The 113,272-nt window shown below is 71.9% G+C and carries 97 protein-coding genes and 4 pseudogenes (2 of these 101 only partly in view); 60 read left to right on the top strand and 41 right to left on the bottom strand.

Features of this window, described 5'->3' with window-relative positions; genetic code table 11:
* The 3 genes in view from HNR70_RS12965 to HNR70_RS12955 are tightly spaced (each overlapping or abutting the next) and all read left to right on the top strand, a layout consistent with a single transcriptional unit that may run on beyond the window.
* A protein-coding gene (locus HNR70_RS12965) for a glycosyltransferase family 2 protein (RefSeq protein ID WP_184326024.1) crosses the window boundary here: on the top strand, positions 1-414 show its 3' portion. It extends 543 nt beyond the left edge of the window; the window shows 414 of its 957 coding nt (coding positions 544-957); the start codon falls outside the window, past its left edge; the stop codon is at positions 412-414.
* Entirely contained in the window at positions 414-1,541 is a 1,128-nt protein-coding gene (locus tag HNR70_RS12960) for a glycosyltransferase (RefSeq protein ID WP_184326023.1), read from the top strand. Before HNR70_RS12965 ends, HNR70_RS12960 begins: the two co-directional genes overlap by 1 nt.
* The gene (locus HNR70_RS12955; RefSeq protein WP_184326022.1) at positions 1,538-2,383 is read left to right on the top strand and encodes a glycosyltransferase family 2 protein; all 846 of its coding nucleotides are present in this window, start codon (positions 1,538-1,540) and stop codon (positions 2,381-2,383) included. The genes HNR70_RS12960 and HNR70_RS12955 overlap by 4 nt, the downstream gene beginning before the upstream one ends.
* Positions 2,384-2,425: 42 nt before the next feature.
* On the opposite strand, the gene HNR70_RS12950 is transcribed toward HNR70_RS12955, so the two are convergent.
* Genes HNR70_RS12950 through HNR70_RS12940 form a run of 3 tightly spaced genes read right to left on the bottom strand, consistent with a single transcriptional unit; the run spans position 2,426 to position 5,801 of the window.
* Complete coding sequence (locus HNR70_RS12950) at positions 2,426-3,559, bottom strand: glycosyltransferase family 4 protein (protein ID WP_184326021.1); 1,134 nt, start codon at positions 3,557-3,559, stop codon at positions 2,426-2,428.
* On the bottom strand, positions 3,556-4,449 hold the full coding sequence (locus tag HNR70_RS12945; RefSeq protein WP_184326020.1) for a glycosyltransferase family A protein: 894 nt from the start codon (positions 4,447-4,449) through the stop codon (positions 3,556-3,558). The genes HNR70_RS12950 and HNR70_RS12945 overlap by 4 nt, the downstream gene beginning before the upstream one ends.
* Complete coding sequence (locus tag HNR70_RS12940; RefSeq protein WP_184326019.1) at positions 4,446-5,801, bottom strand: glycosyltransferase family 4 protein; 1,356 nt, start codon at positions 5,799-5,801, stop codon at positions 4,446-4,448. The genes HNR70_RS12945 and HNR70_RS12940 overlap by 4 nt, the downstream gene beginning before the upstream one ends.
* A 161-nt stretch (positions 5,802-5,962) precedes the next feature.
* Here HNR70_RS12940 and HNR70_RS12935 point away from each other — a divergent pair, with 161 nt between their 5' ends.
* A complete protein-coding gene (locus HNR70_RS12935) occupies positions 5,963-7,015 on the top strand; it encodes a glycosyltransferase family 4 protein (protein WP_184326018.1) in 1,053 nt (350 codons plus the stop codon).
* A gap of 33 nt (positions 7,016-7,048) precedes the next feature.
* Here the strand turns inward: HNR70_RS12935 and HNR70_RS12930 are convergent, their stop codons facing one another.
* Positions 7,049-7,951, bottom strand: a complete 903-nt coding sequence (locus tag HNR70_RS12930; RefSeq protein WP_184326017.1) for a glycosyltransferase family 32 protein — start codon at positions 7,949-7,951, stop codon at positions 7,049-7,051.
* 369 nt (positions 7,952-8,320) lie between these two features.
* On the opposite strand from HNR70_RS12930, the gene HNR70_RS12925 reads away from it, so the two are divergent.
* The gene (locus HNR70_RS12925; RefSeq protein ID WP_184326016.1) at positions 8,321-9,958 is read left to right on the top strand and encodes an ABC transporter ATP-binding protein; all 1,638 of its coding nucleotides are present in this window, start codon (positions 8,321-8,323) and stop codon (positions 9,956-9,958) included.
* A 5-nt stretch (positions 9,959-9,963) separates the two neighbouring features.
* Here HNR70_RS12925 and HNR70_RS12920 read toward each other — a convergent pair whose 3' ends face one another.
* The 3 genes from HNR70_RS12920 to HNR70_RS12910 form a co-directional block, all read right to left on the bottom strand.
* Entirely contained in the window at positions 9,964-10,434 is a 471-nt protein-coding gene (locus tag HNR70_RS12920; protein WP_184326015.1) for a hypothetical protein, read from the bottom strand.
* Between the two features lie 118 nt (positions 10,435-10,552).
* The gene (locus tag HNR70_RS12915; RefSeq protein ID WP_184324553.1) at positions 10,553-11,803 is read right to left on the bottom strand and encodes an IS256 family transposase; all 1,251 of its coding nucleotides are present in this window, start codon (positions 11,801-11,803) and stop codon (positions 10,553-10,555) included.
* Between the two features lie 94 nt (positions 11,804-11,897).
* A complete protein-coding gene (locus tag HNR70_RS12910; RefSeq protein ID WP_184326014.1) occupies positions 11,898-12,098 on the bottom strand; it encodes a glycosyltransferase family 2 protein in 201 nt (66 codons plus the stop codon).
* Between the two features lie 317 nt (positions 12,099-12,415).
* Between HNR70_RS12910 and HNR70_RS12905 the strand changes: the two genes are divergently transcribed.
* On the top strand, positions 12,416-13,912 hold the full coding sequence (locus HNR70_RS12905; protein WP_312857667.1) for a sugar transferase: 1,497 nt from the start codon (positions 12,416-12,418) through the stop codon (positions 13,910-13,912).
* A pseudogene (locus HNR70_RS16530) lies at positions 13,912-14,328 on the top strand (VanZ family protein); the annotation flags it as partial. The gene HNR70_RS12905 and the pseudogene HNR70_RS16530, both read left to right, overlap by 1 nt.
* A 43-nt stretch (positions 14,329-14,371) precedes the next feature.
* Here HNR70_RS16530 and HNR70_RS12900 read toward each other — a convergent pair.
* Positions 14,372-15,232, bottom strand: coding sequence for a nucleotidyltransferase family protein (locus tag HNR70_RS12900; protein ID WP_184326013.1), 861 nt, complete (start codon positions 15,230-15,232; stop codon positions 14,372-14,374).
* Positions 15,233-15,399: 167 nt separating this feature from the next.
* Here HNR70_RS12900 and manA point away from each other — a divergent pair, with 167 nt between their 5' ends.
* Genes manA through HNR70_RS12885 form a run of 3 tightly spaced genes read left to right on the top strand, consistent with a single transcriptional unit; the run spans position 15,400 to position 18,082 of the window.
* Positions 15,400-16,602: a mannose-6-phosphate isomerase, class I gene (manA, locus tag HNR70_RS12895; RefSeq protein WP_184326012.1), complete on the top strand. Its 1,203-nt coding sequence runs from the start codon at positions 15,400-15,402 to the stop codon at positions 16,600-16,602.
* Positions 16,590-16,967 carry a hypothetical protein gene (locus HNR70_RS12890; RefSeq protein ID WP_184326011.1) on the top strand — a complete coding sequence of 126 codons (378 nt, stop codon included), beginning with the start codon at positions 16,590-16,592 and terminating at the stop codon, positions 16,965-16,967. The genes manA and HNR70_RS12890 overlap by 13 nt, the downstream gene beginning before the upstream one ends.
* Positions 16,964-18,082 (top strand): P-loop NTPase family protein, encoded by a 1,119-nt coding sequence (locus tag HNR70_RS12885; RefSeq protein WP_184326010.1) that lies wholly within the window; start codon positions 16,964-16,966, stop codon positions 18,080-18,082. Before HNR70_RS12890 ends, HNR70_RS12885 begins: the two co-directional genes overlap by 4 nt.
* Here the strand turns inward: HNR70_RS12885 and HNR70_RS12880 are convergent.
* The gene (locus tag HNR70_RS12880; RefSeq protein ID WP_184326009.1) at positions 18,069-18,614 is read right to left on the bottom strand and encodes an arsenate reductase/protein-tyrosine-phosphatase family protein; all 546 of its coding nucleotides are present in this window, start codon (positions 18,612-18,614) and stop codon (positions 18,069-18,071) included. The two genes, HNR70_RS12885 and HNR70_RS12880, sit on opposite strands and share 14 nt — an antisense overlap.
* A gap of 148 nt (positions 18,615-18,762) precedes the next feature.
* Between HNR70_RS12880 and HNR70_RS12875 the strand changes: the two genes are divergently transcribed.
* Both HNR70_RS12875 and HNR70_RS12870 read left to right on the top strand, forming a co-directional pair.
* Complete coding sequence (locus tag HNR70_RS12875) at positions 18,763-20,508, top strand: pyruvate dehydrogenase (protein WP_184326008.1); 1,746 nt, start codon at positions 18,763-18,765, stop codon at positions 20,506-20,508.
* 240 nt (positions 20,509-20,748) lie between these two features.
* The gene (locus tag HNR70_RS12870; protein WP_184326007.1) at positions 20,749-21,450 is read left to right on the top strand and encodes a hypothetical protein; all 702 of its coding nucleotides are present in this window, start codon (positions 20,749-20,751) and stop codon (positions 21,448-21,450) included.
* 25 nt (positions 21,451-21,475) lie between these two features.
* Here the strand turns inward: HNR70_RS12870 and HNR70_RS12865 are convergent, their stop codons facing one another.
* Positions 21,476-22,582, bottom strand: coding sequence for a TlpA family protein disulfide reductase (locus HNR70_RS12865; RefSeq protein WP_184326006.1), 1,107 nt, complete (start codon positions 22,580-22,582; stop codon positions 21,476-21,478).
* A gap of 126 nt (positions 22,583-22,708) precedes the next feature.
* On the opposite strand from HNR70_RS12865, the gene HNR70_RS12860 reads away from it, so the two are divergent.
* The 6 genes from HNR70_RS12860 (at position 22,709) to HNR70_RS12835 (ending at position 31,822) form a co-directional block, all read left to right on the top strand.
* Positions 22,709-24,172: an aldehyde dehydrogenase family protein gene (locus tag HNR70_RS12860; RefSeq protein WP_184326005.1), complete on the top strand. Its 1,464-nt coding sequence runs from the start codon at positions 22,709-22,711 to the stop codon at positions 24,170-24,172.
* A 296-nt stretch (positions 24,173-24,468) separates the two neighbouring features.
* Positions 24,469-25,725, top strand: coding sequence for a M48 family metallopeptidase (locus tag HNR70_RS12855; RefSeq protein WP_184326004.1), 1,257 nt, complete (start codon positions 24,469-24,471; stop codon positions 25,723-25,725).
* A gap of 113 nt (positions 25,726-25,838) precedes the next feature.
* Positions 25,839-27,269: an MFS transporter gene (locus tag HNR70_RS12850; RefSeq protein ID WP_184326003.1), complete on the top strand. Its 1,431-nt coding sequence runs from the start codon at positions 25,839-25,841 to the stop codon at positions 27,267-27,269.
* Positions 27,270-27,895: 626 nt separating this feature from the next.
* Positions 27,896-28,660 carry a transglycosylase family protein gene (locus tag HNR70_RS16280; RefSeq protein ID WP_184326002.1) on the top strand — a complete coding sequence of 255 codons (765 nt, stop codon included), beginning with the start codon at positions 27,896-27,898 and terminating at the stop codon, positions 28,658-28,660.
* A 384-nt stretch (positions 28,661-29,044) separates the two neighbouring features.
* Positions 29,045-30,307: a lipid II:glycine glycyltransferase FemX gene (locus HNR70_RS12840; protein ID WP_184326001.1), complete on the top strand. Its 1,263-nt coding sequence runs from the start codon at positions 29,045-29,047 to the stop codon at positions 30,305-30,307.
* A 240-nt stretch (positions 30,308-30,547) separates the two neighbouring features.
* Positions 30,548-31,822 carry a type III PLP-dependent enzyme domain-containing protein gene (locus tag HNR70_RS12835; RefSeq protein ID WP_246375221.1) on the top strand — a complete coding sequence of 425 codons (1,275 nt, stop codon included), beginning with the start codon at positions 30,548-30,550 and terminating at the stop codon, positions 31,820-31,822.
* On the opposite strand, the gene HNR70_RS12830 is transcribed toward HNR70_RS12835, so the two are convergent.
* The gene (locus HNR70_RS12830) at positions 31,797-32,825 is read right to left on the bottom strand and encodes an ATP-grasp domain-containing protein (RefSeq protein ID WP_184326000.1); all 1,029 of its coding nucleotides are present in this window, start codon (positions 32,823-32,825) and stop codon (positions 31,797-31,799) included. The genes HNR70_RS12835 and HNR70_RS12830 overlap by 26 nt on opposite strands.
* A gap of 388 nt (positions 32,826-33,213) precedes the next feature.
* On the opposite strand from HNR70_RS12830, the gene HNR70_RS12825 reads away from it, so the two are divergent.
* The 4 genes from HNR70_RS12825 to HNR70_RS12810 all read left to right on the top strand — a co-directional run bounded on the left by HNR70_RS12825 (position 33,214) and on the right by HNR70_RS12810 (position 38,818).
* Positions 33,214-35,187, top strand: coding sequence for a nucleoside-diphosphate sugar epimerase/dehydratase (locus HNR70_RS12825; RefSeq protein WP_184325999.1), 1,974 nt, complete (start codon positions 33,214-33,216; stop codon positions 35,185-35,187).
* Positions 35,188-35,190: 3 nt separating this feature from the next.
* On the top strand, positions 35,191-36,351 hold the full coding sequence (locus tag HNR70_RS12820) for a DegT/DnrJ/EryC1/StrS family aminotransferase (protein WP_184325998.1): 1,161 nt from the start codon (positions 35,191-35,193) through the stop codon (positions 36,349-36,351).
* A 56-nt stretch (positions 36,352-36,407) separates the two neighbouring features.
* Positions 36,408-37,550, top strand: coding sequence for a sugar transferase (locus HNR70_RS15615; protein ID WP_312857666.1), 1,143 nt, complete (start codon positions 36,408-36,410; stop codon positions 37,548-37,550).
* 158 nt (positions 37,551-37,708) lie between these two features.
* Entirely contained in the window at positions 37,709-38,818 is a 1,110-nt protein-coding gene (locus tag HNR70_RS12810; RefSeq protein ID WP_184325997.1) for an ATP-grasp domain-containing protein, read from the top strand.
* Here the strand turns inward: HNR70_RS12810 and HNR70_RS12805 are convergent.
* From HNR70_RS12805 to HNR70_RS12785, 5 genes are read right to left on the bottom strand one after another with little or no spacing between them, the layout of a single operon-like run.
* Positions 38,760-40,115 carry a glycosyltransferase family 4 protein gene (locus HNR70_RS12805; protein WP_184325996.1) on the bottom strand — a complete coding sequence of 452 codons (1,356 nt, stop codon included), beginning with the start codon at positions 40,113-40,115 and terminating at the stop codon, positions 38,760-38,762. The two genes, HNR70_RS12810 and HNR70_RS12805, sit on opposite strands and share 59 nt — an antisense overlap.
* A 5-nt stretch (positions 40,116-40,120) precedes the next feature.
* Entirely contained in the window at positions 40,121-41,437 is a 1,317-nt protein-coding gene (locus HNR70_RS12800; protein WP_184325995.1) for a lipopolysaccharide biosynthesis protein, read from the bottom strand.
* Positions 41,438-41,440: 3 nt separating this feature from the next.
* Positions 41,441-42,922: a hypothetical protein gene (locus tag HNR70_RS12795; protein ID WP_184325994.1), complete on the bottom strand. Its 1,482-nt coding sequence runs from the start codon at positions 42,920-42,922 to the stop codon at positions 41,441-41,443.
* Complete coding sequence (locus HNR70_RS12790) at positions 42,919-43,527, bottom strand: arsenate reductase/protein-tyrosine-phosphatase family protein (protein ID WP_184325993.1); 609 nt, start codon at positions 43,525-43,527, stop codon at positions 42,919-42,921. The genes HNR70_RS12795 and HNR70_RS12790 overlap by 4 nt, the downstream gene beginning before the upstream one ends.
* Positions 43,524-45,173, bottom strand: a complete 1,650-nt coding sequence (locus tag HNR70_RS12785) for a tyrosine-protein kinase domain-containing protein (RefSeq protein WP_184325992.1) — start codon at positions 45,171-45,173, stop codon at positions 43,524-43,526. The genes HNR70_RS12790 and HNR70_RS12785 overlap by 4 nt, the downstream gene beginning before the upstream one ends.
* A 249-nt stretch (positions 45,174-45,422) precedes the next feature.
* Between HNR70_RS12785 and HNR70_RS12780 the strand changes: the two genes are divergently transcribed.
* From HNR70_RS12780 to HNR70_RS12770, 3 genes and pseudogenes are all read left to right on the top strand, one after another.
* On the top strand, positions 45,423-46,658 hold the full coding sequence (locus HNR70_RS12780) for an O-antigen ligase family protein (protein WP_246375741.1): 1,236 nt from the start codon (positions 45,423-45,425) through the stop codon (positions 46,656-46,658).
* Between the two features lie 469 nt (positions 46,659-47,127).
* Positions 47,128-48,195: pseudogene (gene tdh / locus HNR70_RS12775) on the top strand (L-threonine 3-dehydrogenase).
* A 41-nt stretch (positions 48,196-48,236) separates the two neighbouring features.
* Positions 48,237-49,454: a glycine C-acetyltransferase gene (locus tag HNR70_RS12770; protein ID WP_184325990.1), complete on the top strand. Its 1,218-nt coding sequence runs from the start codon at positions 48,237-48,239 to the stop codon at positions 49,452-49,454.
* A gap of 138 nt (positions 49,455-49,592) precedes the next feature.
* Here HNR70_RS12770 and HNR70_RS12765 read toward each other — a convergent pair whose 3' ends face one another.
* Positions 49,593-50,975 carry an MATE family efflux transporter gene (locus tag HNR70_RS12765; protein WP_184325989.1) on the bottom strand — a complete coding sequence of 461 codons (1,383 nt, stop codon included), beginning with the start codon at positions 50,973-50,975 and terminating at the stop codon, positions 49,593-49,595.
* Between the two features lie 137 nt (positions 50,976-51,112).
* On the opposite strand from HNR70_RS12765, the gene HNR70_RS12760 reads away from it, so the two are divergent.
* From HNR70_RS12760 to HNR70_RS12745, 4 genes are all read left to right on the top strand, one after another.
* Positions 51,113-54,565, top strand: coding sequence for an efflux RND transporter permease subunit (locus HNR70_RS12760; RefSeq protein WP_184325988.1), 3,453 nt, complete (start codon positions 51,113-51,115; stop codon positions 54,563-54,565).
* Positions 54,566-54,724: 159 nt separating this feature from the next.
* Positions 54,725-56,443, top strand: coding sequence for a sensor histidine kinase (locus tag HNR70_RS12755; RefSeq protein WP_184325987.1), 1,719 nt, complete (start codon positions 54,725-54,727; stop codon positions 56,441-56,443).
* On the top strand, positions 56,440-57,129 hold the full coding sequence (locus HNR70_RS12750; protein WP_184325986.1) for a response regulator transcription factor: 690 nt from the start codon (positions 56,440-56,442) through the stop codon (positions 57,127-57,129). The genes HNR70_RS12755 and HNR70_RS12750 overlap by 4 nt, the downstream gene beginning before the upstream one ends.
* Before the next feature lie 116 nt (positions 57,130-57,245).
* Complete coding sequence (locus HNR70_RS12745) at positions 57,246-58,037, top strand: hypothetical protein (protein WP_184325985.1); 792 nt, start codon at positions 57,246-57,248, stop codon at positions 58,035-58,037.
* Between the two features lie 68 nt (positions 58,038-58,105).
* Here HNR70_RS12745 and HNR70_RS12740 read toward each other — a convergent pair whose 3' ends face one another.
* Complete coding sequence (locus HNR70_RS12740) at positions 58,106-58,894, bottom strand: ferritin-like domain-containing protein (protein WP_184325984.1); 789 nt, start codon at positions 58,892-58,894, stop codon at positions 58,106-58,108.
* Between the two features lies 1 nt (position 58,895).
* On the bottom strand, positions 58,896-59,843 hold the full coding sequence (locus HNR70_RS12735) for a hypothetical protein (protein ID WP_312857665.1): 948 nt from the start codon (positions 59,841-59,843) through the stop codon (positions 58,896-58,898).
* A gap of 164 nt (positions 59,844-60,007) precedes the next feature.
* Here HNR70_RS12735 and HNR70_RS12730 point away from each other — a divergent pair, with 164 nt between their 5' ends.
* Positions 60,008-61,864 carry a hypothetical protein gene (locus HNR70_RS12730; protein ID WP_184325983.1) on the top strand — a complete coding sequence of 619 codons (1,857 nt, stop codon included), beginning with the start codon at positions 60,008-60,010 and terminating at the stop codon, positions 61,862-61,864.
* Positions 61,865-61,920: 56 nt separating this feature from the next.
* Here the strand turns inward: HNR70_RS12730 and HNR70_RS12725 are convergent, their stop codons facing one another.
* The gene (locus HNR70_RS12725; RefSeq protein ID WP_184325982.1) at positions 61,921-63,450 is read right to left on the bottom strand and encodes a pyridoxal phosphate-dependent decarboxylase family protein; all 1,530 of its coding nucleotides are present in this window, start codon (positions 63,448-63,450) and stop codon (positions 61,921-61,923) included.
* Between the two features lie 69 nt (positions 63,451-63,519).
* Here HNR70_RS12725 and HNR70_RS12720 point away from each other — a divergent pair, with 69 nt between their 5' ends.
* From HNR70_RS12720 to HNR70_RS12705, 4 genes are all read left to right on the top strand, one after another.
* Complete coding sequence (locus HNR70_RS12720) at positions 63,520-64,122, top strand: ribbon-helix-helix domain-containing protein (RefSeq protein WP_184325981.1); 603 nt, start codon at positions 63,520-63,522, stop codon at positions 64,120-64,122.
* Between the two features lie 33 nt (positions 64,123-64,155).
* Positions 64,156-65,076 (top strand): DUF4097 family beta strand repeat-containing protein, encoded by a 921-nt coding sequence (locus HNR70_RS12715; RefSeq protein WP_184325980.1) that lies wholly within the window; start codon positions 64,156-64,158, stop codon positions 65,074-65,076.
* A gap of 119 nt (positions 65,077-65,195) precedes the next feature.
* A complete protein-coding gene (locus HNR70_RS12710) occupies positions 65,196-65,552 on the top strand; it encodes a GNAT family N-acetyltransferase (RefSeq protein WP_184325979.1) in 357 nt (118 codons plus the stop codon).
* 96 nt (positions 65,553-65,648) lie between these two features.
* Positions 65,649-66,158 carry a mycothiol transferase gene (locus HNR70_RS12705; RefSeq protein WP_184325978.1) on the top strand — a complete coding sequence of 170 codons (510 nt, stop codon included), beginning with the start codon at positions 65,649-65,651 and terminating at the stop codon, positions 66,156-66,158.
* Positions 66,159-66,179: 21 nt separating this feature from the next.
* Here HNR70_RS12705 and HNR70_RS12700 read toward each other — a convergent pair whose 3' ends face one another.
* From HNR70_RS12700 to HNR70_RS12690, 3 genes are all read right to left on the bottom strand, one after another.
* A complete protein-coding gene (locus HNR70_RS12700; RefSeq protein ID WP_184325977.1) occupies positions 66,180-67,601 on the bottom strand; it encodes a carbohydrate-binding domain-containing protein in 1,422 nt (473 codons plus the stop codon).
* Between the two features lie 103 nt (positions 67,602-67,704).
* Positions 67,705-68,526, bottom strand: a complete 822-nt coding sequence (locus HNR70_RS12695; protein ID WP_184325976.1) for a polyphosphate polymerase domain-containing protein — start codon at positions 68,524-68,526, stop codon at positions 67,705-67,707.
* Positions 68,523-69,179, bottom strand: a complete 657-nt coding sequence (locus tag HNR70_RS12690; RefSeq protein WP_312857664.1) for a DUF4956 domain-containing protein — start codon at positions 69,177-69,179, stop codon at positions 68,523-68,525. The genes HNR70_RS12695 and HNR70_RS12690 overlap by 4 nt, the downstream gene beginning before the upstream one ends.
* Positions 69,180-69,358: 179 nt before the next feature.
* Between HNR70_RS12690 and HNR70_RS12685 the strand changes: the two genes are divergently transcribed.
* Together HNR70_RS12685 and HNR70_RS12680 are read left to right on the top strand one after the other, a co-directional pair.
* A complete protein-coding gene (locus tag HNR70_RS12685; protein WP_184325975.1) occupies positions 69,359-70,363 on the top strand; it encodes a phosphodiester glycosidase family protein in 1,005 nt (334 codons plus the stop codon).
* A 5-nt stretch (positions 70,364-70,368) separates the two neighbouring features.
* Complete coding sequence (locus tag HNR70_RS12680) at positions 70,369-71,538, top strand: bifunctional glycosyltransferase family 2/GtrA family protein (protein ID WP_184325974.1); 1,170 nt, start codon at positions 70,369-70,371, stop codon at positions 71,536-71,538.
* 12 nt (positions 71,539-71,550) lie between these two features.
* On the opposite strand, the gene HNR70_RS12675 is transcribed toward HNR70_RS12680, so the two are convergent.
* The 3 genes from HNR70_RS12675 to HNR70_RS12665 all read right to left on the bottom strand — a co-directional run bounded on the left by HNR70_RS12675 (position 71,551) and on the right by HNR70_RS12665 (position 73,133).
* Positions 71,551-71,907, bottom strand: coding sequence for a PadR family transcriptional regulator (locus HNR70_RS12675; RefSeq protein WP_184325973.1), 357 nt, complete (start codon positions 71,905-71,907; stop codon positions 71,551-71,553).
* Positions 71,904-72,398: a hypothetical protein gene (locus tag HNR70_RS12670; protein WP_184325972.1), complete on the bottom strand. Its 495-nt coding sequence runs from the start codon at positions 72,396-72,398 to the stop codon at positions 71,904-71,906. Before HNR70_RS12670 ends, HNR70_RS12675 begins: the two co-directional genes overlap by 4 nt.
* 234 nt (positions 72,399-72,632) lie before the next feature.
* Positions 72,633-73,133, bottom strand: coding sequence for a DoxX family protein (locus tag HNR70_RS12665; protein ID WP_184326686.1), 501 nt, complete (start codon positions 73,131-73,133; stop codon positions 72,633-72,635).
* 50 nt (positions 73,134-73,183) lie between these two features.
* On the opposite strand from HNR70_RS12665, the gene dnaB reads away from it, so the two are divergent.
* From dnaB to HNR70_RS12645, 4 genes are all read left to right on the top strand, one after another.
* Positions 73,184-74,566 (top strand): replicative DNA helicase, encoded by a 1,383-nt coding sequence (gene dnaB / locus HNR70_RS12660; RefSeq protein WP_184325971.1) that lies wholly within the window; start codon positions 73,184-73,186, stop codon positions 74,564-74,566.
* Positions 74,559-75,128: an arsenic metallochaperone ArsD family protein gene (locus HNR70_RS12655; RefSeq protein WP_184325970.1), complete on the top strand. Its 570-nt coding sequence runs from the start codon at positions 74,559-74,561 to the stop codon at positions 75,126-75,128. Before dnaB ends, HNR70_RS12655 begins: the two co-directional genes overlap by 8 nt.
* 293 nt (positions 75,129-75,421) lie before the next feature.
* Complete coding sequence (locus tag HNR70_RS12650; protein ID WP_312857663.1) at positions 75,422-75,709, top strand: DUF485 domain-containing protein; 288 nt, start codon at positions 75,422-75,424, stop codon at positions 75,707-75,709.
* On the top strand, positions 75,709-77,295 hold the full coding sequence (locus HNR70_RS12645; protein ID WP_184325968.1) for a monocarboxylic acid transporter: 1,587 nt from the start codon (positions 75,709-75,711) through the stop codon (positions 77,293-77,295). The genes HNR70_RS12650 and HNR70_RS12645 overlap by 1 nt, the downstream gene beginning before the upstream one ends.
* A gap of 282 nt (positions 77,296-77,577) precedes the next feature.
* Here HNR70_RS12645 and HNR70_RS12640 read toward each other — a convergent pair whose 3' ends face one another.
* The 3 genes from HNR70_RS12640 to HNR70_RS12630 form a co-directional block, all read right to left on the bottom strand.
* Positions 77,578-78,495 carry a hypothetical protein gene (locus tag HNR70_RS12640; protein WP_184325967.1) on the bottom strand — a complete coding sequence of 306 codons (918 nt, stop codon included), beginning with the start codon at positions 78,493-78,495 and terminating at the stop codon, positions 77,578-77,580.
* A gap of 173 nt (positions 78,496-78,668) precedes the next feature.
* The gene (locus HNR70_RS12635) at positions 78,669-79,106 is read right to left on the bottom strand and encodes an OsmC family peroxiredoxin (protein ID WP_184325966.1); all 438 of its coding nucleotides are present in this window, start codon (positions 79,104-79,106) and stop codon (positions 78,669-78,671) included.
* A gap of 255 nt (positions 79,107-79,361) precedes the next feature.
* Complete coding sequence (locus HNR70_RS12630; protein WP_184325965.1) at positions 79,362-81,308, bottom strand: solute carrier family 23 protein; 1,947 nt, start codon at positions 81,306-81,308, stop codon at positions 79,362-79,364.
* 258 nt (positions 81,309-81,566) lie between these two features.
* Between HNR70_RS12630 and HNR70_RS12625 the strand changes: the two genes are divergently transcribed.
* From HNR70_RS12625 to HNR70_RS12615, 3 genes are all read left to right on the top strand, one after another.
* Positions 81,567-82,835 carry an MFS transporter gene (locus HNR70_RS12625; RefSeq protein WP_312857662.1) on the top strand — a complete coding sequence of 423 codons (1,269 nt, stop codon included), beginning with the start codon at positions 81,567-81,569 and terminating at the stop codon, positions 82,833-82,835.
* A 103-nt stretch (positions 82,836-82,938) separates the two neighbouring features.
* Positions 82,939-83,778 carry an alpha/beta hydrolase gene (locus HNR70_RS12620; RefSeq protein WP_184325964.1) on the top strand — a complete coding sequence of 280 codons (840 nt, stop codon included), beginning with the start codon at positions 82,939-82,941 and terminating at the stop codon, positions 83,776-83,778.
* Positions 83,779-83,829: 51 nt separating this feature from the next.
* Positions 83,830-84,399 (top strand): hypothetical protein, encoded by a 570-nt coding sequence (locus tag HNR70_RS12615; protein WP_184325963.1) that lies wholly within the window; start codon positions 83,830-83,832, stop codon positions 84,397-84,399.
* Positions 84,400-84,429: 30 nt separating this feature from the next.
* On the opposite strand, the gene HNR70_RS12610 is transcribed toward HNR70_RS12615, so the two are convergent.
* Together HNR70_RS12610 and HNR70_RS12605 are read right to left on the bottom strand one after the other, a co-directional pair.
* Positions 84,430-85,704 carry an alkaline phosphatase family protein gene (locus HNR70_RS12610; RefSeq protein WP_184325962.1) on the bottom strand — a complete coding sequence of 425 codons (1,275 nt, stop codon included), beginning with the start codon at positions 85,702-85,704 and terminating at the stop codon, positions 84,430-84,432.
* 144 nt (positions 85,705-85,848) lie between these two features.
* Entirely contained in the window at positions 85,849-86,193 is a 345-nt protein-coding gene (locus tag HNR70_RS12605) for a hypothetical protein (protein ID WP_246375219.1), read from the bottom strand.
* Between the two features lie 171 nt (positions 86,194-86,364).
* On the opposite strand from HNR70_RS12605, the gene HNR70_RS12600 reads away from it, so the two are divergent.
* Complete coding sequence (locus HNR70_RS12600; protein ID WP_184325961.1) at positions 86,365-87,717, top strand: serine/threonine-protein kinase; 1,353 nt, start codon at positions 86,365-86,367, stop codon at positions 87,715-87,717.
* Between the two features lie 45 nt (positions 87,718-87,762).
* Here the strand turns inward: HNR70_RS12600 and HNR70_RS12595 are convergent, their stop codons facing one another.
* A complete protein-coding gene (locus tag HNR70_RS12595; protein WP_184325960.1) occupies positions 87,763-89,334 on the bottom strand; it encodes a serine hydrolase domain-containing protein in 1,572 nt (523 codons plus the stop codon).
* A 114-nt stretch (positions 89,335-89,448) separates the two neighbouring features.
* Entirely contained in the window at positions 89,449-89,919 is a 471-nt protein-coding gene (locus HNR70_RS12590) for a MarR family winged helix-turn-helix transcriptional regulator (protein ID WP_184325959.1), read from the bottom strand.
* 201 nt (positions 89,920-90,120) lie between these two features.
* On the opposite strand from HNR70_RS12590, the gene HNR70_RS16015 reads away from it, so the two are divergent.
* Positions 90,121-90,756: an ATP-dependent metallopeptidase FtsH/Yme1/Tma family protein gene (locus HNR70_RS16015; RefSeq protein ID WP_312857661.1), complete on the top strand. Its 636-nt coding sequence runs from the start codon at positions 90,121-90,123 to the stop codon at positions 90,754-90,756.
* A 3-nt stretch (positions 90,757-90,759) separates the two neighbouring features.
* Positions 90,760-90,969: a hypothetical protein gene (locus HNR70_RS16010; protein WP_246375218.1), complete on the top strand. Its 210-nt coding sequence runs from the start codon at positions 90,760-90,762 to the stop codon at positions 90,967-90,969.
* 3 nt (positions 90,970-90,972) lie between these two features.
* On the opposite strand, the gene HNR70_RS12580 is transcribed toward HNR70_RS16010, so the two are convergent.
* From HNR70_RS12580 to HNR70_RS12570, 3 genes are all read right to left on the bottom strand, one after another.
* Entirely contained in the window at positions 90,973-91,785 is an 813-nt protein-coding gene (locus HNR70_RS12580) for an SWIM zinc finger family protein (protein ID WP_184325958.1), read from the bottom strand.
* A gap of 28 nt (positions 91,786-91,813) precedes the next feature.
* Positions 91,814-94,999, bottom strand: a complete 3,186-nt coding sequence (locus HNR70_RS12575; protein ID WP_184325957.1) for a DEAD/DEAH box helicase — start codon at positions 94,997-94,999, stop codon at positions 91,814-91,816.
* An 83-nt stretch (positions 95,000-95,082) separates the two neighbouring features.
* Positions 95,083-96,615 (bottom strand): MinD/ParA family ATP-binding protein, encoded by a 1,533-nt coding sequence (locus tag HNR70_RS12570; RefSeq protein ID WP_184325956.1) that lies wholly within the window; start codon positions 96,613-96,615, stop codon positions 95,083-95,085.
* A gap of 117 nt (positions 96,616-96,732) precedes the next feature.
* Between HNR70_RS12570 and HNR70_RS12565 the strand changes: the two genes are divergently transcribed.
* On the top strand, positions 96,733-97,479 hold the full coding sequence (locus HNR70_RS12565; RefSeq protein ID WP_184325955.1) for a protein phosphatase 2C domain-containing protein: 747 nt from the start codon (positions 96,733-96,735) through the stop codon (positions 97,477-97,479).
* 693 nt (positions 97,480-98,172) lie between these two features.
* Here HNR70_RS12565 and HNR70_RS12560 read toward each other — a convergent pair.
* Both HNR70_RS12560 and upp read right to left on the bottom strand, forming a co-directional pair.
* Positions 98,173-98,937: a winged helix-turn-helix domain-containing protein gene (locus tag HNR70_RS12560; RefSeq protein WP_184325954.1), complete on the bottom strand. Its 765-nt coding sequence runs from the start codon at positions 98,935-98,937 to the stop codon at positions 98,173-98,175.
* Between the two features lie 455 nt (positions 98,938-99,392).
* Entirely contained in the window at positions 99,393-100,031 is a 639-nt protein-coding gene (gene upp, locus HNR70_RS12555; RefSeq protein WP_184325953.1) for a uracil phosphoribosyltransferase, read from the bottom strand.
* Between upp and HNR70_RS16525 the strand changes: the two genes are divergently transcribed.
* The 4 genes and pseudogenes from HNR70_RS16525 to tadA all read left to right on the top strand — a co-directional run.
* Entirely contained in the window at positions 100,030-100,629 is a 600-nt protein-coding gene (locus tag HNR70_RS16525) for a helix-turn-helix domain-containing protein (protein ID WP_376768824.1), read from the top strand. The two genes, upp and HNR70_RS16525, sit on opposite strands and share 2 nt — an antisense overlap.
* A complete protein-coding gene (locus tag HNR70_RS15605; protein ID WP_221421132.1) occupies positions 100,629-101,162 on the top strand; it encodes a DinB family protein in 534 nt (177 codons plus the stop codon). Before HNR70_RS16525 ends, HNR70_RS15605 begins: the two co-directional genes overlap by 1 nt.
* A complete protein-coding gene (locus HNR70_RS12545) occupies positions 101,159-101,701 on the top strand; it encodes a dihydrofolate reductase family protein (RefSeq protein ID WP_184325952.1) in 543 nt (180 codons plus the stop codon). The genes HNR70_RS15605 and HNR70_RS12545 overlap by 4 nt, the downstream gene beginning before the upstream one ends.
* A gap of 23 nt (positions 101,702-101,724) precedes the next feature.
* Positions 101,725-102,213, top strand: a pseudogene (gene tadA, locus HNR70_RS12540) (tRNA adenosine(34) deaminase TadA); the annotation flags it as partial.
* 153 nt (positions 102,214-102,366) lie between these two features.
* Here the strand turns inward: tadA and HNR70_RS12535 are convergent.
* Positions 102,367-102,864, bottom strand: coding sequence for an SRPBCC family protein (locus HNR70_RS12535; protein WP_184325950.1), 498 nt, complete (start codon positions 102,862-102,864; stop codon positions 102,367-102,369).
* Entirely contained in the window at positions 102,861-103,211 is a 351-nt protein-coding gene (locus HNR70_RS12530; protein WP_184325949.1) for an ArsR/SmtB family transcription factor, read from the bottom strand. The genes HNR70_RS12535 and HNR70_RS12530 overlap by 4 nt, the downstream gene beginning before the upstream one ends.
* A 241-nt stretch (positions 103,212-103,452) precedes the next feature.
* Here HNR70_RS12530 and HNR70_RS12525 point away from each other — a divergent pair, with 241 nt between their 5' ends.
* The 7 genes from HNR70_RS12525 to HNR70_RS12495 all read left to right on the top strand — a co-directional run bounded on the left by HNR70_RS12525 (position 103,453) and on the right by HNR70_RS12495 (position 110,016).
* Complete coding sequence (locus HNR70_RS12525) at positions 103,453-104,259, top strand: ABC transporter ATP-binding protein (protein WP_184325948.1); 807 nt, start codon at positions 103,453-103,455, stop codon at positions 104,257-104,259.
* Positions 104,256-105,107, top strand: a complete 852-nt coding sequence (locus tag HNR70_RS12520; RefSeq protein ID WP_184325947.1) for an ABC transporter permease — start codon at positions 104,256-104,258, stop codon at positions 105,105-105,107. Before HNR70_RS12525 ends, HNR70_RS12520 begins: the two co-directional genes overlap by 4 nt.
* Before the next feature lie 94 nt (positions 105,108-105,201).
* Positions 105,202-106,251, top strand: a complete 1,050-nt coding sequence (locus tag HNR70_RS12515; RefSeq protein WP_184325946.1) for an ABC transporter substrate-binding protein — start codon at positions 105,202-105,204, stop codon at positions 106,249-106,251.
* Between the two features lie 330 nt (positions 106,252-106,581).
* Positions 106,582-107,277, top strand: a complete 696-nt coding sequence (locus tag HNR70_RS12510) for a glycosyltransferase (protein WP_184325945.1) — start codon at positions 106,582-106,584, stop codon at positions 107,275-107,277.
* A 140-nt stretch (positions 107,278-107,417) separates the two neighbouring features.
* Positions 107,418-108,434, top strand: coding sequence for a methionine ABC transporter ATP-binding protein (locus HNR70_RS12505; protein WP_184325944.1), 1,017 nt, complete (start codon positions 107,418-107,420; stop codon positions 108,432-108,434).
* Complete coding sequence (locus HNR70_RS12500) at positions 108,431-109,132, top strand: methionine ABC transporter permease (protein ID WP_184325943.1); 702 nt, start codon at positions 108,431-108,433, stop codon at positions 109,130-109,132. Before HNR70_RS12505 ends, HNR70_RS12500 begins: the two co-directional genes overlap by 4 nt.
* A gap of 35 nt (positions 109,133-109,167) precedes the next feature.
* Positions 109,168-110,016, top strand: coding sequence for a MetQ/NlpA family ABC transporter substrate-binding protein (locus tag HNR70_RS12495; protein WP_184325942.1), 849 nt, complete (start codon positions 109,168-109,170; stop codon positions 110,014-110,016).
* A 106-nt stretch (positions 110,017-110,122) separates the two neighbouring features.
* On the opposite strand, the gene HNR70_RS12490 is transcribed toward HNR70_RS12495, so the two are convergent.
* Positions 110,123-112,282, bottom strand: coding sequence for a S9 family peptidase (locus HNR70_RS12490; protein WP_184325941.1), 2,160 nt, complete (start codon positions 112,280-112,282; stop codon positions 110,123-110,125).
* Between the two features lie 125 nt (positions 112,283-112,407).
* Between HNR70_RS12490 and HNR70_RS12485 the strand changes: the two are divergent.
* Together HNR70_RS12485 and HNR70_RS12480 are read left to right on the top strand one after the other, a co-directional pair.
* A pseudogene (locus HNR70_RS12485) lies at positions 112,408-113,142 on the top strand (helix-turn-helix domain-containing protein); the annotation flags it as partial.
* A 125-nt stretch (positions 113,143-113,267) separates the two neighbouring features.
* On the top strand, positions 113,268-113,272 hold the 5' end (the start) of the coding sequence (locus HNR70_RS12480) for an XRE family transcriptional regulator (protein ID WP_184325940.1). It continues 742 nt past the right edge of the window; 5 of the gene's 747 nt are visible here — the first part of the coding sequence; the start codon lies at positions 113,268-113,270; its stop codon lies beyond the right edge, outside the window.

The following is a 113,272-nucleotide window of genomic DNA, read 5'->3' as shown; positions in this document are numbered from 1 at the left end:
GACCCCGAGTACCGACTCTACGGCTGGGAGGACGTCGACTACGGATACCGGCTGCACGAGGCAGGCGTGCCCGTGCAACTCGCCCCGGAACTCGAGACACCGCACCGCGTCGCAGCCGTCACGACCGAGATCCGCGCACGGAGGGCGAGCCACTCCGGTGCCGCACGGCGGATCTTCGAGCGGAAGCATCCGGAGGCGGGACTTCCCGGAGCGGTGCCTCCGTGGAGCTTGTGGAATGGGATGGTGCGGGCGCTCTCGAGAGTGCCGATCCCGTCGGACCGGCGCGGAGCTGCGGTCGACCGAGTGCTCCCGCATCTTCCGGCAGCTGTGGGCCGCAAGCTGGTCGCGCTCTCGGTAGAGTCCGCTGCTCTCGCCGGATACCGTCGTCCGCGGAAGGCGGAGGAGGTGTTCTGATGAGCCCGAGGATCGCGATCGCCCACGACTACCTCACCCAGCGCGGCGGCGCCGAGCGAGTGGTGCTCTCGCTCGCCCGGGCGTTCCCCGAGGCCGAGATCCACACGCTCTTCTACGCGCCGGACCAGACGTACCCCGAGTTCCGAGAGCGCACCATCCGGGTGAGTCCGCTGAACCGGATCGCGGCCTTCCGGCGCGACCCCCGGCTGGCGCTCCCGCTGCTCGCCGGGGCGGCCTCCGCGATGCGCATCGACGCCGACATCGTGATCGCCTCGTCCTCCGGATGGGCCCACGCCTTCCCGACGGACGGCCGACGGATCGTCTACTGCCATTCCCCCGCGCGGTGGCTCTACCTCCCGGACGACTACCTCGGTGACGCAGGCAGGCTGTCGCCCAAGCGCCTCGCCGTCGGCGCGCTCGGTCCGGGGCTGCGCCGCTGGGACCGGCGTGCGGCGCTCCGGGCCGACGCGTACCTGTCCAACTCCACGGTCGTCCGGGAGCGGATCCGCCGTGTCTACGGGATCGATGCCCCCACCCTGTTCCCCCCGTTCAGCCCCGCGGTCGCCGAGGGCGACCAGGAGCGGATCCCCGAGCTCGTCGGATGGGCGGGACCGGACGGCGCCGAAGGCGGCCACCATCTCGTGGTCTCCCGGCTCCAGCCCTACAAGCACGTGGACCGAGTCGTCGAGGCCTTCCGATCGATGCCCGACCGGCGCCTCCTTGTCATCGGCACGGGCCCTGAGAAGGCGAGGCTGCAGTCGCTGGCACCCTCGAATGTCCGACTGGTCGAGGGCCTCTCCGACGCACAGATGAGGCGGGCATATGGTCACGCCCGCACCCTGATCGCCGCGAGCCATGAGGACTTCGGACTGACCCCGTTGGAGGCCGGTGCGCACGGAGTGCCCACTCTGGCGCTCCGGGCCGGCGGCTATCTCGACACCGTCGCGGAAGGGGTGAACGGCATGTTCTTCGGGACCGCCACTCCCGAGGCGATCGGTGAGGGCGTCCGGGCGATCTCGGAGCAGGCGTGGGAAACGCAGCGGATCCGCGAGCACGTCGCCCGCTTCTCGGAGGAGATCTTCATCCGTCGGATCAGGGACATCGCGGCAGAGCAGGGACCGGCATGAGCGGGCCCGAGCTCAGCATCGTGATCCCGGCCTACGACGCGGCCCCGACGATCGGGCGACAGCTCCGCTCGATCGCCGCACAGGTCGACCCACCCCGCTTCGAGGTGATCGTGGCGGACAACCGCTCCACGGACGGCACCGCTCAGGCGGCGCTCGCCGACGCCGCCGGCCTCGAGGTGACCGTCGTGCCGGCGCTGAGGGCGCAGGGCGCGAACTGCGCACGGAACGAGGGCATCAACCGAGCCGGGGCACCGCTGGTCCTCTTCCTCGATGCCGACGACGAGATTGATCCCGGCGCGCTGAGAGCGGTCGTCGACGCCTTCGCGGCCGATCCCGCCCTCGATCTCGCCACCGGGGTCCCGCTGGGAGAGGATCCTGCGACGTTCGAGCTGCCCGTGTCCCAGAAGTTCCTGCCGTACGGGATCTCGGCGTTCCTCGCCATGCGCCGTGAGGTGTTCGATGCCGTGGGCGGCTTCGACGAGCGGTTCGTCGGAGGCCAGGAGGAGGTCGACTTCTGCTGGCGGGCCCAGCTCGCCGGATTCACCCTGGGCGTGATCCGGGATGCCCGGTTCTCCTACGTGCCCCGGTCGGAGGCGCGCTCGGCATTCCGTCAGTTCCGTCGGTACGGTGCGACGTACATCCAGCTCTACGTCAAGCACCGTCACCTCGGGATCGAGGGATCGTCGCCGGGCGCGGAGCGCCACGACATCCGGCGGATCGTGCGCACCTCGGCCCGGTTCGTGCTCGGCCGCGGGAACCGGGTGGACAGTGCCCGGGCTCTCGGCTGGATCATCGGGCGGTGGCAGGGCAATCTCCGGCACCGGGTGTGGGGCCCCCGCTGAGAGGAACCGTGCGCCGACGTCGGAGAGGAGGGCGCCTTTCCCTCAGCCACCGTGAGGTCGGTGCGGCCCTCGCTCGAGCGCGTCGCGCACCGCCCGTGCCCACATGGGCCACGAGGCCTCGCGCATCGCCCAGTCCGCTGCCTGCCGTGACATCGCAGGCAGGTCCGAGGTGACGACCCTCGTCTCCATCGCGCTGACGAACGGCGATGCGGTGCCGTCGAACGGGACGAGCCAGCCCGTCACCCCGTCGACGACGAGATCGGTGAGACCGCCGAGGGCGGAGGCGATCACCGGGAGGCCGTGGTGCAGTGCGTCGGTGACGACGACCCCGCCGGCCGAGGCGCGACTCGGTTCGAGCAGCGCGTCGTGCGTGGCGTAGACGCCGCTGAGCTCCTGCGGCTCGAGGCGCTCGAGGTGGGTCACCTCCGCGGGAAGCGGCCGGCCTCGAGCTCCCACCACGGTGAGCGTCGTCCGCAGTCCTCGTGTCCGCAGCTCGTGCACGATCTCGAGCGCGAGATCCCCTCCCTTGCGCTCCCAGTCGCTCGCCACGAGCAGGAGACGCAGCGGCCGCCCGTCGTGCGGCGGCTTCCCGCCGACCGGGCGCACGGGGGCGATCGCGGGACCGAATCGTGCCACCGTGACGGTGTCCTCGGGGACCCGGACGTCGACGACGAGGCGATCGGCGCTCCAGGCCGTGGCGACCAGGAAGTGCTCGGTGCGCCCTGCGATCCTGCGCTCGAGGTCCTCGGCGACGCGGCGACCCCTGTCCGTGAGGCGGGCGTACGCGGGGTAGGAGCGGGTCAGCGCCGCGAACGATGAGTCGGTGACCTGCACGATCCTCCGTCCCCGAGGGACCGCGAGCAGTTCCGGGGTCGCCGCGAGCGCCACGACGGGCACCGAGGAGGGAAGCTCCTCGAGACGCTGTGCGACGGCCCGGCTGCGCCGCCGTGCCGTGGGCGGGGACCACGACGACAGGTGCAGAGCCCCGCGCATCCCCAGAGCACGCGCACGCACACGATCGGCGATCGCGACGTCCGACGGGACGTCGATCACCTCCACCTCGCCCATCTCGTCCCGGAGCGCGGTGAGCATGGGCACGATCACCCCCGACCAGGACCGCGGCGAGGAGACGTCCCACGGTGTGACCACCGCGATCCGTCCGGATCGCGGGCTCATCGCGGTCGCCTCCGCCCGGGTCGGGCGTCCGCCACGCCGCGGGCGAGGCCGAGCAGACGCTTCGCGGCACCGACGAGCCGGGGGTGTCCGGTGCGGAGCCTCTCGAGCGGTGCGTACCGATGGCGGAGGTCCGTCGCCTCGTCGATCAGGCCGAAGATCTCCCTCCAGAACTCCTCGGCATGGTCCTGGTAGAGGTCGATGTTGTTGCGGAAGATCCGGGCATGGTTCGCGACGAGCGTCTCGCGAGTGCGGGCGGCGCTCGCGTTGAGGGAGTTCCGCTCGTGCTGCCGATAGTGGAAGTACGTGCCCTCGAGCCTCACGGGGCGCCGGCCGATGCCGAGCAACTTCAGGACGAAGTCATGGTCCTCCCGTCCGGTGACCATCGACAGGTCGTATCCGCCGGTGGTGCGCCAGTCCTCGCGACGGAAGAGATGGGTCGTGAAGATCTGGTTGTTCAGGAGGATCCCGCCGATGTCGAAGTCGGGGAGGCCCCAGGGGCCGTTCACGGAGCCGAAGAGGGTCGCGCGGCAGTAGACGAACCCCGCCTGCGGGTTGGACTCCATGACATCGACCGCTTCTGTGATGTACGGAGGATCGATGAGATCGTCGTCGCCGAGGATCATGGCGTAGACACCCCGCGCCGCTGCCATCCCGTGGTGGACGGAGGACGGCATCCCCCCGTGCGGATTCCGCAGGACGAGCAGACCCCGCTCCTCGAGGCGGTCGAGCAGCTGCACCATCGTGGGATCGGTGGACCCGTCGTCGGAGACGATGATCTCGATCTCCGGGTACGTCTGCGCGACGACCGACTCGAGGGCCTCCTCGACGAAATCCGCGCGGTCGTAGGTCAGCAGGATCAGCGAGACCAGCGGCTTCCTCACGTCGTTCATCGCAGTCGCTCTCCCTCGGTCGGGTGGGGTCCGTCGACCCGCGGCATCCGACCTGCGCGGAGTCGTCCTGTCCGGAGTCGAGCTCCGCGGGTCCTCCGTCGGTGCTCGATCGCCTCCGTGATCGCGCGCTGGTGCGCCGCATCGAAGCGACCGATGCCGTACAGACCGCGCGCACGGTCAGCGGCATCGCGGGCACTCCGCGCGACCCGGTCGTCGCGGAGCGCCCGGATCGCCGCGTCGGCGAGCGCGTCGTCGTCGTCGGAGACGGCGGTGAGCAGACCGGGGTCGATCCCCTCCGCCCCGACCGAGGTCGTGATCGTCGGAATGCCCCGGATGATCGACTCGACGACCTTGAACTTGACGCCCGCCCCCCGGTCGATGGCGGACACGGTGACCCGGAGCTGTGAATAGGCATCCTCGAGATCCTCGACGAACCCCGTCAGCTCGACCCCCGGCACCGCCGTGAGCCGACGGGCGGGCTCCTCCTCGACGCCCCCGCCGACGATGAGGAGCCGTGCCCCGGGAACCGCACCGCGCACGCGCGGCCAGATCCGCTCCGCGAGCCGCAGGGCGGCGTCCCGGTTCTCGTGGCGGCGCAGATAGGACACGAAGCCGACGACCGGAGGACGCTCGGACGCGTCGAGCACCGGGGTCCCCTCGTCCACGAGCGGAGGATCGATGACCCGGATCCGGGCATCGGGGGAGGCGGCGCGGAGCAGCTTCTCGTCCTTCCCCGACAGGACGAAGCTCTGGTCGAGGATCGAGCCGAGGCGCCGCTCGGTGCGTCGGGACCGGGCTGCGGCCCGTCGGACGCTCCGTGCCGCGCGGCCGCCGTCGGCGCGGAGCGCCTCCCGCTCCAGCCGCTGGCTGCTGACGTCATGGAAGGTGCAGACCAGGGCTGCCCGGGGCGCGAGGAGCCGCAGGAGAGGAGCCAGCCGGCCGTACTCCTCCCACTGGAGGTCGATGACATCGGCTCGTTGGAGCAGTGCTCTCGTGGCCCGATCAGTCAGGAGGTCCACGACGAGCGGGGGCCAGGGAAGGAGGTCGTCGACCCGCAGCAGGACGGGGACCGCACGGTGGACGGCGGTGAGCAGCAGACGACGAGCGCCGCGCCGGTCCCGTGGACGTCCCAGGAACCGGGTGGGCACCAGGACCGAGGTGCGCTCGAGCTCCGCGAGCGCCGCGCGCAGGGAAGGGGTCAGGACGACCACCTGGGATCCCGCCGCTCGATGCGACTGGACGATGCGTGCCAGCAGCACGCCTCCTGCGGTCGCGGGAGCCTCGACGGCCGCCATCGGCGAGAGCACGACGATGGGACGCGGTGGGTTCGTCTTCGTCGAGGGTGCGGCCACCGGGTGGTCTCCTTCGTTCACGCTGGTAGTCTCACCGCAGTCTACGAGCTGGTCTCCCGAACGGCGGCGCAGGATCCGATCGGGGGCGACGATCGGATGCCCACGGTGAGCACGGAGCGGAGGCGAACGTCATGGGGGAGCGGGGGACCGGCCGTCCGACGGTGCTCGGACTGTTCGACTGGAAGCCTCAGACCGGGTCCGGAGCCGGGCTCCTCAACCCCGAGCAGCCCCTTCCCTACCGTGCGGATCTCCTGCCGAGCTCGGGCCGGCTCGACCTCCGAGTCGTGCTACCGGCGTCGACGCGAGTGCATCGTAAGGTGCGGGACGTCGTCGAGCATCGCTCCGGCGTCACGATGGACCTCCTCCTCCGAGCGGTTCCTCGAGCAGCGTCCTCGCAGGCGGTCCTGGCCTTCCTCGAGCATCAGCTCACCGCGCTGTCCTGGGCACGCAGGCATCGACTCCGGCCGTACTCCGCGATCCCAGCGATGGGGATCGCCTGCTGGTGGGCGGAGGAGCTCGCCTCCGGGCAGCGCGATCCACGCCAGGTCGCAGAGATCGTCGCAGGGATCGACCGCCTCTTCGTGTTCAGCAGGAACCAGCGGGAGATCTTCGAGCGAGCCGGGGTTCCCAGGGAGAAGGTGCGGCCGGTCCTCTTCGGGGCTGACCACCGGTTCTTCACACCGGTCGAGGCCGAGCCTCGCTTCGACGCGGTGGCGGTCGGGGTTGACCGTGGTCGAGACTGGCACACTCTCGTCGAAGCCGCGCGCCGGCTGCCGTCCCGACGCTTCTATGTCTTCACCGGACCGGGCCGGATCGTCGGTCCGGATCTCCCCTCCAACCTCACCGTCCACGAACCCGTCGGGTTCAGTGAGTATCGCGAGGTGCTTCGAACCGCTCGGGTTGTCGTCGTCCCCACGTTCGACCTCGCGTACCCGGTCGGGCAGAGCGTGCTGCTCGAGGCGATGGCCAGCGGCCGCTGCACCGTTGTCACAGGTACCTCTGCGATGGCGGACTACATCGAGGACGGACGAACATCACTCGCCGTAACGCCCGGGGACCCGCAGGCTCTGGCCCGAGCTGTGGACGATGCGCTCGGCGATGATTCGGGCCGCGAGATGATGGGCAGGGCCGCGCGCCTTGCCGTCGAAGAGAGGTTCACGTTCGATCATCTCTGGCGGACCATCGGCGAGGAGATCCTTGAGGAGATCGCGTAGGTCCGACGCCGACCTGTTCCGGCAGCTGGTGTGTCAACGGTGTCCCGTCCACCTCGGACGCAGAGAATCGTCGTACCTGACATGGTCGAGATGCTTCAACTCGAGGGGATACATGATGTCCATCCCGATCTCGATCCAATGGATCGGGTAGCCGGGGTTGGTTCCGAAGGCATCACCGGGGTGCAGAGCGAGGTCCTCTTCGTAATACGAGAGCCTGCGCTCGATCTCTCGCAACCATTCGCCAGTGAAGGGCGTGCCGGGGCGGCAGGCGAAGGCACTTGCGCCGACCAGCGACCGGTATCGACGTCGCAGCTCGGGTCCGAGTCGGGCGTCGCGTCCGCCGACGCGGGATGACGAGATCTCGCGGTAGCCGATGATCCATGCGTCCGGGTCCGAGTTGAGACGACGTATCGCGTTCTCGAAATGGAGATCGACGGGCTTTATGTCGGCATAGGCCCCGCCATGATGATGCATGAGATATGCACGCAGATAGTCCGAGCGGTGCACGAACGAGAGGTGGTCATAGGCGGGATGCAAAGGGTGCCCGTGGACTACCAGTCCGGGCAAGGCGTCGGGCGTGACGAGTGCGACGTCGAGGCCCGGATTCGCAGCTCGGAGGGACTCGATGCCCGAGAGGCGATTCGCCGGGACGTCGTTGTCCCCGGTCCACAGGAGAAACAGAGTATGGGGTGCCTCGGAAGGTTCCGCGCCCGTCGCAGAGGAAGCAGGTGGGTCCCGGTGCAGGAAGTACATGCGGGGCAGTTCGCCGATCCGAGATCGATGCCGGTCGACGTCGAAGTGATACGGGGTGAGCGTGTCGTACCTCGAGTACACGGCGTCGCGGATCGCGATGCCTGTTCGCGACGCGCGACGCCGGCCGAGGAGCAGCGCGTGCTTGGCCTTCTTCAGCGGGAGCAGGGGATCCAGACTCGACATGACAGAGAGTCTGGCACTTCCGTCCGCCGGAGGAGCGAGCCGCAGGGTTCAGCGTGCCGGTAGCCTGGTCGGCATTGAGACTGCTGTTGCCCCGCGAAGGGCCGGAGGGACATCGTCATGTCCGGGCGCGACAGGAGCGGAAAGGGGATCGCTGACGTGGCATCGTCTTCAGGCCCACTCGCACTGGGAGGGGTGGGGCACGACATCGCCGGCCTTCGCCGAGTCTTCGCCCTGGTGCCATGGCGGATGCGCTGGCGGGCTCTTGGGCTGCTCATCGCAGCGGGAGCCTCTGCCGTGCTCGACCTGGTCGCCGTCGCGTCGATGCTGCCCCTGACACAGCTTCTTGCGTCTCCCGATTCCCTTCCGGGGATGGTCACCGACGTCCTGGTGCCGCTCCTCGGCACGGACGACCGCAGCACGGTGATCCTCGTCCTCGCCTTCCTGGTGGCGGCGGCCTTCATCATCAAGAACCTGTCCATCATCGCGATCCGGTGGTGGAGCCTGGGGATCACCAACAAGGCCTCCTCGGCCGCACAGGCAGAGCTTCTGCGTCGCTACATGTCTGCCCCCTACGTGGCCCATCGGCGACGCTCGCGCGGCCGGATCATGCAGGTGCTCTCCGGAGCCGCCCCGGCGACGTTCAACGGGATCCTCCTCGGGTACATCACCGTCGTGGTCTACGGGCTGACCGTCCTGATGCTCGCCCTGGCACTGCTCGTCATGGCGCCCTTGGCGTCGCTTGCCGCGATCGTCGTCTTCGGCGGCGCCGCGGCGCTGATCTCCGGGGTCCTCCGCCCCCGAGCCCACCGCAACGGCGAGGAGATGCTCGGACTCGAGACCGACTCCTGGAGGATCCTGGGCCCGGCGATCGATGGCTTTCGGGACGCACGGCTGTTCCGCCGTGAGCAGTACTTCACCGACCGCTATGCGAGGAACCGGGATGACGTGGCGCGCGTGGGTCGCTCCCGCGGCCTCCTGTCCGAGCTGCCCAAGTACGTCCTCGAGATCGTCATGGTCGTCGGCATCCTCGTGGTCGCGATGATCCTGTTCGCGACGAACGACGACTCGACGGGACTGGGGCTGCTGGCAATGTTCGCAGCCGCAAGCTTGAGGATCGTGCCAGCGCTGAACATTGTCGTCGCGACTTACAACGGGATCGTCCTGAGCCGCCCATCGCTTGCGATGGTCGTGGAGGAGCTCCGCGAGCTGGAGCAGGACGAGGAGTTCCCGGTGGGAGAGGTGCGCGGCGAGGCGCAGGTCGTCTTCCCTGTCGCGGATATCCAGGTGCGGGGATTGGGGTTCAGGTACCCGGATGGCACCAGGAACGTGCTGAGCGATGTGACGGTCACGATCCCCGTGGGCCGGAGCGTCGCTCTCGTGGGAGGCTCCGGGGCCGGGAAGACCACCTTCGCCGACATCGTCGCAGGTCTTCTCGTGGCCACCGAGGGAGCAGTGGAGGTGGGCGGGATCGACATCGCCGAGCACCCCCGCGAGTGGCTTTCGCAGGTCGCGATGGTGTCCCAGAAGGTGTATCTGTGGGATGACTCCCTGCGGAGCCTGATCACCTTCGGCCAGAGCCCCGAGGAGATCGACGAGGATCTTCTGCAGGAGGTCGTGCGGCAGGCGCGGCTCACGGAGTTCGTCGACGAGCTGCCCGAGGGGCTCGAGACCCGCATCGGCGAGAACGGTTCACGGCTGTCCGGGGGGCAGGCCCAGCGTGTGGGCATCGCCCGCGCGCTCTACGCCCGGCCGCGCATCCTGATCCTCGACGAGGCGACTAGTGCACTGGACAACGAGACGGAGCACAGGATCACGGAGACCATCGAGACGCTCCACGGCGAGATCACGGTGATCGTGATCGCGCATCGTCTCTCGACGGTGAAGAACGCCGACGAGATCCTCTACTTCTCCGAGGGACGGCTGCGCTCACGAGGGACGATGGCAACGCTCCGGGAGCAGGATCCGGAGTTCGCACGGCTCGTCGCACTCGGATCACTCACCACCTGAGCGAGTCAGCGGCCGGTGAGGACGTGGATCCGGTTCCGCACCCTTTCGTGCAGGTGCTGAACGCGTTGCCACCAGTGGCGCCTCCGCAGCGGTGCCATGAGGCGGTCCAGCTCTTCCTGCTCGGAGTCGAACATCCGCTGGAACTCCTCGGCCCGTGTCGTCGTGCTCATGTCGGTGCGGAACGGGGTGCGGATCAGCGCGGCAGGCGGCTTGCGCTGATTCGCGATGAGCCAGTCGTCGCCGCCCCAGATCCTCAGGGTGTCGGGAATCGCGACGTAGTCCGAGCGTCGCAGGCACATGAACGTTCCGAAGAACCGGGTGGGAGCGTCATGTCTTGCGAGCCGGTGGCTGATCCTGCGTGAACCGTCGTCATGGAAGGTCGACAGGTCGGGACCGACGATGCTGAACAGCCCGTGCCGCAGGATCTTTCCTGCATGAGAGAGCGCTTCGTCCTCGAAGGTGAGGTCGTCGTTCACGATGGCCAGGTACTCCGCGCGGGCCTCCTCCGCCGCAAGGTTCCACGCAGGATTCACGTAGATGTTCGAGTCCTGGGTCAAGTCCCTGGAAGTGGTGTAGCGATCCTTCGCTGAGAGGTCAGGCGGTCAGGGCGGGCAGGGCGTCGGTGGCGACCTCCTCGGGGCTGGTGTCGGGGACGAGGTTGAGGCGGCAGCGGGCGAGGACGTCGAGGCCGAGGTAGCGGCGCCCTTCGGCCCACTCGTCGGTCTGTTCGGCCAGGACCGCGCCGACGAGGCGGACGATCGCCTCGCGGGTCGGGAAGATCCCCACGGAGTCCGTGCGGCGGCGGATCTCCTTGTTCAAACGCTCGGTGGGGTTGTTCGACCAGATCTGCACCCACACGTCCTTGGGAAACCCCGTGAACGCGAGCAGATCGGCGCGGGCCGCGTCGAGGTGCTCGGCCACGGCCGGGAGCTTCTCACCGACGTAGTCCAGCAACCGCTCGAACTGAGCGTTCACGGCTGCCGCGTCGGGCTGGTCATAGACGCTGTGCAGCATCGCTTTCACCGCCGGCCACATGCTCTTCGGCGTCACGGCCATGAGGTTCGCGGCGTAGTGGGTGCGGCACCGTTGCCAGGCTGCCCCGGGCAGGTGCGCAGCGATCGCCTCCACCAAGCCGGCGTGCGCATCGCTGGTAACCAGGCGGACCCCGGCGAGGCCGCGAGCGACGAGGTCAGCGAAGAAGCCGTTCCACGCCGCTCCGGTCTCGGAGGTGGCCACACGCATGCCGAGCACTTCGCGGTGCCCGTCGCCGTTCACGCCGGTCGCGAGCAGGACGACGGCGTTGATCACGCGCCCGCCCTCGCGGACTTTCATCGTCAGCGCGTCAGCGGAGACGAATGTGAATGGCCCGGCCTCGTCCAGGGGGCGGTGGCGGAACTGCTCGACGTGCTCGTCCAACGATGCGGCCATCCGGCTGACTTGCGACTTCGAGAGGCTGTTGATGCCGAGAGTCTTCACGAGCTTGTCCATGCGGCGGGTGGAGACACCGGCGAGATAGCAGTCCGCGACGACCGTGATCAGGGCGGATTCGGCGCGCTTGCGCCGCTCGAGCAGCCACTCGGGGAAGTAGGTGCCGGTGCGGAGCTTGGGGACCGCGACGTCGATCGTGCCGACGCGGGTGTCGAGGTCGCGATGGCGGTAGCCGTTGCGCTGCGCGACCCGGCCGCTGCTGGGGCGGCCGTACTCCGCGCCGGCGACAGCGTCTGCGTCCGCGGAGAGCAGGGAGTTGATCACGTCCTGGAGCAGGCTGCGCATCAGATCCGGGGACGCTTCAGCCAGGGCTTCACCGAGCAGGCCGGAAGGGTCGACAATATGGGGAGCGGTCATCGTGATGACTCCGTTCGAGAGTGCTGTGAGAGGTTCACTCGAAAGATCACACGGTGGCCGCGCCCACGTCCGGGACGATCACGGGGCCACCGCGCTACACCACTATGCGGGACTCAACTGAGTCCTGCTGGAGGACGCGGATCCTCGGATGCGAGAAGTCGAGCGGCTCCGGTGAGTTGTTGACGATCAGCACCTCGGCGACGAAAGGGTGCTGGGCGCACTGCAGCGCCGTGGCACGGAGTTCGGAGGCGCGCTGGAGGGTCGGGATGACCACCGAGAACGTCCGGTCCGACATGAACTCTCCTCGAGACGGGTGGGCGGGCTGAACCGGCGCCGTCCTGGTGATGGAGGACGAGGGGCGACCCCCTCATCCATCGTTCGCCGGATATCCCGAGGGTAGTCCGTCACAAGTTGGTCAAAAGTCCTGTGGCATCGGACAGGTGTTGGATAAAGTCCGAGTTCTGTGACGCTTTGTCCGGTTTTGACCCCATGGACAAGAAGTGGTCGAGTGCCGGATCCGCCGGCACGTCGGACGCCGAGGCGCGCCGCAAGGGCGCTGAGTAGTCGGGAGGAGCTGTGAGTACAGCGCGTGAGAAGGTTGGCGTCGGGCGAGTGTCCGATGCCGCTTCCCGCCGTGGTCGGCAGCTGAGCGCGAACCCGACTGCCGATTCCCCTCGCCGGGCTTCAGCACGAAGTGAGTGGCTCGCTGTGCCGCTGATGGTGACGGTGGATCTCCTGGCGCTCGTGATCGCGGGTGCCATCGCGTTCGTCGTTCGGCAGGAAGTGCTGGGGCCGGCAGGGGATCTCAGCGAGAACGTGGCCGATGCTTCCTCTGCCATGACCGCGGGATGGTTGCTCGCCATCGCGTTCCTCAACGGCTATGACCGTCGCCTGCTTCCTTCAGGACCCGAACTCTTCCGCAACGTCTTGCATGCCTCCGTGGCGGCCTTCGGGATCGTGGGTGCCGTCGTCTATCTGCTCGATCTGGAGCTCTCGAGGGCCTACTTCCTTGCGTTCTTCGCGCTCGGCCCGCCGCTCCTCGTGATCGATCGCCTCGTGCTCCGGCGTGCCCTCAATGCGCTCAGGGTGCGGGGTCATCTGCGCAGTTCGGTGATCGCTGTGGGACCCGTCGAGCATGTCGACGACCTTGCCCGCACGATCCATCGCGAACGCTGGCTCGGGATGGACATCGTCGGTGCTGTGATTCCGGCGTCGTCCCGGGCGGTTGTCGGGGAGCAGTCGACGCGGGGGATCCCGGTGCTCGGCACGGAAGCGGACCTGTTGGCGATCGCTGCGGAACGGAGCCCGGAGGTGCTTCTCTTCACCGCCGGGTCCACCGCGAACGCCGAGGAGTTCCGCAGAACCGCGTGGGCGTTGGAAGACCGCGACATCCGAGTCATCGTGGTGCCCGCGCTCACCGAGATCTCCGCCGAACGCGTGTCGATGCGACCGGTGGCCGGCCTTCCCCTCGTGCACATGGACCTTCCTCGCGCTCGCCGCGCGGTCACCTGGGCGAAGCGTGCCTTCGACGTGGTCGGTTCCGCATTGGCACTCGTGCTCCTGTCTCCGGTGCTCGGTCTGATCGCGCTGTCGGTGAAGCTGAACGATGGCGGGCCGGTGATCTTCCGCCAGGAGCGCGTGGGCCACGACGGCAAGCTCTTCGAATTCCTGAAGTTCCGCACCATGGTCACCGACGCCGAAGCGATCCAGGTCGAGATGACCGAGCGCTGGGCCCAGGACAAGGGCAACGACGTCATGTTCAAGATGCGCAACGACCCCCGCATCACGAAGCCCGGTCGCTTCCTGCGCCGCTACTCCCTGGACGAGCTGCCGCAGCTGTGGAACGTGGTGCGCGGCGAGATGAGCCTCGTCGGGCCTCGCCCTGCCCTGCCTCGAGAGGTCGCGGTCTACACCGAGGATGCGCACCGCCGGCACAACGTCCGCCCAGGCATCACCGGGCTGTGGCAGGTTTCCGGCCGCAGCGACCTCAGCTGGGAGGACACGATGAGGCTCGACCTGTACTACGTGGACAACTGGTCGTTCACCCAGGACCTGCTCATCCTCATCCGCACGGTCCGAGCGGTCATCAGCTCCGCCGGAGCGTATTGATGATGAGGGCTGATCCGTCGGCGAACCGTCCGCCACGGAACCGCCCACTCCCGGCGCGCGCACGACTCATCGCGCTCGCCGTGCTCATGGCGTGCCTCATCGGCGTGTTCGGTCTGCTGCTCAACAAGGACGGCTGGGCGGTCAACCGCGCGAACGTGTGGGTCTGGGCTAACCTCACCGGCCCGCTCGGGCTTCAGGGCGTCATCACCCCTGAGCAGTTCTCGGTCGTCGCGAACGTTGCGCTGTTCGTCCCGATCATCGCGGCTCTGACGCTGCTCCTGCCGTCGTGGTGGTGGGTCGTCGCGGCCGGTGCGGGGTCGTTCCTCGTCGAGTGGTATCAGCATTCCCTCGGCACTCGCCAGGCTGAGGTCTCGGACGTCATCACCAATACAGCAGGCGCCCTTCTCGGGGCTGTTGCGGGGAGGGTTCTGAGGCGTCGACTCACCCGTCTGGACGCCGTCACCGGTGGTGGCGCCGAGAGTTCCTGGGCAGGATCCAGCGCGGAAAGCGCGCCCACCACTCCCGGCGCAGCTCCTCGCGGGTCGGGGGGCGGCCCAGACGGAGCGCCAGATGATCGGGATTGACCTGGCTGACTGCTCGCGCGAGGGCCCACGCCTCGCGAGGGCTGGAGACGTCCCGCAGCATCGCCAGCCGGATCCTGCGTGCATCGCGCCGGTCGTGCAGGGCAGTCCAGAGGTGCACCTGCCGGCCGCCCCGCGCCCGCTCGGGGCGGGCTGTCACAAGGGCGAGGGGAACAGTGGCGCCGAGCTCCTGTGCGAGAGCGTCGAGGTGATCTCGCTCCGACGGGTTCAACCGAGTCCACGAGACGTCGACATCGTGCGTCGGACGGACGAAGGCGTCACGAGCGGCATGCACGAGCAGCAGCAGGCGCTGGTGCTGGAGAGTCGGTACCGGACAGTCGATCCCGCCCAGCTCTGTCGTGGTCCGGTCGGTCCAGAAGCGCTGGAAGGTCGCTTCCGGATCGAGATCGAGCCCGGGGAACGATCGATGCACGTCCACCGTTCCCCACACCGCGTGATGGAAGGTCGCTGCGTGTGCGAAGACGCTGCCATGCGAGAAATGTGTGAGCTGGTGCCAGTTGGCAGATTCAAGTGCCTCGCACAGGGCATCGACCCGATCGGGCCGCACGAGCACATCGCAGTCGCTCGAGGGCATCCGACCGGCAGCGAGATCCTCGTGCAGCGCCACCCCCTTGACGTGCAGGATGGAAGCCTCGGCTCGTCGTGCGATGAGTTCGAGCACACCGTGCGCGAGCCGCAGCCGGGTCGGCACGGGCACGGGGGCGGCGAGCTGGTCCATGACGACACTCTAGGCGTCCAGGTGAACACCGTGAGCGCAGGTTTCCGCTCGATCCGGAGACCGAACGCCTTCGATCACCGATGATGGACCTCGGAGAGGCGACGGCACACGATGGACGTGCCTCGCGGCGCGCTGATCAAGGAGAACACAGAACGGAGGCCGGACGGATGCAGGAGCTGGAGGGGCGCATACAGCGCTATGCCTGGGGCTCCGCGACCGCGATCCCGGAGTTCCTCGGGAAGGAGCCCGACGGAGGGCCTTGGGCCGAGGCCTGGTACGGCGCGCATCCGGTGGCGCCCTCCCGTCTCGACGACGGACAGGGCCTGGACGAGCTGATCCGGCAGGATGCCCGGCGGGCCCTCGGAGACGATGTCCACCGCGCATTCGACGGCAGGCTCCCGTACCTCCTGAAGATCATCGCTCCGGACAAGCCGCTGTCCCTCCAGGTGCACCCGGGCAGGGAGCACGCCGCCGAGTCCTTCGCCGCGGAGAATGCCGCAGGACTGGCGCTCGACGACCCTGAGCGCAACTATCGGGACGACAACCACAAGCCCGAGATGCTGGTCGCGCTCACCCGCTTCAACGCCCTCTGCGGTTTCCGCACACCCCGACGGGCGGCGACGATCCTCGAAGGGCTCGACACCCGACTCACCTCACGTCTGCATGCCCTGCTCCTTGCCAACCCCACCGCGCACGGAATGCGGGCCGCGTTCCGCACCCTCGTGTCCCGATCCATGCGCCCCTCACAACCCCTCGTGGACGAGGTGGTCGCCGCATGCCGGCAGAGGTTCGAGAACGGCCGCTCGCCATCTCCGCGCATCGACCGTTCGGTGATGAGCCTCGCCGAGCACCATCCGGGTGATCCCGGGATCGTCGCCGCACTGCTGCTGAACCCGGTCACGCTCGACCCGGGGGAAGCGCTCTTCGTCCCCGCGGGTACGCTGCACTCCTATCTGAGCGGCACCGGCGTGGAGATCATGGCTGCAAGCGACAACGTGCTGCGCGCGGGCCTGACCCCGAAACGGGTCGATGCCGAGGAGATGCTGCAATGCGTGAGCGTCCAGGCTGCACCGCCCCTTCGCGTCGCCCCGGAGCGGCAGACCCGACGCACCGTCGCGTACTACGCACCGGTGGACGACTTCGAACTCACTCTGACGACCCTGGAGGACCCGAACGGTATGTTCCGTCCGGTCCACGTCGTCCCCGGTGCCGGGCCGCGAATTCTCCTCGGACTCGCGGGTGACGTGCTCCTGGAGTCGGGCGGAGGCCGACGCCGGTTGCGCGCGGGAGAGGCCGTGTTCGTCCCGGCCTCGGACGGCCCGGTCCGCGCCGGTGGGCGTGGACGCTTCGTACAGGCGTGCGTTCCGTGACCCGGACGTGGCAGCCCAAGCCGATGGTCCGGGAGCATGACGGGGACGCACTCTGGGCCGGCCCCCTTCCGGACGGCCCCATCGTGCGGCTCGACGACATGGCCGCTCTTCTCCTCGAGACGCTCGTGGAGGAGAGTCGAGTCGGGAGCGACGGAGCGTCGCCCCTTAGTGCGGAGCACGTCCTCGAACGCCTGGAGAGCGTTCTCGTGGACCGCCCCGTCGACGCGGAGGAGACCGTGGAGCAGTTCTTCGCAGACCTCGAGCGCGTTGGGCTCGTCGAGGGGGTCGAGGACGGCAGGGACCCCGGAACCGCTCGGCGCGCCCCTACGGACTCTGCCATTGGCAGTTCGGAGGCCACAGGATGAGAACGGCGAGATCGGTGCATGTGCTGGTTGCCGGGACGTCCGTGCAGATGGACTTTGCACCTGGACACGAGGACCTCGCCGACGAGGTGGAGGCACTTTGGGCGCATGTCGTCGACCGCGACCGGACGGTTGCAGCGTCACCGGCCATCAGACGCTTCTACACGCCATCGGGCGTGTCGCGGGGCGGTGGTCCGGAGATCCAGTCGGTGGTTCCCGGGGCGGGTGCCGCGTACGCTGTCTCGGGCGATGTCACCGTGGCACTGATCGAGCATCTCGTAGGCTCCCGGATCCTCCTCCACGCGGGAGTGGTGGACCATGACTCTCTGGGCGTGGTCATGGTCGTGGGCGAGTCAGGCGCGGGGAAGTCGACCGCCACGCTCGCACTCGGCCGTGAAGGGCGTTATCTCACCGACGAGCTGACCATCCTCGACCCGATCGACCTGCACGTCACCGCCTACCCGAAACCGATCTCCCGGCGGGTGGGCACGGCGGTGAAGCGTGATCACTCACTGGCAGAGCTGGGCCTTGTCCATAACGACACAGCATCGCGACCGGATCTGGTCGTGTTCCTGCACCGGGGGGCGGACATCGAGCCGCATCTGGAGCGGGTGCCGCATGCGGAGGCACTCCTGACGCTGGTCGGGCAGTCCTCCTCGACCTGGACCGTCCCCGGCGCCCTGACGCGACTCTTGGAGCTCCTGGAGCATGGCGGCGGAGCAGTGAGGGCCCACTACACGGAAGCTGCCGACCTGCCAGGCATGCTCGAGTCATTGCCCCCCGTTCTGCCCGGCGGCCGCTGGGAGGCGCTGAATGGTCTGCATGCATCCCTGCCGCCCGAGAGTCGGATCGGACTCTTCCCCGTGCGGGAAGCCGTAGCCGTCGACGGAGGGATCGTCGTCCTCGACCCCGGGCGCGCACTGCACCTGACGGGCGTCGTGGCGGTCGTCTGGCACGTGCTCGCGGAGAACGGACCTCTCACGGAGGACGAGGTGATCGCACGCGTCGTCGATGTTCTCGGCCCCCACCCGCAGGCGGCAGAGTTGGTCGACGATGCGCTGACGTGGCTCCGCCGCGAGGTGCTCGTCCCTGAGCTCCGGCCCCTCACGTCCGGCTGAGCAGCGTCGCCAACTGTCCCACCAGATCATCCAGCAGGTCAGCACACGCCGCAGCCTCCGCCGCCGGGCGTCGGTAGGGGTCTGGGACGTTTCGTCCGCGGGGAAGGGCCAGTCGGGACCAGGCCGCTATCGACTCGCGGGTCAGCGGTCCACTGCCGGCCTGTTCGGCGAGCTCGGGCACATGGCCGACCAGCCCCGCACGTCGTGCCGTTCCGGGGTACTCCTCCACGACGAACCCCAGCTGACGGTCGGACATCGTCAGCACCAGATCCGCGTCGAGGACCCGGGAGTCCAGCGCGGAGGCGCGGAACGCCGACGGATCCGGTCCTCGGCGGCGCAGCTCCGCGGCCATCTGCGCCTCCATGCCCTCACCCACCAGAGCGAACGTCCCCGCGCTGGACACCTCGATGTCCGGGACCAGATGACGCAGCAGATGCTCGGCATACGCGGAACGGCAGACGTTCCCGGTGCACACGAACATCACCGAGCGCACGGGCTCGCCGGCGGGGGAGGGCGTGGTCGTCGCAGGCATGGACTCAGGGTAGCGGCGTCGATCCCGACCGGACGGCTGGTCTGCCTGCTCACAGCACTGCCCTCCTGACCGGGCCCGGTCGTAGGGTGAACGTCTACGGGCGCCGCGCTCGCGCCGTGCCCATGAACCCGCTCCCAGGAGGCACCAGATGGCCCGCACCAGCTTCGCCCAGCTCCTCGTCACCCAGCTCCGCGACCTCGGCGTCCAGCGGATCTACGGCGTGGTGGGGGACTCCCTGAACCCCGTCGTCGACGCCGTGCGCACCACCGATGGCATCGAGTGGGTCCACGTGCGCAACGAGGAGGCCGGCGCCTTCGCCGCCGGCGCCGAAGCACGGCTGACCGGCAGGCTCGCGGTGTGTGCGGGTTCTTGCGGGCCGGGCAACACCCACCTCGTCCAGGGCCTGTACGACGCCCACCGCGACGGCGCCCCCGTGCTCGCCATCGCCTCCCACATCCCCTCCGGCAAGATCGGCACCGGCTTCTTCCAGGAGACCCACCCCGAGGCCCTGTTCCAGGAGTGCTCCCACTTCTGCGAGATGGTCAACTCCGGCACCCACGGCGCCCGGATGCTGCACATCGCCATCCAGACCGCCATCGCCGAGCGCGGCGTCTCCGTGCTGGTCCTGCCCGGCGACGTCGCCGACGACGAGGTCGACGGGCCGCTGACCCGCGACCTCGCCACCGAGCTCGGCGCAATCCAGCCCGCCCCCGGGCCCGTGGGCCGCCTGGCCGAGATGATCGACGAGGCCCGCACCGTCATGCTGTTCGCCGGCGCCGGCGTGCGCGGTGCCCGCGAGGAGGTACTCGCCCTGGCCGACCGGGTGAAGGCCCCCGTCGGCCACGCCTTCGGCGGCAAGGAATGGATCCAGTACGACAACCCCTTCGACGTCGGCATGAGCGGCCTGCTCGGCTACGGCGCGTGCTACGACGCGATGCACGAGGCCGACCTCGTGCTCCTGCTGGGCACCGACTTCCCCTACAGCGAGTTCCTGCCCGATGGCGATGGCACCCCGAGGATCGTTCAGATCGACGCGAACGCCTCCCGCCTGGGTCGCCGCGTCCCGCTGGACCTCGCGGTCCACGGCGACATCGCCCTCACCCTCCAGGCCGTGATGCCGCTGCTGACCGGCACGAAGGACGCGAAGTTCCTCCAGCGCATGCTCAAGCAGCACCACAAGGCGCTCAAGGGCGTCGTCTCGGCGTACACGAAGAACGTCGAGCGGATGACCCCGATCCATCCCGAGTTCGTCGCCGCCACCCTCGACGACCTCGCCGACGACGACGCCGTGTTCACCGTGGACACCGGCATGTGCAACGTGTGGGGCGCCCGCTACATCACCCCCAACGGGAAGCGGCGCGTGTTCGGGTCCTGGCACCACGGCACGATGGCCAATGCGCTCCCACAGGCCATCGGCGCCTCCAAGGCCTACCCGGGTCGCCAGGTGATCTCGATGAGCGGCGACGGCGGTCTCGGCATGCTGATGGGCGAGCTGCTCACCGTGAAGCTGCACCGACTGGACACCAAGATCGTGGTGTTCAACAACTCGAGCCTCGGCATGGTCAAGCTCGAGATGCTCGTCGAGGGACTGCCCGACCACGAGACCGACCACGAGGACGTCGACTACGCCGCGATCGCCAACGCCGTCGGGATCCACGCCGTGCGCATCACCGACCCGAAGAAGCTGAAGAGGCAGCTCGCCGACGCGCTCGCGACCCCTGGCCCCGTCCTTATCGACGTGGTCACTGACCCCGACGCCCTGTCGATGCCTCCGAAGATCACCGCCCAGCAGATCCGCGGCTTCGCCTCCGCCTCGACCAAGGTCGTGCTCGGCGGCGGCGTGGGCAAGATGCTCGACATGGCCGCTGCGAACCTTCGCAACATGCCGCGCTGACCCGCCTCGGCGGTGCGGCCGATCAGTCGCAGGCGATCCGTCGAGTCGGCGGTTCCGCGGCCCTGTGCTGCGGGAGGCTTATGAACCGACCCCCACGACGGCCTGCCCGCGGTGCTCGCGTACCTCCAGGGAAAGGTGGTCGTGGTGGCCCCCGCCGGGGTCGTGCCCGAAGTGCGGAGGGGTCCTGAGTGTAACCGGCGCCGTGTCGACCCGCTGCCGCCCACCATCGACGATCTCGGCGTGACCGCAGTGCTCACCCTCGGTCGGCACCAGGCCGTCGGCGACGCTCTCCACGCCTGGGACCACGCCCGGGGCATCCCCTCGATGGTGCTCCAGGACGACGTGCTCACCCCGCTGTCCGCATCCCCGCCCCCGGACACCACGGTCCTGGCCTGGACCGCGGAGGACGGCGAGGAGCTCCGGAGAGGTCGGGACGACCTCTCCGTGCGAGTGGTCGGCTCGCAGCGGCTGTGGCAGGCGGCGCATGGCACCCCGTCGGTCGTGACCTCACTGGAGGAGACGCCGGTGGTGCTCGGCCAGCTCGCCGTGCCCGAGCTGCCCCGACGGGTGACCCTCGCCGCGGCCCGCGCCGCCGCGACCGGGTCGGGGGCGCTGTACCGGCCCGGCCTCGGGGAGACCGACCGAGTGTCCGTCGCCGTCCATGCACGGCTCTCGAAGCGCGGAGTCGAACTTCAGGACGCGGCCACGTCGATCGAGGAGCAGCGCCGCGGGATCGTCACCGTGCTCTCGGCCGACGTGTTCGAGGCCGCGGTGCGCGGCCTGCCCGCCTGGGTGCACGCCCCGCACGGCCCGTCCTGGATCCTCGCGCAGTGGGAGCGCTACGGGATGCGGCCGCTCGGAGGCGACCCGACCCCGGCGCCTGTGGTCGCGCCCGACGAGCCGGCCCGGCTCATCGCCCAGCTGCTCGAGGGCCGCTCCTGACCCGGCAGGTGTCCTCGTCCGGAGATCAGCCGACGGGCAGGTCGCCGGTCTCCTGCGCCTCCGCGAGCTGCTCCCGGATCTCCTCGACGAACTCGATCACCGCGTCACCGCCGGAGACCGGACCGCCGGCGAGCATCCCGTCGGCGCCAAGGAGGACCGCGGACGGTGAGGCATTCGCGCCGAGTGCGGCGCGGGCCGTGAAGTACGGGTCGTAGAGCGCGCGTCCGGCGGAGAGGTCCGTGGAGCGGGGGGACAGCTCCTCGATCGCGCGGGAGAAGACGTAGTGGATCTCGAGCACCCCGCCGAGATCCCGGAGCCACTCCTCCGAATGGCCGAGCACCCGGACGCACGGACCGCATCCCTCCGTGACGAACAGGAGGAGCACCGCACGGCTGCGGGCGAGCTGGTGGAGGGTGACGAGCGAGCGGTCGGGCTTCTGCAGGACAGCCCCGGGGATCACGACCCGCTCGTAGTCCAGCATCCCGTCCTCGCCGACGTCCTCGCCGTCGAGCGGGTCCGCGTCTCCGGTGCTCGACACACCCGTCGGCGCCGCATCCGTCGCCGCCCCGCCCGCAACGGCAGCCCGCCCGGTGCCACCGGCATCGGCCGGCACCGCCGGCATCGCCCCACCCAGCGTGCACACCGTCAGCGCGATCGCCGCGAGGAGTGCGATCCCGAGCCCCACGAGCGCGAGCGGGGTCTGCACGAGCGCGGTGGTCATGAGCCCCGTCGCCGCAGAGGCGATGGTGAGCACGCCGAGGATGGTGAGGATGATGTTCCGCCCGAGCGTCGCCTTGGAGACGGTGGGGGAGGCGAGGGTGCCGAAGCAGGAGCACTCCACCTCCTCCTCGAAGGTGAGCGCCCGGCCGATGATCACCAGGTACGCGAGCATCAGCGCGGCGACCAGCACGGAGACCATCACCTGCAGCGGCACGGCCGGGAACCACAGCGCCAGGGCGAGGACGATCTCGGCGACCGGCAGCACGGAGGCGATCGAGCGGTGCAGCGGCTCGAAGGGCAGGCGCAGGGAGATCATCGCGTCCTGCGTCGCCTGCCGGGAGCCGAGCTTCGCGAGCCCGGAGACGAGCAGCGTGATCGACAGCAGGATCGGTGCGGCGAGCAGCACGGCCATGCGGGAAACCCCTCCTCGCGTCGGCCCGGACCTCGGGGCGACGTCACCGTCCATTGTCCGCCATCGAGGCACCCTCCGGACCGACCGTCCGGACAGTCCGCAGGCCCGGGACCTACCCTTGCCCGCATGGCCACCGACGCCCCCGCCACCGCACAGTCCGACGCCACCCAGCCCGCCGCCGCCCACCCCGACGTCGACCCCACGACCCGCGAGCGGATCCTCGCCGACGTCGCCGCGCTGCGCGCCTCCTTCGACGCCGGCACCACCCGTCCGCTCCAGGCGCGCCTCGACCAGCTGGACGCCCTTGCCCGCGGTGTGCGCGCCGAGCGCAGCCGGCTCGTCGCCGCACTCGCCGAGGACCTCGGCAAGTCCCGCACCGAGTCCGCGATCACCGAGCTCGGCGTGGTCACCGCGGAGATCGCGCACATGCGCCGGAACCTCCGCGGGTGGCTGCGCCCGCAGAGCTTCGATCCCGGTGCCCTGCTCGCCCCGGCGCGCGGGCAGATCCGCCGCGAACCGCTCGGGACCACGCTGATCATCGCGCCGTGGAACTACCCCGTGAACCTCGCGCTCGCCCCGCTGATCGGCGTGATCGCGGGCGGGAACACCGCGCTGCTGAAGCCCAGCGAGGTCGCCCCGGCCACCTCCGCCGCGCTCGCGCACCTCGTGCGCACCCACCTCGACCCCGCCTGGGTGCGGGTGGTGGAGGGCGGGGTCCCCGAGACCACGCTGCTGCTCGAGCAGCGCTTCGACCTGATCCTCTACACCGGCAACGGGACCGTGGGCCGGATCGTGTCCCGCGCCGCCGCCGAGCATCTCACCCCGGTCGTCCTCGAGCTCGGCGGGAAGTCGCCCGTGTTCGTGGACGAGGGCACGGACCTCGCCGCCGCCGCGCGCCGCATCGTGTGGGGCAAGTTCACCAACACCGGCCAGACCTGCATCGCGCCCGACCACCTCATGGCCACCCCGCGCACCCTCACCGCGCTCGTCCCGCACCTGCGCCGCGAGACCCTCGCCCTGTACGGCCGGGACCCCAGGCGCTCCGCCGACTACGGCCGGATGGTCAGCGAGAAACAGTTCGACCGGGTGCTCGGCCTCATCGACGACGACAAGGCCGTCCTCGGCGGCACCGCCACGGCCGACCGCTCAGCCCGCTACCTCCCGCCCACGATCCTCGACCGCGTTGACTGGGACGACCCGGTGATGGGGGAGGAGATCTTCGGCCCCGTCCTGCCGCTGCTGGCCGTGGACGGCCCGGACGAGGCGATCGCCCGCATCCGCGCCGGGGAGAAGCCGCTGACCGCCTACGTGTTCACCCCCCGCCGCGAGATCGAGGAGCGCTTCGCCGAGGAGACCTCGTCCGGCTCCCTCGCGCTCGGGCTCACCCTCGCGCACGTCGGCACCCCGGCCATGCCCTTCGGCGGGGTGGGGGAGTCCGGCACCGGCGCGTACCACGGCCGGGCGAGCCTGGAGACGTTCACCCATGCCAAGCCCGTGGTCCGCAAGCCCCTCCACCCGGACACGCTGCGGCTGGTGATGCCGCCCTACCGGCCGTGGAAGAAGGCGCTGCTGGGCCGGCTGTTCCGCTAGCCCCGTCGGCCGCCCGGGGCCGCGCCCCGGCGCTCGGGCGCGCGCTCGGAGCCAGCCCCCGTCGGCCGACGGGCTCCCGACGCCCGCCCCCGTCGGCCGCCCGGCCGACCCGCGCCCTGCCCGCCTGGCGACGAAGGTCCCACCCGTCCCCTCCGGAGGTCCACGACCCTCCCGTCGGAGGTCGAGTCCCCTCTCCTCGCAGGCTCCGCGCAGGAGCAGCGGGTCTACCGTCGTGCCATGGCCCGCAAGGGCCGACGGACCCGGCCCCGCACGGCCGCCGGACACGAGGAGCAGTCATGACCCAGTCACCGCCCACCGCACCGCCGCCGCCCGGCCCGTACCCTGGCCCGGTCCCCTCCGGCCCCACCCCGCCCGCGCAGGGCCGGCCCGCGGGCCCGAACTTGATCAACGGCGCGACCGTCCACGGGATCATGGGTCGGCGCCGCATCCGCCACCCGTGGGAGCTGCCGCTGCTCACCGTGGCCGTCGTGATCTCGATCTTCCTGTACCTCGCCTGGATCGGCTCGCTGGTGGGCCTCGCCTACCTGTACACCGACCAGGGCGAGGAGGCGGTGACGAAGGTGTGGGAGTACATCGGCTGGGCGCCGATCGTCGGCCAGCTCGCGCTGATCATCCCGCTGCTGCCGCTGATCATCTGGTGGGTCCGCGCGATCATGTACGCCCAGCTGCGCGCCACCAGCGTGCGCATGAGCCCCACCCAGTTCCCCGAGGGCTACCGCATGGTGGTCGAGGCGGCCGAGCAGTTCGGGCTGCGCAAGGTCCCCGACGCCTACGTCACCATGGGCAACGGCGTGATCAACGCCTTCGCCTCCGGCCACGGGTTCCGCCGCTTCGTGGTCGTGAACTCGGACCTGTTCGAGATCGGCGGCGCGAGCCGCGACCGGGAGGCGCTGCGCTTCGTGATCGCCCACGAAGTGGGCCACCTCGCCGCCGGCCACGTCTCCTACTTCCGCCTCGTCTTCGCGAACCTCATCAGCCTCTTCCCGATCCTGGGCCCGGCCTACTCCCGCGCCCAGGAGTACACCGCGGACAACTACGGCTACGCCGCCGCCCCCGCCGGCGCGCCCGGCACCATGGCGCTGCTCTCCGGCGGCAAGTACCTGAACGCCGAGGTCAACGTCCACGAGCTCGCCGACCGCGCCGCCACCGACCCCAGCTTCTTCATCCACTGGGTGAACTGGGGCTCCTCCCACCCGGTGACCACCTGGCGCGCCCACGCCCTGCGCGACCGCTCCAAGCCCGGCGCGCTGTGGATCCGCCCCAGGGGTCATCTGTTCGCCTCGCCCCTGCCGCCCGGGCACGTGTGGTCCTCGAAGTTCCCCACCCCCGCCGAGGCGCGGGCCATGCTCGATGCGGCCGACGGGATCCGCCCGCCCGGGTACGCGGAGCAGTTCGGCCGCTTCACCGGCATGGCCTACCCTGGCCGTCCCTCGCTGCGGGAGGTCCAGACCGCCGCGCCGCTGCTCAGCGACCGCACCGGCTACGTCATCCCGCCCGGCCCCTACGCCGACGACGCCCGCGGGGCGAAGTGAGGCGCCGACGCTGACTGAGCCGTGCTGACCGGGAGGGCGCGGGGGAGGGGCGGTGGTGCGCCCCACGCCCCCGCGCCCTCCCGAAACCTGCACTGAGTGCATAAGGTGGCGGGGTGATCCCCGACCCCAGCGCGCCGACCCCGCCGGTGCGGCGCAAGCTCCTGCTCGCCGTCCTCCTCGCCCCCCTTTTCATGGCGCTCATCGCCGTGAGCGTCATCAACGTCGCCCTCACGGCGATCGGCGAGGGACTGCACGCGGACACCGGGTCGCTGCAGTGGGTCATCTCCGGCTACGCCCTGTCCTTCGCGATCCTGCTCGTCCCCGCCGGGCGCGCGGGCGATGCGACCGGGCGTCGGCGCATGTTCGTCTCCGGCGTCGCGGTGTTCACCCTCGGCTCGCTGCTCTCGGGCTTCGCCCCGAACGTGGAGCTGCTGAACCTCTCCCGCATCCTCCAGGGCATCGGCTCGGGCCTGCTGAACCCGCAGACGGTCGCGCTGATCCAGCAGCACTTCCGCGGCCAGGACCGCGCCCGCGCCTTCGCGCTGCTCGCCACTACGGTCGCGGTCGCCACCGCCATCGGCCCCGTCGTCGGCGGCCTGCTCATCCAGCTGCTCGGCCCGAACTGGGGCTGGCGCTGGATGTTCCTCATGAACGTCCCGATCGGCCTCGCCGCTATCGCCGGCACCTTCAAGTTCATCCCCGACGACCGCATCCGCGGCCGGGAGCGACCCGACCTCGACCCCGTCGGCACCCTCCTGCTGTGCCTGGCGATCCTCGGGATCATGCTGCCCTTCCTCGAGCGGGGCGTGAGCACGCTGGTGTGGCTGTCCTTCCCCATGGGCCTCGTGATCCTGGGCCTGTGGTGGCGGTGGGAGCAGCGCTACAAGTTCCGCGCCCGCACCCCCATGGTCGACACCGCGATCTTCGCCAACAAGGCCTTCCGCAACGGCATCCTCATCGTCTCGGTGTACTTCCTCGGCGCCACCAGCGTGTGGATCATCGTGCCGCTGTTCCTGCAGATGCACCTCGGCCACACCGCCTTCGAGGCCTCGCTGCTGGGCCTGCCCTCCTCGATCGCCGCCGCGATCAGCTCCCAGATCGCCGGCCGCTACGTCCTCACCCTCGGGCGGCGCATGGTCATCGCCGGCTTCGGCATCGCGTTCCTGGGCCTGCTCGGCACGACGGTGCTGGCCGGGTTCGTGGAGAGCGGCGCCGTCGCCTTCTGGTGGCTCGCCGCACCGCTGATGCTCATGGGCCTCAGCCAGGGCATGACCATCTCCCCGAACCAGACCCTCACCCTGAACTCCGTGGACCCGCGCTTCGGCGGCGTCGCCGGCGGCATCCTCCAGCTCGGCCAGCGCCTCGGCGCCGCTATCGGCACCGCGATGATCCCCGGCATCATCTTCGCGCTGACCGACGGCGGCACCGCCTGGCTCGAGGCGTTCACCATCGCGCTGGTGATCATCATGGCCCTCACCCTCGCCGCCATGGGCGTCTCCTTCGCCGACCGGGCGCGGGAGAAGGAGGCGCCCGGGGCGCTGTGAGGGGATGCCCTCCGGTCAGGTCCCGGCACTGCGGGGCCGACGGGGCCGGGGGCCGACGGGGCCGGGGGGCCGACGGGGCCGGGGGGCCGACGGGGCCGGGGGGCCGACGGGGCCGGGGGGCCGACGGGGCCGGGGGGCCGACGGGGCCGGGTGGGGACGCGCCGGGCAGACGCAGCGCGTGCAGATCGAGTTCGGTGCCCGGATCGTCCAGGGTCCCCAGGGCCCCGAGTTCGCGGGCTGGACCTTCTCGCGGGTGCTGCCGCCGCGCTGAGCCCCGTGGCGCTGAGCCCGTCGGCCGCCTGTCGCCGGCGCCGGGCGCGCCGCGCCCCGCGCGGAGAGCCCCGTCGGCCGATTTGTACTGAGTAGATCCATCGCTGTCATTCCGAGGTGCGTCATGAGATGACGTTCCTCGGCAAAAAATTCGCCAAAGGGCGGGAATGACTCCGGAGGGGCGCTTTCCGACACCCCTCCGGCGGGGCACCGTTGTTCCGTGCCTCGCGCGGGTGCACGGCCCGGCCCCTCCGGACCGTCCCGAGACCCCGGGATCATCGCGCAGCGGCCGCTTGTTTTCCCCGTCCCGTCGGCCGCCCGTCTCCCCGGGCCAGTCTCTTCCTCAGGAGTTCCCCATGACCGCACCCCGTCGCACCCCCAGCCACCGCGCCGAGGGCTCCGCCCAGTACTTCCGCGGCGTCAAGGTCGCCCCGAAGATCGCGGCCGCCACCGGCGGTGCCGTGATGGTCGCGGGCCTCGGCCTCGCCGGCACCACCACCGCCTCCGCGAACGACTCCGTGTGGGACAAGGTCGCCAAGTGCGAGTCCGGCGGCAACTGGTCCATCAACACCGGCAACGGCTACTACGGCGGCCTCCAGTTCTCGAAGTCGACCTGGAAGGCCTTCGGCGGCACCGCCTACGCCGCGACCGCGAACAAGGCCACCAAGGCCCAGCAGATCGCCGTCGCCAAGCGCACCCTGTACACCCAGGGCCCCGGCGCCTGGCCCACCTGCGGCAAGAAGGCCGGCCTGACCAAGGCCAACGGCGGCGCCGCCAAGAACGCCCAGCCGTCCGGCAGCTCCACCGCCGCGTCCCGCAGCACCACCACCGCGCGCACCTCCCCGGCCACCTCCTCCAAGCTGGTCGTCGACGGCAAGTTCGGCCCCGCCACCACTCGCGCGCTGCAGAAGTGGGTCGGCGTGAAGCAGGACGGCTCGCTCTCCACCTCCGACATCAAGGCGCTCCAGAAGAAGGTCGGCGCCAAGCAGGACGGCAAGATCGGCGCCGAGACCACCCGCAAGCTCCGCGCCCAGATGGGCCTCGGCAACAACGGTGTGTGGAACTTCCGCACCAACTACGCCACCGTCAAGGCGCTGCAGACCTACCTCAACGGCCGCTGAGCCGCCCGGCGCGCTGAGCGCGCGCCCGAGCAGTCCACGAAACGCCGCCCCCTCGTGATCGAGGGGGCGGCGTCGGTCGTCGGTGCCCGACTCGCAGCCGCCCTCCGAGGTCGGCAGGATGTCCCGCTTCCCAAGCCCGCCGACAAGGCGTAGAGTCCCGCATCGCGAACCGGACGAATCCGATATATCGTCCGACGGTTGGGATGTGCTGCGGGGGCGGAGAGCTGCTCTCCCTCTCGCCGTGAAGGTGCCCTGACCGCCCCGAGGCTGTTCGGCTCGTGCACCAGGCCGCCCGGCCGGCGTGAGCGCTTCGAGGCTGGTTCTCGAGGCAGTGGTTCCCTCGCGAGGTGCGAGTCGGCCGCCATTCCAGGAGGGATTTGCACGATGAACGATGGGACGTGCTCCGGCGACGGCGCAGTGCTCACCGAGCCACCCGACGGCGACGACCCACCTGTCGGCACCGGTGCGGGATCGCTGGAGGTGCGGTCGATCTCGGAGGACGAGTTCGCCGAGCACGTCCGCGCCGCCGAGGAGGTCAGTTACCAGCAGACCGCCGAGTGGGCAGAGGCCCGGGGCGGCGCCTGGGAGCATGAGCTGGTGGGATGGTTCGATGCTGTGGGCCGACGCGTCGGGGCCTCCGTCATCCGGTACCAGGCGCTGCCCGTCATCAGGTACCGGATCGCTTACATCCCGTTCGGGCCGGTGATGGACTGGGGGCAGGTCCCGATCGGCGGGGTCCTCGGCAGTCTCCGTCGATACCTCGAGGGGAGGCGGGTGTTCGCCATCCGCATGTACCCGCCGCTCCATCACCGCACCTGGAGGAGCTCCACGGTGCACCGCGCACTCGCCGACAGCTCGCTCCAGCACCTCGCCCATGTGAGGCCTGATGCCATCGATCCCGTCGCGGTGCGCGTGGTCTCCGTGCTGCGCGAGCAGGGCTGGCGCCCGCTCGATGATGACGAGGCGCTCGAGAGCACCCAGCCTCGCTTCACCTTCCGGATCCCCCTCGCAGGGCGCACGGAGGAGGACGTCTTCGCCGGACTCACCAAGGCGTGGCGCAAGAACATCCGCAGTGCGGCGAGGCAGGGGCTGGAGGTCGAGCCGGCATCCCGTGACGAGCTGCGGGAGGTGCATCGCCTGCACGTCGAGACTGCGGAGCGGAGCGGATTCGCGGCACACCCGCTGTCCATCATGGAGTTCCTGTGGGACCGGTCGAACAGCGCCGGTCCGTTCGCCCTCGACGTCGACCTCGGGCGTCACGAGGGGGAGGTGCTGTCCGGGATCATCACCGCGAGCGTCGGACGGGTGGCGTACGCGCTCATCGCCGGCAACAGCGCCCACCGCCGAGAGCTCCGAGCCTCCAACGCCGTCTACTGGGCCCAGATCCGGCGCTCGATCGGCCGGGGTGCGACTGCCTACGACCTCGGCGGCGTGAGGCCCTCGCTCGACGCCGATGACCCTCGGGTGGGGCTGCTGCAGTTCAAGATCGGTCTGGGCGGTGAGGTCAACGAGGGAATCGGCGGCTGGGACCTCCCGCTTCGCCCGGCCCTCTACTCGGCCTTCATGAGGCTGTACCCGCTGCACAGCAGCGCCATCACCGCGTTGGGGAATCGCGTGCGGAGGAGCCGGGCAGGCGGCAGTGCCTGATCCTCGAAGTGGAGGTCCGAAGTGCCGTCCCGCCAGGACTCGTGCGTTGGGAGTGCATGTGCACCGTCGGATGGCCGCCGGAAGTTGCGAAATCTGTCCGTTTTGTCCATTATGAAAGCGGGGCTCCTCTCCCGGAGCAGTGCCGCGAGGCGCCATTGCACTTCCCCTCCCGCGCAGTGACCTCAGTTCTCCTGGTTCCTGACCTGCGGGGCCGCCCGACCCCTGTGTGTGGAGCTCTCCATGATGCACTCTGCCGATGGTGACGAGTCAGCGCCGTCGACCCCCGCTTTCGTCATCGACCGGCACCTTCTGGACGTGCTCGTCTCCAGATTTCGGGAGGCGCTCGATGCCCACTGGCCCGGCGCGATCCTTTCCTACTCCTTCAAGACGAACTCGCTGCCGTGGCTGATCGGCCACATGCGCCGCCAGGGCGTCTGGGCGGAAGTGGTCTCCGACGCCGAGTACGAGCTAGCACTCGCCCTCGGCTACGCCCCGGAGCGCATCGTCTTCAACGGTCCGATCAAGTCCCAGGAGCGGCTCCGGTCCGCCCTCCGGGAGGGGTCCCTCGTGAACCTCGACTCCCGCCGCGAGGTCACCTGGGCTGCGGAGCTCGCCCGGGAGGAGCCCACCCTGTCGCTCGCTGTCGGGGTGCGGGTCAACTGGGACCTGGAAGCGCACTGCCCCGGGGAGAGCACCACGGGGGACGAGGGAAGTCGCTTCGGCTTCAGCGTGGACACCGGCGCCCTCGACCGGGTGATCGAGGAGCTCACCGACTCGGGGGTCCGCCTCGCCGGGCTCCACATGCACCGAAACTCCCTCACGCAGAGCCTGGGCGTGTATCGAGCGGCGGCCACCGTCGCCGCGGATCTCATCGCCACTCGCAGTCTCGATCTCGATTGGGTGGACATCGGCGGAGGATTCTTCGGAAACCTGGAGGGGAGTCCAAGTTTCGATGACTACGTGCGCGTGATCCGCGAGGTTCTCGACCCCGTGGTCGATCCGACGCGCACCCGCCTCGTGGTCGAACCGGGCGGCTCCGTGATCGCCGTGCCCGTCGAGCTCCACGCGGCCGTGCTCGACGTCAAGGATGTCGGCGAGCGGCGACATGTCGTGACGAACGCGAGCCGCACGGACATCGATCCGCTGTTCCGCCGCCGCCGACCTTTCGCCGTGACCACGGACTCGACCTCCGAGCAGCGCCTCCCCGAACAGATCATCGGCGGCTTCACCTGCATGGAGGACGACCGTCTCACCCGCTTGCAGGACGCTCCTGAGCTGGCCGTCGGCGATCGCCTCCGGTTCGAGGCAGTCGGTGCGTACACGATGAGCTACCAGTCCTCGTTCATCGAGTTCCTCCCCGCCGTGTACGTGCGAGATGGGGAGAGGTACACCCTGGTGCGCCGCGCGTGGGGAGTCGAGGACTACCTGCAGGGCAACCGGTGGGACGACGTGGACGATCCGAGCGGGGCGGGCGCCCCGGGTGCAGATCTCACCGGGGCGCAGCGACGACCGTGAACTCCTCCCGCCGCGCCGAGGTGACTCCGACCCGGTAGCGCAGCAGCTCCGGATCGGGCTCGAGCCCCACAGCGGAGCGGATCAGCGCCGCGGGAAGGTCCGCGCCGGCGCGGTGGCAGAACGGGTATCCGCCGCCTAGGCGCGGATTGATATCGATGACCTGCGGCTCCCCGTCGGCGTTGTCCCGCAGATCCACATCGATCGCGGCCGACGGTCGCAGCATCGCGCCGATTTCCCGGATTGCAGCATGGAACGGCTCGGGTGCCACCGTGGTGGCGACGTCCGTGTCACCTCCGCGCATCAGGTCCTTGCGGCGCGCGAGCACACCGAGAAGCTCGCCTCGCCCGTCGACGTCGAACACGCCGTCGACGCCGTACTCGGGGCCCGGGAGAGCCTCCTGCACCACGGTGGCCGCGGGGCCGTCCGCTGCAGGCAGGCCGTCGGCTCCGAGTGCCGTCTGCGCCGATTGCTCGACCGCGTCGGGGAGCGCCTCGGCCTCGACGATCCGCAGCCCTGTCGACCCGCTGCCGAAACGGTGCTTCACGACGAAGCGGTCGCCAGAGCGCGCCGAGGAGCGGATGCGGTCGACCTCGCTTCCCAGCACGGTGCGAGGTGTCGGGATGCCGCGCTCAGCCAGGGCGGTCGCCATCCGGTGCTTGTCCAGCACGATGGGCTGGAGCTCGGCACCCAGGACGGCGACGCGGCAACCCATCGACCGCATCTCCTCAGCGAGGCCGCCCGAGAGGATCTGCAGCTCGTAGTCGTTCAGGGACAGGAAAAGGTCGGGACGCTCGGCTCGGCACCACTCCCGCAGCGCCTCCGGGTACTCGGGGCTGTTGTAGGCCGGGGACGGCACGGCGCGATCGGCGAGTCCGGTGCTCGGGCTGTGCAAGCGGTACTCCATGGCGATGACCTCGCCGCTCAGTGCGGTCCGGCCGAGCGCCTCACGGAACCACTCGACGTAGTGGGCGCGACGCCCGGCCGAGGAGATGACGATCTTCATCAATCCACCCTTGTGCTCGTAGTGGGGGTGCGTTGGCGAGGCGCGACGGTGCCCCTTCGAGGGCGGCCGGTGTCTGGAGAGTGCAGAGAGGGGTGGTGGTGCAATGACACCGAAATGCGATGAAATGTCCGACTTTCCGAGTTTACAGGGCTCGAGGGTCGTCCGGCCGCCCAGGCGGCCTCTTCGGTACCGCCGCATGTCACGAACCTCAGGGTGACCTCATGTTGTGCAGGGAGGCGTCCATGCCCAACCCCCATCAGTCTCCGTCGTCGACTTCACATCTCGGCGGACCCCGCGTAAGGTACAAAACGGCCAACACGGGCAAAATGGACATCTGCGGCGGAGCTGCCGGTCCTGACGACCCGCATCACCTCACAAGGGGGGAGCCGTGTCCATCGACTCACTGCGCACAGTTCTACGTCCCGTCGGCCTGCCCTCGGCGATGCGCGCTCTCGCCGAGGGCGCCACGAGGGGACTGGACCGAGCAGCGCTGCGCGTCCGGGACCTGCACCCGTCGGCCGTCGCGCTCGTCCTCGTCGACGCGATGCTGTGGATCGTCGGGCTCTGGGCCGCCAGCGGGCTCCGGCTCGAGACCCCGGCGCTGTCCCGCGGCCTGACGCTGGGGGAGGGGGCCACGCCCGTGCTGGGCCTGCTCATCTGTGCCGGGATCGGGGTGCTCGCCTACACCGTGCTCGCCCGGTTCCTGCGCCTGCACCAGGGCCGCCACCTCGTGGGCAGCTTCGACGAGATTCGGCCCCTGGCCTCGGTGATCGCGTTCGTCTCCGTGCTCATCGCGGTCGTGAACATCGCCGGTCCCGAGCGCATGCTTCCGGCCACCACGCCCCTGATCGCTGCACCGCTGATCCTGGTCATGGCGCTCGCCGTCCGCTACGGCATGCGCGCCCTCGCCCTGCGCGACCTGCGCACGTCCGGCGGGGGCACAGCCCCCGAGCGGAACCGTCGGGTCCTGATCGTGGGCGCCGGGCGGGTGGGGCGCGACCTCGCCGACTCCATGCGCCGCGACCCCTCTTCGATCTGGGAGCCCGTCGCCTTCCTCGATGACGACTCGCGCAAGCGGTTCCTGCGCCACTCCGGGCTGTCGGTGGTCGGCAGGACCGCCCAGTTCGCCCACGCCGCCGAGAAGCTCCGTGCGGATGTGCTGGTCATCGCGACCACCGTGATCGGTGCCGAGACCATGTCCAGCCTCACCGCCGAGGCGAAGCGGCTCGGAATCGCCGTGAAGATCGTGCCCCCGCTGCGCGAGATGATCGACGGGATCCGGCACACGGATCTGCGCGACGTCCAGACCGAGGACCTCCTGGGCCGCAATCCCATCACCACCGACCTCGGCACCATCGCCACCCTCATCGAGGGCAGGACCGTGCTGGTCACCGGTGCCGGCGGCTCCATCGGCTCGGAGCTGTGCCGACAGATCGCCGAGTTCTCTCCCGCGGAGCTGGTGATGCTGGACCGCGACGAGTCCGCGCTGCACGCCCTGATGCTCACCATGGGCGGGACCGCCGACCTCGGCGACGACAACATGGAGCTCGCCGACATCCGCGACGCGGAGCGGCTGGACGCGGTCTTCGCCCGCCACCGCCCGCACGTGGTCTTCCACGCCGCCGCGCTCAAGCACGTGAACATGCTCGAGAAGTCCCCGGACGAGGCGTTCAAGACCAACGTTCTCGGCACCCACAACGTGCTCGAGGCCGCCGATCACCACGGGGCCGAGCACGTCGTGAACATCTCCACCGACAAGGCCGCCGACCCCCACAACGTCCTCGGCTACAGCAAGCGCATCGCCGAGGGACTCACCGCGCACAAGGGCCTCACCGCCGGCCACGGCACCTGGCTCAGCGTCCGCTTCGGCAACGTGCTGGCCACCCGCGGCTCCGTGATCCACACGTTCATCGCACAGATCAAGAAGGGCGGACCGGTCACCGTCACCGACCCCGAGGTCACCCGCTACTTCATGACCGTCTCCGAGGCGGTGCAGCTGGTGCTCCAGGCCGCCGTGCTGGGCGAGAGCGGCAAGGCGCTCGTGCTGGACATGGGCGAGCCGGTCCCGATCGTGAAGCTCGCACAGCAGCTCATCGAGGCATCCGGCAAGGACATCGCGATCGAGTACTCGGGCCTGCGTCCCGGCGAGAAGCTCCACGAGGACCTGTTCGCCCCTGGCGAGGACTCCGCGGTGACCTCCCACCCCCTCATCCGCGGCGTTCCGGTCGTGCCGGTCTCCCGTGTGGAGCTCCCGGCCCCGGCCGACCTCCACGGCGATGCGGAGTACCGCGGCGCCATGACGGCGGTCTGCGGGTCCATGTCCTCCTCCATCCCCTCGCTCCCTACCGCATCGGGGTTCTGAATAATGACCGGCATCCTCCTCTCCGGCCCGGACGTCACCATCGCCGAGCGCGCCGCCGTCGCCGAGGCCTTCGACTCCGGATGGATCGCACCGCTGGGCCCGGCGGTGGACGCCTTCGAGACCGCCATGGCGGCGCGGGTGGGCAGGCGCAGCGCCGTCGCCCTCGCCTCCGGCACCTCGGCCCTCCACCTTGGGCTGCTCGCCTGGGGAGTCGGCCCCGGGGACGTGGTCCCCACTTCCACGATGACCTTCGCCGCCACCGCCAACGCGATCGTCTACACCGGCGCGACCCCGTACTTCATCGACTCCGACCCCGAGACCGGGCAGATGGATCCGGGCCTGCTCGAGCAGGCCCTGTGCACGCTCGAGGCCGAGGGCCGCTCCGTGCCCGCGGTGGTGCCGGTGGACCTGCTGGGCCGCTGCGTGGACTACACCCGCATCATGCAGATCGCCCACGCGCACGGCGCCCGGGTGCTCGCCGACGCCGCCGAGTCCCTCGGTGCGAGCCATGCGGGGATCCCCGCCGGCAAGCACGGCGACGCCGCGATCTTCTCCTTCAACGGCAACAAGGTCATGACCACCTCCGGCGGCGGCATGTACCTCACCGATGACGAGAGCGCCGCCGCCCGGGTGCGCCACCTCGCCACCCAGGCCCGCGAGCCCGTCGCCCACTACGAGCACCGCGACATCGGCTTCAACTACCGCCTGTCGAACCTGCTGGCCGCGATGGGCCTCGCCCAGCTCGCCCGGCTCGACGGGATGCTCGAGCGGCGCCGTGCCCGCCGCGAGGCCTATGCGGCACTCGTCGAGGACGTGCCGGGCGTGGAGGTCTTCCAGCGCGGCGGGGACGAGGAGGACAACTGCTGGCTGACCGCGCTGATCGTCGACCCCTCCGTGGCCGGTCTCGACGCAGGAAGTCTCAGCGCCGTCCTCGCCGGCGCCGGAGTCGAGAGCCGGCCGCTGTGGAAGCCCATGCACCTCCAGCCCGTGTTCGCTGCGATGCCCCACCTCACCAACGGCACCTCGGAGCGGATGTTCCGCATCGGCCTCACCCTGCCCAGCGGTTCCGCGCTCACCGCGGAGGAATGCGGGCGGGTCGACGATGTGCTGCGCCGCGCCCTCGCCATCCGGCACGCCGTCGCGCCGGTGGTCGGGGCCGTCTGATGGTCGGCTCGGCGGCCGAGTCGGCACAGAGCATGCCGCGGGGTCGTGGCCGGCGCGTGTCCGCCGCGATAGGGCCGGTTCAGCACCGGTACCCGCTGCGCCTGACCACGCAGCAGCGGCGATACCTCGCGCGCAGACGACGCGTCGAAGCCGTGCTGGCGGGGCTCGGACTGGTGGTCATGGCGTTGCCGATGCTGATCATCTCCGGGGGAGTGGCCATGACGATCGGCCGCCCGGTGCTCTTCACCCAGGAGCGCATCACCCAGGACGGGCGCGTGTTCCGGTTGCGCAAGTTCCGCTCGATGCGACTGCCCGTCCCCGGCGCCGAGGAGGACTGGGACCGCCTGGTGCCCTTCGGGCGCCTGCTGCGTGAGACGAGCCTGGACGAGCTCCCGAGCTTGTGGAACATCCTCGTCGGCGACATGAGCTTCGTCGGCCCGCGTCCGCTTCCTACCTTCTACCTGGGACGGTACAGCGCCGACCAGTTCACACGCCACGCCGTCCCCGCCGGTCTCACCGGCTACGCGCAGGCCAACGGCAGGAACGGCATCAGCTGGGAAGAGCGCCTGGCGATGGACCAGGAGTACGTGCGCCGGGTGGGCCTCGCCATGGACCTGCGCATCCTGCGGGACACGGTCTGGACCGTGCTGCGCCGGCACGGGGTGACCGACGAGGGAGGCGTGTCCATGGCGTTGTTCCCGGGGCCGCAGTCCACGGTCGACCTGGACATGAACGGCCCGGACGGGCAGGGGCGATGGCACTGTGCGGACCGCAGAGGGTGCACCGTCCTCGAGGGAGAGCTCCAGGTGGAGGGCGACGTCGCCTGGGTACGTCTCGAGGGCCCGTCGGCCGACGCACACGCGGCTGATGGATCTCCTGCCGATGGACTCACGGCCGACGCCCCCGTGACCGACGAGGGCCCCGCACTCGCGACGCACCCGTCAGAGCCCACACCTCTCGACGAGGCACTCCTCGTCCTCGCGAGCCGCCTGCGCCGCGAGCACGAGGTGGAATGGCTGTTCCTCGATCTGTCCGAGGAGCCGGCGGACGCGCTCGGCGCGGCTCTGGAGCGCGCCGGGTTCGCGGCCCCGGGCACGGGCCCACGTTTTGCCTCGCGCCGACCCCCGCCGCTCGACCTGCGGGAGCCCGTCCCGCGGCTCGTCGCCTTCGCCGGCCCGCCTGAAGGGCAGCAATGCTGATCCCCAGGTCTCCCCTCCCTCGTGCGGGATCAGATCGAGCGCGGACCGAGGGATGCGCTGTGGCGCGTGGTGCGCAGACCCGAATGCGACCGCGGGGACACGCGCGGCGGACCCGCGGATGATGGGCACGTCAGGCCGACACCGACGATGGAGGACACATGACCGACGGGACCGCAGCGGGGAGCGACATCCCCACCGTCGTGATCGGCTCCGCCGGTCGGCGGCTCTACCTCGTGGACTGGTTCCGTGATGCCTTCGCCTCCCTCGGCATGCAGGGCAGGGTGGTGGTGACCGAGAACGACCCCTCCAGCGCCGCCGCCGGGTACGGGGACCTGGGCCGGCTCATGCCCCGCTACACCGACCCCGACTACGGCCCCGCCCTGCTCGACCTCGTCGACGAGCTGCGCCCGGCCCTGTTCCTCTCCGTGAACGACTACGAGCTCATGCACCTCCACGTCGACACCGACCTCGGCACGCAGATGCGCTCCCGCGGCGTCCTCGTGCCCGGGGTGTCCAGGGCCTGGCAGAGCGCGAGCGCGGACAAGCTCATGATGGCCACCGCGCTCGAGCGCATCGGGGTGGGCACCCCCGAGACCGTCACCGGTGACGACGCCGGGGGGATCGCACGGCTGGCCGCACGCTCCGAGCAGCTGGTGGTCAAGCACCGGCTGGGCAGCGGCTCCTCCGGGCTCGCCCTCGTCCCCGCCGCCCGGGTCGACGAGGCGCTCGCCGCTGCCGTCGCCGGTGCGCCGCGCCGTGAGGACCGGCCGCCCAGCGGACAGGACGTGGTGGTCCAGCCGCGCCTGCGCGGGATCGAGCATGGCGTCGACATCGTCGGCGACCTGCATGCGCCGGGCGACCTGCGCGCCGTCCTCGCCCGCCGCAAGGAGCGCATGCGCGCCGGCGAGACCGACAAGGCGATGACCGTGCCGCCCGAGCCGTTCGTCGGGGCGGCCACCGCGATCGCTCGCGCCGCCGAGCTCTCCGGCCTCATCGACGTGGACATGTTCCTCGACGAGGCGGCCGACGGGGGGCGGGTGTGCGTCATCGACATCAACCCGCGCTTCGGCGGCGGCTACCCGTTCGTGCACCTCGCCGGTGCGGACGTGCCCCGATACTGCGTCGCCGCAGCCTTCGCCCGGCCGCTGGACGGGGGGTGGCGGGACTACGAGATCGGAGCCGTGAGCGCCAAGTACGAGAGCGTTCGCCTCACTGCTCGGGAAGGGTCTGCAGCGCCGGCGTGTTCCGGCGGCCGCGCGGTGCGGTGAGCCGGGACGTGCTGCCGCGCGGGACCCGGCTGCGGGCGAGCGCGCTCAGCTCGTCCACCATTCGCTCGTAGGTCACCGAGCGGTCGAACAGCTCCTCCGCCATGCGTCGGCTGCCCAGCCCCTTGCGTCGGCGCAGGGACGGGTCGTCGATCAGGGTGCGGAACGCCGCGGCCATGTCCTGCGCATCGCCCGTCGCGCAGGAGATCCCGGCACCGTAGCGCTCGAGCAGCTCGCGGTACTCGGCGGACTCCTGCGAGTTCACGACCGGAAGTCCGGCCGCCGCATAGTCGCCGGCCTTGTTCAGCACACTGCCTGCCGAGTCCGCGACGATCGGGTTCACCGCGATCCGGCACTTCGCGAGGGTGCGCACCATGTCCGGGTAGGGGAGGTTCCCGGTGAAGGTGACGTCCAGGCCCTTGCCCTGTGCGTAGGCCTCGAACTCGGCGCGCAGGGCGCCGTCGCCCATCACCACCAGCGAGGGCGTCGGGCCCGTCGGTCGCTCGCGCGCGAGCAGCGCGAGGGCGTCGATGACGAGCCGTAAGTCGTAGCTCGCGCTCAGGCCGCCCGCGTAGCCGACGGTGGGGAAGGCGCTGCGCTCGTCGGCCGCCGCGACGGCCTGCGCCGCCAGCGGATCCGACCCGGCCGCGCAGCGGTCGAAGTTCCCCAGGTCCGTGCCGAGGTACACCACCGAGGTGCGCGCGGGATCGGCGCCGTGGGCCACCGCCGCCTCGATGAAGGTGTGCGAGACGCCGACGACCCGGTCCGCGCGGCGGTACCCGTCGGCGCTGTGGCGGTTCATCGACGAGAACAGCAGGTCGATCACGGGCGCGGGCAGTACGGAGACCATGGAGAACGCCTCGGGCCAGATGTCCTGCACGTCGACCACGAAGGCGGCCCCGATCCGCTTCGCATAGGCGCCGGCGACGTCCGCCACCGCAGGCGGCGGCGTGGCCGCCAGGACCAGGTCCGGCACCGGATCGATCGTGACCAGGTGCTTGCCCACGGCGTCGGCGAAGGCGGCCTGGCTGCGCAGGCGGGCGAAGGAGACGTTCTTCGCGTACCCGGGCTCGCGCACGTGAGTGATCGTGTACCCGGTCCCGCCGGGCACCGCCCGGCGCATCGTCTTGGTGCTGTGGGAGAACTGCGAGGTCACGAGCTCCACGTCCGCGCCTCGCTCGGCGAACCGGCAGGCCAGGTCGTTGAACCGGTCGTTGCGCTCGGCAGTGTCGGAGGTGAAGTTGGCGATGATGACGACCCGCAGCGGTGCGTCGACGGGGAGGGGCTGGCGATCGGTCATGCGGCTCACGCTCTCTTGCTGGACGGGTCGGGATCGGGGACGGGCGCAGCCTCAGGGGTGGGTTCCCCTGCGGGGCTGCGTCCGTGCTGGGACGAGAGGCGGATCTGGACGACGTACATTCCGAACAGGACGCCGTTGGCCAGGGCGCTGGCCCAGGCGAAGCCGGTCAGCCCCCACAGGGTGCTGAACAGGGTGATCGCCGCGAGGTAGACCAGGGTGTAGGGCAGGTAGAACCACAGCAGGCGCCGCACGCGCAGGAACCGCTGCAGCAGCGGGGAGAGCAGGGCGACGGCGTTGGAGAACGCGGCCGCGAGCGAGACCGGGGCCAGCAGCGGCACGGCCGCCTCGAAGTGCGTGGGGTACAGCACGAGCAGACCGCCGAGGGCGATCACGAAGCTCCCCGCCCAGCACACCAGCACCAGCGGGGCGGCCAGCAGCAGACCCTGCGCGAACATCTGCCCCTGCCGGGCGGTGTCCATCCGGCCCAGCCGCGCGAGCATCGCATTGCCCATCGGGTTGGTGATCAGGGACAGGCTGCTCGAGAGCGCCGAGGCGCTGTAGTAGATCGCCAGGGCCGTCGCCCCGATCAGCGGCGTGATCGTCAGCCGGTCCAGGTAGGTGACGGCATTGACGAGCAGTGCGATCGTGGCCAGGCCGATGAAGGACCGCGAGGTCGCGGTGAACTCCTCGGTGCGCCGCAGCGTCTCCGCCACCACCCGGTGGCGGGCCCGCACCACGAGCACGGCGATCACGGACAGCGCCTCGGCCAGCAGGAACGGGGTGAAGGCGGTGCCGGTCCACGGGATCAGCAGCAGCCCCACCACGGCGCCCGCGGCGTAGATCGAGTGGACGCGCACCACCCGGCCGAACTTCCCGTCGTACTTGTCCGGCGTGGTCGCGTAGCTGCGCACGATGCCGAGCACCGTGATCGCGGCGTACTGCACTATGAGGTGCCAGGGCACCTGCATGACCACCGCGACGAGGGCCAGCAGCGCGCCGACCACGAGCGTGCTCAGCAGCACCAGGCGCGGGGCGTCCCAGGGCAGGCCCTTGGAGCGGTAGGCCTCGCTCCGGATCAGCGCGACCTTCGACGCCTCGGTGCCGATCACGTTCACCACGATCGTGGACAGGGTGATCAGCAGGATGACCTGCGAGAACCCTGCCGCGTCCGTCATCCGCGAGATCCCCGGGAAGACCAGCAGCTGCTGGATCGCGATGATGATCCCGAAGGCGATCGTGTTCAGGCCGATCTCCTGCAGCGGGGCGCGCAGCCGGGCGAGCGCGGGCCGCGGGGCGTGGGGAGCGGTGCGCGTGGGCGACACGGCTCAGCCCTCCCCGGGGCGGGCGCCGGAGGGGCCGCGCGCGGGCCCCGCGAAGGACACGAAGCGGGGACGGACCAGGCGCGAAGGGAGGTAGAGCGTGAGGAACGCGAGGATCAGCAGCGCGGCGATCCGTCCGTACATGCGCACCACCCAGGTGTGGAAGCCCGACCAGACAAGGTCGCCGACCGCGCCCACGAACGAGGCGACCAGCAGGAACAGCAGCAGCGAGCGGGGCCCGTCGGCCGCCCGCGAGTAGGTGGCCACCGCCCAGTCGTCGAGCTTCGTCAGCAGCAGCGCGAGCAGCGGCACCGCGAGCAGCAGCCCGAGCGGGCCTGCAATCCACCACGCCTCGCCGTAGATGGTGACCACGGTTGAGAACCCGCTGCCGTACAGCTCGGGATCGGTGTACTTCGCGAGCGCATAGCCGTTGGCCTCGGGGATCCAGTCCGGGACGATCCACGCCGGCAGCGCCGCGCGCAGGGGCGAGAGCAGGGACAGGCCGAGGGTGGGATCCACCCCCTCCTCCATCACGTGGATGACTGTGCCGAAGTTCCCGATACCCACGAACATCGAGGACAGTCCCGTGTCGTTGCCGTGCTGCCCGGTCAGGGATACCTCGTAGGCCTTCCGCCACACCCCGAGCGCCAGGAACATCACCGGGGACATCAGCACGCCCAGCGTCTTCAGCCAGCGCCGCCCGTATCGCAGGAAGAACACGTATCCCACCGCCAGCACCAGGGCGATCGCGCGCAGCCGTCCGGTGCCGGAGGTGACCAGGGTGGGGAAGGAGACGAGCGCGGCGAGCACCAGCACCACGTTCAGCGGGCTGCGCAGCCCGCGCGGGCTCATCAGCGAGGCCGTGCACACCAGCAGGATCGCGGCGAACGCGAAGCCGTCCAGGAACTCACCGAGGCGGTCGCCGAGGGAGGTCGTCAGGACCAGGGCGACGACGCCGGCGATCTGGGTGACCCGCGCCGTGCGCCCGTCCAGGAGCACGACGGGGACGGGGGCGGTCCGGTCGGCGCGTAGGCAGAGGGCACCGATGGCGATCTGGGCGAGGGCACTGCCCGTGAGCGCGGTGTTGAGGTAGTCGGAGGGCCGGGGGACGTCGAGGAAGTACGGGTCGGGGATGACCAGCAGTCCGCTGAGGCCCACGATCGCGGCACTCGCCGCCATGAAGAAGCCCGCCATCGTGCTGCGCTGACCGCCGAGGAGGATGAACAGCACCAGGCCGTGGACCAGGGACGTCGTCGCGATGAGCGTGCTGGAGCCGTCCACCGCGCGCACGTCCGTCTGGAACCACAGCCGGGCCGTCAGCACCACCAGGATCGGGAGCCCCGTCAGCAGGATCGGCAGCAGCGTCGCACCCGGGGCGGGCGGAGGGGCGTCCTGGGATGCGGCCTCGGGGCGAGTCGATGCAGGGTGTGTCGACTGGGGGCGTGTCGATCCGGCGCCGGCTGGCCGGGCGAGCTCGGCGGCGCTCACGGCTCGCCCTCGGGACCCGCCTCGGCGACGGTCCCGGCAGCTGGCCTCCGCGCGGCCTCGACGGTGCGGATGATCGCCTGGGCCACGACACCCGCCGCGGCGTGGACCTGCGTGAACGCGCGGGTGTACCCCTCGGCGGGGCCGCCGTAGGGATCGGCGATGTCGAGGTCGCCGGGCCCGCCGAGCACCCGTGTGCGCAGCCTGGCGCAGCGGTGCGCGAACTGGCGCATATCGGCGAAGGTCTCCGCCGGCGACAGCTCGGGCACGATCCGTGCCAGCTCCAGCAGCGTGAAGGTGCGACGCAGCGAGCGGGGCTCCTCACGAGCGGCCCAGCCGCGCATGTCCACGGTCATCGTGAGTACCAGATCGGAGCCCAGGAGCATGGCGGAGTCCAGCCGGCGCGAGACGTGCTCGAGCTCGGTCCCCAGCGCGCTGCGGGTGTACGAGATCGCCTCGGGCGTGGCGGAGGCGCCGGTCGCGGCGTGGGTGCCGGCGCTGGTGACGGTGATCCCGGTCTCGGCCAGCGCGGTGCCGAGGACCGCCTGCGCCACCGGGGAGCGGCAGATGTTGGCGGTGCACAGCGTGAGGATCGAGGGCGGGGTCATGGCCCGTGGTGGCCGGCGCCGGAGGAATGTCGCGGGCCACCGACCTGCAGCTCCTCGGTGTCGCTGAAGTCGTCGGCCCGGCGGCCGGCCGACCCCTCGACCGGGCCCATGGTCGAGGCGTCGGCAGGCCCGCCCGTCGACGTGCCGGGACGTTCGGCCGACGAGGCGTCGGACCCGCGGGGGAACGCGCGGCGACTCCGCCGGCCCCTGGGCGCCGCCACCGCCGCGGCGGCCGCGGCCGGGGGGACCGCGTCCGCCTGGGCGGCGGCGCGGTGCGCAGAGGGCTGCGGGGCGGCGGCGTGCTGGGCGGGGGCGCCGTAGACCTGCGAGTACGTGGAGTGGTCGCTGCGCGGTACGCCGTTCAGCACGATGCCGAGCAGCCGCACCTCGACCATCCGCAGCCTGGCCAGCGCCGCGCTGACCTGGGCACGGCGGGCCACACCGCTGCCCACCACGAAGAGGGTCGCCGGGACGTGCCGCGCGAGCGCGGCTGCATCGGGTGCGGCGGTCAGCGGCGCGGTGTCCAGCAGCACCACGTCGTAGCGGGAGGTGGCCTCGGCGAGCAGAGCCGCCATGGGCTCGCTGTCCAGGAGCTCCCCGGGGTTCGGCGGCATCGGACCGCTCGCGAGGACCGTCAGGCCGTCGAGGTCGAGGGGCTGGACCACGTCCTCGAGCGTCGCGTCGCCGATCAGCACCGTCGTCAGCCCCGCCCCGCCCTCGATGCCGAGGTACTTGTGCACGGAGGGATCGCGCAGGTCCGCATCGATGAGCAGCACCTGCTGCCCGGTCCGGGCGAGCGCCGCGGCCAGGTTGATCGAGGTCATCGACTTCCCCTCGCCCTTCACGGAGGAGGTCACCATCAGCGCGTGGTTGCTGCTCTGCAGCTCGAGGAAGCGCAGGTTGGTGCGCAGCTCTCGATAGGCCTCGCCCTGCAGACCCATCACGTCCAGGTCGGACAGCGAGGACAGCGGCTTGGACGATCGCACCATCGGGACGCTCGCCAACACCGACGCGTCGGTGAGGAGGTGGATGTCGTCGGTCTTGCGCACCTTGTTGTCCAGCAGGTCCCGCAGCAGGGCGACGAGGACCCCGGCCGCCAGCGCGGCCATCAGCCCGAGCGCCGCGTTCTGCAAGGGATCGGGGGAGGCGGGTCGGTTCGCGGGGACGGCGGGGGAGACGATCGTGAGGCTCACGGCCGACGGCGCGTTGGTGCTCTCGAGCTCCTGGACCCGCGCCTGCAGGCTCTCCGCGACCGCGTTTGCGATCCGCGCGGCCTCCGCGGCCGACCCCGCCCGAGCGGTGAGGGTGATCAGAAGCGTCTCCTCGGGCACGTCGGCGGCGAGGTCCTCCGCGAGCTGCTGGGGGGTGACCGTCAGCCCCAGTTCGTCGACCACAGGGCCGAGGACCAGCGGGGTGGCGACGAGGTCCGCGTAGGTACTGATCTGCTGGCGTGCGTAGTCCGCGGCGGTGGAGCGGTCAGCCACCGACGTGCCCGCATCGGTAAGCACGAAGATGCTGGTGGAGGACTCGTAGACGGGCTTCTGGAGCGCGGTGACCCCGGCGGCCGCTCCGAGCACGAGCAGGATGGTGAACAGCATCGAGACCCATCGCTCGCGCAGGATGGTGAGATAACGCTGTGCGGCCATGTGCGTCCGTTCCTTGCGAAGTCTCCGGAAGGCATCGGGCCCTGGGCAGCCCGGCGTGCTCTGCCGGCACCGCTGCGCACCCCTCACGTCCGGGTCGAGGCCCAATCTAGACCAGAATGGGGTGGTTCGGGAGGGTTTGTCCGTTTTAGCATGATTCCTCGCGCGGGATCGAGCGCTGCACTCCCGCTCCCTGCGTACTGCTTCTCCCACTCGATCGTCAAACGTCAGGGCGAGGACCGGAGGTCCGTGATGGGGACCCGTGCCGCAGCTGCTCGCGGAGCGCACAGCGCGCGCGTTCTCGGCATCGTCGTCGGGTTCGGCGTGCTGGCCGGAGCCTGGTGGGTCCTGGTCCTCGTCGGGGCGTCGGCCCGTGGCGCGGAGCTCGGCGCCTCCGCCCGGTACCTCGCCTTCCCACTCGCCCTGCTGCTGGGTCTCGGGATCGGTCGACTCGGCGCACGCCGGGCGGGGGGAGGTGCCGGCGTGCTGATCCCGGCCGCCGCGGCCTCGGCGGCGCTCGTGCTGCTGCTGGTCCCGCTGTACGCCAACGCGCAGGCCGCGGCCGGGGTGCAGCTCGTGGCGCTCAGCGGCCTCATGCTCCGCGGCGTGCGGGCGCGATCGCGTCCTCCTTCATCGGCCGACGGGGGCGCGGTGCCCCGGCCGGAGCGCGTCGCGCTGCTCACCCTGGCGCTCTGCGCCGTGACCGTCGTGCTCGGGGTGCTGCTCGCCGTGCGGTCCCAGGCCGCGGCGATCCTCCTGCTCCCGGTCGCCGCGGCCGCGGTGCTCCCCGCGGTCGGCGCAGGCAGGAGGACTGGGAGCGTGCGTGCGGTCGCCGTCGCGGGACTCGGGGCGATCGCGGCGGCGATCGCGGCGGTCCTGCTCCTCGCCCGGGCGGAGACCTGGCCGCGCGAGCTACGCGAAACGGAGAGCCTGAGCTATGCCCGCCATTCCCTGTGGAGCGATGCCCTGCTGCTCTGGTCCGCGCACCCGCTGACCGGTGCCGGTCCGGGGGCGTTCTACGACTACTCGGCGACCGCCCGCTCCGAGGAGCACCTGCGGGCCGTGCACTCCTCGATCCTCCAGGTCGGCTCGGAGTTCGGCCTTCTCGGGGCGCTGCTGCTGCTCGTCGTGCTCGCTGCCGGCGTTCTCCTTGCCGCCCGCGGTGACCCTGGTCCTGCCCTCCTCGGCATCGCCGCCTGGTCCGCCCTCGCCGTCCACTCGATGATCGACCACCTCTACGAGTTCCCGGTCGTGGTGATCCTCGCCGGCCTCGTGGTCGGCTGGGCCGGAGCGCGCCCGCCGCGCCCCACCGGCCCGCCCATCCCTACCGCCTTGCCACAAGCGCCCTCGCCTGCGAAGAGTCCGTCTGATGCCTGCTCGGGTCAGCAGTCGCATCGGGGCAGTCGCGGTGGAGGACAGCCGCTTCGTGGCGAGTTCTCCGAGCGTTCCCGGCCACGTCTATCGCGCGAAGTACCTCCTCGAAGCTAACCTGCCGTCCGCCAACTTTTCCCGCGCGTCGAACCCGGTGCTTCGTTCCCTGCGTGAGCACGGCCGAGCGCGCGCGTACGTCGCGCGCAACGGGAGTGATCACTCCGGTGTGGTCACGGGCGCTATGGAAGTCGGCCCCCCTCCCTATCGTGTGGTGAGTCGGGACGGAGTGGAGCAGGCCGGACTGTACGCCGTGGGTGTTCCTCTCGAAGGCATCCATTGGGGAACACAGCTCCAGCCTCTGGCGAAGACCAATTCGCGATTCCTGAGAGAGATCGATGCCGCGGCGCGCGATGCACTGTGCCCCGGCATCGATGGAGGTGCCCCCGGGGAGCCCGAAGCTGACGAGACCCCGCATGGAGAAGAGAGCGCGTGATCGCTCGACACGCAGAGATGTGTTCGGCGCTGGATGTCCGTGTACAGAAGTGGTGTTCCCGATCGCGGGGTGCCCTGAGAGCAAGGAGAAGTCATGCGCGCTCTGCGCAAGGTCGCACCCGGTGAGGGTCTGGAGCTGACCGAGGTCGAGGAGCCCGGATGCGGGCCCTGGGACGTGAAGGTGAAGGTGCTGCGCACCGGCATCTGCGGGACCGATCTGCACATCCTGGCCTGGGACTCCTCGGCCCAGTCGATGTGCGACACCGTCCCCTTCACCCCCGGGCACGAGTTCTACGGCGAGGTCGTGGAGGTGGGCGGCGAGGTCTCCGACGTCCGCGTCGGCGACCGGATCTCCGGCGAAGGCCACGTGGTGTGCGGGACGTGCCGCAACTGCCGCGCCGGCTGACGCCAGATGTGCAACCGCGTCCGCTCCGTCGGCGTGCAGCGCGATGGCGCCTTCGCCGAGTACGTCACCGTCCCCCACGAGAACGTGTGGGTCCACGAGCACGGCGGCCGCACCGACCTCATCAGCCCCGAGCTCGGCGCGGCCTTCGACCCGCTGGGCAACGCGGTCCACACGGCGCTGAAGTTCCCGCTGGTCGGCGAGGACGTGCTGATCACCGGCGCCGGCCCGATCGGGCAGATGGCCGCGGCGGTCGCCCGCCACGCCGGGGCCCGCTACATCACCATCACCGACATCTCCCCGCACCGCCTCGAGATGGCGAAGGACTGCGGCGCGGACGTCGTCCTGGACGTCTCCTCCACCCGGGTCGCGGATGCGCAGCGACAGCTCGGCATGCGCGAGGGCTTCGACGTGGGACTGGAGATCACCGGCCAGGCCCGGGCGCTGCAGGAGATGATCGAGAACATGAACCACGGCGGGAAGATCGCCCTGCTGGGCCTGCCCTTCCGCCAGTTCGAGATCGACTGGACCGCGGTCGTCACCCGCATGCTCACCCTGCAGGGCATCTACGGCCGCGAGATGTTCGAGACCTGGAACGCCATGTCCGCGATGCTGTCGACCTCCCAGACCCTGCGCAGCGCCATCGAGCGCACCATCACCGACGTGCTGCCCGCCACCGAGTGGGAGCAGGGCTTCGCCCTCGCCAGGGCCGGCACCGCCGGGAAGGTCCTGCTGGACTGGACCGCCCTCGACGCCTGACCCTCGGCCCCACCCCACTGACCCCGCCAGAACGGAACCGGATGTACACGGACCTCAAGGACCAGCTGACCGCCGAGCTCGACGAGATCGAGCAGGCCGGCACCTTCAAGCACGCGCGCGTCATCACCACCGCGCAGAGCAACCGGATCACCGCCGGTCCCGTCGGCCGGGACGGCGCCGAGGTGCTGAACTTCTGCGCCAACAACTACCTCGGCCTCGCCGACGACGCCCGCCTCGTCAACGCCGCGAAGACCGCCCTGGACGAGCGCGGCTTCGGCATGGCCTCGGTCCGCTTCATCTGCGGCACCCAGGACCTCCACCTCGACCTGGAGAAGAAGCTCTCCGCCTTCCTCGGCACCGAGGACACGATCCTGTTCTCCTCCTGCTTCGACGCCAACGGCGCAGTGTTCGAGCCGCTGTTCGGCAAGGAGGACGCGATCATCTCCGACGAGCTGAACCACGCCTCCCTCATCGACGGGATCCGCCTGTCCAAGGCCGCCCGCTACCGCTACCGCAACGCCGACCTCGACGACCTTCGCACCCAGCTCGAGGTCGCCGCCCAGCAGAACGACGGTCAGGGTGCACGCCGCACGATCATCGTCACCGACGGCGTGTTCTCCATGGACGGCTTCCTCGCACCGCTGCCCGGCATCTGCGACCTCGCCGACGAGTTCGGGGCGCTCGTGATGGTGGACGACTCCCACGCGGTCGGGTTCATGGGCGAGACCGGCGCGGGCACCCCCGAGCACTTCGGCGTCTCGGAACGGGTGGACATCTACACCGGCACCTTCGGCAAGGCCCTCGGCGGGGCCAGCGGCGGCTACGTCTCCGGTCGTCGCGAGATCGTCGCGATGCTGCGCCAGAAGGGCCGCCCCTACCTTTTCTCCAACTCGCTGGCCCCTTCGATCACCGCCGCGACCGTGCAGGCGCTCGAGCTGGTCGAGGGCAGCGCCGAGCTGCGCGCCACGCTGTTCCGCAACGCCGAGCTGTTCCGCTCCCGCATGAGCGAGGAGGGCTTCGAGCTGCTCCCCGGCGAGCACGCGATCGTGCCGGTGATGCTCGGCGACGCCGCGCTCGCCGGCCGCATGGCCGATGCGATGCTCGACCACGGCGTCTACGTCACCGCGTTCTCCTACCCGGTGGTGCCGAAGGGGAAGGCGCGCATCCGCGTGCAGCTCTCCGCCGCCCACACCGAGGAGGACGTCGAGGCTGCGGTGCAGGCCTTCGTCGCCGCCCGGGCCGAGGTGCAGGCGGGCTGACTGCCGGGGAGCGCCCCCCTGAAGAAGTGTCGTGAGCGTCGGAGCTCCGCCGTGTACGCGGAGCTCCGACGCTCACGACATGTTTCCAGGGGCTAGGTTCCACCCCAGCGTCCAGCCCCACCCCAGCGCCCAGCCCCCTCACCCCCCGAGCCGCATCCAGTCGTCGGTCCGCACCCGCAGGCCCAGGCTGATCGCCCGCAGCACCATGAACAGGAAGTTGCAGGCCAGCCACAGCATCGCCAGGCCCAGCGGACCCTCTGGCGACCACAGCCACACCGCTACCGCGCCCGGCAGGATGGCGATCGCGATGAGCGTGCCCGCCTTGGCGAGGTAGGGGGCGTCCCCCGCGCCCATCAGCACCCCGTCCAGCACGAACACGTACCCGGCGACGGGCTGGGTGATCACCAGGATCCACAGCGCGGCGCGCAGGCTCTCCTGCACGGCGACGTCCGGGGTGAACACCTCCGGGACCGTGTAGCTCGCCCCGAGCAGCAGCACCGAGATCACCGCGCCGCCGCCCACGCCCCACACCATCAGCCGCCTGGTCACCGCGCGGACGGTGTCCGGATCGGAGGCGCCGAGGAACCGGCCGGTCAGGGCCTGCCCCGCGATCGCCAGGGAGTCCAGCGCGAGCGCCAGCACGTTGAAGACGGTGTTGGTGAGCTGGTGGGCGGCCAGCTGCACGTCGCCGAGGCGGGTCGCGACCACGGTCGCGGAGATCAGCACGACGCGCAGGCTGAGGGTGCGCACGAACATCGGCACCGCGTCCCGCCCCACCGCCACGAGGTTGCCCAGCTGTGGGCGCAGGGCGATCCGCTCGCGGCGGGCGCGACGCACGATCACGGCCAGCAGCACCAGCGCCATACCCCACTGGGCGATGATCGTGCCGATCGCGGAGCCCGCGATCCCGAGCTCCAGGCCGAAGATCAGCATCCAGTTCAGGGGGATGTTCAGCAGCGCCCCGCCCACGGCGACCGCGAGCGGCAATGTCGCGTTCTGCATCCCGCGCACCAGCCCCGTCGCCGCCTGCACGGCGAGCATGGCGGGCAGGCCGAGGGCGCTCAGGCGCAGGTAGACCGTCGCCTCGGCGAGCACCTCGGGGGAGGGGCCGAACAGGGCCAGCAGCGGCTGGCCGGCGACGACCAGGGCGAGCGCGGCGGCGGCACCGACCAGCAGGGCGAGCGAGCACGCGTCGATGCCGCGGGAGATCGCCTCACGGGTGCGACCCGCGCCGAAGGAGCGCGCCACCGCGGCGGTCGTCGAGTAGGCGAGGAACACCGCGAGGCCCACCACGGTGGTGAGCACGGTGGAGGCGAGGCCGAGCCCCGCGAGCGAGGTGGTGGAGACCCGGGCGATGAACGCGGAGTCGACGAGCACGAACATCGGCTCGGCGACCAGTGCGCCGAGACTCGGGATCGCGAGGCGCAGGATGTCCCGGTCGACGGTGCGCCTGGCCCGCTCGTCGTCGGGGGAGGGGGCTGCGTCCTGCACCCCACCATTGTGGCCCGCGAACGCGACCATCGTCGGGTCCGTCCTTTCAGGCGCCCGTGAGACAGTTCCCGGGGAGCATTCGGCGTCCGGGACGGGGCCGCGCCCCACCCTCCGATCCACCCCGCCCGGCCGGCACCACCCCCGTCGGCCGCACCCCGAGGAGCACGATGAACCGTCTGGCCACTCTGAGCCTGAACAACAGGTCCTTCATCGCCCTGGTCTGCATCGCCGTGTCGATCATCGGCGTGTTCGTGATGACCACGATGCGCCAGGAGCTGATCCCGTCGGTGTCCCTGCCGCAGATCCAGGTGATGACCACCGCGCCCGGCTCCTCCTCGGAGCAGGTGCGCGACCGCATCACGGCCCCGATCGAGCAGTCGCTCTCGGGGCTGGAGAACGTGGAGGGCACCTCCTCCACCTCGCAGGCCGGCCTGTCGATCGTCACCGTCGAGCTCACCTACGGCACCGACACCGCCCGCTCCTCCAACCAGGTCGACGCCGCGCTCAGCCGCATCGAGGACCAGCTGCCGTCGGACGCGGACCCGCAGGTCATCGCCGGCGGCACGAGCGACCTGCCCGCCGTGGTCCTCTCCGTCTCCTCCGACCTCTCGCCAGCCGATCTCGCCTCTCGCCTCGAGGCCTCCGTGACCCCGGAGCTCGAGCGCGTGGACGGCGTGTCCTCCGTCGCCGTGATCGGCGCCCCGGAGGAGATCGTCCGCATCACCCCGGACGAGGCCGCGATGGCCGAGCACGGCCTGACCGACAACGACATCACCACGGCGCTGGACGCCTCCGGCCTGTCCCTGCCGGGCGGCTCGGTCACCGATGACGGCCGCACCCTGGACGTGGTGCTCGGGCAGAGCGTGGACAGCGTCGAGAGCCTCGAGGCGATCATGCTGATCCCCGAGACCGACACCGGCACCGACGCACAGCCTCAGGCGCCGCCTCAGCCCGTCGCGCTCTCCGAGGTCGCGACCGTCGAGCGCACCGAGCAGGACGCCACCTCCATCTCCCGCACCAACGGGCGCGAGTCGCTCGTGCTCATGGTGACTGCGACCGTGGACGGCAACGTCGTGGACATCTCCGACGGCGTCGAGTCCGTCCTCGACGACACCCTCCCGGGCGTCGGCGGCTCCGCCGAGGCGGACGTCGTCTTCGACCAGGCCCCCTTCATCGAGGAGTCGATCCTGGCGCTCGCCGAGGAGGGTCTGCTGGGCCTGCTCTTCGCGATCGGCGTGATCCTGCTGTTCCTGCGCCGCGTGCGCCCCACTGTGGTCACCGCGATCTCGATCCCGACCTCGCTGCTCATCGCATTCATCGGCATGTACGTCACCGGGTACACGCTGAACATGCTGACCCTGGCGGCGCTGACGATCTCCATCGGCCGCGTGGTCGACGACTCGATCGTGGTCATCGAGAACATCACCCGCCACCTCGCCTACGGCAAGACCAAGCGCCGGGCGATCCTCGACGGCGTCGGCGAGGTCGCCGGCGCCATCACCGCCTCCACCCTCGCCACCGTCGTGGTGTTCCTGCCGATCGCCGTGGTCGCGGGCATGGCCGGGGAGCTGTTCCGGCCCTTCGCCCTCACCGTCGGCATCGCGATGCTGTCCTCCCTGCTGGTGGCGCTGACGATCGTGCCGGTGCTCGCGTACTGGTTCCTCAGGCCGCCGAAGGGGCACGAGGACGTCGACCCCGAGGACGCCGCGCAGGTCGCGAAGGTCCGCGAGGAGGCCGAGGCGAAGGAGGAGCGCACCTGGCTCCATCGGATCTACGCCCCGCTGCTGCACCTGGTGCTCGACACCCTGCCGCGCCGCCTCATCACCCTCGTGGCCGCCGTCGCGATCCTGGTCGGCACCGTGTTCCTGCTGCCGCTGGTGAACATCTCCTTCCTCGGCGACAGCGGGCAGAACATCGCCTCGATCACCCAGACCCTGGCGCCCGGCACGAGCCTTCAGCAGTCCTCCGAGAAGGCCACCGAGTCCGAGGACGCGCTGCTGGAGATCGACGGCGTCCAGACCGTGCAGACCACCATCGGCGGCGGCGGGTTCGGCTTCGGTGGCGGCGAGAACGAGGTCAGCTTCTCGATCACCACCGATCCCGACGCCGACCAGGAGGTGCTGCTGGACGAGATGGTCGCCGCGCTCGAGGCCCTGCCCGAGCCCGGTGACGTCGAGGCCGCGGACATCGCCTCCCCGACCGGCTCCAACTCGGTGGACATCCTCATCACCGGCCCCACCGCGGAGGACCGCCAGGCCGCGAACGACGCGATCCTCGCCGAGCTCGACCCGGTCCCGAACGGCGTCTCCGAGGTCACCAGCGACCTGCAGGCCGACCAGCCGACGGCCGTGGTGACCGTGGACCGCGAGGCCGCCGCGCAGCGCGGCCTCACGGAGGAGGCCGTGATCGGCATGGTCGCCCAGCAGATGTACCCCGGCGCGATCGGGACCATCACCCTGGACGACAAGGAGCTGGACATCTACGTCGAGGGCGGCGAGTCCATCGACACCTTCAACCAGCTGCAGGACATCACCCTCATGAGCACGATCCCGTTGCAGGACGTCGCCACCGTCGAGGAGTCCCTCTCCCGCCCGGAGATCGCCACCCAGGACGGTCTGGAGACGGTGACCGTGTCCGTCGTCCCGTCCGGGGAGGACGTGTCGGTCGCGACCGAGGCCGCGAACGACGCGATCGACGCCGCGGACCTGCCCGAGGGCGTCGAGGCGACGATCGGCGGCACCGCCGCGGACATCGACGAGACCTTCGGCCAGCTCGGCATCGCCATGCTCGCCGCGATCCTGCTGGTGTACGTGCTGCTGGTGTGGATCTTCAAGTCCCTGATCCAGCCGCTGATCCTGCTGGTCTCGATCCCCTTCGCGGCGATCGGCTCCCTCGGCCTGCTGATCATCACCGGTGTGCCGCTGGGCCTGCCCTCGATGATCGGCCTGCTGATGCTGGTCGGCATCGTGGTCACCAACGCGATCGTGCTCATCGACCTGGTGAACCAGTACCGCCGCGCGGGCATGGGCCTGGAGGCGGCGCTGCACCTCGGCGCCGCCAAGCGTCTGCGCCCGATCCTCATGACCGCCGCCGCGACGATCTTCGCGCTGATCCCGATGGCGCTCGGCATCACCGGCAACGGCGGCTTCATCGCCCAGCCGCTCGCGGTCGTGGTGATCGGCGGCCTGATCTCCTCGACCCTGCTCACCCTGGTCATCGTCCCGGTGCTGTACCGGATGACCGAGGGCCCGGGGGAGCGCAGGCGCCTGCGCGAGGAGGAGCGCATGGCCGGGCTGCGCGACCGCCGCGCGGGCGGCGGGTCGGCAGGCGGCGGGTCGGCGCGCGCCGGTTCGGCGGGTGTGTCGTCGGCCGACGGGCATGCGGCCGACGCGGCTGCGGCCGACGAGCCCTCCGCCTCCGCGCCGCGTCCCGCGGCGACCGCGACCGCGCAGCAGCGCGACCTCGCCCAGCGTCGCCCCGACCTGCGCAGCGGCGCCGCGTCGGCCGGAACGGCTGGCACGGCCGGGGCGGCAGGCACTGCCGGATCTTCGCCCCGTCGCTCCCTCAAGGAGCGCGGCGGCATCGTCGGCCTCGTGAAGAAGCGCCTCGGGCGCGACTGACGGGCGCGGCTGCTCCGCTCCCACTGCGGGCCCGGTCCTCGTGACCGGGCCCGCAGTGCAACCCGCATCGGTCCCGAACTGTCCGATCCCCTACGATTCCGGCAGGGCCCGCCGCGCGCAGGGGCCCACGAGCACAGCACGGCGAGCGAAGGGACCGCGATGGCACGGGCGAGCTCCCGCGACCGCACCCGCGGCACCGTCGCGCCACGGAGCATTGCCGCGTCCCGCACCACCGAGACCCCCGCCCCCGGCGCGGCACCCGCCGCCGCCGCGCCCCGGGGCCTCGGCCGCCTCACCCGTAACTGGACCGTCCGCACCCGCGTGCTGACCACCCTGCTCGCCCTGATCGCGATCGGCCTCGCGATCACCGGCGCACTCACCTTCGCCGCACAGTTCCGGGCCCTGGACCAGCGGGTCGATGCGGAGCTCTGGCAGGAGTACAGCGAGCTGGAGCTGATCGCGCAGTCCACGGGCGACGACGGCAACCCCACCCACACCACCGTGGACAGCGTGCTGCTGCGCGCCACCGACTCCGCCGCCCCGTCGGACCACGAGTCCGTGATCGCGATGATCGACGAGGAGCCCCGCTACCAGCCGCGCCAGCAGGACTTCGCCCTCCTGCCGCAGGCCACCGAGGACATGACCGTCTCCGAGGCGGCGACCGTCCGCGAGGAGTCCGAACGGGTCCGGCAGCAGCTCCTGGCGGCGCACGCCCCGAACTCCACCGTGATCGTGCCGATGGAGGTGCACGGCCGCGATCTGCGCGTCCTCATCGCGTCCGTGACCGTCGCGGGTGACCCCGCGCAGGGGCTCTTCGTGGTCGCCAACGACATCGGCGCCCAGCGCACCGAACTGTGGCGCTCCGTCGCCGTGTTCACCATGCTCGCGGTCCTCGCCCTGCTGCTCGCCGGGGGCGTCGGCTACATCGTCACCGGGCGCCTGCTGCGACCGCTCGAGGACCTGCGCGCCGCGACCGAGCAGATCACCGTCGCGGACCTCGAGTACCGGGTGCCCGTGCCCGCCGGCGGCGACGAGATCTCGGCGCTGGCCACGAACTTCAACCGCATGCTGGGCCGCATCCAGGAGGGCTTCGCCGAGCAGCGCCGCTTCATGAGCGATGTCGGCCACGAGCTGCGCACCCCGCTGACCATCGTGCGCGGCACCCTGGAGACCACCGACGTGGACGACCCCGCTGACGTCGCCGAGTCCCATGGCATCGCGATGGATGAGCTGGATCGGATGGGCCGCGTCGTCGGGGACCTCTCCGAGCTCGCCGCCTCCAGCCGCCCCGACTACGTCAAGCCCCGCCCCATCGACCTGGACGCCTTCACCCGCTCCGCCTTCGCCCGCATCGAGCACATCGCCGAGCGCACCTGGATCCTCGAGCACAGCGTCGACGTCGTCGCCGACGCCGACGAGCAGCGCCTCACCCAGGCCGTGGTGCAGCTGGCCGCCAACGCCGCCCGCTACAGCGACGAGGGTACCCGGGTCTGGTTCGCCGTGGACCGGGTGCTGGGCCCGGACGGCCCCGAGATCCACGTCAGCGTGCGCGACGAGGGCATCGGCATCGCCCTGGAGGACCAGCGCCGCATCTTCGAGCGCTTCGCCCGCATCGACGCCTCCCGCGGCTCCGGCTCGGGCCTCGGCCTGCCGATCGTGCGCGCGATCGCCGAGGGGCACGGCGGCGTGGTGCGCCTCTTCTCCGAGCCCGGCCACGGCTCGACCTTCACGGTCGTGTTCCCGCAGCACCGCCCGCATGCGCCCGCCGTAGGTGAGAGCGCCGCCCCCCATACTGGAGGGCGGGAGGCGCCCCTCACCGACGACGAGACCGACCGACCGACCCGGACCGACCGACCAGCCCGGAAGGAGCAGGGATGAGGATCCTCATCGCCGAGGACGAGGCGCGCATCGCGCGGTTCATGGAGCGCGGCCTGAAGGCCAACGGCTACGCCACCACCGTCGTCGCCGACGGGATCTCCGCCCTGGACCTCGGCTCCAGCGGCGACTTCGACCTGCTGATCCTGGACGTGGGCCTGCCCCGCATGGACGGCTTCCAGGTCCTCAAGGCCCTGCGCGACATGGACGTGCAGATCCCGATCCTCATGGTCACAGCCCGCACCGGCGTCGAGGACACCGTCCAGGGCCTGGAGAGCGGCGCGAACGACTACATCGCCAAGCCCTTCCGCTTCGAGGAGCTGCTGGCCCGGGTGAAGCTGCGCGCCCGCGAGGCGACCGCGGGGGCGGGCTCGGCCGGGGCCGACGTGCTCACCCTCGGCGACCTGTCCGTGGACCTGCGCACCCGCATCGCCAGCTGCACCGTCGACGGGGAGCCGCGCGAGGTCGAGCTGTCCTCGCGCGAGTTCACGATGGCGCGGGTGTTCCTGGAGAACCCCGGCCAGGTCCTCACCCGGGACCTGCTGCTGTCCAAGGTGTGGGGCTACGACTATGACGGCGCCTCGAACGTGGTGGACGTGTACGTCGGCTACCTGCGCGGGAAGATCGGCGCGCCGCGCCTGGTCACCGTGCGCGGCGCCGGGTACAAGATGGTCGACCCGGCCGCCTGACCGGGGCGGGCCCCGCGCCCGCACCACCCCCGTCGGCGCGCCGCGCGGGTGCTTCATGAGAGGCCTCTCATGTCGCGTTCACGCAGGTCTCATCGCCCCTGGACAGCATGTCCGGCATGAAGACCCTGCGGACCACCGGGATCATCGTGGCCGTCGCGATCGCGGCGGTCGCGCTCGCGCTGCTGCCCATCCTCCAGGGCCAGGACCAGCCCGAGGCGCGGCCCGGCATCACCGTCGGCGACCCCGTCCCGTCCGACGGCGCCGGTGCGGGCGGCGCGGAATCCCTCGGGAGCTCCGGTCCCGGTGGCTCGCGAGCGTCCGACGGGGGCGGGGCCGACGGTGCGGCCACCGCCGGAGGCTCGGCCACCGCGGGTGCCTCGCCGGGTGCGGACGGCTCGGCGGGCGCGGACGACACGGCGGGTGCCGGGGGAGCGGCCGACGGGAGCGCTGCGGCGACCGGGTCCGGCGAGGCCGTCGCCCTCCCGCGGCCCGACGCGACCGAGCAGCCCATCCGCGGCATCCACTCCGACACCGGCGTCGGTGCGATGGAGGCCCGGCCCTCGCCCACGCCGCCGCCCGCCCCGGCCCCCGCCCCGCCGCCCGCCCCGGCCCCCGCCCCGGCGCAGCAGCCGCGCTCGAGCGCGTCCGGCAGCAGCGGGGCCGGCTCCTCGTCCGGCTCCGGCTCGTCCGGCTCCAGCTCCTCATCGGGCTCCGGCTCGTCCGGCACGCGCTCCTCGAGCTCCGGCTCCTCCTCCGGCGGCGCGAAGAGCACCCCTGCGCGGCCGTCCGGCGTGTGCGAGTGGGACGACGGCGAGCTCGAGTGCGACGACGACGATGACGATGACGACGACGATGACGATGACGACGACGACGATGATGATGACGACGATGATGATGACGACGACTGAGCCGGCGTCATGACCGCCCGGCGGCCGGCAGGCCCCGTCGGCCGCGAGCGGTGAGGATCAGGCGCTGATCAGGCGGGGACGCCGAGGCGCGCGAAGGCGTTCTTGAAGATCGTCAGACGGTCCAGGCCCGGCATCTTCTGCACCCGCTTGTCGAGCTTGTCCAGCTCGCCGCCCTTGTAGGCGAAGAGGTGGTTCATGACGTGCTTGACCTCGGACTCGTCCATCATCCCGCTGCCCACGGGCTTCCACACCTTGGACATGATCAGCCGGGTCAGCTTCTGGGCCGCCTCGGAGTTCTCCAGGTGCGTGCGGGCGTTGGTGGTGTAGAACGCGACGTGGCGGGTCTCCTGCTGCGCGATGCGCTTGAGGAGCGGGGACAGCGCCGGATGATCGGTCATCGCCGAGAGGCGGCGGTACGCCGCGACGGCCGAGAGCTCGTTGGCCGCACCCCAGGTCATGTGCACGGCGACGAAGTCGGTGCCGGCGAGGTTGGACAGGGCCGACTGCTTCATCGGGCCGAGCGCCGCCTTCCAGCCCAGCTTCACGCGCTTGGCCTTGATCTCGTCGTAGTCCACGACGATCCCGTGCTTGGCCAGCACCATCGCCAGCGCCTCGCCGTGCCAGAACTCCTCGCGGTTCCACATGGTCATGAAGCCGCCGGTCTCCTCCTCGCGGTGCGAGGGGGTCACCAGCAGATCGCGCAGGAAGCAGGAGGTGTGGTACTCGACATCGCACATGTAGCGCAGCGAGCGCAGGGTCTGGTCGTCCAGCGGCTGGGAGTCGAAGGTGTCGAAGTCCAGGTCCTCGTACTTGACGGGGACGGACGTCTCGGCGAACTGGTCGATGTCGAAGGCCATGTCACTCTCCGGTGCGAGGAAGCGAGCTGAGGTAGGGGTCCGGGAGGTCGGGCGCCGGCAGCAGCCGGGTGATCTCGTAGCGGGCGCGGCGCAGGGCCGCCCGGTCGCGCGACTCGGCCCCGATGACCTGCAGCGCGGGCTTCAGGTCCGGGTCGATGATGCCGCCGCCGTCCAGCGGCGAGTCCAGCGAGAGCACCAGGCGCGCCACGGCGGCCTCGCGGGGGGAGCGGATGATGCGGCCGCTGGCCTCAGCGGTGAAGAATTCCACCGCCGCGTCGTGCCGCTCGATGACGGTCTCGACCACGCGCAGCGCCTCACCGCTCAGACGGCGGGCCACGGCGTGGAGCGCGGCCTGCAGGGATGCCTCCTGGATCGCCATGCGGGCCATGTGCCCGGCGGCCAAGGCCTCGCCCGCGAACTCGTTCCACAGCGGGCTGATCAGCGGCTGGATCCGGTCCACGTGGATGCGGCGAAGGGCGTGCAGGGGATGGGGACGGTGGCGCAGCGTGGGCCGCTCCACCGGGTGGTCGCCGGTGAGCAGGTCGCGCAGCGCGCGGGCCTGCCAGTACCGGTCCACGAGCCAGGTCGCCAGGAACGCGGTGATGCGGGCCTCGTTGGCGGTGACGGTGGCGAGCATGGCCCGCGACTCGGCCAGCGCCGAGGACTCCAGGCGCTGCAGCGCGCCGAGCGCGAGGCGCACCGGCTCCTCGAGCCCGCCCTCGGCCTCGACCTTCGCGGTGTCCACGTCGAGGCGACCGGTGCCGCGGCGCACGTACTCGGCGACGTCGAAGTCGGTCAGCAGCACCCGGGTGATCGACCCGTCCAGATGGAGGTGCCCGGCGAACGGCCCCTCCCGCGGCATCGACGTGTGCGGGTCTGGAGTCGGTGCCGGACCGTCCTGAGCGTCGTGAGCGGGGGTCGACGAGCCCACGGTCAGGTCGACGGTCACCTTCCACCTCTTTCGCGGTTCGCGGCCTGGTGCCCGCAGGGCTCGTGGTACGAGCCCGCACGGCCCCGGATGGACCGAGTCCAGTGTAGGGAAGGGAGCCTGTCCGCGGGCTGGTCGACAGCCCCTGGGGGCGCCCGGCGAGACTTGGTAGGTTTCGCCCTGTGATGACCTCCGGCGCCGCCTCGCTCCCGGTCGCGGGAGACGACCGCGCTCGGGCCGACCTGCCGGATCTCGATGCCCTGAGGGTCGCGCTGGGCCCGGCGGAGCTTCCCCTGCGCCACCCGCGCTCGGTCCGCGAGGCCGCGCTGAGGGTGAGTGATCTCATACACTCCGGCCGCCTGCGCGAGGCGCGCCGCCTCGCCGAGGAGTTCCGTGACGTCCCCGCGCCGACGGAGGACCGCTACGCCCTGACCCGCGCCGCCCTGCGCGGGGCGCTCCACACCGGGCGGGCCGACGGGATCCAGGAGATCGCCGCGGACCTGGTCTCCCTGCTGCACCGCGCCGGGTATTCCGAGCAGGCCGCAGCCGTCGTGCAGGTGCTGCTCGAGCGCGGCCCGCTGTCCTCTGGGCCGACGGGCCGCACCCGCGCCGCGCTCGCCACCGGCGGCGGGGCGGGGGTTGGTGCTCCCGGCTCCGCCCTGGTCGACGCCTCCGCCGCTGCCTCCCGCGCTGCCTCCGCCGATGGCGTCGGCGCCAGCGCGGGCTCCCGGCGCGGCCGCCGGCGGGGCGAGGCGATCACACCCTCCGCCGAGATGCTCTCCGTGGTCCGCTCGCTCGAGCGCACCGCCCTGCCCGGCGACGCGGGCGAGGGCGCCGGGATCGACCCCCGCCGCGCCGCCGCCCGCCTCCGCGCCGCGCTCGCCGCCCTCCCCGCGGTGCGCGACCGCCTGCTCGTGGACCCCGAGCCGGAGCTGCTGCTGCGTCTGGCCCAGTCCCTCGAGGCGATCGGCGACCGCGCCGGCGCCACCACCGCCGTCCTGGACGTGCTGGACCTCCACGAGGACGCCGCGGCCGACGCGGGCGAGCAGCCCCGGGACCCCTCGCGCCTGGTCATCGCCGCGCACGCCGTCCTCGCCCGCACCCTCGGCATCGAGCACCCCGTCACCGCCGTGCACCACGCCGTCGAGGCGCTGGACTCCCTGCACGAGATCGAGGACCCGCCGCTGCGGACCGGGCTGATCACCTCCCTGCTGCAGGCGCTCATGGCCGCCGGGGACACCGGCCGCGCGAGCTTCACCGCCGGGCGCCTGCTCTCCCTGCAGCGCACCCTTGACAGTGATGAGCAGCGGATCGCGCCGCTGCTGGCCGTGGCCGCCCAGCGCGTCCAGGCCGAGCGCTACGACGCCGCCTGGGTGCCGCTCGAGCAGGCCCGCGCCCTCGCCCACGAGCACCGCGACCACCGGGCGTTGCTCGAGGCGGCACGGCTCTCCGCCAGCATCCACGAGCGCCGCGGCGACCTTTCAGGCTCCCTCGGTGAGCTGCAGCGCCTGGCCTTCCAGGCCCGCTGGCTCGTCGACGACCTCGACACCCCGCGCCCCGAGCAGGCGCTGATGCTGCGCACCGAGCTCGAGGCCAATGCGCTCGCGCTGCGCCGCGCCCTGGACCTCGGCCGCAGCGGCGCCGTCCACGTCGCCGCCCGCGAGATCGAGCGTCGCACCCGCCCGGACGCGACCGCACTGCTCCCGGCGGAGTTCCTGTGGGACCACCTCGTCGACGCCCGCGTCGGCGTGTTCATCGCCGCCGGGGAGGCCCTCGCCCAGGACACGGACGGGGCCGACGAGGAGCTGTACGAGCGGCGCCGCCGCGAGGTGCTCGAGGCGATCGGGCAGATGCCGCCCGGGCACGATGTGCGCGCCCGCTACTGGGCCGCCTACCTCGACGACCGCCACGCCCATCTCCTCGCCGCCCGCGACGAGTCCGAGGCCGCGCGCAGGGCCGCCCGCCGTGCCCGCGACGCCTATGCGGACCTCGGCCTGGACGGGGACGCCGCCCGCGTCGCGGACCTGCTCGCCGGCGCCTGAGCCCGATCCGCGGGACCGCGCTCAGCCCGCAGGGTCCTGAGCCTGGACGCCGCCGCTCAGCTGCCGTCGGCCGCGTGCATCGTCCGCTCGAGCACGTCGATCACGGCCGCGGGATCTGTCTGCGGGTTCACGAAGGCGAGGCGCAACGCGATCTCCCCGGCGAAGGCCGTGGGCAGGCACAGCAGCGTCCCCTCCTTCGCCAGGCGCTGCGACCAGCGGCGATAGGCGACCGGTGTCCAGCCCGGGCGGCGGAACACGACCACGGACAGCTCCGGCTCCAGCAGCAGCTCCAGGTGCTCGGACGCCTCGATCGCGGTGGCGACCGTGCGGGCGGAGGCGAGGCACCGCTCCACCGCTGCGGAGTACGCGGCGGTGCCGTGCGTGGCCAGCGAGTACCACAGCGGCAGACCCCGGGTGCGGCGCGAGAGGTGCGCGGCGAGGTCCGAGGGGTTGGACTCCCCGCGGTCGATCGAGTCCAGATACGCGGCGTGCTGGGAATGGGCGGCCGCGGCCGGGCGCGGGTCCCGGTAGAGCAGCGCGCAGCAGTCGTACGGCGCGAACAGCCACTTGTGCGGGTCGACGATGAACGAGTCCGCCTCCTGGATGCCCGCGAAGCGCCCCTTCGCGCTCGGGGCCGCGAGCGCCGCCCCGCCGTAGGCGCCGTCCACGTGCACCCAGGCGCCGTGGCGGTGCGCCACCGGGATCACCGAGGCGAGGTCGTCGACGATGCCCGCGTTCGTGGTCCCGCCCGAGGCGACCACCGCGCAGATCCGCGGATCCGCGGCGAGCACGCCCTCGAGCGCCTCGCCGGTGAGGTGGCCGCGGTCGTCGATCGGCACGGTCACCACGTCCATGTCCAGCAGCCGCGCGGCCGAGGCGACCGAGGAGTGCGCGGTCGAGGCGCAGGCCAGCGCCCACCCGCCCTCGGGACGCCGTCCCCGCGCGCGGAGGGCGTGGTCGCGGGCGGTGGCCAGTGCCGAGAGGTTGCCCATGGTGCCGCCGGAGACGAACACCCCGGCCGACTCCGCCGGCCACTCCAGCAGATCCGCGATCCAGCGCAGCACCTGGTTCTCGGCGAAGATCGCCCCGGCCCCGTTCTCCCACACCCCGCCGAACACGTTCGCGGCCGAGACCACGGTGTCGAAGGCGACCGCGGCCCGGGTGGGGGCGGCGGGGATGTAGGCGAGGTTCATCGGGTCCTCCGCCGCGCGGGTCGCGGGCAGCAGCACGCTGTCGAACAGCTCCATCGCGCGTGCCGCGCCGATGCCGTCCTCGGTGATGGTCTCGCCCACCGCCGCCTGCAGCTCGGCGGCGCTGCGGGCGGTGGTCTTGGGGTCGGTGGCGACCGTCGTGTGCTCGGCCGCCCAGCGCAGCGCCAGGCTCACCGCCTCCCGCTCGTCGCCCCAGACCTCCGAGGGCGCGCGGTGGCGCTGCAGCGCGTCGGAGGCGCGGGAGAAGGCGGAGCGCTCGGACGACTCGGGGGTCGTGGGGGGGGTCGCAGGAGCAGCGGCGCCGTCGGGAGCGGGAGCGCTGTCAGGAGCGGGGGAGGGGAACGGGTGCGTGGAGTCCTCGGTCACGCCCAGCATGGTCGCATGCCGCGAAGCAACTCCGTCCCACCCCTTGACGTGACGTCATAGTGACGTCACCCTGGCGTCATGGATCTGAGAGCACTCACCCGTCCCGTGCAGGAGCAGCTCGTCGCCTCCGCCGCGATCGGCGACGAGACCACCCGCCGCACCGCCGAGCTGCTGTCCGTGGGCCTCGAGCCCGCCCTGCGCCTCGCCATCCAGGAGGCCGTGGGCCAGGTCGCCGCCGAGGTCTCGGCCGAGCTCGCCCCCGGCCGGGTCGACCTCGCCCTGCGCGGCACGGACCTCTCGGTGCACGTCATCGCCCCCGAGGCGTCGGCCGACGGGGGCGCCGCGGCGCCTTCCGCGCCCGCCACGCCCTTCGTGCCCGGCGCCCCGGTGACGCCCGTGGTGCCGGTCGCGGCCGAGGTGCCCACCCCGCCGCGGCCGCCCGAAGCACCAGAGGACGCGGAGGACACAGGAAGCGGCGCCGCCCGCGTCACCTTCCGTCCGCCCCAGGCACTGAAGTCCCGCCTCGAGCAGGCCGCCGAGCGCGAGCAGCTGAGCCTGAACACGTACCTCGTCCGGGCGCTGACCACGCACCTCGATGCCCAGGAGCAGCAGGCGCAGCCCGTCCCTCCCGCCTCCACCGCCCCGCGCAGCACCGGCCGCACCAGCGGCTGGTTCGTCTGAGCCGCCGCCCGCACCCGCTTCCAGGAGACCGCGATGACCTCGCCGCACACCCCGCCCACCGGCTCGCCCGACCCCGAGCCCACCCCCGATCCCATCCGCCACGAGTTCATCGCCGCCGGCTCCATCGACGCGAACATCCAGAACCTCCGCGGCACGATCACCGTGCGCGCCGAGCACGGCACCCGCGTGGGCGTCGAGCTGATCCCGCGCGGCGAGGCCGGTGCCCAGCTCGCCACCCGCATGCGGGTCCGCTTCGACGCCGAACGCCTCACCGTCGACGCCCCGGCCGACGAGGCCCACCGCGTCGGCGTGGGTCTCGGGGACCTGTTCAGCGTCCGCGGTCGCGGCGGGAGCCTGCCCTTCACCGACCGGCTCGCCGAGTCCTTCCGCTCCGCCGTGCGCGGCGTCGAGGGGCTCCTCGGCGGGCTCGAGATCCGCGTGGTGCTGCCCGCCGGATCGCGCGTGGTCGTCTCCGACGGCGTCGGCGACCTCGAGATCACGGGGTCCCTCGCCCGGCTCGAGGCCCGCACCGGCACCGGCGACCTGCACGTCCGCAACGCGGCGGAGGAGTCCACCCGCCTGACCACTGGCACCGGCGATGTCACCCTCGGCGAGGCGACCGGACAGGTCCATGCCACCACGGGCACCGGTGACCTGCGACTGGACCGCCTCGAGGGCACCGCGACCCTGTCGGCCGGCGTGGGCGGCGTGACCGTGCGCGAGGCCCGCAGCGGCAGCCTCACCGCCCGCAGCGGCCTCGGCGACGTGGAGCTTCGCGTCGCCGCCGGCACCGCGGTCCACCTCGATCTCGCGACCGGCCTCGGCGAGCAGGACGTGCGCCTCACCCCGGCCGACGGGGCCGGCGCCGCGGAGCGGACCCTCGAGGTCCACGCCCGCTCGGGCAAGGGCGACCTGCGCGTGCTGCGCGCCGGGGCGGCGGCCGCCGCGTCCTGACCTGTGCGGCGCGCGCGGGCGGGGCGGCCCCGTCGGCCCGCCCCGCCGGCCGCGCCCTCCTGACATGGCCCCGCGCCCTGCCGTACCGTGGGAGACCCCGGCCGGAAGGAGGCGCGACCATGACCTCAGGAATCGATGACGGCGTCGGCATCGAGGATGGCGTCGGGGAGCACGTCCACGGCCCCGACGAGACGATCTCCGTGCGCGACAACAAGGTCGCCGGCCGGTACGAGGCGCTGCGCGACGGTCAGACGGTCGGCATCATGATCTACGAGCGCACCCGTCGGCGCATCGAGCTGATCCATACGGTCACCGACCCCGAGCACCGCGGCGAGGGCGTCGCCTCCGTGCTCCTGCGCACCGTGCTCGCCGAAGCGCGGGCCGCCGACCTGCCGGTCCTCGTGATCTGTCCCTTCATCGAGAGCTGGCTCCAGCGCCATCCCGAGCAGGCCGACGGCGTCATCGCCGACGACTGACCGCCCCCGTCGCGGCGGCGAGTGGGCGCTGTCGTCAGGGTGGTGTCGAGCGAGCGGGACTCCCGAAGTCGGTGACGCGCGAGTACGGTCATGGCCATGGACGCTCTCGAACTGCTCCGCGACCTCGCCTCCCGACCTCGCCACACCCTCTCCGCCCTGCGCAGACGATTGGTCCCCGAGACCCTCAACGCCCACCCCGCCGGGCACGACAACTCCGTGGCCTGGCTGCTGTGGCACACCGGCCGGGAGATCGACGCCCAGCTCGCGCCGCTCACCGGCGGGGAGGAGGTGTGGCGCACCCGCGACGAGGCCGGCCGTCTCGGCCTCGGCGAGCCGGGCTCGGCCGTCGGCTACGGCCACTCCTCCGAGGAGGCCCGCGCCATCGTGGTGGAGGACGGCGACGCGCTGGCCGACTACGTCGACGCGACGCTCGACGCCTTCGATGCCTACCTCGACACCCTCGACGCCGCCGCGCTCGGCGACGTGGTCGACGACTCCTGGGACCCGCCCGTCACCCGCGGTGCCCGCCTGATCAGCATCCTCGACGACGCGATCCAGCATCTCGCCCAGGCCGCGTACGTCCTCGGCCTGCCCGAGCCCAGCTGATCCCGAGCCCGGCCGTCCCGGTCACCGTCCCGGGGCCTGGCCGCCGGGGCTGCCCTGGCCGGAGCCGCCCATGCCTCCGCCGAGCTCGTCCGCGGAGGAGATCTCGGTGCCGTTGGCCGTGAGCACGGTGCCGTCCAGGGTGATCTCGCCGTTGGCGTCCACCGGGGAGTCGCCGCCGTTCGCGGCGCTGGTGATCGTCACCTCCCCGCCGGTCAGGGAGACGGTGCCGTTGGAGTCCAGCCCGTCGACGTCGGCGACGACGGTGACGGTGCCGCCGCTGATCGAGAGCCACGAGCCGTCGTCGGTCTCGCCGCCACCGCCCATGCCGCCGTCCGCGGTGGCGGTGTCGGTCGCGCTCTCCTCCGCGGCCGCCTCCTCGGCGGTGGTGGCGGCGGTGGCGTTGATGCCGTCGTCGGAGGCGGTGATCGAGACGGTGCCGCCCTCGATCATGACGTCCTGCGCCTCGATGCCCTCGACGGACTCCTCGATGGTCACGGTGCCGCCGGTGATCTGGACGGCCTGCTCGGCGTCGATCCCGTCGTCCCCGGCATGGATCGTGAACTCCCCGCCGGTCACGAGCACCCAGCCGCGGTCCTCGTCCTCGTAGTTGTCGGACTTCAGGGCGTCTCCGCCGCTGGTCAGGTCGAAGGTGCCGTCGCTGATGGAGAGGTAGTCCTTCCCGCGCAGCGCGTCGTCCACGGCGGTGACGGTGATGTCCCCGCCGGTGATCGCGAGCCCGTCGCGGGTGGAGATGCCGTCATTCGTGCTGCCGGTGACCGTGAGGGCGCCGGTGCCGGCGATCGTGAGGTCGGACGCGGAGGCGATCGCCGCGACCGGTGTCGAGTCGTCGGCGACCTCGTAGTCGGTGCCATCGGCGACCGAGTTTGAGGTCCCGTCCTCGAGGACCAGGGTGACCTCGTCGGCGCTGGTCACGGCGATGCCGGGGCCGGTGGTGCTGGTGATCGAGGCGTCGTCGAGGATCACGGTGACGGTCTCGTCGTCGGGAGCGGAGATCACCAGCTGTCCGTCGGTGAGCTCGCCGGAGACCCGGTACACGCCGCCGGCGGTGATCGTGACGACGCCGTCCTCGACGGTGACCGCGGAAGAGGTGGAGCTCGATCCGGTGTCGTCCAGCGTGATGGTCTGCTCATCGGCGGCGTCCCAGCTCAGTTCGTCCTCGTCGAGATGGGTGTCGAGAGTGGTGAGGTCGAGGCTGGAGAGCAGGTCGTTGGTGACCGAGGCGGTCTCGGCGACCTGCGCCGAGGAGCCGGAGCTGGTCGAGGAGCCCGAGTCGGTGACACCGGTGACGGCGGTGGCGGCCCCGCATGCGGCCAGGGCCAGGGCGGCCGTGCCGGCGACGGCCGCGGCCGACCAGCGGCGCATGCGGGAGCGGGCGGACCGGCGGCCGCCGGTGGGGGAGTCGGGAGCGGTGGTGGGGGTCATGGCATGCCTTCCTCGAAGGGGTGATGTGGTGATGGGGTGACGGTTCCACCCTCCCGGGGACCGCTGTGCGCGGCCCATGTCCGGGGGAGGGCGGAGCTGTGGATCAGGCGACCGGGAGGTCGCGCAGGGTGCGGTGCCAGCGGTTCGCGGACAGGGAGTCGTCCAGGAGTGCGAGGCCGGTGGCGTACTTCGAGAGCCGCTGCGGGCGGTGGCCCGCCCGCCACAGCGCCCGGTCCACGCGGCCCGGGCGCGTGCCGGCCTTGGTCTCGACCACCACCTCGCCGTCCAGGTGCAGCATCTGTCCGTCGGCGGCGATCCAGGACAGCGAGTCGTCGAGGGTGAGGCGGGCGTCCTCGGCGGCGATCAGCACAGTGGTGCGCGCGTAGGTGGTGGCGAGCACCGGCACCAGCGGCTGCGCGGGGGCGGCGCATCCGGCGTCCAGCAGGGTGGTGCGCACGTGCTCGAGCCCCGCCCCGGACAGGGGGCGCCCGGCGGCCGGGCCCGCCCCGCTCCCGTCGGCCGGGAGCGGCAGCCGCAGCTTGGCGGATTCGCCGCGACCGGTGCGGGTCTTGACCTCGAGGAACGACGTGCCCGTGTCGAGGTAGTCCCGGCGGCGCACCTTCCAGCGCCGGCGGCGACCGGTCGCGGCGGCCCGGTAGGCGGTGAGGTCGGGCGTGTCGTAGTAGAGGGAGCGGTAGGAGAAGCGGCGTCGACCGTCGATCTCGAGCACCCGCAGGTCCCCGCCGGCTGCTGCGAGCAGGGTGCCGACCTCCTCGCGGGGGAGCACGTACTTGCGGTCCACGCGGGTCATCAGGCCTGCCCGCTCCGTGATCTCCTCCAGGCCGATCCCGGGGAGCGCTCCGAGCCCGCTGATCTCCTGGCCGCCCGCCCTGGGAAGGGCGGCGGACGCGCGGTGCGCGCTCATCGGACCGTCACCGGGACGGCGCCCGAGGCGGCACGCGGGACGACCGCCTCCTGCGGGACGGCGCCCGACGTGGCCGACCCCGCGGAGAGGGGGTCGTGCCGGCGCTCGCGCAGCCGGAAGCGCACGTCCACCACCGTGGTGTCGGAGACGGTGTCCAGGCGCTGGACGGAGAGGGCCGAGACGTCGGCTGCGAGCATCTCCTCGAGGTGCGCGCGCAGGGCGGTCTCGTCGGTCAGGGCCCGGTCGACCACCACCAGCTGGCGACGGTGGGCGCCGAGCAGCCGCGGATGATCCACGATCGCCATGGTCCCCACGATCAGCACGATGAAGCCGATCGAGAGCGGCGTCGCGCTCGTGGAGAGCCCGGAGACCAGTCCCAGCGCGAGCACCGCGAAGTAGTAGGCGATCTCGTGCTGAGCCAGCTCGTCCGAGCGCAGGCGGATGATGGACAGCACGCCGAACAGACCCAGCCCGAGGCCCGCGGTGACGGCGGAGCCGGCCAGCAGCGCCGCCACGGCCAGCACCCCCACGTGGATCCCGAGGAACGCGACCACCAGGTCGCGACGCCGATGGCGGGGCCAGTAGATGCCGAACACCAGGATCGCGGCGGCGACCAGGTCGAGGGCGTAGAGGGAGAGTGTGGACAAGGACATGCCGGGCTCCTCGGGATCGGGGGTGATGCTCGAAGCCTCCGGTCGGCCCCTAGGAATTCCCTATGTCCGCCCTGTCGCGGATCTATGTGAGGTGAACGGCAGGTGGACGGGAGCGAACACAGAGCCTGCACAGCTCGCCCCGCGTCCCTGGCACAGGGGCACCGCCGAGGCTTCCGGCCATGGACACGACCTCCGACACCCCGCCCCGCCCGACGACCGCCCCACCACACGGTCCCGCCCCGTCCCGCCATGGTCGGCGCCTCTCCCGGCGCGCCCTGCTCGGCGGCGGCGTCGCCGTCCTCGCCGGGACCGGAGGCTCCGCCGCCTGGGCCTACGACCGCTTCCTCAGGGAGAAGGTCCAGGTCTCCAGCATCTCCGCCGCGGAGCAGGCCGCCGGCACCTCCGAGTCGGTCGCCGCAGTCGCCACGGACGGCAGCGTCACCTCCACCGGGTACACCTCCTCGACCACCACCATCACGATGACGAGCACCTCCACCGGCACCGGCAGCGACACCATCACCTGGTACGCGGCGGAGGTCGAGGTCACCGACGCCACCGTGCTGCGCTCCGCCTTCGCCGACGACGAGTTCGGGCAGAACATCACCGAGGAGCCCAGCGCGATCGCCGCCGCCCACGATGCGGTGCTCGCGATCAACGGCGACTATTACGGCTTCCGCGACACCGGCATCGAGATCCGCAACGGCGTGATCTACCGCGACGAGCCCGCCCGCGACGGCCTCGCGTTCTACGACGACGGTCGGATCGAGGTGTACGACGAGACCGCCACCGGCGCCGAGCAGCTGCTCGCCGAGGGCGTGTGGCAGACACTCAGCTTCGGCCCGGCCGTGCTGCTCGACGGCGCGGTGCCGGACGGCATCGAGGACGTCGAGGTCGACACCAACATCGGCAACCATTCGATCCAGGGGAGCCAGCCCCGCACCGCCATCGGCGTGATCGGCGACAACCACCTCGTCCTCCTGGTGGTCGACGGCCGTGACGAGGGCTACTCACGCGGTGCGACCCTGCCCGAGCTCGGCGAGATCCTCTCGGGCCTCGGCTGCACCACGGGCTACAACCTCGACGGCGGCGGCTCCTCGGTGATGATCTTCGACGGGGAGGTCGTCACCCAGCCGTCCAACGGCGGCGAGCGCGCCACCAGCGACATCCTCTACGTGGCCGGGTGATCGCGATGAGCCTGCTGCCTGCCCGCCGCCCCGTCCAGTCCGCTGTCGCCGAGTCCGCTCCCGCCGCTCCCGCCGCCCCTGTCGTCCCTGGCGCCTCCGCCATCCCCGTGCCCGGGGGTGCGACCGCCTCCCGCGCCGGCGGCGCCGTGGTGCTGATACCCGCTCTGGACCCGGGCCCTGAGCTGGTGGACCTGGTCCGGGAGCTCCGCACGGCCGGCGTCGGGACCGTGATCGTCGACGACGGCTCGCCCGAGCGGTCCGCCGTCACCTTCGACCGCTGCGAGCTGCTCGGCGCCGTGGTGCTCCACCTCCCGGTGAACCAGGGCAAGGGGGCCGCGCTGCGCCGGGGATTCTCACTGGTCGCCTCCCGGTTCCCCGGGGCGGGCGTGGTCACGGCCGATGCCGACGGCCAGCACCGCCTCGCCGATGTGCTGCAGGTGCGCGAGGTCCTGGACGCCCGCACCGCCGCCGGAGCGGATCCGGCGATCGTGCTCGGCGTCCGCACCGCGGACCGTGGAGCGGTCCCGCTGCGCTCCCGGCTCGGCAACGCCGTGAGCGCCGCCGCCTTCCGGGCGGTGTCGGGGGTGCGCCTCGAGGACACCCAGACGGGGCTGCGCGGGGTGCCGTCGAGCCTGCTGGCGTGGTCCACCACGCTGCCGGGGGACCGCTACGAGTACGAGTACGTCCAGCTGGTCGCCGCGGCCCGCGCCGGGATCGCCCTGCACCAGGTGCCGATCTCGACCGTGTACATCGAGGACAACGCGAGCAGCCACTTCCGGCCGCTGCGGGACTCGGGGCGCGTGCTGGGCCCCGTGCTGGCCTTCGCGGCCACAGGCCTGGGCTCCTTCGCCGTGGACACCGCACTGTTCCTGGGTCTGGCGGCGCTCGGCGCGCCGGCCTGGCTCGCCCTCGTCCTCGCCCGCGTCCTGAGCGCAGCCGGGAACTTCACCGCCAATCGGCACCTCGTGTTCCGGGAGGGCCGGCGCGTCCCGCTGGGGCGCTCGCTGCTGCGCTACGCGGCGCTCGCCGCCGGGGTGCTCGCCGGCGGCGTGCTGGTCGTCGACGCACTGCTCGCCCTCGGAGAGTCGCTGCTGGTCGCGAAGCTGACCGCCGACCTGCTGCTGTTCGTGCTCAGCTACCTGGTGCAGCGCCTGGTCGTGTTCCGGGACCGGTGAGGCGGGAGATCCTCAGATCAGCTCCGCCTCGATGCGGCGCAGGTACTCGGCCCCCACCGGGGTGAGCGCGAAGTCCTGGCGCTTCGCCCCGGTGCGGGCCACGTCGACCTTCCGGGCGCTCAGCACGCCGGAGTCGGCGAGACGTCGCAGGGTGCGGTAGAGGCCGCTCTCGGTGAGGGTCCACCCGGTCGCCTCGAGCACCAGCGGGGCGATACCCGCGGCGGCGATCGGCCCGTGCTCGCGGATGATCCGCAGCAGCGCGAGGGTGGTCGCCGACTTCTTGTAGACCTCGACCCAGGAGCTCGCGAGCTCTTGCGCCCACTCGGCGTCCTCCGAGGACAGGACGGGGGGCGTCGGATCGGCGCTCATGCCCGGGGCGCCTCGAAGCCGCGGTCCAGCACGGCGCCGACGGCATGCATGAGCAGGCCGAGACCCCAGAGCGCCGGCATCACCAGTGCGGGACCGAGCCACGGGTCCAGGGTCCCGTCGCTCGGCGGGGCAGCGCCGAGGACGGCCAGCACGGTCAGGTGCAGCTGGTAGCCCGCGGTCACCGTCAGGAAGCACAGCACGTGCGCGACGAGCCGCCCGTAGCGCAGCCGGCCGAGCGCGCGCCCGCGCGTGGCCAGGTAGGCCGCGACGCCGAGGGCGATCACCACCAGGGGCAGGGTGGTGAGGACGGTGATCCGGTTGCCCGCGAGGGCGATGACCAGATGCAGCACGAGGTTCGCCGCGATCAGGCCGAGCGCGAGGGGCAGCAGGCTCCGGTGGGCCCGGGCGACGAGGTCGTCGGTCGCGGCGGCCGCGCGTGCCGGTGAGGGCGGGCCGACGGGGGTGGGCGAGGTGGCGGACTCTGCGGTCATGACGGGGCTCCTTGTCCTCGGCAGTGCACCAGTGGATCGGTGTCTGACGGCACTGTACTAATGGTGCACTGCCTGATGTCAAGTGATGCGAGGTGGAGGCGGCCGCCCCGGACAGCAGTGCGCTCTCACGGTGGATGCGCGGGCATGCATCGACCGTGGGAGCGCACGGCTGCGTCGATCGACTCGGGGCGCTCCGGTGGGCGGCTCGCGCCCGCCGACGGCGCCCGGCGCGGCTCAGGCGGAGACGGGCTCGCGCTCGGCCGCGGGGCGCTCCGCGGCCGCGGCGCTGCGAGCGCCCCGCCGACCGCGCAGCACGGAGTCGACCGAGAAGCGACCGGCGCCGAAGGCGGCGACGAGCAGGGCGCCGGCGCCGAGCGCGCCGACGAGCTCCCAGCCGCCGTTCTCGATGTAGATGCCGGCGGGCACGTGGATCAGCAGCGCTGCGACGAGCATCTCGAGCGCGAGGACGACGCCGGCGATGCCCGTGAATGCGTCGAGGACGAGCGCGATGCCGCCGACCAGTTCGATCACGGAGATGGCGGGGGCGGTGAGCTCGGGCGCGGGCACGCCCATGCCCCGGAAGGCCTCGGTCGCCCCGGCGAGGCCGAAGACGGCGAGCTTCTGGTAGCCGTGGGCGATGAAGGCGACGCCGAGGACGACGCGGGCGGCCGGGGCGCCCGCTCGCCCCCGAGGTGCCCGCGCGACCGGCCCTCCCCACCGGCCTGCCGTCCCCAGCGGAGAAGGATCACGTCCCGAGCGCGCGCCGGGCTTCCTACACTGGGTCGGTGACTTCCACCGAGGCCTTCGAAGCCGGACCCGACCGCGGCCTGGAGCGCACCCCGCCCCAGGACCTCAACGCCGAGCGCGGCGTGCTGGGCGGCATGATGCTTTCCAAGGACGCGATCGCGGACGTCGTCGAGACCGTGCGCGGCAACGACTTCTATCGCCCCGCCCACGAGATGATCTACGAGGCGATCATCGACCTGTACGGTCGCGGCGAGCCGGCGGACCTCGTCACCGTCTCCGACGAGCTCTCCAAGCGCGGCGAGCTGCAGCGCGTGGGCGGGGGCGCCTATCTCGCCGACCTCATCGACATGGTCCCCACCGCCGCGAACGCCGGCTTCTACGCCGAGATCGTCGTCGAGCGCGCCCAGCTGCGTCGCCTCGTCGAGGCGGGCACCCGCATCGTCCAGCTCGGCTTCGCGGCCGACGGCGGCGAGGTGGACGAGGTCATCAACGAGGCCCAGGCCCAGATCTACGCGGTCACCGAGCGGGGCCAGAGCGAGGACTTCCTGCCGCTGGGCGAGGTGATCGACGAGACCCTCAACGCCATCGAGGCGACCCAGAACCGCGGCGGCCAGGTCACGGGCGTGCCCACCGGTTTCGCGGAGCTCGACGAGCTCACCCAGGGCCTCCACGGCGGGCAGATGATCATCTTCGCGGGACGCCCCGCCATGGGCAAGACGACCCTCGGCATGGACGTGCTGCGCTCCGCCTCGATCCACAACGGCCTGACCTCGGTCATCTTCTCCCTGGAGATGGACAAGACCGAGATCACGATGCGTCTGCTCTCGGCCGAGTCGCAGGTGCCGATGAACCGCATGCGCGACGGCTCGATGGACGACCGTGACTGGCAGTCGATGGCGCGGGCGATGAGCCGCATCGCCGATGCGCCGCTGTTCATGGACGACTCGGCGAACATGTCGCTGATGGAGATCCGGGCGAAGTGCCGCCGGCTCAAGCAGAAGCACGACCTCAAGCTCGTGGTCATCGACTACCTGCAGCTGATGAGCTCGGGCAAGAAGGTCGAGTCCCGCCAGCAGGAGGTCTCGGAGTTCTCCCGAGCCCTGAAGCTGCTGGCCAAGGAGATCGACGTGCCGGTCATCGCGATCTCGCAGCTGAACCGAGGCAGCGAGCAGCGCACCGACAAGACCCCGATGATGAGCGACCTGCGCGAGTCCGGCTCGATCGAGCAGGACGCCGACGTCATCCTCCTGATCCACCGCGAGGACTACTACGAGAAGGAGTCCGCGCGCGCCGGCGAGGCCGACCTGATCGTGGCCAAGCACCGCAACGGTGCGACCAAGACGATCCCCGTCGCCTTCGAGGGGCACTACTCGCGGTTCAAAGACATGGCCGGCACCGGAGGGGGCGGATTCAGTGGCTGACGCGGCGTCCGATCCCGCGGCGGGCGCAGCGCCCGACGCCTCCCGGCTCGCGGCGCTGGACATCTTCCTGCCCTCCCCGCCGCCCGACCCCGAGCGGCACGAGCAGTTCCTCGACGAGGCCGCGGCGCTCGCCCTCGAGGGCCACCCGATCACCGTCTACCTGCAGGACGAGGACGCCTGGGCCTTCGCGCAGTGCGAGCCGGTCGCGGACCTGCTCGAGTCCGCCGGGGACTGGGCGCTGCCGGTGACCCTGGTCGGCGCCGACATCGTCGTCACCGCCGCCTACCCGACCATCGCCCAGATGCGCCGCTTCGCCGAGGCCGGCACCGCCCCGCGCGCGCCGAAGAGCGCGGCGGCCGCGGCCTGCGGGCCGGGCGGTGCGCCCGGCACCCCCGGCGCGCCGATGCCGCGGGAGGCGGGAGGCTTCGCCGCCCAGCTGCTCGGCGTCCAGGCGGCCAAGCCCCGCCCCGTCGGCGGCCCCGAGATCGGCGGGCGCCGCAACCTCATGGGCGGCGACCACGGCGACGGCCTGCCCGACGCGGGGGAGTCCGCCGCGCGCTGACGGCGTCGGCCGGCCCACCCGCGCGCGACGCGCGCCGTCGGCCGCCCGCGCTCGTCGCGCGCCCGTCGGCCGGCGGATCACGATTCGATCTCCCGGCCCGGATGGTCCCTCCCGTGACCGCAGTCACACCTGATAGCGTCCGATGGTCGGCCTACCGGCCGGACACCCCCGACGCAGCGCCGCGCCGCGGCACCACGACGGGGCCCCTCGCTCGAGCAGGACGAAGGAGTTGTGCCCGTGACATCCCCCATCCCCCGGACCCCGCGCCCCCCACCCCCGAGCAGTTCGTCGCCGTGCAGAAGTCCGAGGACTTCACGCGGCTGCGCAGCAGCTTCCGCAGCTTCGCGATCCCCATGACCATCTCGTTCCTGGTCTGGTACTTCGCCTACGTGCTGCTGTCCACCTACGCCGAGGGTTTCATGTCGATCCCGGTGCTGGGCAACCTCAACATCGGCCTGCTGATGGGCCTGTCACAGTTCCTCATGACCTTCCTGATCACCTGGCTGTACATCCGCCACGCGAACAAGTCGCTGGACCCGATCGCGGAGAAGCTCCGCCACGAGCTGGAGGGTGATCTCTGATGGAGTTCGGCAACCCGATCCTGAACATCGCGATCTTCCTCGCGTTCGTGGTGGTCACCCTCGTGGTGGTCATCCGCGTCTCCCGCCAGAACGTGACCGCCGGCGACTTCTACCACGGCGGCCGCGCCTTCTCCGGCCGGCAGAACGGCATCGCGATCGCGGGCGACTACCTCTCGGCCGCCTCGTTCCTCGGCATCGTCGGAGCGGTCGCGCTGTACGGCTACGACGGTCTGCTCTACTCCGTCGGCTTCCTCGTCGCGTGGCTGGTGGCGCTGCTGCTGGTCGCCGAGCCGCTGCGCAACACCGCGAAGTACACGATGGCGGACGTGCTCAGCTTCCGCATGCGCCAGCGCCCCGTGCGCACGGCCGCGGCGACCTCCACCCTCGCCGTCACCTTCTTCTACCTGCTCGCCCAGATGGCCGGCGCCGGCGCCCTGGTCTCGCTGCTCATCGGCATCGAGGGCCGCGTGGGCCAGTCGCTCGTGATCGCGATCGTGGGCGTGGTGATGATCGCCTACGTGCTCATCGGCGGCATGAAGGGCACCACCTGGGTGCAGATCATCAAGGCGGTGCTGCTGGTCAGCGCCGTCGGCATCACCACCGTGTGGATCCTCGCGATGAACGGCTTCAACCTCTCCGAGGTCCTCGGCCGTGCGGTCGAGACGCATCCGGACGGCGCCACCATCCTCGAGCCGATGCACCAGTACGGCTCCACCGCCGCCTCCAAGCTCGGCTTCGTCTCCCTCGCCATCGCGCTCGTGTTCGGCGCGGCCGGCCTGCCCCACGTGCTGATGCGCTTCTACACCGTGCCCACCGCCAAGGAGGCGCGGCGCTCGGTGGTGTGGGCGATCGGCCTGATCGGCTTCTTCTACCTGTGCACCATGGTGCTCGGCTTCGCCGCGGCGTACATGGTGGGCGTGGACGTGATCGGCACCCTGCCCGGCGGCTCGAACTCCGCCGCCCCCGCCCTCGCCTACGCGCTCGGCGGCACCGTGCTGATGGGCATCATCTCCGCCGTCGCCTTCGCGACAATTCTCGCGGTGGTGGCGGGCCTGACGATCACGGCGTCGGCCTCCTTCGCGCACGACATCTACAACGGCGTGCTGAAGAACGGCCAGGCCGAGCCCGCCAAGGAGGTCGCCGTCGCCCGACGGACCGCGGTCGTGATCGGCGGCGTCTCGATCATCGGCGGCATCCTCGCCGCGGAGCAGAACGTGGCCTTCCTGGTCTCGCTCGCCTTCGCCGTTGCCGCCAGCGCCAACCTGCCCTCGATCCTGTACTCCCTGTACTGGAAGCGGTTCAACACCCGCGGCTCGCTGTGGAGCATCTACGGGGGCCTGGGCAGCGCGCTGTTCCTGATCATCTTCTCGCCCGTCGTCTCCGGCTCGCCGACGGCGATGTTCTCCGGCGTGGACTTCTCCTGGTTCCCGCTGACCAACCCCGCGATCATCTCGGTGCCGCTGGGCTTCTTCCTCGGCTGGCTCGGCTCGGTCACCTCCTCGGAGCACGACGAGCTCAAGCAGGCCGAGATGGAGGTCCGCTCCATGACCGGCGCCGGCGCGGAGAAGGCCACCCAGCCGCACTGAATCGGGCGAGGCCGACGGGCCGGGGATCGGCGCAGTCGCCCCGACCTGCCGGAACCCATGCTCCGGGGCCCGACCTCGGCGCCTCGACCTGGTACCGCCATCTCATGTGACGCCCTGTTCCACCTGTGGAACAGGGCGTCACATGACACGGGGGCGACGTCCGCGAGACGAGGGCGTGGCGCGGGCTCGTCGCGTCGGTGCCGCTCGGCTCATCAGCAGAGAAGGGCGAATGACGCTCGCCGTCGCCCTGCGTCGTTGCGCGGAGCCCCTGCGTCTCGGGTCTCAGGCGAGCGGCAGCCCGGACTCCGGGCGGGTCGCTCGGTCGTGGAGGTCGATGATCCGCTGCTCCTCGGCCGACGGGGCAGGGCCGGTCACCTCGAGCAGGCGGCACACCGCGACCTGCGCGGAGGCATCGCGGTAGCGCCGCACCCAGTCCTGATGCTCGGGGGCTGTGGCGGTGCGGGTGCCGAGCGCCTCGAAGCGGTCCACGTCGATCCGCCACGGCTTCGGGGTGAGGCGGGCGCGGTAGGTGTCGTGGACCCGGCACAGGCGCATGTACAGCCGGTCGGTGCGCACCTCCTGCATCAGGTCCTGGGCGCGCTCGCTCGCGGGTACCGCCCCGGAGCCGGTGACCAGGAGGCGGAAGCCGTTGCGCGTGCGATAGGTGCGCACGCCGAGCTCGGGGTGGCGGGCGATGAAGCCCGCGATCACGCCGCGGAGCTCGGCGTGGGCCTCGGCGCGCTCGCCCAGGCCCGGCAGGCCGAGCTCCTCGGGATCCACCTGGGGCTCGCGGGGTGCACGGCCGAGCAGCCTGTTCAACAGGCGGCGTGCGGCGGGGCGGAAGGGGACGAACGGCAGCGCGGGCAGGTCGATGTCGCTGATCAGCAGTGCATCCGTGTTCAGCACGGCGGCGCCGTACCGGGTGCGCGTGACCGCGGCGATCAGGGCACCGTCGGCGGAGTGCAGCTCCTCCAGCAGCTCCTCGCGCTGGCGGCGGCCGGGGTAGTACTCGTTCCTCGCGCCGGTCCACGAGTAGGGGCCGCCCGCGGCGATCAGCCGCTCCAGGCGCTGCTGCGCGTCCCGCAGCGCCTCGGACTCGGACTCGTGTGAGGAGCCGTTGATGTGCAGGTCGTACTCGCGGCCGTCGGGACCGGTGAAGTGCCGGCTCGCGATGGCCCAGTGGCGGGGGATCGGCTGCATGGTGACACCGTAGTGGGATGCGGGCGGCAGCGGGCGTCCGGTCGGGTGCCCGTGCATGTCGAGCGCCCATGCATGCCGGAGCGCCCGCCGGGATCCGGGGATCCGACGGGCGCTCCGGCGGGGCAGTGCGGTGCTGACTGCGCGGCGGGATGCGGCGCGCGGTGCGCCGGCCGTCAGGCCAGCGAGGCCTCGAGGGTGATGTCCACGCCCGCGAGGGCCTTGGAGACCGGGCAGGTCTGCTTGGCCTCCTCGGCCAGGCGCTGGAAGTCGGCCTCGTCGATGCCGTCGACCTTCGCGGAGACGGTCAGGGCGATGCCGGTGATGCCGCCCTCGCCGGCGTTGAAGCTCACCGCGGCGGCGGTGTCCATCGAGGTGGGCGGGGTGCCGTTCTCGGCGAGCATGTTCGAGAACTGCATCGTGTAGCAGGCGCTGTGGGCGGCGCCGATCAGCTCCTCGGGCGAGGTGGTGCCCTGCTCCGCGTCCTCGGCACGGGCCTTCCAGGACACGTCCATCGTGCCGAGCTTCGAGGTGTCCAGGGTGGTCGAGCCGGAGCCGGAGATCAGATCCCCGGTCCAGGCGGTGGAGGCGTTGCTGACGACGGTGCGGGCCATGGTGACTCCTTGGGTCGAGGACCGTTCAGGTCGGTTGCCGTTCAGGTCGGGTGCCGTCCTCGCGGTCCGCGAGGGCGCTCCCGGCCCACCGTAGTCCCGCCCGCGCTCACCCCACACCGGTTACCGGAAAGTCATGTGCGCCTGTGTTCCACGAACGGAACACAGGCGCACATGACGTGCGGGTAACCGCCCGGGGCTGCGGAGTGGGCGTGGGGCGGGACGGGGTGGGGGCGCGGGAGCGTGTGTCGCGGGGGCTTACTGCAGCGACTCGAACTTCCGCGCCCAGGCGCTGCCCACGGGGTTCGCGTCGGCGACCATGATCCCGAAGCGGTCCCCGGCGATCTCGGCGACCTCGGTGAGGGCCACACGGCGCTCGTGCTCGGGGGAGTGGTCCAGGCGCCGCACCCCGTCGGCCACGATCTGCGCGAACGAGTCGGTGCGGCCCAGGAACGCCACGAACGGCAGCCCGAACTTCTCGGTGTAGCGCTGGGAGAGGTCGCGGACCTGCTCCACGTCCTCGTCGGTGAGGTTCTCCAGGGCGAAGGAGCCCACGTCCTGGCTGATCCGCCCGGCCTGCTCCTCGTCGGCCGTCACGAGGGTCGCCATGTCGGGGTAGGCGGCGATCAGGGCGTCCTGGTCGGCGCGGTCGGCGGTGAGGACCGCGTCCTCGATCGCGGCGCGCAGCGCGGGCGCGTCGGCGAAGGGACGGGACTCCCAGGCCCGCTCGAGCGGCCAGGTCGCGCCGTTGAACAGGGTGCCGAAGGTGGAGACGAACGCGCCCCGGTCCATGGCGTTCACGTCCTCGATGCCGATGCGGCGGCCCGAGGCGTCGGTGGCGACGTTCGCGCCGCGCTGGCGGCCCAGGTGGAAGAACACCAGGTTCAGCACGATCGCGGACATCGCTCCCACGGTCACGCCGGAGGAGACGAACACCTGCGCCCAGGAGGGGAACACCCCGGCGATGTCGGGCTTGAAGCTCACCAGCATCGCCAGACCCAGCGAGGTCCCCACGATCACCGAGTTGCGGTTGTCGGTGAGGTCCACCTTGGACAGGGTCTGGATGCCCACGAGGGCGACCGATGCGAACAGCGCCAGCGACGCACCGCCCAGCACGGGGGAGGGGATCGCGGCGACCACGGCGCCGGCCTTGGGCAGCACGCCGAGGACGATCATGATCACGCCCGCGCCCGCCACGACCCAGCGGGACTTCACGCGGGTCAGCCGCACCAGGCCGATGTTCTGGGCGAAGCAGGTGTAGGGGAAGGAGTTCAGCACGCCGCCGAGCAGGGTGGACAGGCCGTCGGCCCGGATCGCGGCGGAGATGTCCTTGGGACGGATGCGCTTGCCGACGATCTCACCGGCGGCGAAGACGTCGCCGGTGGTCTCCACCATCGTGATCAGCATGACGATGATCATCGAGATGATCGCGGTGAGGGAGAAGGTCGGGATGCCGAAGTAGAAGGGGGTGGTGACCTCGAAGGCGGAGGCCTCGGTGACTCCGGAGAACGAGGTGTCCCCGAGCAGCACGGCCACGCCCGTGCCGATCACCAGACCCAGCAGCACCGCGATGGTGCCGAGGAACCCGCGGAAGAACCGCTGGACCAGCACGATCACGGCCAGGGTGCCGAGCGCGTAAAGGATGTCGCGCGTGGCGGGGGTGCCCTCGGCGTAGTTGGTGATGTCCCCGGCGGAGACGCCCAGCAGCGTGATGCCCATGGTGGTCAGCACGGTGCCGATCACGACCGGCGGGAAGAACCGCAGGATCCGCGCGAAGTACGGGGCGACCAGGAACGTGAACAGGCCCGCGACGATGATCGAGCCGTAGATCATCGGCAGCCCCTCGGCGCCGCCCTCGCCGCCGGTGGCAGCCAGGCCGATCGCGATGATCGGGGACACCGCGGTGGTGGTCACGCCCTGGATGATCGGCAGGCGCACGCCCACCTTCCAGAACCCGACCGACTGGATCAGGGTCGCGATGCCGCAGGTGAACAGGTCCGCGTTGATCAGGTGGATCGTCTGCTCGGGGGTGAGGTTCAGGCCCGAGGCGATCAGCAGCGGCACGATCACCGCGCCCGCGTAGAACGCGAGCACGTGCTGGATCGAGAGCACGGTGAGCCGGGCGGGCGGCGGCACCTGGTCGACGGGGTGCACGGCGCGCTCGGCGGGAGCGTCCGGGGCGGGTGCGGTGGCGGCGGAGGTCATGGGCATCCTTGGGGTCGCCGGGAGGGGAGGCCGACGAGGGCGAGGAGGGGATCCGGGAGCGACCCGGCGAGCCGGGCCGCCACCAGCGTAGGCCCGCTCGCGCGGGCCCGAGGCCCTCGTCCGCGTGAGATCCGCCCGACGCCGGGTGATGTCGGCGGCAGGTGATGTCGGAGGTGGGTGATGTCGGAGGTGGGTGATGTCGGCGGCACCGCCCGGCATTCACTGGCTCCCGCGCCGGGGCAGGAGTACAAGGGGAGCGTGACCCCCTCTCCCCGCATCTCTCCCCAGGACGCACCTGCCGCACCCGACGACTCCGCAGCCCCCGCGCGCTCGCGGGTCCGCCGCCCCGTCGGCGCCGTGCTCGCGGTGCTGGCGGTCGCGACCATCGCGGTGAACCTGCGCCCCGGCGCGACCGGCGTCGGCCCGTTGATGGAGCAGATCGTCGCTGAGTACGGCCAGGGCGCGGTCGCCTCCGGCCTGCTGACCGCCCTGCCCTGCCTCGCCTTCGGCGTGCTCGGTCTGCTCGCCGTGCCGATCTCGCGCCGGCTCGGTCTCACCGGCTCGTTGGTCGCCTCCTTCGTGGTCACCGCGATCGCGCTGCTGCTGCGCCCCGGGGCCGAGGTGTTCTGGCTGTTCGTGCTGCTGTCGGTGCTGGGCCTGCTCGGTCCCGCGCTCGGCAACGTGCTGGTCCCGGCATGGGTGAAGCTCCACGGCAGCACCCGCACCGTCGGTCTCATGACCCTGTATTCGGTCACCCTCGCCCTCGGCGGCGCGGCCGGTCCCACCCTCGCCGTGCCGCTGGCCGGCGGGACCGTCGAGGGATGGCGGATCTCGCTCGCGTTCTGGGGGATCCTCATCGCGGTGCCGGTGGTGGTGTGGGCGGTGGTGCTCACACGCACCGGCCACGACTTCCCGCCCGCCCCGCCGCGCGGCGAGCTGCCCGGCTCGCTGCTGCGCTCTCCGACCGCGATCGCGCTGACCTTCCTGTTCGCCATGCAGTCCCTGAACGCCTACACCCAGTTCGGGATGCTCCCGCAGATCCTCACCGACGTCGGGGTCAGCCCCGTCGGGGCCGGGGTGCTGGTGGGCGTGATCTCCGGCTGGGGCTTCGTGGGCGGGCTCGTCATGCCCTCGGTCATCGCCCGCGCCCGCGGACTGCAGTGGATCGTGGCGAGCTTCGGGGTGCTCACGGTCATCGGCTACCTCGGCCTGCTCTTCGCCCCGACCGTCAGCCCGCTGCTGTGGGCATGCGTGCTCGGCCTCGGCGGCTTCGCCTTCCCCACCGCGATCGCCCTGCTCCCGGCCCGCACCCGCTCGCCGCTGGTGACCGCGCGACTGTCCGGCGCCACCCAGCCCATCGGCTATCTCATTGCCGCGGCCGGCCCCTTCATCGCCGGCGCCCTGCTGGAGGCCACCGGCACCACCGCGTCGGTGCTGTGGTTCCTCGCCGGCACCGGCGTGCTCCTCGCGATCGCCGGGTTCCGCGCCGCCCTGCCCCGAACCGTCGACGACGAGATCGCCCGCTGACCGCCTGACCCGCTGACGGGCTGACCCGGACCGGCCGGTCCGTCCCGTCGGCCGCTCCTCGCGGGCGCCCGCGCGAGCGCGGAGTCCATGGGAGGATGCCCCCATGAGCCTCGTCCGCAGCCTGCGCATCCTGGCCTCCCAGCGGCCCTCCACCCCGCCCCGCGCCGTCGCCGACCCCGCGCGCGTCACGCGCGTGCGGCACGCGCACGTGCCCGTCACCTGGATCGACCAGGAGCTCGCCGGCTCCGGGGCGATCGTCCACCTCCACGGCGGTGCCTACGTCCAGGGCGAGACGCCGCAGACCTGGGACTGGCTCGAGGAGGTCTCCCGCCGCTCCCGCGTGGCCGGCGCGATGATCCACTACCGCCTCGCCCCGCGCCACCGCTACCCGGCCGCGGTCGAGGACGTGCTCCACGCCGTGGACGACATGCTCGCCACCGACGTGCTGCGCCCCGGCGCCTGGGTGCTCTCCGGTGACAGCGCCGGCGGCGGGCTCGCGCTCGCCGTCGCCCAGACCCTCGCCCACACCGGCTCCGGCGCCCCGGCCGCGCTGCTGCTGGAGACGCCCTGGAGCGATCTGTCCCGTGACGACCACGGCGAGGAGCAGCTGCGCATCGCCGCCCGGGTCTACGCCGGCGGCGTGCCGCGCACCGAGCCGCGGCTCAGCCCCGTCCACGGCGACCTGCACGGCCTGCCGCCCGTGCACCTGGTCCTCGGCGGGAAGGACTCGCTGGTCCACGACGGTCGACGGCTCGTCGAGGCGCTCGACGGCGCGGGCGTCGAGCACCATGTCCTGGAGATCCCGAGCGGTGGCCATCAGGTCGGCGTCGCCGGTCAGGGCGCGGACTCCCAGGAGGCGCGCCGCTTCCAGATCGCCGCGGTCCGCGCAGCGCTCGGGATCAAGACCACCCCCGTGCCAGGCGGGCACCACGGCGGTCACTGACCGGGACCGTCGGAGACTGCACTCCCTGGTAGGGGCGCTACTCTGTGCGCCATGAGTCGAGGTGACCGAAAGGTCGGCGGGTACGAGCCCTGGAGCAGCAGCCCGAAGGCCGTCGCGGAGATCCGCGACGTGCTGGTCGAGTTCGCGGCCACTGGCGCCCTGCGCCTCGTCCTCCAGCAGCTGACCCTCCACGAGGACGGCCGCGAGGCGGGGATCCACGAGGAGATCGACGCGATCGTGGACGTGGGCGGGAACCTCGTGTCCATGTCGATGCGGGACGCGGTGCGCGCCGACGTCGGCGCGTCCACCCGGCTGGACGCGGCGATCTCCCGCCTGCGCGCCGAGGTCGCCGCCGACCGGGGCGAGAAGATCGACTCGCTCAGCGTGGTGCTCGATGCGGACAGCCGACGGGTCGTCCTGCTCGGCTTCGACGTGGACGTCTCCCCGCAGGACGTCGAGGGCGGCGCCTCCCCGGACGCGCTGCACGACGGCGAGCACCACATCCGCCACCACGCTCCGACGCTCGAGGATCTGCGCGATCGCATGGCCGGCCCGGAGCCGGGAGTGCTCGAGCGTGCGCTGAAGGCCGTGCGCGAGCGGTGGCGCCGAGCCCGCGGCTAGACCCGCGACGCAGTCACACGAGCGGTGCTGTCACACGAGCGGTGCTGAGGCGGGGCACATCCCCGCCGCCGTCGCGCCCGGCAGGTGCACTCCGAGCGCTCCGGCGAGGGTGACGCCGAGATCCGCCCAGGACCCCTCCATCGGCACGTCCGGCAGGCCCGGCCCCCGGGCGAGCGCGGTCGAGGGCGCCGACGGATCGCTCACCGCGCGCGGACCCGCGTAGTACGGATCCTCGCCGTCCACCAGCGGGCGATGCGTCGCCGACAGCCCGAACACCGTGCCCGGGGTGCCCTCGAGCACCGCGATCACGTCGGTCGCGTCGGTGGCCCCGACCCCGTCGTCCACCGGGCGCAGGCGCAGCCGGGTGTGCGCCGCGATCTCGGCGAGGGCGCCGAGGACTTCCTGGCGCAGCGACTCCGGCTCCGTGCGGCCCACGTGCGCCACCCCTCGGGGACCGTCCGGCCACACGAGGGCCCGGAAATCAGTGGTCCTCGTGCCCTCGGTGTGCACGAGACCCGCGGCGGCGAGGGTGGCGTTGGGGTGCACGAGCAGCGCGGCGGGCACGAGCGGACGCCCCGGGACCAGCACCACCCGGTCGCGGTCCGTCGGGGCGAAGGCGGTGAGGATCTGCTGCATCGCCTCGGCGACGTCGAACAGTGCATGCTCCGCAGCGGTGGTGCCGAGTCCTGCGGTGCGGCGCACCAGGCCCAGGCCCGTCAGCCGCACGGCCAGCAGATCGACCCGGCCCCGGGTCAGGGCCTCGCACGCCACCTCGGCGACCAGGTCGTCCGGCGGGACCTGGCTGAGCTGCACCCCCAGGTCGCGGCGCGGCGCCAGATGTTCGGCGACCATGCGCGGGGAGCTGGTGCGCTCGGCCATGTCCCAGCGGTTGCGGTAGTGGCGCAGGTCCTCGACCAGCGGCAGGCACAGCGCGATGTCCGCCCCGGCGGTGGCCGGCCACTGCAGCGCGGCGGTGACGCCGCCGGCGTCGCGGACCTCGTCGAACAGGGTCGAGGTCGTGATCGAGCGGGCGTACCAGGTGGAGCGGCTCTCGGGACGCTCGGGCACGAACGGTGCCTCGGTGGCGACGCCGGTGTGGGCGACGGACGCGCCGGTGACCAGGCTCGCCAGTGCCGGCGCCGGCTCGGAGGGACCGCCCGAGCCGATCCGCAGGGGAATGGCACCGTCGATCGCAGCGCGGGAGAGCAGCGGATGGGACCGGGCGCCGTCCTCGTGCAGGAACGTGCGGGCGTCGTGCTCGTCCAGCCCGTCGACGGCGAGCAGCAGCGTGCGACCCGGTCTCATGGCACCCCCTCCTCGGACACGGCTTCGGTCCCCGCACCGTAGGGAGTGCGGCTGGACGGGGTGCGTGGGCGGGGTGAGCGTCCGGCCACCGTGAGGTGAACAGACGGGGTGCGGGGCAGAGGTGCGGGAGGACCGGCGGGGCGGTCAGCGCAGCTGCGGGTCCGAGAGATCGGCCCGGCCCGCATCCGCGTCCATGCGGCGGCGCACCAGAGCGGCGTCCTCGCGGTCGTGCCGGGTGGCCTTGTCGACCAGCGGGGTGGTGTCCACGTCGGGCTCCTCGGGCTGGAGCACGAGCCACACCACGAACGCGATGGTCAGCAGCAGGCACACGGCCAGCAGGATCGCCATGAGGGGCCAGCTCGCGGGGACGGGATCCCAGAAACCGTCGCCCTCGAACGGGGCGGTGCCGGCGAACGGAGGTGCGGCGAGCAGAGAATCGGCGAGCAGAGAATCGGCGCGCAGCACGTCTGCGGTGAGGCGATCGCCCATGAGCCCCCCTCAGGTCGCGTCGCACGGGCCCCGGGACAAGCACCGCGGGGCAGGGATCCCCGTCAGCATAGCGGCGCGCGATCACGCGGTGCCATGCCGCCGTGCCATCACGCGGTGCCATGCCGACGTGCCATGCCGCCGTGCGCGGGCCTGACGATATGCTGAGAAATCATGGCTGACGTTATTGTCGGGCGCTTCGCGCTCATCGACCTGATCGCAAAGGGCGGTTCGGGCTCCGTCTGGCGCGCCTGGGACTCCAAGACCAAGGAGCTCTGCGCGGCGAAGGTCCTGCGCCAGCGCGACTCGGCCGACCTCATGCGCTTCGTGCGCGAGAAGGGCGTCAGCTTCGACCATCCGCATCTGCTCACCCCCTACGGCTGGGGCGCCGAGGACGAGCACGTCGTGATCGCGATGCCGCTGGTCTCCGGCGGCACCCTCGAGTCGGCGGTGAAGAAGAGGGGCAAGCTCTCCGAGCCTGCGGTCGTGGTCATCCTCGACCAGCTGCTGGACGGGCTCTCGCACGTGCACTCGGAGGGCTGGATCCACCGCGACGTGAAGCCCGCGAACATCATGTTCGAGCCGCGCGGGCGCGCTCATCCGGTCTCCCGCCTGGCTGATTTCGGTATCGCCGTGCACGAGACGGACGTGCGCTTCACCCACGTCGGCATGGTCAACGGCACCCCCGGCTACATGGCCCCGGAGCTGTTCGCCATGGCCGAGCCCACCCCCTCCCACGACCTCTACGCCGCCGGGGTGGTGGCGCTCGTGGCGCTGAACGGGCCGATCAAGCTGCACGACGGCGCATTCCGTCCCGACGAGCTCAGCCAGCACCTGCGCGGGGTGACGCCGAAGCTCTCCGCCGTGATCCGCCGCCTCGTCGCCGCCCAGCCGGAGGACCGCTACCAGGACGCCGACACGGTGCGCCGCGACCTGCCCCGCGTCCCGCAGGGCTACCCGCTTACCTTCGCCGACGGCTCCCCGCTCGACTTCCAGGACACCCTGGACCCCCTGCCTCCGAACGCCCCGGGCGTGAAGCGGCCCGAGCGCCCCGCGCCCCTGGTCGCGCCGTCCTCGCTCGAGGCGATCCGCGCCGGGCAGGTGCAGCAGGGCTTCACCGCCGGGTCCCCGACCGTGGCCCCGTCCCCGCAGACCGGCCAGCGGTGGGCCCACGGCGGACCGGTCCCGCCCGGTCAGCACGGCGGCGGGGGCCCGCAGGGACAGCGCACCAGCGCGCACACCACCCCGCAGACCTTCACCGCGACGGGCACCGCCACCGCCACCGGTCAGCAGCGTGGCACCGACCGCAGCACGATGATCGCGGTCGGTCTCGGCGTCGGCGCGGCCCTCGTGCTCGGCGTGATCGTCGCGGTGGTGCTGCTCATGGTCTTCAACGGCGACACCTCCGCGCTCGGCGCGCTCGACTCCTCCGCGCACGATTCCTTCGCGCTCGGCGACATCGCGCCGACGGGGGACATCGCTCCCACGGGCGAGATCCCGTCGGCCGACGGGCCCGCCGCCATCTGATCGGCCGACGGGCCCGCGCCCGCCTCCTGAACCCCGCCCGCCCGCTCAGCGGGCGACGACGTCCAGGGCCTGGATCAGCGCCTGCCGCCGAGGATCCATCAGCAGCTCCACATGCACCGACGGCGAGGCAGAACCCTCCGCGGCCGCATGCTCCGCAGCCCCGGCCTTCCCCGGCAGCGTCCAGCGCAGCCGCGCACCGCTGAGCACATAGGCGTCCGCCACGCGCAGCGACTCCAGCTGGCCCCCGTCCAGGCCCGCCGTGGCGAGCGCGGAGGTGAGGCGGCGTCGCCGCTCCTCGCGCGAGATGTCCAGGTCCATGTTGTCGGCGAACCAGGCGTCGGCCACGGCGTCGTCCCCGCCGCGCAGCCACTCCAGGGCGGCACCGGCCGCCTCGAGAGTGCGGGGCGCGGGCCGCAGCGGCCTGCGCGCCAGCAGCCCGGGCGCCTTCGCACGCAGGATCCGCAGCGCCTGCATCGACAGGACGGTGGCGGGGGCGTACTTCGAGTTCGCCAGCGCCACCACGCCCACGCCCGAGTCGCGGTGCCACACCATGAACGAGCCGTAGCCGGGGTAGCCGCCGGAGTGGGAGACGACCTCGCCGAGGTCGGGGAACTGCTCGATCACCAAGCCGTAGCCGTAGCCGCGGATGCGGTCGAAGCCGGGGGAGAGACCGGTCGCGGGATCGACCGGCAGCGGGGCGAGGGCCTGGTGGCGGTGCAGCTGCTGCATCTCGCGCCGGGACGCGGTGGCGAGCGGTCCTGCGGGACGGTCCGCCGCTTCCGGCGCGTAGGCCGCGGCGAGGAACCGCACCCAGGCGGCGAGGTCGTCGACCGTCGAGAACAGCCCGGCCATCGCCCCGTACACGCCGGGGGAGTCCAGCGGCACCGGCTCGAACCGGGTCGAGTCCTCGCGGTCCGCGACGCGGTGCCCGGTCGCCAGGCGCGACGTGTCGATCTCGCCCGCCGACCAGCCGGTGCTGTCCATCCCGAGCGGCGCGAGGAAGCGGCGGCGGATCTCGTCCATGAAGCTGCTCCCGGTGACCTCGTCGATCACCCGGCCCAGCAGCGCGAAGCCGGTGTTGGAGTACTCGAAGCCCGCGCCCGGGCGGTGCACCCGGCCGAGCCCGTCGCGCAGCGTCGCCGCGAACTCCTCGCGGGTCATCGCCTCCTGCCGGTCGCCCCAGGGATTGTCGGTGACCAGGCCCGCGTCCATCGTCAGCAGACGGCGCAGTGTGGGCTCGCGGTCGTCGGCCTCGAGCGTGAAGGCGCCCGCCGCCTCGGGGACGTGGCGGGAGACCGGGTCGTCCAGGCTCAGCCGGCCTTCGTCGCGCAGCGCGAGCACGGTCGCGGCGGTGAAGGACTTGGTCATCGACGCGATCCGGGAGATGGTCCCGCGGTCCATGGGGGAGGAGCCGGCAGCGGGACGGCCGGCGTCGAGCTCGCGGTGTCCGGCGGAGCCGTGGGCGAGGATCGCCTCGGAGTGCGCGTGGCCGCCGATGATCGCCCAGGTCACCCCGGCCGTGCGGTGCTCGGCGACGGCGTTCTCGGCGAGGGCCGCGATGGCGGCGACCGCCTCGGCGGGAACGGCGGGGGCGGAGGTCAGGGGGACGTTCGGCATGCCCGCCACTGTAGACGGCGCGGGCGGGTCGCCCGGCGCAGGGCCGGCCGGTTGTGGACGGACCGCCATGGACGACCCAGGTAGCCGGGGACGACTCGGGTGGCCGCGGGCGGCTCAGGCGGCCGACGGGGTCGGCCCGGGGTCCTCGTTCTCGAGCGAGGCGACCAGGCGCTCGAGGATCACCGCGGCCTCGGTGCGCTCCGCGCCGGTCCAGCCGGTCAGGCGCTCGGTGATCAGCGCGGTCGCGGAGGCGCGCAGCTCGGCGACGGCGGCGAGGCCGGTCGCGGTGAGCTCGAGCGGGGTGGAGCGGGCGTCGTGCGGATCGGTGGTGCGGGCGACGAGCTCGAGCTTCTCGAGCCGGCGCACCTGGGGGCTGAGAGTGGAGCGGTCCACGCCCTGCCCGGCGGCGAGGTCGGTCAGGCGCACGGGGCCGTGCTCCTCGAGGGCGACCAGGAGGCCGAGCTCGGTGGGGGAGAGCTTCGTGCCCTCGAGCACCCACACCTCGCGGCGCACGTCCATGCGATTGGCCCAGCGCATCATCTCCATCAGCGCCTCGGCGACGCGGCCGTCGCTGTCGGAGCCCACCGCAGAACGGAGTCCCGCCGATGACCGACCCCACCTCCGATCCCCGTCGGGAGGCCGCCGCCGACCGACGCGGGCAGACCGACCGCCGCGAGCGGCCGCGGACCCGCAGGCGGCGGCACCTCTGGGGCTGGAGGCGCCGGCGTCCCGGGCACTGGCCACGGCGACGATCCCGCGTTCCCCTGGCGCACCGAGGGGATCGTCGTGATCGCCGCGACCAACCGTTCGGACGTGCGGGACGATGCCCTGACCCGCCCCGGCCGCTTCGACCGCAAGATCACCGTCTCCGCACCGGATGCCGTCGGGCGCGAGCAGATCCTGAAGGTCCACACCCGCGACAAGCCGCTCGCCGCCGACGTCGACCTGCAGCAGATCGCGCTGACCACGCCCGGGATGACCGGCGCGGACCTCGCGAACCTCGCCAACGAGGCGGCGCTGCTGGCCGCCAAGCGCGAGCAGACCGCGGTGACGGGCAAGGACTTCGCCGATGCGCTCGAGAAGGTGCAGCTCGGCTCCGAGCGCGCGGTGGTCATGCCGGACGAGGAGAAGGAGCGCACCGCGTACCACGAGGCCGGGCACGCCCTGGCCGGGATGCTCCGCCCCGGCGCGGACCCGGTCCGCAAGATCTCGATCATCCCGCGCGGCCGCGCCCTCGGCGTCACCCTCTCCACCCCGGAGACGGACAAGTACGGCTACGAGTACGACTACCTGCGCGGCCGCCTCGTCGGGGCCCTCGGCGGCATGGCCGCGGAGCAGGAGATCTACGGCGTGACCACCACCGGTGCCGAGTCCGATCTGCAGAGCGCCACGAACATCGCCCGCCAGATGGTGGGCCGGTGAGGCATGTCCGAGAAGGTCGGCCCCGTGCAGGTCTATCCGCAGGAGGGCAGCCCCCGCGACCACCACGACAAGCACGTGGCCATCGTGCGGGCGCTCATGGAGAAGGAGACCCTCGACGAGGCCGAGGCCTACGAGGTCACCGGCATCGAGCGGCCCTGGGTGCAGGAGCGGCACCTGCTCGGCGCGACGCGCGAGGAGGGTGCGCAGGGCTGAGGGTCAGCTGCGGCCCTGGTGGTAGAAGTCCGCGATGATCCGTGCGATGTCCTCGCCGACCGCGTCCGCGAGGCGCGCAGGATCCGTGTGGCGGGGGTCGTAGGGCGCGGGGCCCGGGGCGCCCGACGGGGCGGCGCCCTCCGTCGGGGACTCCCCGTCCGACGACTCATCGGCGGAGGCGTCCCCGTCGGCCGACCCTCCGTCGGGGCCGCCCGGCCCGTCGCCCGGAGAGGTCCCGTCGGTCGATCCCGCGCCGGACACGTCGCCGACGGCGGCCGACGGGGGAGCGGGCGGGGCCACCAGGTCCTCGAGCGTCAGCCCGCGCATCGTCAGCAGGTGCACCGGATGGGTGTCCACCGCTTCGACCAGCACGTACACCAGCGCCGAGACGTGCCGGCAGGGGCCGGGCCAGTCCAGGCAGGAGCAGTCGTGGGACAGCTCCGAGGCGCTGCGGGGCAGCAGGGACACCTCCGAGGGGGCGAGCTCCGCCTCGATCCGCTGGGGGTACTCGCCGCCGGCGAGCAGTGTCGGCAGCTCGGGGTGCGCGCGGGCGACGCGCAGGAAGTCCGCCCGGTCGCCCTCGCGGTAGGCGGGCAGCTCGAAGCGCGCCTGATGGAGCGAGCCGTCGGGGTCCTCGACCTCCGCGCGGGCCGCGCCCGCCTCGACCTCGAACCACTGCACCCGTCCGGCGCGCGCGTCGGCCCGGCCGCGGCTCGCACGGCCCGCACCCAGCAGGCGCTCGGCCGCCTCGCGCAGCGCCACCGCGTGCCAGCCCTTCCCGATCGGGCCACGGCGGGAGACCAGCTGGATGCTCATCGCATGTCCCCGTTCATCGCCTCTCCGTTCATCGGTCCTCCCCGTCCTCGTCCTCGTCCAGGGCGAGCAGCTCGAACAGGCGGTCGTCGGAGAGCTGGGAGAGCCAGTCCTCGCCGCTGCCGATGGTGAGGTCCGCGAGAGCCTGCTTGTCCTCGAGGACCCGTCCGATCTTCTCCTCCACGGTCCCGGCGCTCAGCAGCGTGTTCACGGTGACGTCGCGGCGCTGGCCGATGCGGAAGGCGCGGTCGGTGGCCTGGTTCTCCACCGCCGGGTTCCACCACCGGTCCAGGTGGACGACGTGGTTGGCGGCAGTGAGGGTGAGCCCGGTGCCGCCCGCGCGCAGGCTCAGCAGCATCATCCCGGGCCGGTCGCGCTGCTGCTGGAAGACGGCGACCATCTCGTCGCGGTCGCGCTTGGAGACCCCGCCGTGCAGGAAGGGCACCGAGGTGATCCCCAGCTCCGCGAAGCGCTCCTGCCAGTAGGGCACGAGCAGGTGCCCGAAGGTCGTGAACTGGGTGAACAGCAGCGCCTTCTCCCCCTTCTCGAAGGCGGCGGTGAGCAGGTCGTCGACCAGCTCGAGCTTGCCGGAGCGGTGCTGGCCGTCGCGCACCAGCGCGGAGCCGTCCCCGAGGTAGTGGGCGGGGTGGTTGCACACCTGCTTCAACCGGGTGATGGCGGAGACGACAAGGGTGCGGCGGGCGGCGGCCTCGGCCCCGTCCAGCTGGACCATCAGCTCGTTGACGATCGCCTCGTAGAGCCCGGCCTGCTCGGGGGTCAGGTTCACCACCCGCTCCAGCTCGATCTTCTCGGGCAGGTCGGAGATGATCGCGCGGTCGGTCTTCACGCGGCGCAGGACGAACGGGGAGGTGACCAGGCGCAGTCGGCTGATCGCCCCGCCGTGGCCCTCCTCCTCGATGGGGGTGGCGATGCGGTCCTGGAAGGTCTTCGCCGGCCCCAGGAGGCCGGGGTTCACCGCCTCCATGAGGGAGTGCAGGTCGGCGAGCCGGTTCTCGACCGGGGTGCCGGTCATGGCCAGGCGATGCGGGGCGGTCAGCGCCCTCGCGGCGCGGGTGACCTGGGTGCCGGGGGTCTTCACGTGCTGCGCCTCGTCGAGCACGAGCCGGTGCCAGGACACCGCCTGCAGCAGAGGCAGGTCGCGGGCGAGCAGGGCGTAGGTGGTGATGACGAGGTCCATGTCCTCCGCGCCCTCCACGAAGGACTCGTCCCTCACCCGGTCGCCGCCGTGGTGGACGTGCACGCGCAGGTGCGGGGCGAACTTCGCGGCCTCGCGCTGCCACGCGCCGACCACCGACATCGGGCACACCAGCAGCGTCGGCCCCACGCGCTGCGGCGGCACCGCCTCCCGGCCGGTGACGGGATCGCCGGCGCGCCCGTGGGCGCGCAGCCCCTCCCGCTCCCGGCACAGCAGCGCGAGGACCTGCATCGTCTTGCCGAGGCCCATGTCGTCGGCGAGGATCCCGCCGAGGCCCTGCTCGTCCAGCGCCCACAGCCAGTTCAGGCCGTCCAGCTGGTAGGGGCGCAGGGTCGCCTGCAGCGTCTCGGGCTGCTCATAGGGGTAGGCACCCTCCGCGCCGGGCATCAGCCGCGCGAGCCCCCGTTCGCCGCCGGAGTAGATCGCGGCCAGGCCGAAGTCGACGTCGGCCATCTCGGGGGAGAGGATCATCGAGAACATCTCGATCCAGGGCGTGCGGCCCTCGACCTCGGCCGGCACCGGCACGGGCGGCGGCAGGGCAGGCGGCGCGGCAGGGCCAGTCGGCGCAGGGCCCGTCGGCCGACGGGATCCCGCCGGGCCCGCGGGCCCGCGCACCTCGGCGCCCCGACCCCCGCGCCCGGTCCCCTCCGGCGCGTCCCCCTCGCGGACCTGCCCGTCGTCCCCGGTCCGCAGGCGGGTGCCGCGGGTCCTGGCCTGGAAGGCGTCGAGGAACCGCTCGGCGGCGCGGAGGGTGGTGGGGTCCAGGCGCACCCACTGGCCGCGCAGGTGCACCAGCTCCGTCTGCGCCTCACGGATCTGGTCCATCTCCTCCTCGGTGAGCTCGGTGTCGCCCACCGCGACCCGCCACCGGAAAGAGGCCATGGCCTGCAGACCCACCCCGGAGCCCTTGCGCTCGCCGGGCTCCTCCTCGACCTCCTGCGGACGCAGCGTGGTGCGCTTGGCGGTCCAGTCGCGCGGCAGCAGCACCGTCACCCCGGCCTCCTCGAGGGCGGGGGTGTCCAAGGCGAGGAAGGCGGAGGCCTCGGCGGTGGTCAGGAGCCAGTCCACGCCGGTGTCGTCCATCGCCGCGCCCTGCACCGTAGGGGCCAGGCGCCGCACCGCAGCACTGGCCTCGGCGGCGCCGGCGGCGGTGAGGTCCCCGACCGCGCGCAGGTCGGCGACGGGGTGGACGGTCCCGTCGGGCTCGCGCAGGCAGGTCTGCAGCGGCCAGGCCGTGCCGATCGGCGGCTGGAACAGGCGCACCACCAGCTCGCTGCCGGAGGAGCCGAGCTGCACGCCGGGCCGGCCGGAGTCGACGAAGGCGTCGAAGGCGCTGGTCAGGCGGCGCTGGGAGGGGAGGTCCGCGTGCAGCTCGCCTTCGTCGGCCAGTGCCCACAGCACCCCCATCCGGTCCCGCTCCGGCGGGGTCGCGCCCCGCAGGTGGGCGGCGAAGGCGGTGCGGGCGTGCCCGTCCACGAGGGCGTGCAGCAGGGGAGGGGCGTCCTTGTCCGGGGCTCGCCATTCCATCACGGCGCGGCCGTACCGCTCGGCGGCGCGTGCGTGCAGGTGGCGTCGCTCCACGAGGTCCTGGGCGCGCAGGTCCAGCACGGTCGCGGCGATCAGGTCCGGCTGCGCGATCAGGTGCTCGTCCAGCCGTGCGGCGGTGCGGGTGGAGATGAGTTCGGCGAGGCGATCGGGGAGGTCGTCCCCGAAGCGGGCCTCGAGCAGGTCCGTCACCGCACCGACGAGGCCTGTGAGCGCGGAACCGGTGAGCGGTAGGGCGGGGACGCGGCGATCGCCGTCCCGGCCCGGGATCCGCACCCGGTGGCGCAGGTGGTCGGGCGCCTCGGCGAGGGCATCGGCGACCCCGGGCGGGGCATCGGCGCGCAGTCCGGCGAGGTCCTCGAGCGCGCGGGAGCGACCGGGGCCGGTCTGCTCGCGCACCCATAGCGCCGGACCCAGGTCGTCGTCGACGACGAGGTGGAGGCGGCGGTCGGGCATGGGGATCAGCCTAGGCCCCGGGGCCGACGCCCGCCGGAGCGGACGCCGTGCTGTGGACGACGCGTGCTGCGGACGACGGGGGCTCAGAGCCCGTCGACGATCAGCGCGGTCGCGTCCAGCCACGCCTCCTTGGTGGGCTTGGAGACGCGGGTCCAGTCCAGGTGGGTGCCGTCGGCGAACTGCTTCTCGTACGGCACCTCGGTGACGGCGCGGGTGTGCGCGCCGAAGTGGGCGAGCAGGCGCTTGCGCAGGGTCGCGTCGAACTTGCCCTTGGAGCCGTGGGACAGGATCGTCACCGCGTGATCCACCTGCTCGCCGAGGCCCGTCGCCCGCAGCTCGTCGATCATCCACGCCGCGGCGTTGAAGGTGTCCTCGCGGACGGTCGAGACGATCACCAGCTGGTCGGCGCTGCGCACGGAGGCCAGCCAGTTCGAGGCGCGCACGTTGTTGCCGGTGTCGATGACCTTGAGTCGGTAGAAGCGCGAGAGCACCTCGTCGAGGTCGGCGAAGGCGGTGTCGTCGATCAGCGCGGCCGAGCCCGGGTCCTCGTCGGAGGCGAGGATGTCGAAGCGCATCTCGCCCTGCGGGCGCACGTACGGGTCCAGGTCCGTGGTCGAGGCGCCGGGGGCGCGCAGGCCGTCGATGCCGTGCAGAAGGTCCACGGCGGTGCGGTGGTGGTCGGTGGGCAGACCGCGCCAGCCCAGCGTGCCCCGGGTCTCGTTGTTGTCCCAGGCCAGCACGCTGCCGCCGCGGGAGACGCCGAGCGTCGCCGCGATCATCAGGGAGGCGGTGGTCTTGTGCGCGCCGCCCTTGAGGTTCACGACCGCGATGTTCCGCGGACCCTCCAGCGGGCGCTGGATCCGCTCGAGCCGGGCGATGTCCGCCTGCTCGGCCCGCCCCGGGGCGGGGGCGATCCGGCCGCCGGTCAGGCGGGTGACGAACCCGGGGAACCCGCGGGTGGCACGGACCCGGGTGAGCTTCGCCGTCTGGGTCTGCAGGTCCTGGAGGCGGGGCCGGTCGTCGGCGGGCGGCGCGGTGCGCGGGGTGAGGGGCCGCGACTCCGGGGCGGGCGCCGGCTGCGCGGCGGCGTCGGAGGACGGAGCGGCGTCGGCCGACGGGGCCGGAGCGGCGGAGGGCGCAGAGACAGCGGACCCCGAGGACGCGGCGGAGTCCGCGACCGGCGCGGCGGCGCGACGACGACGCCCGCCGTGGGGGCGGACGGCGGCGAGCTCACCGGTCGACTCGGCAGATGCGGAGGCTGCAGAGGTCGCAGAGACCGCAGAGGCTGCAGAGACCGCACAGGCCTCGGAGGCGGCAGAGTCAGGGTCGGTCACAGCGGGGAGCAGGGGCTCATCGTCATCGGGGCCGTACATCGGGCGGTCGTCCGCGTCCCGGGCGGAGATCCGGCCGGTCGGCTCGACCTGCAGGTGGTGGCGCACGTCGGGCTCGACGATCACCACGTCGATGTCCCGGTCCTGCTCCTTCGCGGAGGAGATGAAGACGTCCTTGATCCGGTCGCGGATCTCGGGCAGGTCGGCGCCGACGACCTCGACGGACCGGTCCGCCAGGTGCACCGTGGCGGTGGTGTCCGAGGTGATCCTCGCCTGCGCGATCATCTGTGCTTCCCTTCAGCATCCGAGCGCCGCGAGGATCGGGATCCGACGGCATGGTCCGGCACCACTCTACGGTCGCCGCGCTCTCCCGCCCCGCCCCGTCCTGCCTAGAGTGGCACCGTGCACACCACCCTGCTCACCGATCCCTCGGTCCCCGGAGCGGACGAGGATGCCGCCGGGGTGCTCGGGGACGTGGCCGTGCTGCTGGACGGCGCCGGGGTGCCTGCACGGTTCCGCGCCGGCTGCCGCCACAGCGTCGCCTGGTACTCCCACACCCTCGCCGCCCTCCTGCTCGCGCGGGCACAGGACACGTCCGTGTCTCTCACCGAGGTGCTCCGCGCCGGGATCGCGCAGATCGCCGGGCTCCACGCCGACGAGTGCGCGCTCGAGGAGGGCGGCCCCTCCGCGACCGTGGTGCTGGTGCGGCGCACGCCCCCGCACCTCGAGCACCTCGTGCTGTGCGACTCGTCCCTCCTGCTCACCCGTCGCGACGGGGGCGTCGAGCGCGTCACCGACCGACGGGTCGAGGAGGTCGTCGCGCGCGGCGGCGGGGCCGAGCGGATCGAGGCGCAGCGCAACGCCCCGGGCGGATTCTGGGTCGCCCGCCACGAGCCGGAGGCCGCGGCACAGGCACGAGTGGGGAGCACCCCGCTGGCCGAACTCTTCTCCGTCCACCTCGTCTCCGACGGGGTCACCCGGGCCGTGGAGCTGCTCGGGCTGCACGACGACGCCTCGCTCGCCCGTGCCCTCGACGACGATCCGGGGGCGGTGATCGCACAGATCCGCGGGGCGGAGGACGCGCTCGCGGACGAGCGCGCACCGCGGAAGCGCCACGACGATGCGAGCGTCCTCACACTTCACCTGTGAGGAGTCGGGGAAGGGAGTGCCCCCTCACCGCTGCGCCGTGGAGCGCAGGACCGTTCGACAGGTCCGGAGGAGGGCCGTACGAGCGGTCGGGAGGGATGACGGTTCTCGCGGATGCGGTGGAGAAACGCCATTCTCCACCGAAGGTGCGGCGGGGGAGGGCCCCGTCGCGCTCCGCACCGAGCTGAGCGGCTGTCCGGAAGTTCCTGCACGTCACCTGCGAGAACGACATGCCGTGTCGCATTTACAGGCATCGATCGGGGGCCTAGACTCGGGAGCACGACGTCGTCGCCACTCGCTGTCAGGGGCGTTCTCCGGAACGTGACGCGAAGAACGAAGACGGAGGGTCTGTGGGCGGGGACTTCACGGATGCGACTGGTAGTGTTCCGGTCTGTCGGAAGACGTTGAAAACTTAAGAGATGTGCCGTTCTCCAAGACCCCCCTCATGGGGAGCGGCCGGACGGGCAACTACGCCAGGTTCCCCCACCTATGGCAGCCCGTCCAGCCTGTTCGCCCGCACCCACCCCTGACGGACGACAGGCCTGACGAGCGGTCCGTGAGCCCCCGACACTGTCGGCTGAGAGCTCCGGGCCGCTCGTCCCATTCCGGGACAGTCCATTCCGGGACAGTCCATTCCGGGACGGTCCGCGGATTCCGGGGCGGGGCCCGGAGCTCTCGTGTGCGGCTCCACGGTCCTCAGGAGAGGATCGCGACGTCGCTGCCCGGGTCCAGGCGGTAGCCCGCACCGCGCACGGTCGAGATCAGGCGGCGGTAGCGGCCCAGCTTGGTCCGCACACGACGCACGTGCACGTCCACGGTGCGCTCACCGGTGTCCTCGGGCGAGCCCGCCCAGACCGTCTCCATGAGCTCGGTGCGGGAGATCGTGCGGCGCGCGTCGCGGGCCAGCTGGGCCAGCAGCTCGAACTCCTTGTAGGTGAAGTCCACGTCCTGACCGTCGATGCGGACCCGTCGGCCGAACAGATCGATCACCAGGCTGTCCTCCGGCGCGACCGAGGGGCTCGAGGGGCTGACGGCCGTGGCCTGCAGCTGACGGCGACGGGCGGCCTCCGCATCGCGGCGGGCGGGGGAGTTGGGGGAGACGACCCCGGCGCGGCGCGGACGCAGCGGGCTGACCGGCGCGGCACCCTGGGCGCGCGGCGGCAGCGGGCGGGAGGTGGAGCGACCGGCGGTCGCGAAGGTCTGCGGGCTGCTGACCGAGACGGTGGTGCGGCCGTCGCGGGCGGCGACCAGGCGCTGCGCCCGGGTGCGCAGCTCGTCGGCGATCACCGCGGCCTCGACGTCACCGGTGCCGGCGGGCAGGGTGACCGAGACGGTGATGGTGACGGCGTCCTCGGCGGGGCGGGGGCGCGGGGCGGTGCCTCCCACGCGGTACAGCGACCGGGTGGCGGGGCGGGCGTCGAAGGAGGTGGTGGTCGTGGGGCGATCCAGGGCGATGGTCATGATGCGAGTTCTCCGAGGGGCGGCGCGTCTGCGCGGCGGCTGGTGGGCCCGGGATCCCTGCGATCGACGCCTGCTGGCGGATCAGGAAGGGGTGTGCTCCCGGTGGCACCCGGAGCCCGCGCCTTCCGGCCGGCTCCTGTCAGCCGATCTCGGAGAGGTCGTGAGCGCTCAGAGGCTCGGCTGACGATGCATCATCGGCATCATCATCATGAACATCATCATCGAGCGCATCGCGGAGCGGACCACCCGGCGGGTGGTCTCGCGGAACGCGGCGTTCGAGGTCATGGGGGAATCCTGCACCAGGCCCGGAGGCAGGGCAAGGGTGCGTTCATATTCTGAAACGCCGCTGGTCAGACGGGGTGCGCGTGTGGAGAGGTATGCAGGAACGCCCCCGACCGGAAAGGTCGAGGGCGTTCGCAGGTGTTCCGGGCGCGGCCCGTCGGGCGTCGCGATTCCTAGTCGACGACACCGAACAGGCGGTCGCCCGCGTCGCCGAGGCCCGGGACGATGTAGCCCTTCTCGTTGAGCTTCTCATCGATCGCGGCGGTGACGATGGTGAGGTCGATCGAGGGATCGATCTGCTCCTCCATCGTCTTCAGGCCCTCCGGAGCGCACAGCAGCGTCACGCAGGTGATGTCGCGGGCGCCGCGCTCGTGGAGATACTCCACCGCCGCGATGAGGGTGTGGCCGGTGGCGAGCATGGGGTCCAGCACGAAGCACTGGCGGCCCGAGAGGTCGTCGGGCAGACGGTTCGCGTAGGTGGTGACCTCGAGGGTCTCGTCATTGCGGACCATGCCGAGGAAGCCGACCTCGGCGGTGGGCAGCAGACGGGTCAGCCCGTCCAGCATGCCCAGGCCCGCGCGCAGGATCGGCACCACCATGGGCTTGGGGTTCGTGAGCCGGTGGCCGGTCATCGGGGAGACGGGGGTCTGGATCTCCGCCGGGGCCACGGCGACGTTGCGGGTCGCCTCGTAGGCGAGCAGGGTCACCAGCTCGTCCGCCAGCTGGCGGAACACCGACGAATGGGTGTCGCGATTGCGCAGCACCGTCAGCTTGTGGGCGACGAGGGGGTGGTCGATCTCGAGAACGCGCATGGCCCTGAATCTACCGGAGCGCGGCACACCTCCGACACCGCGGCCCCGGCGCAACTGGTCCGGGTGGCGGACGGTCCGGGGCCGGCGGCGGTGGGGGCGCCGGGGCGGTCAGGCCGCGAGGTGCGCAAGTTCGGTCGGGCGCGGGCTCGCACCCGGTGCGGATACTGGTTCCATGCCCGAGACCGATCCGCTCCGGCGCCTGCTGGACGTCGTCGTCGAGGACGGCGACGGCTCCCTCGCGGGCATGGCCGGCGGCGCCCACCTCTCTCCCTTCCACTTCCAGCGCACGGTGAGCGCGCGGACGGGGGAGAGCCCCAGCGCGCTGCGCCGTCGGGTGCTGCTCGAGCGCGCGGCCTGGCGCCTCCAGCGCGGGACCTCGGTGACCGAGGCGGCTTTCGACGCCGAATACGACTCGGTCGACGGTTCTCCCGCGCCTTCCGCCGCGCCTACGGCTGCGCGCCGTCCCAGCTGCCGCCCGCCTCGGAGCGCGGGCACTGGCTGCCCTCGCCCAACGGTCTGCACTTCCATTCACCGGTCGCGCTGTACGTCGAGTCGGGGCAGGCGCGCGGGAGCTCCTCCGGGGGCGTGGTCGCCCTGATGGTCGAGCACGACGTCGAGGACATCGACCTGCTGCTCGAGGTCACGGCGACGCTGCCGGAGCAGGAGCTGGTCCGGGTGCGGATGCCGGGGCATCGCCCGCGGGACTTCGACGGCGCGGAGGAGACGATCGCCCAGAGCGTCCTCCACCTCGTCCTCAGCCGAGAGCCCTGGCTCGCCTCCATCGCGGGTGTGCCCCTTCCGTCCGATGTCCCGCCGGATGCCGTCCCGTCGGACTCGTCCCAGGTCCGCGATCTCCGCGAGCGGAACCGTCGCACCGCGGCGCGCTGGCTCGCGATGGTCCGTGAGGTGCAGCGACGCGACGCCTGGGCCGATCGGGTGATCGATGCGCTGTGCGACCCGCCCGAGAGCTTCCTGCTCAGCCAGATCCTCGCCCACGAGCTGACCTTCTCCGCTCACCGCCGCCAGGTCCTGCGCTGGATGCTCGCCGACGCGGGCGCCGACCTGACCCCGCCCGCCCTCGACCCCGACCCGATCCTCTGGCACCGCCGACGCACAGGAGACCAGCCATGACCCGCTACCGCTTCTACACCGCCACCACGCTGGACGGCTTCCTCGCCGATGAGCATGACAGCCTCGACTGGCTCCTCAGCCAGCCCACCGGGGACGACAGCATCCTGCCGATGGAGAGGTTCATGGAGGACGTCGGCGCGATCGTCGCCGGTCGCAGCACCTACGACTGGGTGCTCGAGCACGACGACAGCGTCGAGGGCGCCTGGGTCTTCACCCAGCCCACCTTCCTGTTCACCCACCGGGAGGTGGAGGCGCCCCGCGGTGACGTCCGCGCCGTCCATGGCGACCCCGCGCAGCATCGCGCCGCGCTCGAGGAGGCTGCGGGCGGGAAGGACGTGTGGATCGTCGGCGGCGGTGACCTCGCGGCGGACTTCGCCCGCGCCGGGATGCTGGACGAGCTGTTCGTCTCGTTCGCCCCGGTCACCCTCGGGGCCGGGAAGCCGCTGCTCGGCGGCCGCTTCGCCCTCGAGCTGCTCGAGCACGGCACCAACGGGGCCCTGCTCGAGGCCCGCTACCGGGTGCTCGGCCCGCTGGAGTGAGCGCATCCCGCGACAATGGGGCCATGACAGACGGACCCCTGAACGGCGCAGCCCCGAACGACGACGAGCTGATGGGCCTCGCGATCGGCGCGGCCCGCACCGCTGCGGACCGGGAGCCGGCCGACGTGCCGATCGGCGCGGTCGTCGTCGGGGCCGACGGGCAGGTGCTCGCCGTCGCCGGCAATCGTCGGGAGGCCGACGAGGATCCCACCGCCCACGCCGAGATCCTCGCCCTGCGGGAGGCGGCCCGGGTCACCGGGCGCTGGAACCTCACCGGCACCACCCTCGTCGTCACCCTCGAGCCGTGCACGATGTGCGCCGGCGCGATCGTGCTCTCCCGCGTGCAGCGGGTGGTGGTCGGGGCGATGGATCCGAAGGCCGGTGCCGCCGGCTCCCTCTACGACCTGGTGCGCGAGCCGCGGCTGAACCATCGCGTCGAGCTCACCACCGGCGTGCGCGCACAGGAATGCGGCGACCTGCTGCGCGGCTTCTTCCGCGCCCGCCGCAAGCGGCGCAAGGCCGAGCTCGCGGGCGGGGAAGGCGACGAGCGCCGGCCGACGGGCTTCGTGGAGGCGCAGATCCCCGGCTCCTTCTTCGAGCCGCTTCCGGACTCGGAGCTGGACGCCTGGGAAAGTGGTCCCTGAGCACTCAGCCCTGGCGTCGTATCACTGCCCGGTGAGCTCCGTGAGCAGGCCGGGCAGTACGTCGTCGAGGCTCGAGGTCCAGCCCTGCTGGACGTCGTCGTGCTCGCCCTCGGGGGCGGGCTCGCGTCGCTCCAGGGTGAAGGTCATGGTGGTGCGCTCGGCGCCGTCCTCCGCGAGGGCGACCGTGATCAGCGGCGAGATCTCGTCGGCGTCCTCCGGCCCGGCCCAGGTGAAGCGGAGCAACTCCGGCTCCCGCACCTCGAGATAGGTGCCGGCCGTCGGCCAGCGCTCGCCGTCCACGGTCATCGTGTACGTGTAGCGCCCGCCCTCGCGCAGATCGATCGACACCGACCCCTCCTGGACCTCGACCCCCTCGGGGTGCCACCAGCGGGCGGCGAGGGTCGGATCGGTCCAGGCCCGCCACACCAGGGGGCGCGGGGCCTCGAGGGAGCGGACGAGGGTGAAGCTCGTGGGGGTCGTGGTGTCGGTGGTGGGGGAAGCGTCAGGGTTCGGGGTCATGGGTTCTCTCCGGTCTGCTCGCCGCGCGCGCTGCGCAGCACGTCGTCCAGGGCGTCGAAGCGGTCGGACCACACTGCGCGATGGCGCTCCACCCAGTCCGTCGCCGCCTCGAGCGGCTCGGGGGTGAGGGTGCACAGGCGCCAGCGCGCCTGGGCGGTCCGGGTGATCAGCCCCGCCTCCTCCAGCACCTTCAGGTGCTGGCTGATCGCGGGACGGGAGATGGCGAAGGGCTCCGCGAGCTGGCCCGCCGGCACCGGCCCCTCGGCCAGGCGCTCGATGATCGCGCGCCGGGTCGGATCGGCCAGGGCGTGGAAGACGCGGGACAGCGGGTCCTCCGCAGGGGGCACGACTCCACCTCCTTGTGTAAGTAACTGCTTACATGATGGGTGGCGGCGAGTGGATCGTCAAGAGGTTCGGCCCCGACCGAACCGTGAGACCATGGTTTCGGACTGCGAGACGCCCGCTACAGTGAAGGCGCATCGCGCGCCCGCGCACGCACCCCACCCCCTCCGCCCAGGCACTGCCCGAAACCCGCATCACCCCGTCGGACCGCCGTCGTCGCCGCTCCGTCCGGGATGAGGAGCACCGATGAACACGCACCCCGCCTCCCAGGCCCCCGCCCCACCGGGCGCCGTGGTCGCCGAGGACGTCTCCAAGGTCTTCTTCTCCGGCGGCGACCCCGTCTGGGCGCTGGAGGACTTCTCCCTCACCCTCGAGCCCGGCTCGTTCACCTGCATCGTCGGCCCCTCCGGCTGCGGCAAGTCCACGTTCCTGCGGATCCTCGGCGGGCTCGAGGAGCGCACCGTCGGCACGGTCTCCATGCCCGACGAGGGCCGGAAGATCCCCGCCGCCTTCGTGTTCCAGGAGCACGGCGTCTTCCCCTGGATGACGGTGCTGGACAACATCGCCTTCGGGCTGCGCATGAGCGGGACCGGCGCCGCCGAGCGCACCCGCATCGCCCGCGACTGGCTCGACCGGGTGCGGCTGACCGAGTTCGCCGACTCCTACCCCCACCAGCTCTCCGGCGGCATGCGCCAGAGGGTCGCCATCGCCCGCGCCTTCGCCACCGGCTCCCCGGTGCTGCTGATGGACGAGCCGCTCGGCGCGCTCGACGCCCAGACCCGCATGCTCATGCAGGAGGAGCTCATCTCCCTGTGGGAGTCCGAGCGCAAGACCGTCCTCATGGTCACCCACGACATCGACGAGGCGATCATCCTCTCGGACCGCGTCATCGTCATGTCCGGCCGCCCCGGCACCCTGCGCGAGGACATCACCGTCCCCTTCGAGCGCCCGCGGTCCTTCGACATCGAGCGCAGCCCCGAGTTCTCCGCCCTGCGGGCCCGGATCTGGGACCTGCTGCGCGAGGACGCGCGCACCGCCGAGGAGTCCGCATGAGCACCCAGCCCCGCACCGACACGTCCGCCACCAGCCGCGACGAGCGCACCCTCGTCGCCGCTCGCGCGCAGCGCGCCCGCGACCGGCGCCTCAGCACCCGCGACCTGATCCTGTCGATCTCCACCCCGATCCTTCTGATCGTGCTGTGGGAGGTGTGCTCGCGCGCCCTGATCATCGACCCGCGCTTCTTCCCGCCGCCCACCCGCATCGTCGCCGCCGGCGTCGACATGCTCCGCACCGGCGAGCTGTGGGCCCACACCGGCCCCACCCTCATGCGTCTGCTGGTCGGCGGCGGGCTCGGGGCGCTCGCCGGCATCGGCGTCGGCCTGCTGATGGGATCCTCCCGCGCGCTGAACGCGGCACTCGGCCCGCTGTTCTCGGCGCTGTACCCGCTGCCCAAGATCGCGATCTTCCCGATCCTGCTGATGATCTTCGGCCCCACCGAGCTGCCCAAGGTCATCTCGGTGTTCATCACCGCCTTCTTCATCATGCAGATCAACACGGTCGCCGGCGTATGGGCGATCGACAAGAAGCTCCTCGAGGCCGGTGCCGCCTACGGCGCCCGCGGCTTCGACCGATTCCGCTTCGTGGTCCTGCCCGGCGCCATGCCCTTCGTGTTCTCCGGACTGAAGACCGCCACCGGCTCCGCCGTCGTGGTGGTCACGGCGGTGGAGTTCACCGGCGCGACCACGACCGGCCTCGGCTATTTGATCTGGAACTCCTGGCAGCTGTTCATCCCCGAGAAGATGTACGTGGGCCTCGTGGTCATCGGCGTGATCGGTGCGCTGATCACCGCGATCCTCTCCCGCTCGGAGAAGCTGCTGCTGCCCTGGCGGCGCGAGCGCTGACGCTCGCGCCCCGCCCCACCCTGAACTCCCCACACCGGCCTCCTGGCCACCCCCGAATCCCCGGCCCTGCCGGGTCACTGCAAAGGAGCATCCCATGCGTCGCCGCACACTGCTGTCCCTCGCCTCCGCCGGAGCCGTCACCGGTGCCCTCGCCGCCTGCGGCCCCGCCGTCACCGGGGAGGACACCGGCTCCGGCGCCGGTGGTTCGTCCGACGCCGGCGGCGCGACCGCGGGCGGCACCGTCCGCGTCGGCCACCTGCCCTCCTCCCTGTTCGCGCCGTTGTACGTCGCGGACTCGATGGGCTACTTCGCCGACGCCGGCATCACCCTCGAGCTCACCCCGCTGAAGTCCGGCCAGGACGGCGTGCCGATGCTGTCCAACGACCAGCTGGACGTCATGGTCGCCGGGTTCAGCGCCGGCATGTTCAACGCCCTCCAGCAGGGCCTCGCGTTCAAGGTCGTCGGCTCCATGGGCATCTCGCCCGGCGACATCGAGAACTCGCCCACCGCCCTCGAGGTGCGCCAGGAGCTCCTGGACGACGGCAGCGTCTCCTCCGTCGCCGACCTCAAGGGCCGCACCATCGGCGTGGCCGGCGGCCCGGGCGCGACCGGCGGCTACCTGCTCGCGGCGATGCTCGAGGAGGGCGGCCTGACACTCAACGACGTCGAGGTCTCCAACCTCGCCACCCCGGACCAGGAGGCCGCGCTCGCCAACGGCGCGGTCGACGCCGCGACCCCGTCGGCCCCCTTCTCCACCTCGATCGAGGAGGCCGGGATCGCCTCGCCGCTCGCGGTGCCCGCCCAGGGCACCACCGGCACCGGCGTCATCTACTCGGAGTCCTTCGTCTCCTCGGACCTCGCCCAGTCCTTCTTCACCGCCCTCGCCCAGGGTGCGCAGGAGCTCTCGGCCGACGGCACCCAGTCCGACGAGGTCTACCAGATCCTCGCCGACACCCTCGGCCAGGAGATCGACGTGCTGAAGGCCTCCCCGATGTACACCTACCTGCCCGATCTGGCCCCGCAGCCGGATCAGCTCGAGGCGATGCAGGCCGTGTGGATCGAGGCCGGGCAGATCACCTACACCGAGCCGCTGGACGTGGCCGGGATCGTCGACGCGAGCTTCGCGGAGAACGCGGGCGCCTGAGCGGCGGCACCGGAGCGGCGACGCCCGGTCCATGGCACCCGAGCGGGGCCGACCGATCCCTCCTGGGCTCGGTCGGCGCCGTTCGTCGTCCGGCAGCATGCAGCCGGCCCAGCGATCGACGTCCCCGCGCCGTTGCCCCGCGCAACCGACGGGGCGATCCTGGGACCCCGGGCTGCCGGGGCTGACGACGGAGGTGCCCATGGGCTCCCGGATCCAGCGCCACTACCTCTTCGGCCTCACCGACGGCGGCGGCACCGTCCCGCCCGATCGCTCGCCGGGGAGCTGCTCCCACTGCTGAGCGAGGACCGCCCGGACCTCGGCCTGCGCTCGATGCGGGTGCTGTGGGACCAGGTCCATGCCGCCCGGCGCGAGTACGTCCTCACCGCCCGCGCCTTCGACCTGCCGCGCGGGCTGCGCCCCGGCGTGCGGTATGTCGGCCCGATGCTGGAGGACCCGAGCTGGGCGGTCGGGGGAGCGGGAGGAGATCGGGCCGTCGACCCGTCGGCCGACGAGGCCCGGGCCGACGGTCCGTCGGCCGGCGGGTCCTCCGCCGACGGGCTCCCGCTCGTCCTGGTCGCCCTGCCCTCCACTTTCCAGGACCAGCGCGACTGCCTCCAGCGGAGCATCGACGCCTTCGCGACCCTGCCCGTCCGCGCTCTGGTCACCACCGCCAAGGGCGTGGACCCGGGGGAGCTGCGGGCCGCCTCGGGGATCGAGGTGGTGCGCTCGGCTCCGCACGGCCCGGTGATGGCCCGCGCCCCTCTCGTGCTCACCCACCGCGGGCACGGCACCGTGATGAAGGCGCTCGCCACCGATCTGCCTCTGGTGGTCATGCCCCACTCCGCGACCAGCCCGACAACGCCGTGCGCGTGCGCCTGCACGGGGCCGGGGTCTCGATCTCCCGCCGCTCGTCCCCAGAGCGGATCGCGGCGGCGGTGCAGGAGGTCCTCGGCGATCCGACCTACCGGAGCTCTGCCGCGGCGCTCGGGTCTCGGATCCGTGCGGAGGTCGCCGGCAGCCGCCTGATCCCTGAGCTGGAGCGGCTCTGAGGCGCGGCCGTGACCCCCTCCACACCCGTCCGCCCGTGAACTCACTGGTCTGTGAGGTTTGTTGCGCCTCGTGAACAAGTGCTCCCCAGGACCCCGTTTGGGTGTTTCACTTCCCTGGTGATCACTCTCGATGGCCTCACGAAGGTCTTCCCCGCCCCCGGTGGGGGAGACCCTGTCGTCGCGCTCGACGGGATCGACCTCCACCTCGAGCCCGGGCGGGTGCACGGCATCGTCGGCCGCTCCGGCGCCGGCAAGTCCACCCTCATCCGCTGCCTGACCGGGCTGGAGAAGCCCACCTCCGGGCGCGTCGAGGTGGACGGCACCGACATCGCCGCCCTCGAGGGCGATGCGCTGCGCGCCGCGCGGCGGAACATCGGCATGGTCTTCCAGCACGCGAACCTGCTGGACTCCCGCACCGCCGCCCGCAACATCGCCCACCCCCTCGAGATCGCCGGGGTGCCCCGCGCCGAGCGGGAGCGCCGCGTCGCCGAGCTGGTCGAGCTCGTGGGCCTCTCCGGCCGCGAGCACAACCACCCCGCCCAGCTCTCCGGCGGGCAGATCCAGCGCGTCGGCATCGCCCGCGGCCTCGCCGCGGAGCCCAAGGTGCTGCTGTGCGACGAGCCCACCAGTGCGCTCGACGGCTCCACCACCCGCCAGATCCTGCGCCTGATCAGCGACCTGCGCGAACGGCTCGGGATCACCGTCGTGATCATCACCCACGAGATGGCCGTGGTCCGCGAGGTCTGCGACACCGTCACCCTGCTCAAGGACGGCAAGATCGCCCAGACCGGTGAGCTCGTCGACGTCGCCGCGGACCCCCACGGCCCGCTGAGCTCCGAGCTGATCTCCCTGCCGCCCGCCCCCACCGGCATCGACGCCGTGATCGTGAACTGCGACTACGGCGACTCCACCCGCTTCCGCACCAGCGAGGACCTGATCCGCGCGGCCGAGGCCCACGGCGCCGAGGCGACCCTGGTCGCCGGCACCATCGAGACCATCGGCGGGCGCCAGGTGGGGCGGGTGCAGCTCGCGCTGCGCAACGCCTCCGGCGCCGCGATCAGCGCCGAGAGCCTCGCCTCCTACCTCGCCGAGCTCGATGCGGCCGGCGTCGTCGCGAAGGAGGAGACCGCATGATCGAGACGCTGCAGGAGTGGCTCTCCAACCCCCTCTTCCACCGCTGGGACGGCGGCGTCTGGCAGGGCACCGTGGTGACCCTCTACATGACCGCCGTGACCATGCTGCTGACCGTGCTGCTCGGGCTCCCGCTCGGCGTGGCGCTGTACGAGACCGACGGCTCCCGCTCCCCGGTGGTGCGCGTGCTGAACCAGGTCGTCGGCTTCGTGGTCAACGTGCTGCGCTCCTTCCCGTTCTTCATCCTGATCATCGCGCTGATCCCCGTGACCAGCGCGCTGACCGGCCGCTCCACCGGACCGAACGCGGCGATGCTGGCCCTGACCATCGCCGCGGTGCCCTTCGCCGCGCGCCTGTTCGAGCTGAACCTGCGCGAGATCCCCGCCGGGAAGATCGAGGCCGTGCGCATGATGGGCGCGACCCGCTGGCAGGTGATCCGCCAGGTCCTCATCCCCGAGGCGCTGCCCGGCATCATCGGCTCGATCACCACCACCACGATCGCCGTCATCGGCTACACCGCCATGGCCGGCTCGGTGAACTCCGGCGGCCTCGGCCAGCTGGCCTACAACCGCGGCTACACCGGCTATCAGACCGAGATCATCGTCGCCACCGTGATCCTGCTGGTCGCGATCGTGATCCTCGTGCAGCTGATCGGCTCCCGACTCGCGCGCGCGGTCGACCACCGCGCCCGCACCGCCTGACCCATCCCGATCCCCATCCCCTCTGGAGGAACCCCATGAGCACCGTCTCGCGTCGCACCCTGTTCGCCTCCGGCGCCGGCCTGGCCGCGCTGACCCTCGCCGCCTGCGGCGGGAACGACACCTCCGCCGAGGGCGGCCCGGTCGAGGAGGGCGGCGTCACCACTCTGCGCGTCGCCGCGACCCCGCTGCCCCACATGGAGATCCTGACCTTCGTCAGCGAGAACCTCGCCGCCGACGCGGGCCTCGAGCTCGACCTGCAGGAGCAGACCGAGTACCCGATCCCGAACCGTCTGCTCAACGAGGGAGAGGTGGACGCGAACTTCTTCCAGCACCTGCCCTACCTTGAGACCGAGATCGCCGAGAACGGCTACGAGCTCACCCCCTTCCAGGGCGTGCACATCGAGCCGCTGGGCATCTTCTCCGACTCCCTCACCAGCATCGACGAGGTCGAGGACGGTGCGGCCGTGGGCATCCCGAACGATCCCACCAACCGCGGCCGCGCCCTCGCGCTGCTGGCCGCCGAGGGCCTGCTGACCCTGAACGAGGGCATCGAGCCCACCGAGGCCACCCCGGACGACGTCGCCGAGAACCCCAAGAACCTCGACTTCCAGGAGATCGACGCGGCGCTCCTGCCCCGCACCCTGGGCGACTTCGCGATCGCCGTCATCAACGGCAACTACGCCCTCGAGGCCGACCTCAGCCCCGCCGAGGATGCCCTCGCCCTCGAGTCCGGCGACGACAACCCCTACGCCAACATGCTCGTGGTCCGCACCGCCGACGCCGAGAACGAGGCGCTCGTGAAGCTCAACGAGCTGCTCCACTCCGACGAGGTGCGCCAGTTCATCGAGGACACCTACGACGGCGCGGTCATCCCCGCCTTCTGAGCCTCCTTCGGAGTGTCGCGCTCCTGACGGCCGACGGGGCCGCACCCGGCATCACTGCCCGGTGCGGCCCCGTCGTCATGTCGAGCGGTTCAGCCCGTGAGCCGACTCAGCCCACGAGCTCCGTGGCACCCAGCTGGTCGAGCAGCCAGGCGAGCTCGTCGGCGCGCTGCTCCCACTTGCGGTAGCGGCCCGAGCGGCCGCCGTGCCCGGCCACCATCTCGCAGCGGAACACGATCGGGCGCTCGGCCTGGTCGGAGGTGACGGTCTCGCGCAGGCGCGCCACCCACTTCGCGGGCTCGACGAAGAACACGCGGGTGTCGTTCAGGGAGGTCGAGGCGAAGATCGCCGGGTACTCCACGGCCCGGATGTTCTCGTAGGGGGTGTACTCCTTCATGTAGGCGTACACCTCGGGATCGTGCAGCGGGTCGCCCCACTCCTCCCACTCGCCGACGGTCAGCGGCAGCGACGGGTCCAGGATCGTGGTCAGCGCGTCCACGAAGGGCACCCCCGCGATGACCGCCCGGAACCGCTCCGGGGCGAGGTTCGCGATGCCGCCCATGAGCAGGCCGCCCGCGCTGCGGCCCTCGGCCGACAGTCGCGCCGGGTCCACGAGACCGGAGTCGGTCAGGTGCGCGGCCGCGGCGACGAAGTCGCTGAAGGAGTTCTTCTTCTCGAGCAGCTTCCCGTGCTCGTACCAGTCGCGGCCCAGCTCGCCGCCGCCGCGCACGTGGGCGATCGCGACGACCAGCCCGCGGTCCAGGAGCGAGAGCCGGGTGGGCACGAACGAGGGGTCGATGGAGACCTCGTAGGAGCCGTAGCCGTAGAGGTAGCCGGGGGCGGTGCCGTCGGCCGGGGTGTCCTTCCGGGCGACGACGCTGAGCGGCACCGCGGTGCCGTCCTCGGCCCGCGCCCACTCGCGCCGCTCCACGTACAGCGAGGGGTCGTAGCCGGGCACCGCGGTGACCTTGAGGATCGCGGTGTCGCCGGTGGCGAGGTCGCGTTCGGCGACGGTGGCGGGGGTGAGCAGGCTGGTCAGCTGGTAGCGCACCGTGGTCTGGTCCCAGTTCGGGTTGGCGTCCAGCTCCACGGTGTCCAGCTCCCCGCCGTGGCTGAGGTCGAAGGCCTCCTCGAGCCGCAGGGACCCGTCGGCCGCGCGGGGGACGATCCGCACCGAGGCGAGACCGGCGCTGCGCAGCTCGAGGGCGACGAAGCCCGCGAACGCCTCGACGCCGAGCAGCCGCTCGCCCTCGCCCGCGACCAGCAGCACCTCCCAGGCGGCGGGGTCCTCCAGCGGCGCCTGGGCGAGGGCGAAGCCGGTGTGCCCGTCGTTGTGGACCACCAGCAGACGGTCCCCGGCGTGCTCGATCGTGTAGTCCACGCCGTCGCGGCGACCACCGGCGGGGACGGGCGCGGAGGTGGGGTCGGCGAGGTCGAGCAGCCACGCCTCGGAGGTGGTGGTGGAGCTGGCCTGGATGATCAGGGTGGAGCCGTCGCGGGAGCGGTCGTGGCCGATCATGAAGCGCTCGTCCGGCTCCTCGATGACCAGCTGGTCCTCGGCAGGATCGCCGCCGATGCGGTGCCGCCAGATCTGGTGCTGGCGCCAGGCGTCGTCGACCCGGGCGTAGAACAGCCACTGCTGATCGGTGGAGAAGGCGAGGCCGTAGCCGGCGCCGGTCACGGACTCGTCCAGCACGGAGCCGGAGTCCAGATCGAGGATCCGCAGGGTGAAGCGCTCGTCGCCCGCGGTGTCCACGGCGACGGCGAGCAGGCGGTGGTCGGGGGAGGGCAGCAGTCCGCCGAGGGAGTAGAACTCCTCCCCGGCGGCCTCAGCTTGGGCGTCCAGCAGCAGCTGCTCGCCCTCGAGCAGCACCCCGGGCTCCACCTCGGGCAGCGCGCCGGCATCGGCCACGCGCGTGAACTTCGGGTAGTCCTCCCCGGCGGTGGTGCGGGTGATGTACCACCAGTCCCCGCGTCGCACGGGCACGGACAGGTCGGTCTCCTGGGTGTGGCCCACGAACTCCTTCACCAGGGTGTCACGGAGATCGGCGAGGTGCGCGGTGCGCGCGTCGGCGTAGGCGTTCTCGGCCTCGAGGTGCGCGATGACCTCGGGGTCCTCCTTGTCCCGCAGCCACTCGTAAGGATCGACCACGGTGTCGCCGTGGAAGGTCCGCTCGGTGGGGCGGTGCTCGGGGGCGGGGGCCGGGGGGATGTCGGCCGTCGGGGGCTGGGCCGACGGGGCGGGGTCTGCGGGGGTCGCGCTGGTCATGGACCGAGACTAACTGTTGCGGGTCATGACGTTGTGTTCACCGGGGTGGGGATGAAGGAACGGGTCCCTGATCGGCACGATGGGTGGTGCTGAAGCCATTCATCTGCTGGGAGGAGACCCGTTCCATGACTCACCGTAATGCCCCGCTGACCGTGATCGGAAGGCAGCGAGCCGTCGCGCAGGTGATCGAGCGGGGTCGTCCGATCGCGCACGTCGCTGCGGAGTTCCACATCGCCCGCTCGACCCTCTCGAAGTGGGTCTCCCGCTACCGCGACCACGGCGAGGCCGGTCTCGAGGACCGCTCCAGCGCTCCCGCGCACCGGCCCACGCGCCTACCGGCCTGGGTGGTCGAGCTCATCGAGCACTGGTGCCGGAGACGGAAGTGGTCGGCTCGTCGGATCGTCCGCGGACTCGCCGACGGGCACGACGTCCTCTGCTTCGTGCGGATGGTGATGCGCAGGTTGGACCGCCTGGGATTGAACCGGATCCGCGGCATCTCCCCAGCGAGAACCTCCGCTCACCAGGGAAGATCATCGCCCGCTATCCCGGGCACATGGTCCACATGGACGTGAAGAAGGTCGGGAGGATCCCTGACGGCGGCGGCTGGTGGGCACACGGCCGCGACAGCGAGCTCGGGCGAGCATCGAAGGGGGGAGGGTCGCCGGGTCGGCTACACCTACCTCCACTCGATGGAGGAAGGGTTCTTCCGCCTGGCCTACACCGAAGTGCTCGAGGATGGGAAAGCAGTGACGACCATCGGGTTCTTCCATCAGGCTCGGGAGTTCTTCGCCGCGCACGGCATCACGAGGATCTCTCGTCTGGTGACCGACAACGGCGCGAACCACACCTCCAGGGCGTTCCGCCGAGGGCCTGGGAAGCGGGGCACCGCGCCGGACCGGGCGCGACGGAGGCTACGCCACCTCGTTCACGGGTACGGGCGAAGTGCTGAACGGTCCGACGGCGAACGAGGACTGGAGCCCGCGGGATGGT

Source organism: Brachybacterium aquaticum, assembly GCF_014204755.1.
GTDB classification, from domain to species: domain Bacteria; phylum Actinomycetota; class Actinomycetes; order Actinomycetales; family Dermabacteraceae; genus Brachybacterium; species Brachybacterium aquaticum.
Note: the sequence above shows the minus strand (reverse complement) of the source record. Positions and strands in the feature narration are given on the sequence as shown.

Bases quoted from the DNA above. Each gene is read 5' to 3' on its own strand.
- HNR70_RS12960 (WP_184326023.1), top strand. From the start codon at position 414: ATGAGCCCGAGGATCGCGATCGCCCACGACTACCTCACCCAGCGCGGC.
- HNR70_RS12955 (WP_184326022.1), top strand. From the start codon at position 1,538: ATGAGCGGGCCCGAGCTCAGCATCGTGATCCCGGCCTACGACGCGGCC.
- HNR70_RS12950 (WP_184326021.1), bottom strand. From the start codon at position 3,559: ATGAGCCCGCGATCCGGACGGATCGCGGTGGTCACACCGTGGGACGTC.
- HNR70_RS12945 (WP_184326020.1), bottom strand. From the start codon at position 4,449: ATGAACGACGTGAGGAAGCCGCTGGTCTCGCTGATCCTGCTGACCTAC.
- HNR70_RS12930 (WP_184326017.1), bottom strand. From the start codon at position 7,951: ATGTCGAGTCTGGATCCCCTGCTCCCGCTGAAGAAGGCCAAGCACGCG.
- HNR70_RS12925 (WP_184326016.1), top strand. From the start codon at position 8,321: ATGGTCACCGACGTCCTGGTGCCGCTCCTCGGCACGGACGACCGCAGC.
- HNR70_RS12915 (WP_184324553.1), bottom strand. From the start codon at position 11,803: ATGACCGCTCCCCATATTGTCGACCCTTCCGGCCTGCTCGGTGAAGCC.
- HNR70_RS12910 (WP_184326014.1), bottom strand. From the start codon at position 12,098: ATGTCGGACCGGACGTTCTCGGTGGTCATCCCGACCCTCCAGCGCGCC.
- HNR70_RS12900 (WP_184326013.1), bottom strand. From the start codon at position 15,232: ATGGACCAGCTCGCCGCCCCCGTGCCCGTGCCGACCCGGCTGCGGCTC.
- manA (WP_184326012.1), top strand. From the start codon at position 15,400: ATGCAGGAGCTGGAGGGGCGCATACAGCGCTATGCCTGGGGCTCCGCG.
- HNR70_RS12885 (WP_184326010.1), top strand. From the start codon at position 16,964: ATGAGAACGGCGAGATCGGTGCATGTGCTGGTTGCCGGGACGTCCGTG.
- HNR70_RS12880 (WP_184326009.1), bottom strand. From the start codon at position 18,614: ATGCCTGCGACGACCACGCCCTCCCCCGCCGGCGAGCCCGTGCGCTCG.
- HNR70_RS12875 (WP_184326008.1), top strand. From the start codon at position 18,763: ATGGCCCGCACCAGCTTCGCCCAGCTCCTCGTCACCCAGCTCCGCGAC.
- HNR70_RS12865 (WP_184326006.1), bottom strand. From the start codon at position 22,582: ATGGCCGTGCTGCTCGCCGCACCGATCCTGCTGTCGATCACGCTGCTC.
- HNR70_RS12860 (WP_184326005.1), top strand. From the start codon at position 22,709: ATGGCCACCGACGCCCCCGCCACCGCACAGTCCGACGCCACCCAGCCC.
- HNR70_RS12855 (WP_184326004.1), top strand. From the start codon at position 24,469: ATGACCCAGTCACCGCCCACCGCACCGCCGCCGCCCGGCCCGTACCCT.
- HNR70_RS16280 (WP_184326002.1), top strand. From the start codon at position 27,896: ATGACCGCACCCCGTCGCACCCCCAGCCACCGCGCCGAGGGCTCCGCC.
- HNR70_RS12840 (WP_184326001.1), top strand. From the start codon at position 29,045: ATGAACGATGGGACGTGCTCCGGCGACGGCGCAGTGCTCACCGAGCCA.
- HNR70_RS12835 (WP_246375221.1), top strand. From the start codon at position 30,548: ATGATGCACTCTGCCGATGGTGACGAGTCAGCGCCGTCGACCCCCGCT.
- HNR70_RS12830 (WP_184326000.1), bottom strand. From the start codon at position 32,825: ATGAAGATCGTCATCTCCTCGGCCGGGCGTCGCGCCCACTACGTCGAG.
- HNR70_RS12820 (WP_184325998.1), top strand. From the start codon at position 35,191: ATGACCGGCATCCTCCTCTCCGGCCCGGACGTCACCATCGCCGAGCGC.
- HNR70_RS12810 (WP_184325997.1), top strand. From the start codon at position 37,709: ATGACCGACGGGACCGCAGCGGGGAGCGACATCCCCACCGTCGTGATC.
- HNR70_RS12805 (WP_184325996.1), bottom strand. From the start codon at position 40,115: ATGACCGATCGCCAGCCCCTCCCCGTCGACGCACCGCTGCGGGTCGTC.
- HNR70_RS12790 (WP_184325993.1), bottom strand. From the start codon at position 43,527: ATGACCCCGCCCTCGATCCTCACGCTGTGCACCGCCAACATCTGCCGC.
- HNR70_RS12785 (WP_184325992.1), bottom strand. From the start codon at position 45,173: ATGGCCGCACAGCGTTATCTCACCATCCTGCGCGAGCGATGGGTCTCG.
- HNR70_RS12780 (WP_246375741.1), top strand. From the start codon at position 45,423: ATGGGGACCCGTGCCGCAGCTGCTCGCGGAGCGCACAGCGCGCGCGTT.
- HNR70_RS12770 (WP_184325990.1), top strand. From the start codon at position 48,237: ATGTACACGGACCTCAAGGACCAGCTGACCGCCGAGCTCGACGAGATC.
- HNR70_RS12765 (WP_184325989.1), bottom strand. From the start codon at position 50,975: ATGGTCGCGTTCGCGGGCCACAATGGTGGGGTGCAGGACGCAGCCCCC.
- HNR70_RS12760 (WP_184325988.1), top strand. From the start codon at position 51,113: ATGAACCGTCTGGCCACTCTGAGCCTGAACAACAGGTCCTTCATCGCC.
- HNR70_RS12755 (WP_184325987.1), top strand. From the start codon at position 54,725: ATGGCACGGGCGAGCTCCCGCGACCGCACCCGCGGCACCGTCGCGCCA.
- HNR70_RS12750 (WP_184325986.1), top strand. From the start codon at position 56,440: ATGAGGATCCTCATCGCCGAGGACGAGGCGCGCATCGCGCGGTTCATG.
- HNR70_RS12745 (WP_184325985.1), top strand. From the start codon at position 57,246: ATGAAGACCCTGCGGACCACCGGGATCATCGTGGCCGTCGCGATCGCG.
- HNR70_RS12740 (WP_184325984.1), bottom strand. From the start codon at position 58,894: ATGGCCTTCGACATCGACCAGTTCGCCGAGACGTCCGTCCCCGTCAAG.
- HNR70_RS12730 (WP_184325983.1), top strand. From the start codon at position 60,008: ATGACCTCCGGCGCCGCCTCGCTCCCGGTCGCGGGAGACGACCGCGCT.
- HNR70_RS12725 (WP_184325982.1), bottom strand. From the start codon at position 63,450: ATGCTGGGCGTGACCGAGGACTCCACGCACCCGTTCCCCTCCCCCGCT.
- HNR70_RS12720 (WP_184325981.1), top strand. From the start codon at position 63,520: ATGGATCTGAGAGCACTCACCCGTCCCGTGCAGGAGCAGCTCGTCGCC.
- HNR70_RS12715 (WP_184325980.1), top strand. From the start codon at position 64,156: ATGACCTCGCCGCACACCCCGCCCACCGGCTCGCCCGACCCCGAGCCC.
- HNR70_RS12710 (WP_184325979.1), top strand. From the start codon at position 65,196: ATGACCTCAGGAATCGATGACGGCGTCGGCATCGAGGATGGCGTCGGG.
- HNR70_RS12705 (WP_184325978.1), top strand. From the start codon at position 65,649: ATGGACGCTCTCGAACTGCTCCGCGACCTCGCCTCCCGACCTCGCCAC.
- HNR70_RS12700 (WP_184325977.1), bottom strand. From the start codon at position 67,601: ATGACCCCCACCACCGCTCCCGACTCCCCCACCGGCGGCCGCCGGTCC.
- HNR70_RS12695 (WP_184325976.1), bottom strand. From the start codon at position 68,526: ATGAGCGCGCACCGCGCGTCCGCCGCCCTTCCCAGGGCGGGCGGCCAG.
- HNR70_RS12690 (WP_312857664.1), bottom strand. From the start codon at position 69,179: ATGTCCTTGTCCACACTCTCCCTCTACGCCCTCGACCTGGTCGCCGCC.
- HNR70_RS12685 (WP_184325975.1), top strand. From the start codon at position 69,359: ATGGACACGACCTCCGACACCCCGCCCCGCCCGACGACCGCCCCACCA.
- HNR70_RS12680 (WP_184325974.1), top strand. From the start codon at position 70,369: ATGAGCCTGCTGCCTGCCCGCCGCCCCGTCCAGTCCGCTGTCGCCGAG.
- HNR70_RS12675 (WP_184325973.1), bottom strand. From the start codon at position 71,907: ATGAGCGCCGATCCGACGCCCCCCGTCCTGTCCTCGGAGGACGCCGAG.
- HNR70_RS12670 (WP_184325972.1), bottom strand. From the start codon at position 72,398: ATGACCGCAGAGTCCGCCACCTCGCCCACCCCCGTCGGCCCGCCCTCA.
- HNR70_RS12645 (WP_184325968.1), top strand. From the start codon at position 75,709: ATGGAGTTCGGCAACCCGATCCTGAACATCGCGATCTTCCTCGCGTTC.
- HNR70_RS12640 (WP_184325967.1), bottom strand. From the start codon at position 78,495: ATGCAGCCGATCCCCCGCCACTGGGCCATCGCGAGCCGGCACTTCACC.
- HNR70_RS12635 (WP_184325966.1), bottom strand. From the start codon at position 79,106: ATGGCCCGCACCGTCGTCAGCAACGCCTCCACCGCCTGGACCGGGGAT.
- HNR70_RS12630 (WP_184325965.1), bottom strand. From the start codon at position 81,308: ATGACCTCCGCCGCCACCGCACCCGCCCCGGACGCTCCCGCCGAGCGC.
- HNR70_RS12620 (WP_184325964.1), top strand. From the start codon at position 82,939: ATGAGCCTCGTCCGCAGCCTGCGCATCCTGGCCTCCCAGCGGCCCTCC.
- HNR70_RS12615 (WP_184325963.1), top strand. From the start codon at position 83,830: ATGAGTCGAGGTGACCGAAAGGTCGGCGGGTACGAGCCCTGGAGCAGC.
- HNR70_RS12610 (WP_184325962.1), bottom strand. From the start codon at position 85,704: ATGAGACCGGGTCGCACGCTGCTGCTCGCCGTCGACGGGCTGGACGAG.
- HNR70_RS12605 (WP_246375219.1), bottom strand. From the start codon at position 86,193: ATGGGCGATCGCCTCACCGCAGACGTGCTGCGCGCCGATTCTCTGCTC.
- HNR70_RS12600 (WP_184325961.1), top strand. From the start codon at position 86,365: ATGGCTGACGTTATTGTCGGGCGCTTCGCGCTCATCGACCTGATCGCA.
- HNR70_RS12595 (WP_184325960.1), bottom strand. From the start codon at position 89,334: ATGCCGAACGTCCCCCTGACCTCCGCCCCCGCCGTTCCCGCCGAGGCG.
- HNR70_RS16010 (WP_246375218.1), top strand. From the start codon at position 90,760: ATGTCCGAGAAGGTCGGCCCCGTGCAGGTCTATCCGCAGGAGGGCAGC.
- HNR70_RS12580 (WP_184325958.1), bottom strand. From the start codon at position 91,785: ATGAGCATCCAGCTGGTCTCCCGCCGTGGCCCGATCGGGAAGGGCTGG.
- HNR70_RS12575 (WP_184325957.1), bottom strand. From the start codon at position 94,999: ATGCCCGACCGCCGCCTCCACCTCGTCGTCGACGACGACCTGGGTCCG.
- HNR70_RS12570 (WP_184325956.1), bottom strand. From the start codon at position 96,615: ATGATCGCGCAGGCGAGGATCACCTCGGACACCACCGCCACGGTGCAC.
- HNR70_RS12560 (WP_184325954.1), bottom strand. From the start codon at position 98,937: ATGACCATCGCCCTGGATCGCCCCACGACCACCACCTCCTTCGACGCC.
- HNR70_RS16525 (WP_376768824.1), top strand. From the start codon at position 100,030: ATGGCCCTGAATCTACCGGAGCGCGGCACACCTCCGACACCGCGGCCC.
- upp (WP_184325953.1), bottom strand. From the start codon at position 100,031: ATGCGCGTTCTCGAGATCGACCACCCCCTCGTCGCCCACAAGCTGACG.
- HNR70_RS15605 (WP_221421132.1), top strand. From the start codon at position 100,629: ATGGTCGAGCACGACGTCGAGGACATCGACCTGCTGCTCGAGGTCACG.
- HNR70_RS12545 (WP_184325952.1), top strand. From the start codon at position 101,159: ATGACCCGCTACCGCTTCTACACCGCCACCACGCTGGACGGCTTCCTC.
- HNR70_RS12535 (WP_184325950.1), bottom strand. From the start codon at position 102,864: ATGACCCCGAACCCTGACGCTTCCCCCACCACCGACACCACGACCCCC.
- HNR70_RS12525 (WP_184325948.1), top strand. From the start codon at position 103,453: ATGAACACGCACCCCGCCTCCCAGGCCCCCGCCCCACCGGGCGCCGTG.
- HNR70_RS12520 (WP_184325947.1), top strand. From the start codon at position 104,256: ATGAGCACCCAGCCCCGCACCGACACGTCCGCCACCAGCCGCGACGAG.
- HNR70_RS12515 (WP_184325946.1), top strand. From the start codon at position 105,202: ATGCGTCGCCGCACACTGCTGTCCCTCGCCTCCGCCGGAGCCGTCACC.
- HNR70_RS12510 (WP_184325945.1), top strand. From the start codon at position 106,582: ATGCGGGTGCTGTGGGACCAGGTCCATGCCGCCCGGCGCGAGTACGTC.
- HNR70_RS12500 (WP_184325943.1), top strand. From the start codon at position 108,431: ATGATCGAGACGCTGCAGGAGTGGCTCTCCAACCCCCTCTTCCACCGC.
- HNR70_RS12495 (WP_184325942.1), top strand. From the start codon at position 109,168: ATGAGCACCGTCTCGCGTCGCACCCTGTTCGCCTCCGGCGCCGGCCTG.
- HNR70_RS12490 (WP_184325941.1), bottom strand. From the start codon at position 112,282: ATGACCAGCGCGACCCCCGCAGACCCCGCCCCGTCGGCCCAGCCCCCG.